The 113,902-nt window shown below is 62.7% G+C and carries 101 protein-coding genes and 3 pseudogenes (2 of these 104 cut by a window edge); 40 read left to right on the forward strand and 64 right to left on the reverse strand.

All coding sequences use genetic code 11. The features are described 5' to 3' along the window. The 4 genes from ACVMIM_RS27150 to ACVMIM_RS27165 form a co-directional block, all read left to right on the forward strand. A protein-coding gene (locus ACVMIM_RS27150; RefSeq protein ID WP_476115642.1) for a thiamine pyrophosphate-dependent enzyme crosses the window boundary here: on the forward strand, positions 1–371 show its final stretch. Its footprint begins 1,390 nt before the window's first position; only the last 371 of its 1,761 coding nucleotides appear in the window; the start codon falls outside the window, past its left edge; its stop codon occupies positions 369–371. Positions 372–383: 12 nt separating this feature from the next. Beyond that, complete coding sequence (locus tag ACVMIM_RS27155; RefSeq protein WP_476115644.1) at positions 384–2,375, forward strand: protein-L-isoaspartate(D-aspartate) O-methyltransferase; 1,992 nt, start codon at positions 384–386, stop codon at positions 2,373–2,375. Between the two features lie 54 nt (positions 2,376–2,429). After that, positions 2,430–2,633, forward strand: coding sequence for a hypothetical protein (locus tag ACVMIM_RS27160; protein WP_476115646.1), 204 nt, complete (start codon positions 2,430–2,432; stop codon positions 2,631–2,633). A gap of 161 nt (positions 2,634–2,794) precedes the next feature. Beyond that, the gene (locus tag ACVMIM_RS27165) at positions 2,795–3,112 is read left to right on the forward strand and encodes a hypothetical protein (protein WP_476115647.1); all 318 of its coding nucleotides are present in this window, start codon (positions 2,795–2,797) and stop codon (positions 3,110–3,112) included. A 94-nt stretch (positions 3,113–3,206) separates the two neighbouring features. Here ACVMIM_RS27165 and ACVMIM_RS27170 read toward each other — a convergent pair whose 3' ends face one another. Next, on the reverse strand, positions 3,207–3,605 hold the full coding sequence (locus ACVMIM_RS27170; protein WP_476115649.1) for a hypothetical protein: 399 nt from the start codon (positions 3,603–3,605) through the stop codon (positions 3,207–3,209). Positions 3,606–3,735: 130 nt separating this feature from the next. Then, on the reverse strand, positions 3,736–4,050 hold the full coding sequence (locus ACVMIM_RS27175; protein ID WP_476115651.1) for a hypothetical protein: 315 nt from the start codon (positions 4,048–4,050) through the stop codon (positions 3,736–3,738). 142 nt (positions 4,051–4,192) lie between these two features. Here ACVMIM_RS27175 and ACVMIM_RS27180 point away from each other — a divergent pair, with 142 nt between their 5' ends. Then, complete coding sequence (locus tag ACVMIM_RS27180) at positions 4,193–4,396, forward strand: DUF2934 domain-containing protein (RefSeq protein WP_278048337.1); 204 nt, start codon at positions 4,193–4,195, stop codon at positions 4,394–4,396. A gap of 13 nt (positions 4,397–4,409) precedes the next feature. After that, the gene (locus ACVMIM_RS27185) at positions 4,410–4,547 is read left to right on the forward strand and encodes a hypothetical protein (protein ID WP_476115653.1); all 138 of its coding nucleotides are present in this window, start codon (positions 4,410–4,412) and stop codon (positions 4,545–4,547) included. 151 nt (positions 4,548–4,698) lie between these two features. Here ACVMIM_RS27185 and ACVMIM_RS27190 read toward each other — a convergent pair whose 3' ends face one another. The 16 genes from ACVMIM_RS27190 to ACVMIM_RS27265 all read right to left on the reverse strand — a co-directional run bounded on the left by ACVMIM_RS27190 (position 4,699) and on the right by ACVMIM_RS27265 (position 21,666). Further along, a complete protein-coding gene (locus tag ACVMIM_RS27190) occupies positions 4,699–5,130 on the reverse strand; it encodes a hypothetical protein (RefSeq protein WP_476115654.1) in 432 nt (143 codons plus the stop codon). A 260-nt stretch (positions 5,131–5,390) separates the two neighbouring features. After that, entirely contained in the window at positions 5,391–5,639 is a 249-nt protein-coding gene (locus tag ACVMIM_RS27195) for a cytochrome C oxidase subunit IV family protein (RefSeq protein ID WP_476115656.1), read from the reverse strand. Then, on the reverse strand, positions 5,636–6,205 hold the full coding sequence (locus ACVMIM_RS27200; RefSeq protein WP_476115658.1) for a cytochrome c oxidase subunit 3: 570 nt from the start codon (positions 6,203–6,205) through the stop codon (positions 5,636–5,638). Before ACVMIM_RS27200 ends, ACVMIM_RS27195 begins: the two co-directional genes overlap by 4 nt. A 63-nt stretch (positions 6,206–6,268) precedes the next feature. Then, positions 6,269–7,912 (reverse strand): cytochrome c oxidase subunit I, encoded by a 1,644-nt coding sequence (gene ctaD, locus ACVMIM_RS27205; protein ID WP_476115659.1) that lies wholly within the window; start codon positions 7,910–7,912, stop codon positions 6,269–6,271. Continuing rightward, a complete protein-coding gene (gene coxB / locus ACVMIM_RS27210) occupies positions 7,909–8,862 on the reverse strand; it encodes a cytochrome c oxidase subunit II (protein ID WP_476115660.1) in 954 nt (317 codons plus the stop codon). Before coxB (ACVMIM_RS27210) ends, ctaD (ACVMIM_RS27205) begins: the two co-directional genes overlap by 4 nt. Continuing rightward, positions 8,859–9,596 (reverse strand): SCO family protein, encoded by a 738-nt coding sequence (locus ACVMIM_RS27215; protein WP_476115662.1) that lies wholly within the window; start codon positions 9,594–9,596, stop codon positions 8,859–8,861. Before ACVMIM_RS27215 ends, coxB (ACVMIM_RS27210) begins: the two co-directional genes overlap by 4 nt. Before the next feature lie 8 nt (positions 9,597–9,604). Continuing rightward, on the reverse strand, positions 9,605–10,051 hold the full coding sequence (locus tag ACVMIM_RS27220; protein ID WP_476115664.1) for a hypothetical protein: 447 nt from the start codon (positions 10,049–10,051) through the stop codon (positions 9,605–9,607). Continuing rightward, positions 10,044–11,159, reverse strand: coding sequence for a hypothetical protein (locus tag ACVMIM_RS27225; RefSeq protein ID WP_476115666.1), 1,116 nt, complete (start codon positions 11,157–11,159; stop codon positions 10,044–10,046). The genes ACVMIM_RS27220 and ACVMIM_RS27225 overlap by 8 nt, the downstream gene beginning before the upstream one ends. Further along, on the reverse strand, positions 11,156–11,698 hold the full coding sequence (locus ACVMIM_RS27230; protein WP_476115667.1) for a c-type cytochrome: 543 nt from the start codon (positions 11,696–11,698) through the stop codon (positions 11,156–11,158). The genes ACVMIM_RS27225 and ACVMIM_RS27230 overlap by 4 nt, the downstream gene beginning before the upstream one ends. Beyond that, positions 11,695–12,222: a DUF3341 domain-containing protein gene (locus ACVMIM_RS27235; protein ID WP_476115668.1), complete on the reverse strand. Its 528-nt coding sequence runs from the start codon at positions 12,220–12,222 to the stop codon at positions 11,695–11,697. The genes ACVMIM_RS27230 and ACVMIM_RS27235 overlap by 4 nt, the downstream gene beginning before the upstream one ends. Then, a complete protein-coding gene (nrfD, locus tag ACVMIM_RS27240; RefSeq protein WP_476115670.1) occupies positions 12,219–13,577 on the reverse strand; it encodes an NrfD/PsrC family molybdoenzyme membrane anchor subunit in 1,359 nt (452 codons plus the stop codon). The genes ACVMIM_RS27235 and nrfD overlap by 4 nt, the downstream gene beginning before the upstream one ends. Continuing rightward, on the reverse strand, positions 13,570–16,545 hold the full coding sequence (locus ACVMIM_RS27245) for a TAT-variant-translocated molybdopterin oxidoreductase (RefSeq protein ID WP_476115671.1): 2,976 nt from the start codon (positions 16,543–16,545) through the stop codon (positions 13,570–13,572). The genes nrfD and ACVMIM_RS27245 overlap by 8 nt, the downstream gene beginning before the upstream one ends. Next, on the reverse strand, positions 16,529–17,185 hold the full coding sequence (locus ACVMIM_RS27250; RefSeq protein ID WP_476117381.1) for a cytochrome c3 family protein: 657 nt from the start codon (positions 17,183–17,185) through the stop codon (positions 16,529–16,531). The genes ACVMIM_RS27245 and ACVMIM_RS27250 overlap by 17 nt, the downstream gene beginning before the upstream one ends. 554 nt (positions 17,186–17,739) lie before the next feature. After that, positions 17,740–20,019, reverse strand: coding sequence for a xanthine dehydrogenase family protein molybdopterin-binding subunit (locus ACVMIM_RS27255; RefSeq protein ID WP_476115673.1), 2,280 nt, complete (start codon positions 20,017–20,019; stop codon positions 17,740–17,742). 2 nt (positions 20,020–20,021) lie between these two features. Continuing rightward, positions 20,022–21,044, reverse strand: coding sequence for an FAD binding domain-containing protein (locus tag ACVMIM_RS27260; RefSeq protein ID WP_476115675.1), 1,023 nt, complete (start codon positions 21,042–21,044; stop codon positions 20,022–20,024). 1 nt (position 21,045) lies between these two features. Then, the gene (locus ACVMIM_RS27265; RefSeq protein WP_476115676.1) at positions 21,046–21,666 is read right to left on the reverse strand and encodes a (2Fe-2S)-binding protein; all 621 of its coding nucleotides are present in this window, start codon (positions 21,664–21,666) and stop codon (positions 21,046–21,048) included. Positions 21,667–21,871: 205 nt separating this feature from the next. On the opposite strand from ACVMIM_RS27265, the gene ACVMIM_RS27270 reads away from it, so the two are divergent. Further along, on the forward strand, positions 21,872–22,315 hold the full coding sequence (locus ACVMIM_RS27270) for a PPC domain-containing DNA-binding protein (protein ID WP_476115677.1): 444 nt from the start codon (positions 21,872–21,874) through the stop codon (positions 22,313–22,315). A gap of 8 nt (positions 22,316–22,323) precedes the next feature. Here ACVMIM_RS27270 and ACVMIM_RS27275 read toward each other — a convergent pair whose 3' ends face one another. Continuing rightward, entirely contained in the window at positions 22,324–22,932 is a 609-nt protein-coding gene (locus ACVMIM_RS27275; protein WP_476115679.1) for a cysteine hydrolase family protein, read from the reverse strand. Between the two features lie 186 nt (positions 22,933–23,118). Here ACVMIM_RS27275 and ACVMIM_RS27280 point away from each other — a divergent pair, with 186 nt between their 5' ends. Both ACVMIM_RS27280 and ACVMIM_RS27285 read left to right on the forward strand, forming a co-directional pair. Further along, positions 23,119–23,538, forward strand: a complete 420-nt coding sequence (locus tag ACVMIM_RS27280) for a GFA family protein (protein WP_476115680.1) — start codon at positions 23,119–23,121, stop codon at positions 23,536–23,538. Then, positions 23,532–24,545, forward strand: coding sequence for an ATP-dependent DNA ligase (locus ACVMIM_RS27285; protein WP_476115682.1), 1,014 nt, complete (start codon positions 23,532–23,534; stop codon positions 24,543–24,545). The genes ACVMIM_RS27280 and ACVMIM_RS27285 overlap by 7 nt, the downstream gene beginning before the upstream one ends. On the opposite strand, the pseudogene ACVMIM_RS27290 reads toward ACVMIM_RS27285, so the two are convergent. Then, a pseudogene (locus ACVMIM_RS27290) lies at positions 24,545–24,802 on the reverse strand (FAD-dependent oxidoreductase); the annotation flags it as partial. The gene ACVMIM_RS27285 and the pseudogene ACVMIM_RS27290 sit on opposite strands and share 1 nt — an antisense overlap. 138 nt (positions 24,803–24,940) lie before the next feature. Here ACVMIM_RS27290 and ACVMIM_RS27295 point away from each other — a divergent pair. Next, positions 24,941–25,222 carry a hypothetical protein gene (locus ACVMIM_RS27295; RefSeq protein ID WP_040996169.1) on the forward strand — a complete coding sequence of 94 codons (282 nt, stop codon included), beginning with the start codon at positions 24,941–24,943 and terminating at the stop codon, positions 25,220–25,222. 10 nt (positions 25,223–25,232) lie between these two features. On the opposite strand, the gene ACVMIM_RS27300 is transcribed toward ACVMIM_RS27295, so the two are convergent. The 3 genes from ACVMIM_RS27300 to ACVMIM_RS27310 form a co-directional block, all read right to left on the reverse strand. Continuing rightward, the gene (locus ACVMIM_RS27300) at positions 25,233–25,982 is read right to left on the reverse strand and encodes a metallophosphoesterase family protein (protein ID WP_476115683.1); all 750 of its coding nucleotides are present in this window, start codon (positions 25,980–25,982) and stop codon (positions 25,233–25,235) included. Further along, positions 25,975–26,781, reverse strand: a complete 807-nt coding sequence (locus tag ACVMIM_RS27305; protein ID WP_476115685.1) for a nucleotidyltransferase family protein — start codon at positions 26,779–26,781, stop codon at positions 25,975–25,977. Before ACVMIM_RS27305 ends, ACVMIM_RS27300 begins: the two co-directional genes overlap by 8 nt. Before the next feature lie 117 nt (positions 26,782–26,898). Next, the gene (locus tag ACVMIM_RS27310) at positions 26,899–27,060 is read right to left on the reverse strand and encodes a hypothetical protein (protein WP_278048350.1); all 162 of its coding nucleotides are present in this window, start codon (positions 27,058–27,060) and stop codon (positions 26,899–26,901) included. Positions 27,061–27,316: 256 nt separating this feature from the next. Here ACVMIM_RS27310 and ACVMIM_RS27315 point away from each other — a divergent pair, with 256 nt between their 5' ends. Further along, a complete protein-coding gene (locus tag ACVMIM_RS27315; protein WP_476115687.1) occupies positions 27,317–29,638 on the forward strand; it encodes an FdhF/YdeP family oxidoreductase in 2,322 nt (773 codons plus the stop codon). Between the two features lie 98 nt (positions 29,639–29,736). Here the strand turns inward: ACVMIM_RS27315 and ACVMIM_RS27320 are convergent, their stop codons facing one another. After that, positions 29,737–30,318, reverse strand: a complete 582-nt coding sequence (locus ACVMIM_RS27320; RefSeq protein WP_476117383.1) for a sigma-70 family RNA polymerase sigma factor — start codon at positions 30,316–30,318, stop codon at positions 29,737–29,739. A 62-nt stretch (positions 30,319–30,380) separates the two neighbouring features. Between ACVMIM_RS27320 and ACVMIM_RS27325 the strand changes: the two genes are divergently transcribed. Next, entirely contained in the window at positions 30,381–30,773 is a 393-nt protein-coding gene (locus ACVMIM_RS27325) for a c-type cytochrome (protein ID WP_476115688.1), read from the forward strand. Positions 30,774–30,960: 187 nt separating this feature from the next. On the opposite strand, the gene ACVMIM_RS27330 is transcribed toward ACVMIM_RS27325, so the two are convergent. The 8 genes from ACVMIM_RS27330 to ACVMIM_RS27365 all read right to left on the reverse strand — a co-directional run bounded on the left by ACVMIM_RS27330 (position 30,961) and on the right by ACVMIM_RS27365 (position 35,984). Next, on the reverse strand, positions 30,961–31,470 hold the full coding sequence (locus ACVMIM_RS27330; protein WP_476115690.1) for a ferritin-like domain-containing protein: 510 nt from the start codon (positions 31,468–31,470) through the stop codon (positions 30,961–30,963). A 72-nt stretch (positions 31,471–31,542) separates the two neighbouring features. Continuing rightward, positions 31,543–32,409, reverse strand: coding sequence for a hypothetical protein (locus tag ACVMIM_RS27335; RefSeq protein WP_476115691.1), 867 nt, complete (start codon positions 32,407–32,409; stop codon positions 31,543–31,545). After that, positions 32,406–32,798: a phage holin family protein gene (locus tag ACVMIM_RS27340; RefSeq protein WP_278048353.1), complete on the reverse strand. Its 393-nt coding sequence runs from the start codon at positions 32,796–32,798 to the stop codon at positions 32,406–32,408. The genes ACVMIM_RS27335 and ACVMIM_RS27340 overlap by 4 nt, the downstream gene beginning before the upstream one ends. Next, positions 32,795–33,409 (reverse strand): hypothetical protein, encoded by a 615-nt coding sequence (locus ACVMIM_RS27345; protein WP_476115693.1) that lies wholly within the window; start codon positions 33,407–33,409, stop codon positions 32,795–32,797. The genes ACVMIM_RS27340 and ACVMIM_RS27345 overlap by 4 nt, the downstream gene beginning before the upstream one ends. A 151-nt stretch (positions 33,410–33,560) precedes the next feature. Next, positions 33,561–33,902, reverse strand: coding sequence for a hypothetical protein (locus tag ACVMIM_RS27350; protein ID WP_278048355.1), 342 nt, complete (start codon positions 33,900–33,902; stop codon positions 33,561–33,563). Positions 33,903–33,904: 2 nt separating this feature from the next. After that, the gene (locus ACVMIM_RS27355) at positions 33,905–34,264 is read right to left on the reverse strand and encodes a hypothetical protein (protein ID WP_278048356.1); all 360 of its coding nucleotides are present in this window, start codon (positions 34,262–34,264) and stop codon (positions 33,905–33,907) included. Beyond that, positions 34,264–35,484 carry an NRAMP family divalent metal transporter gene (locus ACVMIM_RS27360; RefSeq protein WP_476115695.1) on the reverse strand — a complete coding sequence of 407 codons (1,221 nt, stop codon included), beginning with the start codon at positions 35,482–35,484 and terminating at the stop codon, positions 34,264–34,266. The genes ACVMIM_RS27355 and ACVMIM_RS27360 overlap by 1 nt, the downstream gene beginning before the upstream one ends. Further along, complete coding sequence (locus tag ACVMIM_RS27365; RefSeq protein ID WP_476115696.1) at positions 35,481–35,984, reverse strand: hypothetical protein; 504 nt, start codon at positions 35,982–35,984, stop codon at positions 35,481–35,483. The genes ACVMIM_RS27360 and ACVMIM_RS27365 overlap by 4 nt, the downstream gene beginning before the upstream one ends. 69 nt (positions 35,985–36,053) lie before the next feature. Between ACVMIM_RS27365 and ACVMIM_RS27370 the strand changes: the two genes are divergently transcribed. Further along, entirely contained in the window at positions 36,054–37,685 is a 1,632-nt protein-coding gene (locus ACVMIM_RS27370) for a M20/M25/M40 family metallo-hydrolase (RefSeq protein ID WP_476115698.1), read from the forward strand. Here the strand turns inward: ACVMIM_RS27370 and ACVMIM_RS27375 are convergent. Together ACVMIM_RS27375 and ACVMIM_RS27380 are read right to left on the reverse strand one after the other, a co-directional pair. Next, complete coding sequence (locus tag ACVMIM_RS27375) at positions 37,634–38,704, reverse strand: alpha/beta fold hydrolase (RefSeq protein ID WP_476115700.1); 1,071 nt, start codon at positions 38,702–38,704, stop codon at positions 37,634–37,636. The genes ACVMIM_RS27370 and ACVMIM_RS27375 overlap by 52 nt on opposite strands. A gap of 366 nt (positions 38,705–39,070) precedes the next feature. Beyond that, complete coding sequence (locus ACVMIM_RS27380) at positions 39,071–39,406, reverse strand: hypothetical protein (protein ID WP_476115702.1); 336 nt, start codon at positions 39,404–39,406, stop codon at positions 39,071–39,073. 120 nt (positions 39,407–39,526) lie between these two features. Between ACVMIM_RS27380 and ACVMIM_RS27385 the strand changes: the two genes are divergently transcribed. Then, on the forward strand, positions 39,527–40,135 hold the full coding sequence (locus ACVMIM_RS27385) for an ATP-dependent Clp protease proteolytic subunit (protein ID WP_278048362.1): 609 nt from the start codon (positions 39,527–39,529) through the stop codon (positions 40,133–40,135). A gap of 97 nt (positions 40,136–40,232) precedes the next feature. After that, complete coding sequence (locus ACVMIM_RS27390; RefSeq protein ID WP_476115704.1) at positions 40,233–40,622, forward strand: low affinity iron permease family protein; 390 nt, start codon at positions 40,233–40,235, stop codon at positions 40,620–40,622. Between the two features lie 16 nt (positions 40,623–40,638). Here ACVMIM_RS27390 and ACVMIM_RS27395 read toward each other — a convergent pair whose 3' ends face one another. The 6 genes and pseudogenes from ACVMIM_RS27395 to ACVMIM_RS27420 all read right to left on the reverse strand — a co-directional run bounded on the left by ACVMIM_RS27395 (position 40,639) and on the right by ACVMIM_RS27420 (position 50,626). Then, on the reverse strand, positions 40,639–42,354 hold the full coding sequence (locus ACVMIM_RS27395; RefSeq protein WP_476115705.1) for a tetratricopeptide repeat protein: 1,716 nt from the start codon (positions 42,352–42,354) through the stop codon (positions 40,639–40,641). After that, entirely contained in the window at positions 42,355–43,761 is a 1,407-nt protein-coding gene (locus ACVMIM_RS27400; protein ID WP_476115707.1) for an HlyD family type I secretion periplasmic adaptor subunit, read from the reverse strand. 11 nt (positions 43,762–43,772) lie between these two features. Next, the gene (locus tag ACVMIM_RS27405) at positions 43,773–46,076 is read right to left on the reverse strand and encodes a peptidase domain-containing ABC transporter (protein ID WP_476115708.1); all 2,304 of its coding nucleotides are present in this window, start codon (positions 46,074–46,076) and stop codon (positions 43,773–43,775) included. 189 nt (positions 46,077–46,265) lie between these two features. Further along, complete coding sequence (locus tag ACVMIM_RS27410) at positions 46,266–46,559, reverse strand: hypothetical protein (protein ID WP_476117481.1); 294 nt, start codon at positions 46,557–46,559, stop codon at positions 46,266–46,268. Between the two features lie 3,207 nt (positions 46,560–49,766). Further along, a pseudogene (locus tag ACVMIM_RS27415) lies at positions 49,767–50,216 on the reverse strand (DUF4347 domain-containing protein); the annotation flags it as partial. A 95-nt stretch (positions 50,217–50,311) separates the two neighbouring features. After that, positions 50,312–50,626 (reverse strand): hypothetical protein, encoded by a 315-nt coding sequence (locus ACVMIM_RS27420; protein WP_278048367.1) that lies wholly within the window; start codon positions 50,624–50,626, stop codon positions 50,312–50,314. A gap of 994 nt (positions 50,627–51,620) precedes the next feature. Here ACVMIM_RS27420 and ACVMIM_RS27425 point away from each other — a divergent pair. Further along, positions 51,621–55,388, forward strand: coding sequence for a glycosyltransferase (locus tag ACVMIM_RS27425; protein WP_476115710.1), 3,768 nt, complete (start codon positions 51,621–51,623; stop codon positions 55,386–55,388). Next, a complete protein-coding gene (locus ACVMIM_RS27430; RefSeq protein WP_476115711.1) occupies positions 55,385–56,470 on the forward strand; it encodes a tetratricopeptide repeat-containing glycosyltransferase in 1,086 nt (361 codons plus the stop codon). The genes ACVMIM_RS27425 and ACVMIM_RS27430 overlap by 4 nt, the downstream gene beginning before the upstream one ends. An 83-nt stretch (positions 56,471–56,553) precedes the next feature. Here the strand turns inward: ACVMIM_RS27430 and ACVMIM_RS27435 are convergent, their stop codons facing one another. Continuing rightward, positions 56,554–57,282, reverse strand: a complete 729-nt coding sequence (locus tag ACVMIM_RS27435; RefSeq protein ID WP_476115713.1) for a glycosyltransferase family 25 protein — start codon at positions 57,280–57,282, stop codon at positions 56,554–56,556. Between the two features lie 113 nt (positions 57,283–57,395). On the opposite strand from ACVMIM_RS27435, the gene ACVMIM_RS27440 reads away from it, so the two are divergent. Continuing rightward, positions 57,396–58,286 (forward strand): hypothetical protein, encoded by an 891-nt coding sequence (locus ACVMIM_RS27440; protein WP_476115714.1) that lies wholly within the window; start codon positions 57,396–57,398, stop codon positions 58,284–58,286. Between the two features lie 162 nt (positions 58,287–58,448). Here the strand turns inward: ACVMIM_RS27440 and ACVMIM_RS27445 are convergent, their stop codons facing one another. The 7 genes from ACVMIM_RS27445 to ACVMIM_RS27475 form a co-directional block, all read right to left on the reverse strand. Then, positions 58,449–58,883, reverse strand: a complete 435-nt coding sequence (locus tag ACVMIM_RS27445; RefSeq protein ID WP_476115716.1) for a hypothetical protein — start codon at positions 58,881–58,883, stop codon at positions 58,449–58,451. An 870-nt stretch (positions 58,884–59,753) separates the two neighbouring features. Further along, positions 59,754–60,023, reverse strand: a complete 270-nt coding sequence (locus ACVMIM_RS27450; protein WP_040999638.1) for an exopolysaccharide production repressor protein — start codon at positions 60,021–60,023, stop codon at positions 59,754–59,756. 45 nt (positions 60,024–60,068) lie between these two features. Then, positions 60,069–60,611: a hypothetical protein gene (locus ACVMIM_RS27455; protein ID WP_476115718.1), complete on the reverse strand. Its 543-nt coding sequence runs from the start codon at positions 60,609–60,611 to the stop codon at positions 60,069–60,071. Between the two features lie 274 nt (positions 60,612–60,885). Continuing rightward, positions 60,886–61,374 (reverse strand): invasion associated locus B family protein, encoded by a 489-nt coding sequence (locus ACVMIM_RS27460; RefSeq protein WP_476115719.1) that lies wholly within the window; start codon positions 61,372–61,374, stop codon positions 60,886–60,888. A gap of 90 nt (positions 61,375–61,464) precedes the next feature. Then, positions 61,465–73,026: an autotransporter-associated beta strand repeat-containing protein gene (locus ACVMIM_RS27465; RefSeq protein ID WP_476115720.1), complete on the reverse strand. Its 11,562-nt coding sequence runs from the start codon at positions 73,024–73,026 to the stop codon at positions 61,465–61,467. A gap of 425 nt (positions 73,027–73,451) precedes the next feature. Next, complete coding sequence (locus ACVMIM_RS27470) at positions 73,452–74,222, reverse strand: AraC family transcriptional regulator (RefSeq protein WP_052458840.1); 771 nt, start codon at positions 74,220–74,222, stop codon at positions 73,452–73,454. 1,043 nt (positions 74,223–75,265) lie between these two features. Beyond that, positions 75,266–75,652: a DUF6894 family protein gene (locus ACVMIM_RS27475; protein WP_476115722.1), complete on the reverse strand. Its 387-nt coding sequence runs from the start codon at positions 75,650–75,652 to the stop codon at positions 75,266–75,268. Positions 75,653–75,868: 216 nt separating this feature from the next. On the opposite strand from ACVMIM_RS27475, the gene ACVMIM_RS27480 reads away from it, so the two are divergent. Then, entirely contained in the window at positions 75,869–76,084 is a 216-nt protein-coding gene (locus ACVMIM_RS27480) for a hypothetical protein (protein WP_040999733.1), read from the forward strand. A gap of 396 nt (positions 76,085–76,480) precedes the next feature. On the opposite strand, the gene ACVMIM_RS27485 is transcribed toward ACVMIM_RS27480, so the two are convergent. Continuing rightward, entirely contained in the window at positions 76,481–77,098 is a 618-nt protein-coding gene (locus ACVMIM_RS27485) for a hypothetical protein (RefSeq protein WP_476115723.1), read from the reverse strand. 151 nt (positions 77,099–77,249) lie between these two features. Between ACVMIM_RS27485 and ACVMIM_RS27490 the strand changes: the two genes are divergently transcribed. Beyond that, entirely contained in the window at positions 77,250–78,398 is a 1,149-nt protein-coding gene (locus ACVMIM_RS27490; protein WP_476117384.1) for a branched-chain amino acid ABC transporter substrate-binding protein, read from the forward strand. A gap of 74 nt (positions 78,399–78,472) precedes the next feature. Here the strand turns inward: ACVMIM_RS27490 and ACVMIM_RS27495 are convergent, their stop codons facing one another. Beyond that, positions 78,473–79,078 (reverse strand): DsbA family protein, encoded by a 606-nt coding sequence (locus ACVMIM_RS27495; RefSeq protein WP_476115725.1) that lies wholly within the window; start codon positions 79,076–79,078, stop codon positions 78,473–78,475. A gap of 389 nt (positions 79,079–79,467) precedes the next feature. Here ACVMIM_RS27495 and ACVMIM_RS27500 point away from each other — a divergent pair. The 3 genes and pseudogenes from ACVMIM_RS27500 (at position 79,468) to ACVMIM_RS27510 (ending at position 83,006) form a co-directional block, all read left to right on the forward strand. Then, positions 79,468–80,371, forward strand: a pseudogene (locus ACVMIM_RS27500) (branched-chain amino acid ABC transporter permease). 127 nt (positions 80,372–80,498) lie between these two features. Next, on the forward strand, positions 80,499–81,614 hold the full coding sequence (locus ACVMIM_RS27505; RefSeq protein ID WP_476115726.1) for a branched-chain amino acid ABC transporter substrate-binding protein: 1,116 nt from the start codon (positions 80,499–80,501) through the stop codon (positions 81,612–81,614). Between the two features lie 126 nt (positions 81,615–81,740). Then, positions 81,741–83,006, forward strand: coding sequence for an MFS transporter (locus tag ACVMIM_RS27510; RefSeq protein ID WP_476115728.1), 1,266 nt, complete (start codon positions 81,741–81,743; stop codon positions 83,004–83,006). Positions 83,007–83,033: 27 nt separating this feature from the next. Here ACVMIM_RS27510 and ACVMIM_RS27515 read toward each other — a convergent pair whose 3' ends face one another. Further along, on the reverse strand, positions 83,034–83,273 hold the full coding sequence (locus ACVMIM_RS27515; RefSeq protein WP_476117386.1) for a YjiS-like domain-containing protein: 240 nt from the start codon (positions 83,271–83,273) through the stop codon (positions 83,034–83,036). Between the two features lie 253 nt (positions 83,274–83,526). Here ACVMIM_RS27515 and ACVMIM_RS27520 point away from each other — a divergent pair, with 253 nt between their 5' ends. Continuing rightward, positions 83,527–84,489: a LysR substrate-binding domain-containing protein gene (locus tag ACVMIM_RS27520; RefSeq protein WP_476115729.1), complete on the forward strand. Its 963-nt coding sequence runs from the start codon at positions 83,527–83,529 to the stop codon at positions 84,487–84,489. A gap of 61 nt (positions 84,490–84,550) precedes the next feature. On the opposite strand, the gene ACVMIM_RS27525 is transcribed toward ACVMIM_RS27520, so the two are convergent. Together ACVMIM_RS27525 and ACVMIM_RS27530 are read right to left on the reverse strand one after the other, a co-directional pair. After that, positions 84,551–85,969: an aminotransferase-like domain-containing protein gene (locus tag ACVMIM_RS27525; protein ID WP_476115730.1), complete on the reverse strand. Its 1,419-nt coding sequence runs from the start codon at positions 85,967–85,969 to the stop codon at positions 84,551–84,553. 47 nt (positions 85,970–86,016) lie between these two features. After that, positions 86,017–86,532 carry a GNAT family N-acetyltransferase gene (locus tag ACVMIM_RS27530; RefSeq protein WP_476115732.1) on the reverse strand — a complete coding sequence of 172 codons (516 nt, stop codon included), beginning with the start codon at positions 86,530–86,532 and terminating at the stop codon, positions 86,017–86,019. A 248-nt stretch (positions 86,533–86,780) separates the two neighbouring features. Between ACVMIM_RS27530 and ACVMIM_RS27535 the strand changes: the two genes are divergently transcribed. After that, positions 86,781–87,737, forward strand: coding sequence for an EamA family transporter (locus ACVMIM_RS27535; protein WP_476115734.1), 957 nt, complete (start codon positions 86,781–86,783; stop codon positions 87,735–87,737). Between the two features lie 721 nt (positions 87,738–88,458). Then, entirely contained in the window at positions 88,459–89,529 is a 1,071-nt protein-coding gene (locus ACVMIM_RS27540) for an NAD(P)H-dependent flavin oxidoreductase (protein ID WP_476117389.1), read from the forward strand. A 691-nt stretch (positions 89,530–90,220) separates the two neighbouring features. Here ACVMIM_RS27540 and ACVMIM_RS27545 read toward each other — a convergent pair. Together ACVMIM_RS27545 and ACVMIM_RS27550 are read right to left on the reverse strand one after the other, a co-directional pair. Continuing rightward, complete coding sequence (locus tag ACVMIM_RS27545) at positions 90,221–91,681, reverse strand: glycoside hydrolase 5 family protein (protein WP_476115735.1); 1,461 nt, start codon at positions 91,679–91,681, stop codon at positions 90,221–90,223. Positions 91,682–92,119: 438 nt separating this feature from the next. Beyond that, a complete protein-coding gene (locus tag ACVMIM_RS27550; RefSeq protein WP_476115737.1) occupies positions 92,120–92,560 on the reverse strand; it encodes a GFA family protein in 441 nt (146 codons plus the stop codon). Between the two features lie 341 nt (positions 92,561–92,901). On the opposite strand from ACVMIM_RS27550, the gene ACVMIM_RS27555 reads away from it, so the two are divergent. Together ACVMIM_RS27555 and ACVMIM_RS27560 are read left to right on the forward strand one after the other, a co-directional pair. Beyond that, positions 92,902–93,033 carry a hypothetical protein gene (locus ACVMIM_RS27555; protein ID WP_476115739.1) on the forward strand — a complete coding sequence of 44 codons (132 nt, stop codon included), beginning with the start codon at positions 92,902–92,904 and terminating at the stop codon, positions 93,031–93,033. A 241-nt stretch (positions 93,034–93,274) separates the two neighbouring features. Then, on the forward strand, positions 93,275–93,589 hold the full coding sequence (locus ACVMIM_RS27560) for a hypothetical protein (protein ID WP_476115740.1): 315 nt from the start codon (positions 93,275–93,277) through the stop codon (positions 93,587–93,589). 954 nt (positions 93,590–94,543) lie between these two features. On the opposite strand, the gene ACVMIM_RS27565 is transcribed toward ACVMIM_RS27560, so the two are convergent. Next, entirely contained in the window at positions 94,544–94,786 is a 243-nt protein-coding gene (locus ACVMIM_RS27565) for a hypothetical protein (RefSeq protein WP_476115741.1), read from the reverse strand. A gap of 245 nt (positions 94,787–95,031) precedes the next feature. Between ACVMIM_RS27565 and ACVMIM_RS27570 the strand changes: the two genes are divergently transcribed. The 10 genes from ACVMIM_RS27570 to ACVMIM_RS27615 all read left to right on the forward strand — a co-directional run bounded on the left by ACVMIM_RS27570 (position 95,032) and on the right by ACVMIM_RS27615 (position 104,199). Next, positions 95,032–95,751, forward strand: a complete 720-nt coding sequence (locus ACVMIM_RS27570) for a heme-binding protein (protein ID WP_476115743.1) — start codon at positions 95,032–95,034, stop codon at positions 95,749–95,751. Positions 95,752–95,843: 92 nt separating this feature from the next. Further along, positions 95,844–97,622 (forward strand): methanol/ethanol family PQQ-dependent dehydrogenase, encoded by a 1,779-nt coding sequence (locus ACVMIM_RS27575; RefSeq protein ID WP_476115745.1) that lies wholly within the window; start codon positions 95,844–95,846, stop codon positions 97,620–97,622. Further along, on the forward strand, positions 97,603–98,472 hold the full coding sequence (locus ACVMIM_RS27580) for a substrate-binding domain-containing protein (protein WP_476115747.1): 870 nt from the start codon (positions 97,603–97,605) through the stop codon (positions 98,470–98,472). The genes ACVMIM_RS27575 and ACVMIM_RS27580 overlap by 20 nt, the downstream gene beginning before the upstream one ends. After that, positions 98,469–99,002, forward strand: coding sequence for a c-type cytochrome (locus ACVMIM_RS27585; protein ID WP_278050327.1), 534 nt, complete (start codon positions 98,469–98,471; stop codon positions 99,000–99,002). Before ACVMIM_RS27580 ends, ACVMIM_RS27585 begins: the two co-directional genes overlap by 4 nt. Beyond that, a complete protein-coding gene (gene coxB, locus ACVMIM_RS27590; protein ID WP_476115749.1) occupies positions 98,999–100,012 on the forward strand; it encodes a cytochrome c oxidase subunit II in 1,014 nt (337 codons plus the stop codon). Before ACVMIM_RS27585 ends, coxB (ACVMIM_RS27590) begins: the two co-directional genes overlap by 4 nt. Continuing rightward, the gene (gene ctaD, locus ACVMIM_RS27595; RefSeq protein ID WP_476115750.1) at positions 100,009–101,985 is read left to right on the forward strand and encodes a cytochrome c oxidase subunit I; all 1,977 of its coding nucleotides are present in this window, start codon (positions 100,009–100,011) and stop codon (positions 101,983–101,985) included. The genes coxB (ACVMIM_RS27590) and ctaD (ACVMIM_RS27595) overlap by 4 nt, the downstream gene beginning before the upstream one ends. Next, complete coding sequence (locus tag ACVMIM_RS27600) at positions 101,982–102,587, forward strand: cytochrome c oxidase subunit 3 (RefSeq protein ID WP_278050324.1); 606 nt, start codon at positions 101,982–101,984, stop codon at positions 102,585–102,587. The genes ctaD (ACVMIM_RS27595) and ACVMIM_RS27600 overlap by 4 nt, the downstream gene beginning before the upstream one ends. A gap of 1 nt (position 102,588) precedes the next feature. Then, positions 102,589–102,930 (forward strand): hypothetical protein, encoded by a 342-nt coding sequence (locus tag ACVMIM_RS27605; protein WP_278050323.1) that lies wholly within the window; start codon positions 102,589–102,591, stop codon positions 102,928–102,930. Continuing rightward, entirely contained in the window at positions 102,927–103,805 is an 879-nt protein-coding gene (locus ACVMIM_RS27610; protein ID WP_476115752.1) for a cytochrome c oxidase assembly protein, read from the forward strand. Before ACVMIM_RS27605 ends, ACVMIM_RS27610 begins: the two co-directional genes overlap by 4 nt. Beyond that, the gene (locus ACVMIM_RS27615; protein ID WP_476115754.1) at positions 103,786–104,199 is read left to right on the forward strand and encodes a c-type cytochrome; all 414 of its coding nucleotides are present in this window, start codon (positions 103,786–103,788) and stop codon (positions 104,197–104,199) included. The genes ACVMIM_RS27610 and ACVMIM_RS27615 overlap by 20 nt, the downstream gene beginning before the upstream one ends. Here ACVMIM_RS27615 and ACVMIM_RS27620 read toward each other — a convergent pair whose 3' ends face one another. From ACVMIM_RS27620 to ACVMIM_RS27640, 5 genes are all read right to left on the reverse strand, one after another. Continuing rightward, positions 104,200–105,006, reverse strand: a complete 807-nt coding sequence (locus ACVMIM_RS27620; protein ID WP_476115755.1) for an ABC transporter permease — start codon at positions 105,004–105,006, stop codon at positions 104,200–104,202. Further along, positions 105,003–105,728, reverse strand: a complete 726-nt coding sequence (locus tag ACVMIM_RS27625; RefSeq protein ID WP_476115757.1) for an ATP-binding cassette domain-containing protein — start codon at positions 105,726–105,728, stop codon at positions 105,003–105,005. The genes ACVMIM_RS27620 and ACVMIM_RS27625 overlap by 4 nt, the downstream gene beginning before the upstream one ends. Continuing rightward, a complete protein-coding gene (locus ACVMIM_RS27630) occupies positions 105,725–106,684 on the reverse strand; it encodes a PQQ-dependent catabolism-associated beta-propeller protein (RefSeq protein WP_476115758.1) in 960 nt (319 codons plus the stop codon). Before ACVMIM_RS27630 ends, ACVMIM_RS27625 begins: the two co-directional genes overlap by 4 nt. Then, positions 106,672–107,724 (reverse strand): ABC transporter substrate-binding protein, encoded by a 1,053-nt coding sequence (locus tag ACVMIM_RS27635; protein ID WP_476115760.1) that lies wholly within the window; start codon positions 107,722–107,724, stop codon positions 106,672–106,674. The genes ACVMIM_RS27630 and ACVMIM_RS27635 overlap by 13 nt, the downstream gene beginning before the upstream one ends. A gap of 353 nt (positions 107,725–108,077) precedes the next feature. Next, positions 108,078–108,245 carry a hypothetical protein gene (locus ACVMIM_RS27640; RefSeq protein ID WP_476115761.1) on the reverse strand — a complete coding sequence of 56 codons (168 nt, stop codon included), beginning with the start codon at positions 108,243–108,245 and terminating at the stop codon, positions 108,078–108,080. Positions 108,246–108,812: 567 nt separating this feature from the next. Here ACVMIM_RS27640 and ACVMIM_RS27645 point away from each other — a divergent pair. Both ACVMIM_RS27645 and ACVMIM_RS27650 read left to right on the forward strand, forming a co-directional pair. After that, positions 108,813–109,076: a hypothetical protein gene (locus ACVMIM_RS27645; RefSeq protein ID WP_476115763.1), complete on the forward strand. Its 264-nt coding sequence runs from the start codon at positions 108,813–108,815 to the stop codon at positions 109,074–109,076. A gap of 453 nt (positions 109,077–109,529) precedes the next feature. After that, on the forward strand, positions 109,530–110,507 hold the full coding sequence (locus tag ACVMIM_RS27650) for a manganese catalase family protein (protein ID WP_476115765.1): 978 nt from the start codon (positions 109,530–109,532) through the stop codon (positions 110,505–110,507). Positions 110,508–110,711: 204 nt separating this feature from the next. Here ACVMIM_RS27650 and ACVMIM_RS27655 read toward each other — a convergent pair whose 3' ends face one another. The 3 genes from ACVMIM_RS27655 to ACVMIM_RS27665 all read right to left on the reverse strand — a co-directional run. Further along, positions 110,712–111,188, reverse strand: coding sequence for a DUF2269 family protein (locus tag ACVMIM_RS27655; protein WP_041000743.1), 477 nt, complete (start codon positions 111,186–111,188; stop codon positions 110,712–110,714). Continuing rightward, the gene (locus ACVMIM_RS27660) at positions 111,188–112,474 is read right to left on the reverse strand and encodes an SDR family oxidoreductase (RefSeq protein ID WP_476115767.1); all 1,287 of its coding nucleotides are present in this window, start codon (positions 112,472–112,474) and stop codon (positions 111,188–111,190) included. The genes ACVMIM_RS27655 and ACVMIM_RS27660 overlap by 1 nt, the downstream gene beginning before the upstream one ends. A 601-nt stretch (positions 112,475–113,075) precedes the next feature. Beyond that, positions 113,076–113,902: the 3' portion of a glycoside hydrolase family protein gene (locus tag ACVMIM_RS27665; RefSeq protein WP_476115768.1), read on the reverse strand. The gene runs 91 nt beyond the window's last position; 827 of the gene's 918 nt are visible here — the last part of the coding sequence; its start codon lies off the right edge, out of view; its stop codon occupies positions 113,076–113,078.

Genomic DNA, 113,902 nt, shown 5'->3' on the forward strand with positions numbered 1-113,902 from the left:
TTCTGGTCATCAAGAACAACATGCTGAACCAGATCGCCTGGGAGCAGATGATGTTCCTCGGCAACCCGCAATTCGGCTGCGAATTGCAGCCGATCGATTTCGCCAAGGCTGCGGAGGCGATGGGCGGAAAAGGCTTCAGCATCGAGCGGGCGGACGATGTCGAGCGCGTGCTGGACCAGGCCTTCGCCGCCAGCGGGCCGGTGATCATCGAGGCGCTGGTCGACGCCTACGAGCCGATGATGCCGCCGAAAATGCCGCCCGACTACGCCAAGAACTTCCGCAAGGCACTGCCTCAGACTCCGGGCCGTGACCTGATCGAGGAAAACGTCGCCCGCCAGCCGGCCAGGGCGATGATGGAGGCAGGCGAATAGGAGGAAATTCCTATGCTCGATCTTTCGCGAGAGCGCCGCCGGATGGTCGATGTTCATCTCGCCCGTCGCGGCATCCGTGACCGGGAAATCCTGGCGGCGATGCGGGAGGTTCCGCGCGAAGCTTTCGTCGATCCCGGCTACGAAGAATTCGCCTATGAAGACGGACCGTTGCCGATCGCGGAGGGGCAGACCATATCGCAGCCCTACATCGTCGCCTTCATGCTGGAAATGGCGGAGATCGGCCCGGGCGACCAGGTGCTCGAAGTCGGCACGGGATCCGGCTACGCAGCCGCGGTCATGAGCCGCGTCGTCGACCACGTCTACACGATCGAACGCCATGCGGCGCTGGCCGAAACAGCGCGGCGGCGCTTTCAGAACCTCGGCTACGGCAACATCGAAGTGCGGACCGGCGACGGCACAAGGGGTTGGCCCGAAGCGGCGCCCTTCGATGCCATCGTGGTCGCGGCGAGCGGACCGGGCGCGCCGCTGGCCTTGCAGCAGCAGCTCGACGTCGGCGGCAAGCTGGTTATCCCGGTTGGCGACGATCCCGACGAGCAGCGGCTGCTCAAGGTAACCCGCACCGGCGCATCGACTTACAGCGAGGAGGATTTCGGCGGGGTTCGCTTTGTCCCGTTGATCGGCGAACAGGGCTGGCGGGAGGAAAGCCGCCCGGGAATTGCCCGCACGTTACCGCTTGCCCGCCCGCGCAGCCTGCCGGAGATGATCGCCGCGGCGGCCGAGCCACTTTTGGATTTCGATGATCCCGGCTTTGCCGAGGCGTTCGACCGGTTCGCGGACCGGCGGGTCGTGCTGCTCGGCGAGGCCAGCCATGGCACGTCCGAATTCTACCGGGCGCGCGCGGCTATCACCAAAAGATTGATCGAGAGGCACGGCTTCACCATCGTCGCGGTCGAGGCCGATTGGCCCGATGCCGCCGCGATCGACCGCTATGTCCGCGGCCGCGGCGCCTCGCCCGGCGCCGCCCGGCCGTTCCGGCGCTTTCCAACCTGGATGTGGCGCAACACCGATGTCGCGGCATTCGTGGAATGGCTTCGCGAGCACAATGACAAGGTCAAGGCGCTCCAGCCGCAAGCAGGCTTCCATGGCCTCGATATCTACAACATGCGCGGCTCGATTGCCGCCGTCCTGGAATATCTCGACCGCGTCGACCCGGAAGCGGCAAGGGTTGCGCGGGAACGCTATGGCTGCCTGACACCGTGGCAGACCGAACCGTCGACCTACGGCCGCGCCGCGCTGACCAGGGGCTATCGCGAATGCGAGGAAGCGGTCCTCGAGCAGTGCCGCGATATGCTGACGAGGCAGCTCGATCATGCGAGCCAGGACGGTGAGGAACTTTTCGACGCCGCGCAGAATGCCCGGCTTATCGCCTCCGCCGAGCGTTATTACCGCACCATGTACTATGGCGGACCGCAATCCTGGAATTTGCGTGACACACATATGTTCGAAACGCTGGAACGCATCCTCGACGCGCGGGGACCGAACGCCAAAGCCGTGGTGTGGGCGCACAATTCCCATATCGGCGATGCGCGTTACACCGAAATGGGAATCTCTCGCGAGGAAGTGAATATCGGCCAGCTCTGCCGGCAGCGCTTTGGCGATGGCGCGGCACTCATCGGTTTCGGCACGCATGCAGGCACTGTGGCCGCGGCAACCGACTGGGACGGCGAGATGGAAATCAAGTCGGTGCGGCCGTCGCGCGAGGACAGCTACGAACGGCTCTGCCATGACGCTGGCATCGACCGGTTCCTGCTTGACCTCGGGCGCGACCTGAACCTGCGCGACCGTCTGACCGAGCGCCGTCTGGAGCGCTTCATCGGCGTGATCTACCGGCCGGAAACCGAACTGCACAGCCACTATGCCGACGCTTCGCTGGCCCGGCAGTTCGACGCCTTCGTCTGGTTCGACGAAACCAGCGCCGTCACGCCGCTCGGACCCGAGCACGCGGCTCAAGGCGTGCCCGAAACCTATCCATTCGGCGTTTGACGCAGGAACATTCGGCGCCGTCTCCGGTTTGGAAAGATACAGCGAGGAACGGCCATGAGCGGAAACCTGCACCCGAAATCGAAGAAACCAAGCGACGCGGATATGGCGAACGACCCCGGCATCGGCACCTCCAAGGGCACGATCAAGGAGGGCGACGAGTTGGAGCGCGGTGAGAACACCGTCGAGGGAGATGTCGAGAACGACACCACCCCCGCGGGCGGAATCAACCCGCGCCAGAAAGTCCGCACCAACAAATAGTTCCAGTTGCTGTCACGTTAGACGCAACGTTGCGTCGCATGTTATCCAAGAGCAAAGTAACAAAAATAAATTATCGTGGCGCACATAGCTCAACGGGAACATAGGCAGCGATTTCTTGTTTGACTCGTATCGCAATCAGGCGATCGACTAGGAGACCTCCCATGATTAAACTTCTCTCGGCTTCGGCCGTCGCAATCATCCTCGCCACATCCGCAATGGCACAATCCAGCGGGTCTGGCACCAATGGCAGCGGGACCGGCGCTGCCACAGGCACCAACGGCACAGGGGCCACGACCGGAACAAGCGGCATGAACAATAACGGCAATGGCAACACACTCGATCCGAACGCCACCAACAGCACGAACACGGCCAACCCTAACGGCGGCACAGACCGGTGCAAGGATGCGGCCGGCAACGACATCGACAACAACACCGCGAGCGGCAACACCACATCCAACATGCAGAATTGCAACAAGTAGACACGTCAGCCTGCCTTGCCGTGCACATGAAGAAGGCCCGTCTTTCAGAGACGGGCCTTCTTTCTTGGCGCCTTGGCAGTCGAACCGATCCGCATCACATGCCGCGCTCCGGAACATAAAGGCAGAAGGAGTGCTGGGCCCTGTTATCGCCGCCAGGCTTGCACTCGTGAAAATATTCGTCGCGCGATCGCTTGATGCGGTGATCACTGTAGGGGATCAGTTCGCCGGTCGAGAGCTGGTAGCCGTATTTCGTCTCTTTCACATCCGAAGGTGGCGCCTGATAGCAATCCACCCCAGCACAGCAGGAAGGATCATATTGCCAGCCTGCCGGCGCCTGGTGCGCCGATGCCGGGACGCAGAGAGAACCAGCCAGAACGCTTGCAGGCAAAATTAGCCACATTAGCCACACCTGCGAGCGGTGCTGATCGGACGGACGGCACGTCACCGCACCCAGCCGTTTCTGAACGTGTCTGATTGAGGCTTTTCTGTTCATGGTCGGTCCGCCGTGTTGCGGCGGCCCCGGATCCCGGGGCCTCACAGACCGCCGCCGGGATACAGGGATCCCCGGCGGCGGCCGCTACCGAACTTGGAAGTCAAAGCTATGTTCCACGGGGCGGCGTCGTTCATTCCTTTGTATAGGCGCCGGGCTGACGACCGCCCCTGGGCGCCTTGGCGTCCTTGGAATGCTCTGCGACTGCCGGGCCGGCGCCCGAGCTCTTCTCCGTCGCCGGGCTTGGTGTCGGCTGTCGCGACGGATTGCGGCCCTCTGATTGACGGGTCTTGTCCTCGACCTCGCCCTGTTTGCGGCTGAGGCCGGGATCGACATGGGGCCTTTCGTTGCCGGCGGCATCTTGGGAAAATTCGTCGCTCGGGTCCGGATCATTATTGGCAGGATATTTCCTGGCGCCGGTCTCGCGACGGTTCTGACTGTCCTTCATGACTTATCTCCGGTTGGTTGAAGGATAACACCGGCGGAAGGGCGGCGTTCCCAATTGCAGAGCCGCCCAACCAGGCCCCGATGGAACAAACCTCCTGAAAGCTGATTGGGCACAAGCAGTTCAGCCACGAGAGGAGCAAGGTATGGACAGGGAAGAACGGATTCGCCGACGCGCCCACGAGATCTGGGAACGCGAAGGCCGCCCCGAGGGACGCCAGCAGGAACATTGGGATCGGGCAGTGCAGGAGATCGAGTCGGAAGGTTCGGAAGCCGAACGCGGCCCAGTGGCGCCCGATCCCGCGGTTGGCGTCGGCTCGGATCCGGCGGCTAACAGGCCGGGCGGCTAAGGCGTCTCGGCCGATGCGTCCTATCATTATCCTGGTCGGCATTCTGGTGATCGTAACAATCGCCGTCTGGGTCTGGGCGAACCAGAACAGCGGGCGTCCGGCCGGCGGTGCCCAGCAGCCCTCGCCGCACGCTATCGACCAGAACGGCTGAGAGGACTGCCCACCTCGCCATTTGACAGCGCCGTCTGCCCTCTGCCGCCTTGCCTGCGCGGCGCCAGACGATCATTCCCGGTGTTCTCCGCGGCCCGGCGGCGCAGGACACCGTCGCCGGCGACCTGCGTGCGCTTGGTGCCGGGCTTTCTTCAGTGCGCGAGGCGGCTTCTGAGCCAAGCGAAGAACCGGTTGCCGTTTATCAGCCTGCGGACCCGCGCCGCAGCCCAGCTGGCCTGCATCGTCGCCCCGGTATGGCAGCTGCAGACGATGTCATGCAATTGCCAATCGGAGAGTTCGAAAAAGCGCCTCGCCTCACCGTAGGTGTCCGATTGCAATCCGGCCGCGCGCAGCAGCGGATCATCGAACGCAACCGCGAGCGCGGATCCGTCCGACCGCACCCGTTCCCGAACTTCAGGATCGACATATTCGGTCCCCGTCAGGGCCGAGAGGCACCGCAGAGGATTTCGCTCGAGCAATTCCGCCCAGCGCTCTATCCGCTGCCTTTTTGTTGCGAGAGGGATTGGTCCAAGCCGGTCGATGACCGCAACCGATTGAAGTTCATGCGGTGTCTGGTGCTTCATTGCTGTCTCCTGTGGTTGTGGCGGCGACATCTTCACAGCGGCGCGGCAGGTCCGGCCGGAGCCTGAAGCCAGCGCCTGCGAGGGACAGACGCGGACCGATCAGGTGTTGCCCACCGATCTCAACAGACGCCCGTAAGGCATCTGCAGCAAACCCCGAACTGCGAGCAATCTTCTATGTTCCAGAGCAGCTTGTGCGACAATGAGATGGCGAGATCGGGCGGGTTGCAGGGTTCAGCTAGCTCGTAGGCCACCAGCCTGCCTCATCGCCCGATCAGCGTCAGCCCGAACAGGATGACGAGCCAAAGCCCGGCGGCCGCGACGGCGAGCCGCGGCAAAGTGCCGGTCAGATGCATGAACAGCATGGCGATCAGGACCGCCTTTGCGGCGGCGATCGCCAGGTTGAGCGCGACGTTGAAGCCGCCGAGATCGACGAAGGACGAGCCCACCGTCAGCGCCAGCAGCGCGAGCAGCCCAAGATAGCCGAAAGTGAGTTTGCGCAGTTCGCTCATCGGTTGATCAGGTAAAGAACCGGGAACATGAACACCCAGATGATGTCGACGAAGTGCCAGTAGAGTCCGACAGCCACGACCCGGCGCAAGCGGTTGGCGGGGCTGGCGGTCCGCCAGAGCGCGATCATTCCGGCGATGACGACGATGCCGCCGATCAGGTGCAGCGCATGCAAGGAGGTCATCGTGAAATAGAGGCCGAAGAAGAATTGGGCGTGCACGGGATCCGGTCCTGCATAGCGGAACGGCAGGCCGAGAAGCGGCGCCAGGCCTTCGCTGATCTCCTTGCCGTATTCGATCCCCTTCACAACGAGGAAGCACCCGCCCAGCGCCGCGGTCGCGACCAGCGCCCAAATCGTCGCGCGCCAACGTCTATGGAGTGCGAGCCTGTGCGTCAGCGCCATTGTGAAGCTGCTGGTGATCAAGACCGCGGTGTTGAAGGTGCCCAGCGGTAACGAAAGATGTTTCGAGGCCGCGGCAAAGGCGGGGCCGAAATCGATATGGGCTACGAGAAAGACCAGGAAAATCGCGCCGAACAGCATCGCCTCGGAGCCGATGAACACCCACATCGCGAAATTGTCCGCGCGCCGTTCGCGCTGGGGGCGTGTCGAAAGCGACGCTCTCGGTGCCGCTCATTGCGCCGTCTCCTCCCGGTGCGGGCTGAAGCGTTCGTGCTCGAGCCCCTTCATGTCGTAGGCATAGGCCGGCCTGGTCACGACCGGCATGGTCTCGAAATTATGCGGCGGCGGCGGAGAGCTCGTCTGCCATTCGAGCCCGGTGGCGTTCCACGGATTGTCTGGCGCGGGGGCGCCGCGAAGCAGCGACCAGCCGAGATAGAACAAGGGCATCAGGTAGCCGATCGCCAGCACCACCGCGCCTGCCGAGGACAATACGTTCCAGAACTGGAACTCCGGCGGATAGGTGTGATAGCGCCGCGGCATGCCGTTGAAGCCCAGCACATATTGCGGGAAGAAGGTCAGGTTGAAGCCGACGAAAGTGACGGTCGCCGCAATTCGCCCTGACGTTTCTGAATACATGCGGCCGGTCAACTTCGGCCACCAGAAATGCAGGCCCGCCATATAGGCCGTCACCATGCCGCCGACCATGATGTAGTGGAAATGCGCGATGACGAAATACGTATCGTGGACATGGACATCGACGGCCAGCGCCGCAAGGAAGAGCCCGGCCAAACCGCCGAAGGTGAACAGCCCCAGGAAGAACAGCGCATAGAGCATCGGCGTCTCGAAGCTGATCTCGCCCTTGCGCAGCGTCAGGGTCCAGTTGAAGACCTTGATCGCCGAGGGGATAGCGACGCAAAAGGACAGGAACGAGAACACCACACCGGCATAGGCCGACTGCCCGCTGACGAACATGTGGTGGCCCCAGACCAGGAAGCCGAAGACGGCGATCGCCATCGACGACATCGCCACCGCCTTGTAGCCGAACAGCGGCCGGCGGCTGAAACAGGGCAGCACCTCCGACACGACGCCCATGCCGGGCAGGATCATGATGTAGACGGCCGGGTGCGAGTAGAACCAGAAGAGATGCTGGAAGAGCAGCGGATCGCCGCCGAGATCGGGATTGAAGATGCCGATGCCGAACACGCGCTCCAGCACGATCAGGATCAGCGAGGCGGCCAGCACCGGGGTTGCCAGCACCATCACCAGGCTGGTGGCGTAGAGCGTCCAGACGAAGATCGGCAGACGGAACCAGGTGAGCCCCGGCGCGCGCAGCGTGTGCACCGTGACGATGAAGTTGATGCCGGTCATGATCGTCGAAAAGCCGACGACAAAGACGCCGAACGCCGCGGTCGAGACGAAGCCGTTGGCATAGAGCGTCGACAGCGGCGTGTAGAAGGTCCAGCCGGTATCGACGCCGCCGGCCACCACCGCAAACAGCGCGAACAGGCTGCCGAAAATGAAGACATACCAGCTGGCGAGGTTCAGCCGCGGGAAAGCGAGGTCGCGCGCGCCGATCATCAGCGGCAAAAGGAAATTGCCGAGCGTCGCCGGGATCGACGGCACCAGGAAGAACCAGACCATGATGATGCCGTGCAGCGAAAACAGCCGGTTGTAGGTGTCATCGGAGACGAGATCGCCGGCCGGTGTCGCCAGCTCGATCCGCATTAGCACCGCCATGGCGCCGCCGAGGAAGAAGAAGGCCGTCAGCGAGACCAGATAGAGCCATGCGACCCGCTTGTGGTCGGTGGTCAACAGCCATGCGCGAGGCCCGCTCCCCTCCCCCAGATAAGTGCCAGGCATCGCCGCGCTGGTCATGGCTTAGCTCCAGCCGCTGGTTGTGGCGAAAGCGACTTCAGATAGGCCAGCAGCATCTGCAGCTCGCCTTCATCGATCAGGCCGTCGAAGCTCGGCATGACCGGCTCGTAGCCGGCGGCGATCTCCTTCTTTGGGTTGAGGATGGAGTCGCGCAGGTAGCGCTCGTCCGCGATCACCGTCTGCTGATTGTCGAGCGCCACCGGCCGGCCGAAGATCCCCGCTAGCGACGGCGCCCTCACCTTGCTGCTCGCGCCATGACAGCCGGAGCAGCCGAGCGCGCGAAACAGTTTCTCGCCGCTCGCTGCAACCGTCTCGCCTTCGCTCTGGCTGTTCAGCCACGCGGCATATTGCTCGGGCGCCATCGCGGTCACCCAGCCGCCCATTTCGGAATGCTGAGTGCCGCAATATTGGGCACAGAAGAGGTGATAGCGGCCGGGCTCGGTGGCGACGAACCAGATATGCGTCGTGCGTCCGGGAACCGCGTCCTGTTTGATGCGGAAGGCCGGCACGTAGAAGGAGTGGATGACGTCCTGCGAGGCGAGCGAAACCACGACCGCCCGGCCGACGGGAACGTGCAATTCGTTGATCTCGCGCTGGCCGCCGGGTTGCCTGAACTCCCACATCCACTGTTTGCCGAGCCCCGTGATCCCGAGTGCGTCCGCCGGCGGATGGTCGCGGCGAACGAAAAGCGTCGCCCCCCAACCGAAGAAGATGAAGGCGATGACCAGGCTGGCGACGGTCCAGCCCGTTTCCAGCCATATGTTGCGGGAACGCTGGCCGGTGCGATCCGCCTTCGAGCCGACGCGGTATTTCACCGCGTAGCCGACGACGAGACCGGTAAGCGCCAATCCGAGAAGGACTGAGAAGGCGAGCAGCGTATAGAACAGTGCGTCGACCTGGCCGGCTTCCGAGGAGGCTTCCTGCGGGAAGAAGGGGATGCCGAAGCTCATGCCTTCCTCCGCGTTTGCCAGAGCAAGATCGCGGCGAGACCGAGCACAGTGGCCAGGCTCGCCACTTTGAGCACCGCCCAGATGGCGGGCGTGTACTGGCCCTTGGAACTGTCGAAGCCAGCGCAGAACAGGAAGACATGATCCGCAATCGACCCGAGCTTGTTGGCCGACGCTTCGACCAGCGCAAGCTGGAGATCGCGCGGCGTGAAGGTCAGCGCCGGCAGCACCTGCGAAATTCGGCCGGACGGCGTCAGCGCGATGACCGCGATCGGATGGACGAACTGATCGATGCCCTTGCGCCGGTCGAAAGTGATGCCGGCCTCATTGGCCAGCGCCGTGCCGGCGCCGTCGTGGCTGGTCAGGAAACGCCAAGCCGATAGGCCGGCCGGACCAGCGGCGGAAGCGACTTCGTCTCGCGCCTCGGCGGCATCGGCGGGGGTCTCATCGGGGTCGATCGAGATGAACAGCGCGCGGTAGTCCGCTGGGCGCAGCGATGTCTTCTTCAGGTCGGACGCAACAGCCTGCTGGGTGACGCCGCAAAGGTTCGGGCATTTGTCGTAGCCGAAGATGACGAGCGCCGGATGGCCGCCGAGCGTCTCGCCCAGTGTCAGCTTCCGGCCGCTTGCATCGACCAGTTCGCGCTCGAGGCTAAGCTGCGCGCCGGGCTTCGGATCGAATGTCGGTCGCTCGGCGGCAAACGCCGTGCCGGCAATGAACAGACAAAGCGCAGCCAACAGGCTTCTCATCGCCCTATCCCGTCCTGCTGCTTGCAATTCCGGGCCTGCGGCGCGCGGGGAACAGCCGCCGTGAGCAGAGCACAATCGTCAGGTCCTGTGGGTGCGGCTCCCGGCCGCGACCAATCCGGCAGGCCGTTGCTGACCACCGCCCACATGGCGTCGTCGATCGGAATGCGCGCGATGCCGGCGTTGCGATCGACCCAGCCAAGCATCTTGAGTTGGCGATCCTCCTCGGCGCGAAAAGCGGCCAGATCCTGTTGCGGCGCGGTCTGCAGATCCGGGTTTTCGGGATTGGTGTTGGCCGGAAGCGGCAACCAGGTCGGCACGGTGTTGAAGATGAGCTTCACGCCGATCGCGGCCAAGGCGATGAACAGCAGGAGCCCGCCGCCGAAAGCGAGCAGCACACGCGGCTCGACATCGCGCGTCTCCGGATGGCGGTGCGCCTTAGCCATGAGCCGCCTCGCGCTTCCACCAGGTGATCCGATCCGGCCGCCGAAGAAAGAAGAAGAACAGCGCGAGCCACAGCCCGCCCACTCCGATCCAGGCGGCCGCATCACGCCATAGCGCCAGCGGCCCGCCGGCGAAGAGCGGCGGTCGCACGCGCCAAAAGACGTCGGCGAAATGGCCGGCCAAGGTGATGCCAGCGAGCCAGACAAGGCCGGCGTGGCTGCATTTCAGGTCTCGGTTGAGCAGGCCGGCAAAGGCGGCCACCTGCAATGCAATCAGCATGTAGAGCAGATATTGCCACCCATTATCGCCACGGATGAGGTACCAATCGATTTCATCGGGCAGATCGCCGCCCCAGACCACCAGCCATTGCATGAAGGCGAGATAGATCCAGGCGAGCACGAAGCCGAACTGCATGTTGGCAAGGTCCTCGCTCAACGAGGTTTCCTCGTCTCCACCCCGCAAGACCTCGATCGCACGTCTTGCCGCCAGCACCAATATCGCCAGGGCGAATGCCCCGACCACCTCGGCCGACGCTTCGCAAAGCGCATAGATGGTCGAGGTGAATTCCGGCTCGAGCGACAGCATCCAGTCGATGGAGAAAACGCTGACGGCGCATGCGTGGAGGATCAAGCCGAGAGCGAATTTTTTGTCTTTGCGGTCGTGCGGGCAGGCCTCATCGCTTGTTGCGCCGAGCATCATCCAAGCGAGAGCGAGCCAGACCGCGGCACAGCAAGCAAAGCGCAGCAGAAAGAATGGCGCGTTGAGATAGGCAAGCTTCTCGCGAACCTTCTCCGGCAGCGTCGCGGACTCAGCGCCTGCCCAAGGGAAGACCAGATCAAGCCTCATCAGCACAGGCACGAGCAAGACCAGCGCAAACGGCAGCATCGCAGTCATGGTCCGCAAAGGCCGGCGGACTGCATCGCCCCAGCGCCCGCCGGTCAGCCCGTGCACCATCAGTATCGTCATCGCGCCCAGCGGCAAGCTGAGCGCCAAGATGACCGCGGCGAGCCAGGCACCAAGCATCGCCTTGGCATCGAGCCATACCCCGAGCACGCACAGGACAAGTCCCGCGATACCGGCGGCCAGAAAGCCTTGCTCGACGCGGGTCATCGCGCAGCCTCCGCCTCGAGCCGCGCGCGCAGGCTTTGCGGGAGCTCGGCGACCGGCGCGTCACGCGAATATTGCAGCGCGCGGATATAGGCCACGATCGCCCATCGGTCCCGTGGCGGCACCCGCGCGGCGTAGGAATACATGGCGCCGTAGCCGTTGGTGATGACGTCGTAGAAATGCCGGTCCGAAGCCTTGCGCAGCGCATCCTGATGGTAGCTCGGCGGCGCCGGGAAGCCGCGCTGGACGATCATGCCGCGGCCATCGCCGGTACGGCCGTGACAGGGCGAGCAGAAGATGTCGAAACGCTGCTGGCCGCGCTGCAGCAACTCGATCGTGATCGGATAAGGGATCTGCTCCGGCGTCGGCGAGAGATCGGCGTCGCGCGTGACAGTACCCGGCACCGGCATGCGTGCCGACATGCCGTCGGCGAACTGGTTGCTGGCTTCCAGCGGATCGTAGCGCGGCTGGTCCTCCATATCCTGGCGGCAACCGGCGACCAGCAGTGCGCCGAGCACGAACGTGACGCGCAGGCGGGTCACGCGTCGACCTCCTCGACGATCTCGGCGCCGAGCCGCGTCAGTTGCCCCTTGGTCACGCCCCTGCGGTACTTCGGATCGCCCGCCTCGATCAGAAGATAAAATCTCCCGCCGCGCGCATAGGTGAAACTCTCGGCGTTGAAGACCGGATGGTGATAACGGGGCAATCCGTTGGCCGCGAGCACGCCCAGGAAGCCGGCCAGGGCAGCGCCCAGAATGCCGGCTTCGAAAGCGATGACGACGAAAGGCGGCCAGGAATGCAGCGGCCGTCCACCGACATTGATGGGGTAGTCGATTTCGACCGAATACCAGATCAGCGTGTAGACAAGCGCGGCCCCGGCGATGCCGCCGGCGAGCACGGCCCAGGGAAGGCGCGTGGGCGGGATTTCCAGTATCTCGTCCAGTTCCTTCATCGGGAACGGCGAGAAGGCATCCATGCGCCGGTAGCCGCGCTTGCGCATGCCGCGCGCTGCTTCGATAAGCGCTTCGGAATCGGCAAACACCGCCAGGAGGCCATAGCGGCTCATCGGACCTTGCCCTCCTCCTCGGCCAGTTCCTCGACCTCGAAGATGGTGATCGCCGGCAGGATGCGGATGAACAGGAAGACGAGCGCAAAGAAAGTGCCGATCGACCCGAACAGGATGCCGAAATCGAGCCAGGTCAAGGATTGTTCGCCCCAGGAGGTCGGGAGATAGTCGCGGCTCGGTCCGGTGACCACGATGATGTAGCGCTCGACCCACATGCCGATATTGATGGCAATGGCGATCGCAAACAGCAGCGGCATGTTGCGCCGGATTCGCCTGAACCACAGCAATTGCAGGACGCCGCAGTTCAGGCTTAGCATTATCCAGAACAACGGTGCATAGGGACCCAGCGCGCGCTGAGCCATCATGGTGCGTTCATAGGGTTCGCCGGAATACCAGGCGAAGAACGCCTCCGAGGCATAGCCGTAAGCGACGACCATGCCGGCGGCGATCATCAGCTTGGCCGCATTATCCATGTGTCTCACCGTGATCAGGTCCTTGACCGAGAAGGCCCAGCGCAACGGGATGGCGATGGTGAGCACCATGGCGAAGCCGGAGAGCAGCGCGCCGGCGACGAAATAGGGCGGGAAGATCGTCGAGTGGTAGCCGGGCGTGATCGCGAAGGTGAAGTCGAGCGAAACGATCGAATGCACCGAGACGACCAGCGGCGTAGCCAGGGCCGCAAGCAGGAAATAGACTATCCTGTGGCGTGACCAATGATAGGCCGAGCCGCGCCAGCCGAGCGCCAATATGCCGTAGAACAGCTGCGCCGGCCTCGATCCTGCGCGGTCGCGCAGCACCGCCAGATCCGGCAGAAGGCCTATATACCAGAACAGCAGCGAGACGGTCGCGTAGGTGGCGATCGCCGCAAAATCCCAGACAAGAGGGCTGCGCCATTGCGGCCAGTGCATATGGACATTGGGCAGCGGCAGCAGCCAGTAGAAGAACCACGGACGCCCAAGGTGCAGGATGGGGAACAGTCCTGCCATGGCGACGGCAAACAGCGTCATGGCTTCGGCAAAGCGGTTGATCGAGGCACGCCATGGCTGACGCAGCAGCAAGAGCACCGCCGAGATCAGCGTGCCGGCATGGCCGATGCCGATCCACCAGACGAAATTGGAGATCATCGTGCCCCAGACGACGGGCATGTTGATGCCGAGGCCGCCGACGCCGACCGCGATCAGATAAGCGATCGAATAGAGGAGCAGCAGGACGAGCAGGAAGCAAAGGAAGAACGCGGTCCAGAAATGGCGCGGCAGCCGGCCGCTGAGCACGATCGAGCCGATGCGCCCGCTGATCTCGGGAAAATCGTGGCGGCCGCGCAGGACGGCCGGGCTGTCGGCGCTCGCTTCAGCCATCGGTGGACTCGCCCGGCTTGGCAAGCCTGCCGTTCGGATTGGAGATCTTGCCGAGATAGGTGGTGCGTGGCCGTGTGTTCAGCTCCTCCAGCAACGCGTAATTCTGCGGCGCGCTTTTCTCGCGAACGACCTTTGCCTCTTTCCTGTTGCGATCGCCGAAGGTGATGGCTTGCGTCGGGCAGGCCTGCTGGCAGGCGGTGACCACCTCGCCATCGGCAATGTCGCGATTTTCGATCTGCGCCTGGATGCGCTTGGCGCTGATGCGCTGGACGCAATAGGTGCATTTCTCCATGACCCCGCGCGAGCGCACGCTGACATTCGGGTTGTGCACGCCCTGTTCCGGCCCGGCTTCATCCTTGTCGAAGGATAGATGGTCGAGGAAATTGAAGCGCCGCACCTTGTAGGGACAATTCTGCGAGCAATAACGCGTGCCGATGCAGCGGTTATAGACCTGCGCGTTCAGCCCATCATGGGTATGCACCGTGGCGTTTACGGGACAGACCACCTCGCAGGGCGCCTTCTCGCAATGCATGCAGGGCACAGGCTGGAAGAAGGTGTCGGGCGCGTCGAGCGGTCCGGCATAGTAGCGGTCCACCCGCAGCCAGTGCATCTCATGCCCGCGCTCGCATTCGTCCGGCCCGACCGGCGCGATGTTGTTCTCGGCCTGGCAGGCCGAGACGCAGGCCATGCAGCCGATGCAGGCCGAGAGGTCGATCGCCATCGCCCAGGCTTCCTGGTCGTAGGGCCAATCGGGGTAGAGTGATTCCTTTGGTGACGGCGGCGCATCCTTGCGGACGAAATGCGGATCCTGCCGGAAGGCTTCGAGCGACGCATGGCGAATTATGGCGCGTCCCTCCATCGCCTGATGGTGCTGTGTGGTGATGACCCGCACGCTGTTCTCGCGTGGCGTAAGGGCCGCACCGGTCGCGAACCATTCCGAACCGCGGCGCACGTGAAAGGCGTCGTAGCCTTCAGCCAGCGCGGCAACGGAACCGGCCTTGCGTCGGAAGCCGAAGGAAAGCGTCACTGTCCCGTCCGGATGACCCGGCACGATCCAGGCCGGCGCATCGATATCCGCCCCGTTGGATGCGACGTTGATGACCTTGCCATTGGCGATCTTCAGCCGCTCCGCCATGGCGGGCGAGATGAGCGCCGCATTACCCCAGACGATCTTGGTCAGCGGCCGCGGCAGCTCCTGCAGCCACGACGCATTGGCAAAGCGCCCATCGCGCAGCCACGGATCGGCGACGAAGCGTATCTCGAAGCCGTCGGCGGCTTTGGCGGCAGGCGCCAGGCCGCCCAGATCAGGCGGCACGGTGACGGACACGGGCTTGGCAGCGCTGTTCGCGAGAACACCGTCGCGCAAGGCCCTCTTCCAGGCATCGTCATCAAGTGATGCCCAATGCTGCCTGACGAGCGAAAGCGGATCGGTCCCGAACTGGCCGCCAAGCACGGCGAGCAGTTCATGCCTCGTCTTGCCGTCGTAAAGCGGCCTGATCAGCGGCTGCACCAGCGAGGCAGTTCCGTCATAAGCGCGGATGTCGCTCCAGCTCTCGAGCTCATGCGCCGTTGGCACATGCCACTGCGCCAGGAACGCCGTCTCGTCGCGATAGAGCCCGTGATGGACAAGCAGCTTCAGGCTGGAGAATGCCTTATGCGCATCGAGCTCCGCTGGAGCCGTATGCAGCGGGTTTGCGCCCAGCGTCACGACCGTGTCGATCGCGCCATCGCCGATTGCCTCACACAGCGCTCCGAGATCGCCGTCGACCGGCAGCGCGTCCGGCGGCTCGATCAGCTCCACCGTGTTGCCAAGCGCGCCAAGCCTCGCATTGGCGGCCAGCGCTGCGGCTTGAACGAAGGCGCTCTGATGCGCCCCCGCAATGACCAGCGCGGTTCGGCCTGCCGCTTTCAGATCGTCGACCAGCGCCGTCATCCAGGCCTGGTCGATCGGCGAGCCGGAACCTTCGGTTTGGCCGGTCAACGCCGCGTTCAATCCGGCGGCCACGGCTTCCCCCTCGCTCGGCTTGATCGCAAGTCGATGATCGGCTGCGGCACCGGTGATTGTCGGCGTCGACTCCACCGCATAAAGCCGGCTCATCCGGTCGGACGGATCGCGTACACGTCGCCGCGCGGCAAAGTCGCGCGCATAAGCGAGCCGCCCGGGACCTTCGCTGAGGAAATCGGCATCGAGGCTGATGATCGTTTCGGCACGGTCGAAGCGATAGATCGGCACCAGCGGCGATCCGAACAGCGCGCGCGATGCTGCCTCCGCGGCCGGCGTCGCCAATGGGTCGTGGCGATAGATTTTCAGGTTCGGATAGCGTGCCCGCAGCGCATCGATCTGCGCTGCAGCGGTCGGCGATGTCGTAGCTTCAACCAGCAATGCCCCGCCTTGCCCTTGCGATGCCGCCCATCGCGAGACGAGCGCCGCCATGTCCTTGAGGAAATCGCCATACGATGCCGGCTGACCACGCTTGAGCGGCGTGCGCGAGCGGTCGGGATCGAACAGCGTCAGCACCGCTGCCTGCATCACCGCGTCGGTCGCGCCGCGCGATGCCGGATGGTCGGGATTGCCCTCGATCTTGGTCGGTCGCCCCTCATGGCTTTCGACAATGGCTCCGATACCGAAGCCGTCGCTCGGCAGCGTCGTCGCGTAGTAGACGGGCTTGCCGGGGACCAGGATTTCCGGCTGGCGCACATAGGGCACGATGCTTTCCGCCCTGCTGCAGGCGGCCAACCCGGCAAGCGACAGCGAGGCGCCCATCAGCTTCAGCAGCGTCCGCCGGTTCGGCCTTGCCGGCAGACGCTCTGCGATTGCCGGGAACTCGGCCTCGACGAAGCGGCGGAATTCGGCAGTGCCGGCGATCTCGTCCAGGCTGCGCCATATTTCGCCGCGATGCGCCAGCCGTTTGGGCAGAGCCGCGATGTCGATGGCGGAGCCGGGCCTGTCGTCAGCGATGACAGACATAGCAATCCGTCATCGTCTCGGGGTGGATGTCGAGTATGCCGACCAGCTGTCGCCTGATCTCATCGATATCCGCAGGCGGTTGCCAGGGCATCAGGAACACGTCCTGCGGCGGACGCAGATTGGGTTCCGGATTGCGATGGCAGCCGAGACACCATTCCATGCTCAGCGTATGCGCCCGTCTCGTCAGCGGCATCTCGTCGATCTCGCCATGACAGGTCTCGCAGGCGACGCCCTTGTTGACGTGGATTGCGTGATTGAAGAACACGAAATCGGGCACGCTGTTGACGCGCTGCCATTCGATCGGCTTGCCGCTGGCCAGGCTCGCGCGCACCGGGGCCAGCATGTCGGCGTTGGTGAAAAGTTGCGAATGGCAGGTCATGCAGATTTCGGTGGCCGGCAGACCCGCCGAAGAGGAGGTCTCGACGCCATTGTGGCAATAACGGCAGTCGATGCCGAGCTGGCCGACATGGTGCTTGTGGCTGAACGGCACCGGCTGCGCCAATGGCTCACCTACTCCCGTTACCAGGTCCGAGCGGGGCAGGATTGTCCCGATCGCGGCGGCGATCAGCAGAACTGCACAACTTCCCCAGATGACAAAGCGCGCAACGCCATTGGCGTTTTTCGAGAAGATCTGCGGCATCCCCTCGCCGATTCTGCTGAAGGCAAACCCAGAGTTGACGACACCTAACGGTGCTTTCGCCACCCCTAACGGTGCTTTCGCCGCCAAGGTTCCGAGCCCGTGTCGGAATCACAGAATGGTGACCGCGGCCAGGAACGGGTCGCGGATTTAATCGGTGATAGGTGGTTGAGTTAGGCTCGAGTCTTCAGCGCTTCAGGTCGCCGTTGCGACGCCGTCCCGTCGGCTGTGATGGACGACCCCTCCGCTCCGCCGGCCGCCGGCTTCGGCGCCTGGCGAGGAAATACATCCAGATCAGAATGAGGATCAGGGGAATGCCGGCGATGGGCAGCATCCACATGCCAAGGTGAAACATAAACGACACTCTGTCCTGCTGCGGTCAGGTTGACCGTTACTCAAACCGGTGTGGGAAAAAACAGTTCCAAGGACGCCGCGTCCTTCGCCCGCCGTTTCGGCGACGGCACACGGCTGGATACACGGATGAGCGACGGCCGCTTCCCGGCCCTGCAAAAGCCTCTTCTCGAGCGCGTTGCCGGTCGAAGGGAGTAGCAGGGCTGTCAGACGAGCAGCTGCTCGACCCTTATCGGCAGGTCGCGGATGCGCTTGCCGGTCGCGTGGTAGACCGCGCTGGCGACGGCTGCGGCCGTACCGACATTGCCCAACTCGCCCAAGCCTTTCACGCCGGCCGGGTTGACCGCATGGTCGACCTCCGGAACCAGGATCACCTGCAGGTCCTTGATGTCGGCATTGACCGGCACGAGGTAGTCCTGCAGATCGCGGTTCACGTAGCGGGCGTAGCGCCTGTCCACCTCGGTCGCCTCGTGCAGCGCCTGGCCGATGCCCCAGATCATCCCGCCCATCAGCTGGCTGCGCGCGGTGCGCGTGTTCATGATACGGCCGGCCGCAAACGCGCCGACGATGCGCGGCACGCGGATTTCCCTGGTGTAGCGGTTGATGCGCACTTCGACGAACTCGGCGCCGAAGGCATATTTGACCGAATCCTCGTCCTGCTCGCCGCCGTGGAATTCCGGCGTGCCGGCATAGAGCTTCTTCAGCGCCTCCGGCGTCGCGCCCTTGGGCGCGAACTCGGCATATTCCTCGATCGCGCCGACCTGCATGGCTTTCAGGACGTCCTCGACCTTGGCCGACGCGCCGCTCTTGGCCACGATCTTTCCGTCCGCAAGCTCGAACTCCTCATTGTGGGAGCCGGCCAGCGGACCGCCCTCAGCAGTCGCGGCGGCATACAGCTTGGTCCGGATGGCGTCGCAGGCCTTGAGCACCGCCGAACACACGCTGGCCGTGGAGATCGAGCCGCCTGAGACGGGCGCAGGAGGTAGGCTGCTGTCGCCCATTTCGACGCTGATCTTGTCGATAGCGACGCCGAGCCGCTCGGATGCCATCTGGCCGGCCACGGTGCGAATACCCGTGCCGATCTCGTGCGAACCGCATTGCAGGCGCACATCGCCATCGACCGTCAGGCGCACGCGCGCCGCGCATGGCGCGACGGCGGTTGGATAGATCGCCGTGGCGCAGCCCATGCCGACCAGCCAGTCGCCGTCGCGCATCGCGCCGACCTTCGGATCGCGCTTGGTCCATCCGAAGGCCGCCGCTGCCTGGTCGTAGCACTGGATCAGCGAGCGGCTGGAGAACGGTTTCTTGCCGATCGGCTCTGTCTTCGGTTCGTTGATCCGGCGGAACTCGACAGGATCCATGCCGAGCGCCACCGCCATCTCGTCCATGGCGTTTTCGAGCGCATAGACATAAGGCGTCTCGGGCGGCGAACGCATGTAGCCCGGCGTGTTGCGGTCCGCCTGCACCAGCGAGACATGGGTCAGCACCGAACCGTAGCCGTACATGCGTCCGGTCGCTGACGTGCCGCCGACGACATAGAGATCGGGGCGAGAGGTCACCTCCCAGCCTTCATGCGCGAAAGCGGTGATGCGGCCGTCCTTGCCGGCGCCGATCCTGATGCGGTGCCGCGTTTCAGCCCGATAGGTCTGGGTGCCGAAAGCCTGCATGCGGCTCGTCACGCAACGCACCGGACGCCCGAGCCGCTTGGCAGCGACGGCCACGATCGCGGTGCGCGGCGTCATCGGCCCTTTCGAGCCGAATGCGCCACCGATGAAGGGACTTACGATGCGCACATTCGCCGGATCCATCTTCAACTGCCTGGCAAGCTCGACTTTCCAGCCGGTGACGTTCTGCGAGGGCTCATGCACGACGAGCTGGTCGCCCTGCCAGTACGCGGTCGTCGAGAACAGCTCGATCGGATTGTGGTGCTGGGTTGGTGTGGAATAACGCTGGTCGATCTTGACCGCCGCCGTGGCAAAGGCGGCGTCGAAGTCGCCGGCCTTCACGTCCTCCTTGAACATCGGGCTTTTGCCGGCCGCCGCAACGGTCTTCGTGCCCGGACTGTCGAAGCTCGCGGTCGGCTTGTCCTCCTCATATTCGGCCCGGATCAGCCGAGCCGCCTCTTCGGCCGCCTCGAAAGTCTCGGCAACGGCGAGCGCAATGATCTGGCCGTCATGGAAGATCGTCCGGTCATGCAGTGGTCCGATCGATGTGGCGCTGGAATTGCCGAATTTCGGCTTGTCGACCTTGTCCATGTCGCCATAGGTGACGATATCGAGCAGGCCCGGCACCGCGCGGGCATCGTCGAGACGAAGCTTCGCCACCTTGCCTCTGGCTATGCTGCTGGTGGCCAGCGCCCCATAGGCAAGGTTGGCGGTCGGCAGGTCGGCGGGGTAGTGCGCCTGCCCGGTGACTTTCAGCCGCGCATCGACGCGCGGCAGCGGTTCGCCCTGGTTTTCCTTGGGTCTTGGAGCGGCAACATCCATGATCACACCTTCATGTCGCGGGTTTCGAGCAGCGCGCGCACCAATGTTCGCTTGCCGAGCTCGATCTTGAATGCGTTGTGCTGGTGCGGCTGGGCCTCGGCGAAGGCGGCATCCGCCGCCGCTCCCGCCGACGCCTCGTCGAGCTTCTTGCCTTGCAGGACTTCCTCGGCTGCGCCGGCGCGCCAAGGCACGGTCGCCACGCCGCCGAGCGCAATCCGTGCATCGCGCACGGTCTGGCCGTCGAGGTCGAGCGCGACGGCCGCCGAAGCCAGCGCAAAGGCATAGGATTCGCGGTCACGGATCTTCAGGTAGAGCGAGCGCCGCGCCCATGGCAGAGCCGGTACCTCGATGGCGGTGATGATCTCATCGGCGGCGAGATCCGTCTCGATATGCGGCGTATCGCCTGGCTGCCGATGCAGCTTGGCAAACGGTATCTGGCGCGCGCCATCGGAGCCCTGGGCGTGAATGACGGCGTCGAGCGCGATCAACGCCTGGGCGAAGTCGCCGTGATAGGTGGCGATACACGCGTTGCTGCCCCCCAGCACCGCATGCTGCCGGTTGAACCCATCCATCGCGGCACAGCCCGACCCCGGCACACGTTTGTTGCAAGCCCAGGATGTCTCGCGGAAATACTCGCAGCGCGTGCGTTGCAGGACATTGCCGGCGAGGCTTGCCACGTTGCGGATCTGGCCGCTTGCCGCCAAACGCAAACTGTCGGCAATGACCGGATAGCGCTTCTTGACCTCGCGGTGATCCGCTGCCTCGCCCATCCGCACCAGGGCACCGAACCGGATGCCGTCGCCCGTTACCCGGATCTGCCTGAGCTTTTGCTCCTCGAGCCGGTTAAGGTCGAGCAGACGGTTCGGCTCGGCGCCCCCTAATTTCATGTAATCGGCGAGATTGGTGCCGCCGGCGATGAACTGCGCATTGGCCCGCGTCGGCTGATCGTCACGGGTCGTGAAGTTGGACGCCAGCGCGACCGCTGCGGAAATGTCGGTCGGCTGTTCATAGATGAAAGGTCGCATCTCATGCCCCTCTCGTCTCGCCGCGCGCCTGCAGAACGGCAGCGACAATATTGGGATAGGCGGCGCAGCGGCAGATGTTGCCGCTCATATATTCGCGGATGTCATTCTCGGATTCGGCGTGACCTTCATTGACGCAGCCGATGGCCGACATGATCTGGCCCGGCGTGCAGTAGCCGCACTGGAAGGCATCGTGATCGATGAAGGCCTGCTGCATAGGATGCAGCCCGCCGTCAGCCGAGGCGAGGCCTTCGATCGTCGTCACATCCTTGCCGTCGTTCATCACGGCGAAGCTCAGACAAGAGAGCACGCGCTTGCCGTCGACCAGCACCGTGCAGGCGCCGCACTGGCCGTGATCACAGCCCTTCTTGGTGCCGGTGAGTCCGACATGGTCGCGCAGGGCATCGAGCAGGCTGGTTCTGGTATCAAGCGAAAGCTCATAGGCCTGCTTGTTGATCCTGAGCGACGTTACGACCGGCTGCCTCAGTTTCGCCTGGGTTGCGATCGGCGCTTCGGCCCGCGCGGTCGAGGCCAGCAACGGCGCGGTCGCAGCCGCCGAGACCGTGCCCGCCATGAACTTTCTTCGGCTGAGACCATTGGTGGACAGGGCTGAAGGCTGGGACATGGCTCGCTCCTGGCTGGCTGGTGTTGGGCGCTAACCTTGCAACGGCGCCATTGTTCCGATGGATAAGCGCAGAACCGCGACGGTTCACCGAACTGTGAAGCGTCCAGCTCGAACCGGAGTGCCGCGAGGCTTCGCCCCCCGGGCTGGAACATGCGGGCCTGGCCGGACGTTCTGCCCCAGTCCATCTCTCCGTCAGCAGGGCATCATGAAATCGAAACTCGTCGCCGAGACCTCCGGACAAAGAATATTCGTAGTCGTGCTCGATCCGGGCGAGGAAGCCTTCGCGTCCCTTACCGCTTTCGCCGGTCGGAACGGACTTACCGGCGCCTCGCTGACGGCCATCGGCGCGTTCGAGAGAGCGACGGTCGGCTGGTTCGATTTCGACTCGAAATCGTACCGGAAAATTCCCGTGGACGAGCAGTGTGAGGTGCTGAGCGCCATCGGCGACGTCGCCGTGGACGACAGCGGCAGACCAAGCCTGCATCTCCATGCCGTGCTCGGACTGAGCGACGGATCGACCCGAGGTGGACATCTGCTCGAAGGCATCGTCCAGCCGACGCTCGAAATCACCGTGACGGAAGCGCCCGTCCATTTGCGGCGCACGAAACGGCCCGAACTCGGTATCGCCCTGATCGATCTCGACGCCTAAGCCGTCCGTCAATTCCAGGCGGAAAGAACGGTCTCCATCTCGACCGTCTCCACCTGCTGGGCAAAGCGTTGGTGATAGACGGTCATCAGCGCATCATGCGTGGCATCGGAAGAGCTGCAAAGCGCGTCGGTGACGAGCACGACGCGGTAGCCGATGTCGATCGCTCCCAGGACGGTGGCAAGCACGCACACATCGGTCTCTCCGCCGGTGACGATCACCGTGTCGATCTGGCGAGCGGCAAGCACAGTCTGCAACCTGCCTTCCGGCCAGGGCGAATAGACATGCTTGTCGATCACCTCGGCCGGCGGACAAAATGGCGACAGCTGCGGCAACAACTCGATCATACCTGGACCGACATTCTCGATCGTCATCGATGCCCAGCGCTCGTAGTAGCGCTTCCAGGTGCCAGCACCCTGCCCCGGCCTCGACGCCGGTATGAAGCGCGTGAAAATCGTTTGCCCGGCCTTTCTCTCCACGAGATTCACAATTCTCGGAAGGACTCTCGTAATCCAGGGCGTCGCCCATTCCGATGGCTCGGCAAACAGCCTCTGCATGTCGACACACAGGTGGACGCAGCGGTCGCCGAGAGGACCGTAGGTCAAGCCAGGAACTGACATCGCAACACCGCGAAGGCTGGGCTCCCGACCCGGTGGGCCGGGGCAGATCGGAAAGGTTTGGAACGGGCAACGTGGTATTTAAGGCGCAAGCTTGGATCCTCGGACTGCGGACCAACGCGTTGCTTCGACAGCCGTTCCGCCGAAACACATCTGCCCCCGACGCGTTCAAGGTGGATGGAAACATCCGTGACCCTCGCCCAAGTTGCTGCCGTCGAACGAGCGGGAGGATGCCTCTGCGGCAAGGTCCGTTATCGCGTCATCGGCGATCCGCGCGTTCACTATTGCCATTGCGACATGTGCCGCCGAGCCACCGGCAGCGCCTTTGCGGTGCTCGCCTGGGTGCCTTGCGCAAACCTCTCCTGGCTTGATGAAGAGCCTGCCAGCCGCCGGTCCTCGCCTATCGCCAGGCGAGGTTTCTGTCGCGACTGCGGTTCTCCGCTGACCCTTTCCTACGATGCCGCCCAGGACGAGATCGCGCTGCATGTCGGAAGTTTCGACGATCCGGCGGAGCTTCCGCCTCGATACAACTACGGATCATCGCAGCGCCTCGGATGGATCTGCTGCGGCCTCGACTTGCCCCATCACGATACGGAAGAGCGATGGTAGCGGCTTCGAGCAAAGGGTTTCCGCTGCCTCCCGGCACACCGCCGATGGAAGCGCACACCGCCGACGCGCTGCCGGAAGAGAAAGACGCCTGGCAGTACGAGCCAAAATGGGATGGATTTCGATGCCTTGCCTTCAAAGGCAGCGAGGTAGTCGACCTGCGGGCGAAATCCGGCAAGCCTCTCGGCCGCTATTTTCCGGAACTGACCGCAATGTTGCGCGGCCTGAGTGCAAAGGATTTCGTTGTCGACGGGGAGATCGTGATCGAAATCGGCGGCAACGCCTCCTTCGACGCGCTGCAGATGCGGCTGCACCCGGCAGAGAGCCGTATCCGCAAGCTGAGCATGGAGACGCCGGCCCGGCTGATCCTGTTCGACATGCTGGTCGCGCCGGGCGGCAAGATTATGCTCGAAAGGCCCTTGGCCGATCGGCGCGACGCTTTGGAGGCCTTTCTGTCCAAGGCACCGAATGCCGCCCTCCGTCTGTCGCCATTCACCACCAATATCGCCACGGCCAGGCAATGGCTGCAAGGCGCCGGCCATGGCTCGACCGATGGTGTCGTCGCCAAGAGGCTCGACGAACCATATCGGCCAGGCGAGCGTGCCATGATCAAAGTCAAACGGCTGCGCACGGCCGACTGCGTGGTCGGCGGCTTCCGCTATCTGAACGGCAGACGGCAGGTCGGGTCGCTGCTGCTCGGCCTCTATAACGACCAAGGGCAGCTCGATCATGTGGGCTTCACATCGACCATTGCCAATGACGACCGCGCTGAGCTGACGAGCAAGCTCGAGGCGTTGCGCGGTGGGCCCGGCTTCACCGGCAAGGCGCCCGGCGGGCCGAGTCGCTGGAGCACCGAACGCAGCGGTGAATGGGAGCCGGTAAAGCCGGAATTGGTGGTCGAGGTTCGTTTCGACCACGTCACCGGCGACCGCTTCCGACATGGCACCAGGCTCTTGCGCTGGCGGCCTGACAAAGCGCCGCGCCAGTGCACATTCGAGCAGATCGAATAGAGCGGCTGATCGATTTCGAACTGGACCAGCGCCGTCGTAGCTGCCGTTGACCCTTTCAGCGGCCCGCGCCTGTCGATGCAAATCACGGAATGGCCATCGCGGGTCAGCGCCTCGGCCATCGTCGCGCCGCTGATCCCCATGCCGACGATCAGGACATCCGTCTTTGCATCTCGGGTCAGGCGACCCGCCGGCACTGCGGCTGAGCGATAGGCGCACCAGACGGGTGTGCCGCCTGTGAGATCGAGCTTGCGGGGCATGAAAGTTCCCGGTTCCGCACGATAAGTCGGAAAAGCACCCTGCCGTTCCGGGGCTCCAACCATTCCGCAGCGGACAGGAAGCGGAACAACTCTTCCTGCGGGAGGTTCTTCAGTCGCAACTCAGCATTGGAGAACGTCATGGACCCGCGCGACAAACAGCGGCCTGCAAGGACCGAAGAAACCGAAGCGCCGACCATCGAGCAACAGGACTGGGATGCTCTGGAGGGTGGTAGAATCCTGCCTGACAGCGTTGCCGTGAACGGTGACCCTCAGGATGATGCTGAAGCGGAAGGTAACCTTCCCGAAGAGGATGACGACAACCCCTTCCAGGGCAGCGACGAAGCGCTGCCTGACGACGAGGAGGAACGCGTCCTGTCCAAGGATCCTTCCAAAGAAGGCAGCCGGTTCGACGAAGTCTAAGGGCGATGGTTCAGATTTCGAGCAGTGCGTAAGGCCGGCCCGTCGGCTTCGTGATGTGCATGGCGACGTTATAGACTTTGGCGCCGCCGGGGGTCTGGCCTTCAAAAGTGCCACGGTGAGCATGTCCATGCACGACAGCGCTCACCTTGAAGCGGTCGATCGTTTCCGCCAGCCGGGAAGAGCCGAGGAACGGAAAGATTTCCGGCGGCTCGCCGGCGACGGTCTCCACGATTGGTGCATAGTGAAGGACCACCAGCGTGCGCTTGGCGCGGACTTGCCGCATGGCATTCTCCAGCCGCATCGCTTCATTGACGCTCTCGGCCACCATGGTCTTGATTGCCGGCTCGCCGAAGGAGCCAAGCATCCTTGGCCCGAAGCCGCCGATAAAACCCTTAACGCCGACAAAGCCGACATCCATCAGTTCCGTCGCCTGACCATCGAGGAGGTAGACACCGGCCTGACGGAGCGTCGCCGCGATCTGGTCAACGCAGCCTGACTCGTAGTCGTGATTGCCGAGCACGGCCACGACGGGGATCGAGCAGGCGCGCAGATCTTCGGCGAGAAGCTCAGCCTCCTTGGGCTTGCCCAGATTGGTGAGATCGCCGGTAAGCACAAGGATGTCGGCCTCGCGCGAAACCTCGCCGAACAGATCGCGGTAGGACGTCTGCGAATCTTCCTGAACATGCAGATCGCCCATGGCGGCGACTCTGAGCTTGCCGTTACCGTTCGCTCTGCGGCCTGCATTGCTCCGTTCAGCCATCGCGGAATTCTCCAACGCCACCGACGCCCGCAAAGCCCCATTCCTTGACGTCGATCTCGTAGTCGACCTGCGACAGCAGCCGGCCGCGGCAGATCTTCATCTTCGGCGACGGCAGCCGCCGCTGTGTGGCCAGCCGCTTGAGCAGATCGTCGAGCAGCCAGTCGGGGATAAGGTCGCGCTCGCTCGGATAGATCCAGCGGAAGTTGAGCAGCTGCATCAAAAGCACCTCCCAGTGGATGTCGAGGTAGGAAAGCAGCCTGTGCCAGTCGATCTGGTCATGTGCCTTGAGGATGGTGTGGGCGATGTCGGCGCCATCGTGACGACCCCTGTCCTGGATGAAGCATTTCGACCAGATGAGCTCCGTCGGTCCGATGATCCGGACACGGCTGCCGAGCAGCTCGACCTGGCGGGCATGCTCCAGCCATTGGTCCTCGACCTGCATGGTGCCGTTGGCTGATGCAAAGATCACATCGAAGAAATACGGGCCTTCGAAGACCTTCCCCAACCAGCGATCATCCTCGATTTCGACGGCGTAGCCGATATCCTTGAAATGGGTGAGGATGCGCGGGCAATCGCCGGCCTTGCAGAAGATATCGAGGTCCTTGGTCTGGCGTACGACGCCGGTATAGGCGCTTACCGCATAGGTCCCGGCGACCAGGAAGGGAATGTCGGTGGCGGCGAGTTCGCGGATCGCGTTCGTGTAGAAGGCCTCCGCCTCGGCGCTCTTCAGCGTCGGCTCCGCCTTTGCGTCGATCACCGGCAGCGTCGCCAGCACTCCCGGCAACTCGTCATTGGTCATCAACCGTTGCTCCGGCCTTTGATCTTCATTCACCTGTTCCGGTAAACAGCGGTAGTACGGCGTTGTTCCGCGCTCCACGCAAGACTTCCGTGACGAGCCTCGCCAGGACAGACGCGCTTAGTCCCCTTCCTCTCGATAGAGGCGTTCGACCGCTCGATCGCTCTCGCGCCGCTCCGCCGGTCCTCGGCGGCGACGGGTAACGAGCACGTAGACGATCGCAAGCAGGAGAATGAGGGGACCGCCCGCGACGACGACGAGCCACAAATCGGTGCCGGACATTGGTCTTTCCTTCCCGCTCGAAGGTACCGCCCCGGCAACGAGGATGTTGCCCGGTTCCGTGGGCTAACCAGTGAAGGGTTCAAATGTTCCGGCCGGCACGCCAGACAATCCGCGGGCCGCTGTCGATGGCTTGAGTGCACTTGATCCGGTTTGGCAGATCATTCTCTCGAAAACCCCGCCGCCTCGCTCGCTGGCACTGGAACATAGCGGCGCCGGAAGGGTTGGAAATCAAAGCGATAGCCAACCGAGCTCGATCATGAACCCCTCTACCACCGACCACATCGAAATTCGCGAATACAACCACCCGACCGGCGGGTGGGGGTCGCTCAAATCGCTGATCCGCAATGCTCGTGCAGAAGGTCTGCTGACGTCCGGCATCTGGAGCACGTTGCTCAAGCAGAACAAGGCGGACGGCTATATGTGCGTCTCCTGCTCTTGGGCGAAGCCCGCCGAGCCCCGGCCATTCGAGTTCTGCGAGAACGGCGCCAAGGCTACGATGTGGGACCAGACGAAGCGGCGCTGCGGCCCGGAGTTCTTCGCCGCGCATTCCGTCAATGAGCTGCTCGACTGGCCCGATCACGATCTGGAAAAGCAGGGTCGGTTGCTTGATCCTATGCGCTATAACGAGGTCACCGACAAATATGAGCCGGTCTCGTGGGAGACCGCCTTCCGGGATATCGGCGAAGAGCTGAGGAAGCTCGATCCGAAATCGGTCGTGTTCTACACCTCGGGCCGCGCTTCGCTCGAGGCATCGTTCATGTATCAGCTTTTCGCGCGTATCTACGGCTCGAGCAATCTGCCGGACTCTTCGAATATGTGCCACGAGTCGACCTCGGTCGGTCTGCCGGAGTCGATCGGCTCGCCGGTCGGCACCGTGCAACTGGAGGACTTCAGCCATTGCGACCTGATGTTCTTCTTCGGCCACAATACCGGCGTGACCGCGCCGCGATTGCTTCACCCGATCGAGGAGGCGCGCCAGCGCGGCATACCCGTCATTACCTTCAATCCGCTGCCGGAGCGCGGCCTGAAGCGTTTCAAGAACCCGCAGAACCCGGTTGAAATGCTTTCGCCAGGCGCCGGCACCAAAATGTCCAGCGACTTCTTCCAGATCCGCGGCGGCGGCGACATTGCTGCCATGACCGGCATTGCGAAAGCCGTTCTCGCGCTCGACGACGCGGCGAGGCAGACTGGCGCGCCGCGCGTCCTCGACATGGCCTTCATCGAAGAACACACGGATGGCTTCGACGCGTTTGAGGCCTATCTACGCCGCACTCCTTGGGAAAAAATCGAGATGCGTTCGGGCATCGCGCGCGCCGATCTCGAGCATGTGGCGGATATCTACAGCAAGGCTTCGGCGGTTATCGGCAATTACGGCATGGGCCTGACGCAGCACCGGCATGGGACCGAGAACGTCCACATGCTTTGCAACCTGCTGCTGATGCGCGGCAATATCGGCAAACCGGGGGCCGGCGTATCCCCGCTTCGCGGCCACTCCAATGTTCAAGGCCAAAGAACCGTCGGCATCTCCGAAAAGCCCGAGCTGGTGCCGCTCGACAAGTTTGCCGAATTTTATCACTTCGAACCGCCACGTGAGAAAGGGCGCGATACCGTCGAGACATGCGAAGGGGTGATCGACGGCTCGGTGAGGGCGTTCATTGGATTGGGCGGCAATTTCGTACGGGCCGTTCCGGAAACCGGGCTTGTCGAAGACGCCTGGCGGCACCTGAGATTGCATGTCCAGATCGCCACGAAGCTCAACCGCAGTCACCTGATACCGGGAGCCGTCACTTATTTGCTGCCTTGCCTTTCGCGCATCGAGACGGACCTGCAGGATACCGGCGAGCAGCATGTGTCCATGGAGGATTCCACGGCCTGCATCCATGGCTCCTTCGGCTATCGCCCCCCGGCCGGACCCAACCTGCTCTCCGAACCGAAGATCATCGCCGAGCTTGCCAAGGCTACGGTGCCTGGAAAGAGCTCGATCCCATGGGATGAGTGGGTTGCCGACTATTCCCGCGTGAGGGACGAAATCGAACGTTGCTTCCCCGCCCATTTCAAGGACTTCAACAGACGCTTCCTGGCGCCGGGCGGGTTTCATCGCGACATCAAGGCTTCGAAGCGTGTGTGGCAGACCCCCAACAAGAAGGCCAACTTCAAGCCGCCGACGATGCTGGAAACGGATCCGGACGTCGACGTCTCGAAATCGGACGTGCTGACGCTGATCACGGTTCGCTCCAATGATCAGTTCAACACCACCGTCTACGGCTATCGCGATCGCCTTCGCGGCATCTACGGAACGCGGATGGTGTTGCTCATGAACGACCACGACATTGAACGGCTGGGACTCCACGACGGACAAGAGGTCGATCTGGAATCCGCGGCAGGCGACGGTGTCGAGCGCCGAGTGCACGGATTGCGCGTCACTCCCTATTCAATTCCACGCGGCGATTGCGCCGGCTATTATCCCGAGCTCAATCCGCTCATTCCGCTATGGCACCGGGCCGAAAAGGCACATGTGCCGGCGGCAAAGTCGGTGCCGGTCCGCGTCATGATGACCCCGTCGGCGCCATCCCGCTAGAGCATGATCCCGAAAAAGTGAAACCGATTTTCGGAGAAAGATCATGCTCCAACAAAGGGTGGAACCGCCATGGCGATTCAACGAAACGCCATGGCGCTCTAGCGCCGACTTTGCGATTGACCAGGCAACGGGGTTTGACCAGGTAACGGGGTATTGGCGCAGGAGTCCACAGCGGACGCTGAAGACGTCTCCCCCAGGTCTTCAAGCAACGACGTTCGCGCACGGTTCAACCGGCTCTTGATGGTTCCGATTGCGCAGCCGCAGATGCTCGCCGTCTCCTCATAACTTACGCCGAGGATGGCGATCAGCACCAAGACCTCCCGCTGCCGGGGAGGCAGTTTGCCGATAGCGGCGTGAACCTCCTGGCTGCGAAGATGCCACTCCTGGTCACCATACGTGATCGAACGGGCCGATGCGCAATCATTGGCTCCTGGAGCCTCGCGCGTATAGATTTTGTGCTTCGTGTAGAAGGTATTGCGCATGATCGTGAACAGCCACGACTTGATCCGGGTGCCAGGTTCGAATTGATCGATATGCGCTATCCCCTTGAGCAAGGTCTCTTGCACGAGATCGTCGGCGTCGGTCTTGTCCCTGCAGAAGGTACGCGCGAAAGCTCTCAAAGCCGGGATCAGATCGACGATCGCCGCCTCGTTTTGGAGGGCCGACGAGCCGGAATTCATCATCCGCAAAAATGCCTCCGCAGGGAACCGTTTGGATTGGATAGCCAGGGGGCTAATGCGCTGTGAGCACGGAGGTTCCTGTTGCCTCAGCAATTGTGCTCATTCCGGTCATAATTTCGCGTGTCGCCTTTGCTCCGGGCAGCCGCTCGGCACGAGTGGGATGTGGCGACCGGAGGCGTGAGCGCGCGCGCCATCCCGATCATGACCGCGAATGGCCGCCCGGCTGCTACACGATTCCCGGCGTGCCCGGCGCGCAGGGCCAGGTCGGGCCGCGCCTCGACGGCAGCCTCGCCGGGCGCGTCTATATCGGCAGCGTGCTGGCGAACAATCCGGAGAACCTGATCCGCGGAATCCGCTCAGCAAGGGAAGTCAACCCGCACTCGGCCATGCCGTCGACGAGGATCACCGAGCAGCAGGCGCGCGATATCGCGGCCCACCTTTACAGGTTGAGCTAATCAGCAGGACCGGGAGCCGCCTCGCGGATCATAGCGGTTCCAGGATGGCGCAACGAAACAGGCAGACGAGGCAGACCGCCCGCCGAAACCAATTCCAGGAAAACTGTGAGCCGTTTTCGTCCCAACGGCATGAGGATAGCGGTTCGCCGCATTGGTCGAACGGTGAACCGCTCTCATCGGTCGCCGGTCAGCGCTTGGCGCTGTCGCTGTCGACGTCCGCCCGCGCCAGGAACCGTTCCGTGACCTGCGGCAGATTATTCTTCAGCCACTCGGCCATAGCTTCCTCTTCCCGCAAATTCTGTTCGCACACGCGGGCAATCTCGGCCTCGCCGGCGGCATTGGCTGCGGCGATGAGGATCGTATAGGACGCGATTTCCATATGCTCGAACGTGTAGCTCGCCAGAGAGCCTTTCATGACCTCATCGCCGGCAAACACGCCGCTGACCGACTGGGCCGTGGCGGTCAGCTTGCCGCCTGCGTCCTTCAGCATGGACGTCCCTTCGTCAAGCCCATCCAGGCAGGTCTTCAGCCGCCTGGCCTGCTCCCTCGTTTCTTCCAGATGGCTGCGAATTCGCTCGCTGAGCTCGGGGTAGCTGTCTATCCGGCTCAATTGGCCCGACAGCATGGTCTCGGCCTGTTCCTCCATTGCGTGAGCGTCCCTTAACCATTGGACAAGCCATTCGCGTGATTCAGCCATTTGGTGTCTCCATCCGTCTAACGCCGCCCGAACCGCCGGTGGCGTGGATTGTTCCTTGAACGCGAGGTCCGGTTACGATTTCCGGGACGAGGACGGATCGGAATCGGAGAGCTTCTCGCGCACCGATTCATCTGTCTTGTCGGCCGTGGCCCTGACGACACGGCTGACCTTGTCGGCCAGCGTCCCTTCGCTTGATGCTTGCCGCTCGGCTTCGTCGCTTGCCGTCCGGTAGGCTTCGGCCGCGACCTGCTTTGCAGCGTCGAGCCCTTCTTTCAAAGTGTCTTCGGCGCTCTCCCGAAGCCTTTCGCGATAGGCGCCCAATCGCTCATCCTCGATCTCGGTGTGGGGCAGCATGGCCCCGATCGCAGCTCCGATGGCGAGGCCGACGGCCGCCGCAGCGAGAGGCTGTTCCTGAAGCAGATTATGCGCGGAGCGGCCGGCACTCGTTGCCATATCGGCCGTAGCTGCCGCCGAACCCGCGAGTGTGTCCGCAGCGCTGCTTGCCATGTTCGACACTGCGCCGGCTGCGTCGCTTGCCATTCCGGAGACAGTTCCGGCCGCTCCGCTGGCCGCTTCGGCAACAGAGCCCGCCGCGTCCGAGGCTCTCGAAGCCATTCCAGCGCCGAATGCTCCATAATCGAGGCGAGGATCACGCCGCGTCACACCATCGGTACCGGCCGGGGTGGTGGAAGCGCCGCTGCCCAACATCAGCCAGGCCAGTCCCGCGCCGATCACCGTCAGCGGTAACGGATTGTCCCTCACCTGGACCTTCAAATTGTGGAGCATGTCAGAGCCCACGCCTCCCCGGAAAAGCCCAGTGAATTCGTCGAAGAGCTGTCCGGGGGTCATCTTGTCGCGAATGGAGTCGGCGGTCGCCACCACCCTGGCGCGCGTGGCTTCCGCCTCACGTTCGAGCTCGGCTGCGGATTTCTCGGTCATCTCGCTTGTTCCTTGATCACGTTCACGTCACGCTTGAGCTGTTCCTGTGTGCGATCCGGCGCGAGTTCGGAGGGCGCCATGCTTGCCATGCCAGTCCGCAACAGGATCACGCCCAGCACGGCAACCACCACGCCGACGAGCAAAGCGGACCACCCGGCGCCCAGACCAAGGCGGGCCAGGGCGATGACGAGCGCCTGCAACAAAATCAGTAGCGCGGCGAGCAGGCATATCGCGCCGCCCAGCACCTCCACGGCGCCCGTGCCAGCCTTGGTGAGGTTTTCCGATATCTCCGCTCTCAGGAGCCTGGCCTCCGTTTGCACGAGCGTGCTCACCTGTTGCGCCAGATCGGCGACCAATGTGCCGAGACTTGGATTGTCCTGAGTGCTCATTTCTTCAGCTCCGCTGCCTTCCCGGGTATACCGCCGTCCGAACCCCAGTTTGCTGGAGCGTTATCCCGGCGCGCGGTCGTTCCCGCGCCGGTTTGCCCTGAATGTTCAGGCTTGGCGGCGCCCTGCGTCGGACGGTGTGTGCCGGGCGGCGAAGCCTTTATGAATCGGCCAAGTGCCAGTCCCGCCAGAACCGAACCCGCAAGAAGCATTCCAGGATTCTGGCGGCCAAAGGCCTGAACGTCCTCGAGCACCTGCCCGAACGGCTTCTCTTTCAATGAAGAGGACAGCCGCTCCAAACCGCTCGCGGCATCCTGCATGAATTTCGAGGCCGCGCTCTGGTCGCTGTTGGCCAAGTGGTCGCTCGCGGCGCGCAAGGCGCCGCCGAAGGCGGACAGGCTCGATCCGATATCGCGCTGCGTCGCCTCGGCCCTTTCGGCGACGGCCTGCTGAGCTTCGGCGGCATAGGCCCCCGCCCTGCGGGCGACGTCGTCGCGGGCATCGTGGAGCGCTTCGCTGGCGCTTTGGGTTTCTTGCTGGATTCGCTCGGAAACTTCGTCCTTCGCCTCGGCGAAGTCGGCGGGCTCGCGGCCCCGATCATTCTCGCGCTGCATGGTGCCTCCTAGTGAAAGCCGAGGAAGGAAAGCACGGCGAGCACGACGACGATCAGACCGATGAGATAAATGACACTGTTCATGGCACAGCCTCCTCGATGACAGTCCAACTTCGCGTCGGCTGCTATGTTCCGCTGCGCGAGAAGCTTTTTTAGCCAGTCCTCATTTGCCCACGGGGCTGCGCCTTCAAAGTTGCAAGCTCCTCGTCTGGGCAAAGTAGCCTCGGGCGTTCCGGGTCCGAAATATCGAGCTTGTCCCAGGGAATGCGATAGAGCCCCTCGCGACGCCGCAACCCGAAGAAGTCGAGCAAGGCGGTACCGATGGTCGAAGCGGACAGGCGCTCGAACGCGGCAAAGATGCCGACATGAAATTCGGTGACGACGAGGTCGCTGCCGTCCTGCTCGGCGATGATCTCCTCGATATAGCCGATGCTCCTGCCGTGCTCGGAAAACACGCGCCTGCCGGCAAGGTGATCGAGGTGCACAGTCGCCATATTCAGGCTCCCGGGATCCGGCCAACCACATGGTCGCGCAGCCAATCCTGCCAGGCGAAGATCTTGGTGCGGCGCACGTCGATGTCGAATTCGATGTCCACGCCGATGTCGCGCACCTTGTTCCACGCGATCCGGTGCGGCCGCGCCTGGCGCTTGCCGCTAAGCTTTGCCGCGAGCTGCGCGGTCCATCGCCCGGGCCGCGCTCCAAGCCGGCGCGAAAGCGCAATCGAGCCAAGTTCGACGGCAACGACCCTGGGCGGCTTGCCACGCCTCAGTTCGGCAACAAGGCCATCGACCTTGCCGATCTTGACCTGCTCGCGATCGACAACCTGCTTATCCAATATATCGCGCAGCAGCTGCATCACGTGCCCCCGAATATCTGCAGCGGAATGGTCACCACCGCCAGCACGAAGCCGAGCGCGATGACGAAGATCACGGCCGCGTTCGAAATGACGCCGTTGCGATGCTTGCCGACATAGCGCTCGTCGTTGAGCAGGAAAAGGAACGGCACGACCGTCAGCGGCAGGCTGGCCGCTGTGAGCGCCATCGAGAAGATGGTGAGCTTCAACGGATCCAGACCGAGCGCTATCGGAACGGCGGCGAGGAAGAGCGTCAGCGTGTAGACGAGGCTGAAGCCGGGATCGTCGCGCGGCCTCAGATCCTCACCCCATGTCCAGCCAAACCCCTGCGCGACGAGATAGGCCTGCTGCAACGCCACTTCGAGCGCGGCGCCGAAGCAGGCGATGGCCAGCGAGGCAACGAAAAGGACGAAACCCCAGAAGCCGAATATCGGGATCAGCATCAATGGTAACTGGTTGTAGTCGTCCACTTCGGTAACGCCATGAGCGCCAAGCACGAGCGCGGCCACGATCAGAACGCCCACCGAGATCGTTCCGCCAAAACTCATGCCGAGCCCGGCTATCGCCCGATTGGCGCCGAGATAGCTCTTGTCCCACTGATCTTCGATCGCGCCTGAGGAATAGAACATGAAAAGGTAAGGCGATATCGAGGCGCCGAGAATGCTGACGGCCATGAACCAGTATTTTGCCGTATCGTGGTGCGGCAGGCTCGGCACGGCGCCGGCCGCCACCTCTTTCCATTCGGGACGGAGCATCACGGCCGCGACGACGAAGCAGAGCGTGACCAGGCCCAGCATCGACACGCCTTTCTCGATCAGGCCGAACGTGCCTTTCCACAACAGCAGCCACGCCAGGAAGGCGACCGGCAGCGCCCACCACCGGAAGCTGATTCCCGTAGCAAGTTCGGCGGCAACGGCGACACCGCCGATCTCGGCGGAAAGCACCAGGAAGTTCACCAGCAAGGTTGCTAGCAGCGGCCAGATGAAAGCATTGAAGCCGAACCGTTCGCGAATGCCGTCGGCGATGGTGTGATGGCTCACCGCAGCGAAGCGACCGGCCATTTCGACCAGGAAGATGATGCAGATGGTGCCGAGCACGACTGCCCAGATGAGCTGGAAGCCGAACAGCGCGCCGGCCTGCGCCGCCGTCGCCATCGACCCGACCTCCAGGAAGCCGCCGACGCTGGTGACGACACCAAGCGATATCTCCAGCAGCTTCTTCATCTGTCGGGCGAGAAATATTGTCGGTAGGCGGTGGCGAGATCGCCTTGGGCGGCGCGCAGCTCCTGGAGGGCCTGGCCGGCCTGCGCGTGCTGTTCGGCCTCGACTGCGTCCTTGGCCCGCTTTGCCGCGTTCGACAGCCGGCTGGCAGCCACTGCCAACGCATCCCGCTTTGCCGGGTTCGATACAGACGCCGATTCCAATTGCCGGCCCGCGTCGGCGAGTGTCTCGGCGAAGGATTGCAAGGCGGAGGATGCGTAGCGGGACGGCGCGGCGCCGGAGAGCCAGGCATCACTCACCAGCGCTGCCGCCTGCGCCGTCGAGGCTGCAAGCTTCGATTGCTGGTCAACGGTTTCAGATGAGGAGCAGGAGGCAAGCGCCAGCATCAGCAGGGGCAGGAAGGCCCGGCTCGGCCGGGCAACGGTACGCAACATCTTCCCCTCGTCGCAATTGCTTGAAATCACGATAATAAATCCGAAGCCGCGGGAAAGTTCCTTCGTCATCGGGATTTGCGGGGGCGAACGCCACGACCGGCCTAGCTTCGCAAGTATTTCAACGGTATCAGGACGCTCATGAACCGCGACTTAGCCAAAACGTTGCCTGAGCGTGCCAGCAGCTGGGCGATCGCGCTCACCGAGCAGAAGAGCGTCACCGGCACGCAGGACGAAGCTGTATTCGGTCCGTGGCTGGCGGCGCAGTTGCGGGAGAATCCCGCCTTCAGCCATGCGGATATCTGGACGATCGAGGTCGGGCCTGGAGATGGCCGGCATTGCGTGGCGATGCTGCTTCGCGGGACGGGCCGCTCGACCGTGCTTCTGACCGGTCATTACGATACGGTGGCAACGCGGGACTATGGCGAGCTGGAAGAGCTGGCCACGCGGCCTGAGGCTTTGACGCGCGCCTTGCGCGATTCCCTGGCGGACGCCGATACGCCTGCCGCCCGGTTGGCCCTTGCCGACCTGGAGAGCGGCCAATTCCTGGCCGGACGCGGCTTGCTGGACATGAAGGCTGGTCTCGCCGTCGGACTGGCGGTATGCGCGGATTTCGCCGAAAGCGCCAATGTCGCGGGCAATCTGCTGTTCATCGCGGTGCCGGATGAAGAGAACAATTCGGCCGGCGCCCGCAAGGCCGCCCCAGCGCTGCCCGGCATCTGTGAGCAGCACGGCCTCGATCTTGTCGCGGCGGTCAATCTCGACGCCATCGCCGATGACGGCGACGGATCGAAAGGACGGATAATCGCGCTCGGGACAGTCGGCAAGCTGCTTCCGACCGCCTATGTGGTTGGCGTCCCGACACATAGCGGCTTTCCGCTGAACGGCATCAATGCGGCCGCGCTCGCCGGTTCTATAGCCGCGCGCGTCGAATGGGCAACCGAGCTGACCGACCATTGCTGTTCCTCGCCAGGCACCCCGCCCAGCCTGCTCGGTATTCGTGACGGGAAGACTGGATATGACGTCACGACGCCGGCAACCGCCTTCGCCACGTTCAACGTACTCAGCTATCGCCGCACGCCGGATGAAGTGCTTGACCGCTTCGACCGGCTTTGCGCGGAAGCAGCATCGAACCTTCTGGGCGAACTCAAATGCCGAAGCCAGGCTCCGGACGGCATCGCAAATCTTGCAAGACCTGTCCCGCTCTACCGGTTCGAAGCGCTGGTCGAGCGTCTCGGCCCGCAGGAGAAGCACAGGCTCGATGCATACTCCGCCTCGATCGCTGGCGATCTTCCACTGCCGGAGAAATGCCGGCTGATCACCGAGGAAGCTTGGGATTTGAGCCGCCTCGCCGGCCCAGCGATCGTCACCGGTTTCGGCTCGATACCCTATCTTCCGACGAACCTTTCAAACGCGCCGGCGGCCATGCGGTTGAAAGCAATTGCCATGCAAATCGCGCGCGGTTCGGCCGAACGCTATGGCAGCACCATCGCCTGCGCCGATTATTTCGCCGGAATTTCGGACATGAGCTTTTTCGGCGAGGCAGCCGAGCCCTCGCTCGATATCGTTGCCCGCAACACGCCTGCCTGGAAAGACAGCGTGCGCTGGCCGATGCGACAGGCTCTCGCCAACGTGCCGACGATCAACATCGGCCCGTGGGGACGCGATTACCATACGCCGCTTGAAAGACTGCACATGGGCTATGCATTCGACGTCCTGCCTCAAGCCATCCGGGACTTGTGTGCCACCCTGCTGCAGCCATCCGGTTCCTGACCGGATGGCTCGCCGCATGGCGGACGCGGACGTGTCTTACGAACCGGAGACTTAACGAGTGCTCCCGGGCCGGCAGCGCTTGCGAGAGCGGCAACCTTGTCGATCATCGCCAAGACCGCCTGCGGCTTGCTTTGATGCACCATATGTCCGGCATCCAGGACGATATCCAGCAGCGAGTGGCTTATCTCCGCGTGCAGCCGCAGCGCCTCGGCCTTGGCATCGAACAGCTGATCGCCGGCGCCGGCAATTATCCCGACAGGGATGGCGATATCGGCATACCGACGATTTGGGAACAGTGCCGACGCCAGCATCAGGAAGGATTCCGTGGAGATGGACCGCAGTTGCGAGGGGCGGCTCGCCAGCTCCCTTGTCATTGCCGCGAAAGGAGTTGCGATCATTGCCGGATGGAAAATCTTCTTCATAGCCCAGCGCCAGTTCAGCCTGACCAGCGAAGGCAGCACGGTGTGGCGCAACACCGTCCCGATCAACGGAACCGCCGGCAACGCGGAGATGGCGAGGGCCAGCCTTGGCGGCGGGTAATGATAGCCGGCGACAACGACAATCCCGGCGACGGATCGGGGATGCCGACGCGCCATCTCGAGCGCCACGGCGGCCCCCCAGGAATGGCCGACAACCATGTAGCGCTCGATGCCGAGTTTCGCGGCCGCGGCCTGGATGAGATCGGCCTGGGCGCCGGCGGTCCAAGGTCTGCCTGCCCGGCGTGAGCTCAGGCCGAAGCCGGGCCTGTCGAAGGCAAGCACGCGATATTTGGCAGCGGCTTTGTGGAAGATGCCGCTTGTCGTGAAGTCTTCCGCCGAAGCGCCGTTGCCGTGCAAGAGCAGCAGCGGTTGCCCACTGCCCGCCTCCAGGAAATGCAGCTTCGTTCCGCGAAGGTGGATGAAGCGCCCGAGCGGTCGTGAAGCCAATGCCCGTTGCGCGAGGAGATTGTTGTAGAGCGCCAGTCCGACCGTTGCGGCCGCAAGCAACAGAAGCAGGTTTCGCCTGGGCTTTGCTGTCATGACTGGAAATTGCGGAAGCAGGCGATGCGGCGCTGCTTGCTCTCAGGCCGACCCCTTCTGAGGCAGCTCCGTCTCTTCCTCGACCTGGTCCCGCAGCGCCTGTCGCCCGGACTTTCGATCCTCGGCCTCGGGCGAGCGCTTTTGCCGCTCCAACTCGTGATCCACCGTCCTGCGCGATCCTTCCGCGGGATCTTGCTCCGGCGATGTCTCTGTTTGCCGCTTCGCCTGACCGCTGCTTGATCCCGGCGCGGCAGGATCGCTCTTTCCGGGGGACTTCGTCATTGTAGGCTTCTCTGTTCGACCAAATGTGTGCATGGCTGCCGGGATGAATCGAGAGCCAAACCTCTGGCGTCGACCTTTGTTCCGCTACTGCTGACCATTACCGCGGCCCTCGGCATCGTCCGATGCCTCATGGTCGGGCTCGGAAGCTTCCAAGGCATCGATAACCGGCGCCAGTGAATTCTCCTCGTCGGCATTCGATTCCGGCTCCGCATTTTCCTCGCCGGTTTTATCGAGCGCGCGTCGGATGGCATCTTCGATATTGCCGACCTCCTGCTCCCGCACTTCGCGACCGTAGCCGGCGGCATCGGCATCCTCCTCGAACTGCTGCGCCAACATCGGAACGCTGATCTCGGTGTCGGCAGGCAAATTGCCGACATTCTCTTCAAGCCAGCTGCGCAGGAATTCTTTCGTCGCGTTCATGGAGAGCCTCCTCGCAGCGAAATAACCGGCCTGTGGCGTCGATGTTCCCGAATCCGAAACCGCGAGGAACGAACGGATCGATGAATGGTTGGGATCTCGAGCATCCCGGCGAGACATTCCATGACTTTCCACGACGACAGCGTTTCACACGAGCAGGACGGCTCCGCCCCGAGCCGGGACAAGCTCCTGTTCCAGCCCAATATCTCCATCAACGGGCTGATCGATGATGAAACGGTCAGCTTCTTCCTCGGTCGCCTGGAGACGGTCCGAAAAGACGGTCAGGACATGCTAATGGAGTTGAACACCAGCGGCGGCGATGCGGACGCCGCGCGGCGCATCGCGCTGGAGGTTCGGCTGTTCCGGCGGCATTCCAGCCGCAACGCTTTCTGCGTCGGGAAGACGAAAGTTTATTCGGCGGGAGTGACGATCTTCGCCGCCTTCCCTAGGCAGAACCGTTTCCTGACCGAAGACGCCGTTCTTCTCGTGCATGAGCGGCGCATGGAAACGAGCATTGCGCTCAACGGCCCGATGCGATCCTGCATCCAGATCGTTCGCGAGCAGCTCGCCTTGCTGGAGACATCGCAACGTCTGGAGATGGAAGGCTTCAGGGAACTTGTCGAAGGCAGTTCGCTCAGCGCGGACGAACTTTACCGACGGGCGACGCAGAATTGCTACATCCATGCCGCCGAGGCGCTCAGTCTTGGAATGATAGGTGGCATTCTGCGTTAAGTTAGGACACGCGAACTTTTCTATTGGAGACCGATGGTCGCGCGGTTTGTTCGGTACCGGAGCAAACCGGCCGGTCTTCGGTTGGCGTAGATACGCGTTGCACCTCGCGCTGCCAAGCCGACTCGGCGGGAACCCGGATTGCCGTCAGCCGTTCGCAGGCATGGCGACATTGCAGATTCGAGAGGCGCTGACCAAGGTCGGCACATTGACGTCCCGACCAGCAGCTTTTTTGATTTTGGGCGGCTACACCGTCTCTTGGTTTATCTTCGAGCGGGAAACGCTTGACTGGCACGGCGTCGCGACGCTGATCACCTGGGCGATGACGCTGTTTATCCAAAGGGCCGAGCATCGCGACACCCAAGCCCTCCAGGCGAAACTCGATGAGCTAATCAAGGCGAACGACAAGGCTCGCAACGAGATCGCCGAAATGGACGACAAGGAGCCGGAAGAAATCGAGGAAATGCGAGACTCCAGCGAACGAAGCTGAGCCCAACACCCCGCCGCTATATCTCGGCGAGTTCGTCAGAGGCTTCCTGGAGACCGTGCGCAGCCGCCCGCTCGAGCCAGATGCGGGCGGCTGCGGAGTCATGCTCGCCGGCAATGCCTCTGGAGAGATAGCGGCCAAGCATGAGTTGCGCATGCCCGTGGCCTCTCTCTGCCGCCGCTGCAAACCATTCCTGGGCCGCCTTACGGTTGATCGACAGGCCTTGTCCGGTCTCGTACAATGCCCCGATCGCGAACATCGCCCCGGCATGTCCAGCAGCGGCGGCTTGCTTGAAAAGATGGGCGGCGGCAACGACGGAGCGTTCTCCACCACGACCGTTGTAAAGCATTTCGGCAAGAGCAACCTGCGCGTCCACGATGCCAGCTTTTGCCGCCCGCTCAAACCAGACGCGGGCTTGCCTCTGATCGGCAGCCATGCCTCGTCCTTCCTGAAGCATGCGGGCATACATGTATTGCGCCTCGGCAATGCCTTCGGCCGCGCGGCCCATCCAACGCGCCGCACGCTCCTGGTCCTTGCCGACGCCAACGCCTTCGGCAAAGCAGAGACCGAGATTGAACGCCGCAACCAGATCGCCCGATGACGCGGTTGCCCCAAACCATCCAGCAATGCTGATAGCGTCATCTGGTTCGCCCGCGCCTTCGAGGACGAGGTTTGCCAGATCAACTTGGGACTGGCGATCGCCACTGGCTGCTGCGGACCGCAGCAAGCGAGTTCCTTCCTCAGCGTCCTGAGCCACACCATTGCCCGAAAGATAGAGCGAAGCCAATGCACGTGACGCTGGCTGGTGACCTCCATCGGCAGCCCGGCGATACCAGGTCGCTGCCTCCGCAAAGTCCCGCCGAGGCCGGCTGGCATACAGCTCGCCCAAGCGATAAGCGGCATCGACATTTCCAGCCAAGGCGGCGCGACGCAACCAGGCTTCACCGGCGACAGGGTCCCGATCCACCAGGCTACCCTCGATGAGTGCTAGCCCCAGGCGGAATTGAGCGGATGAGAGTCCCCTCTCCGCCGCATTCCTATAAAGCCTCCGAGCTGCGTGCAGATCGACAGGCACCCCCATTCCGTGCTCGGTGAGGACCGCATACAGATAGATCGCCGTTAGGAGCCCGGCATCCGCGGCCCGACGAAGCTCTGTGGCGATTCTGGTTCTCTGCTCCGGCTGCCTCAACCGGATTAGAGAAAGGGCCAGCCCAAGGCATCCTTCCGGGCAACCGGCCGCGGCTGATTTTTCGTACCAGCCATGCGCGGCATCGAGATCGCACATCGCCTTTGGACCCTTGCTCAGTATATAGCCGAGCAGGGCCTGTCCTGTCGCGGACCCGGCTTCGGCGGCTTTCCGCGCAAGGTCGAGCGCTGCCGCGAAGTCCGGTTCTCCCGAGGAATTTCGTTCGAACAAGCCTTCCGAACCAGCCCCGATTTCCCGTGGCGCCAGCCCGGCTACACACAGCGCAGCAAGAAGGGCCTGCGCATCGGAGCTGCCGCGATCGGCTGCCCGCCGCAACCAACGCGCGCCCTCAGAATGGCTCGGCGGTACGCCAATGCCTTCCAGATAAAAGCGGCCGACCTGATATTGCGCTTCCACAATGCCGCCGCGTGCTGCGATGGCCATCAGCGCAAAAGCTTCCGCAGGCTTGCCGCTGACAGAGAGCTGGACTGCCCGGCGAAGTGCCAGCGCGGGATGAATGCGTGCAGTCAGGCGGTCGAGGATCGCCATCTAGGGCTCCCGCATCGCTTCCTGTCCGATCGGCAGCATGGCGCCCAACAGATATTTTAGCACTGTGCGGCGGCCCACTTTCACATCAGCAGTCACAGGCATGCCGGGACTGATCGCGAAGTCCGCCGGCAAACCATGGAGTGCAACATCGTCTATGGAGATTTGGGTGCGATAGAACAGATCCGCATCGGCGGGCAGCATGGCCAGCGAACTGTTTGGATCGCGCGCTTGTTCCCTGGCTGAAAAGGAGTCTGGGCTGACTGCGCGAACGGTGCCATGCGCCAGGCCATATTGCGAATAGGGAAAGGTATCGAACTTGATGGCCACAGGGTCGCCGACATGGACGAAGCCGCTGCTGCGCCCGACTATGTTGGTCTCGACCTCGAGGGTCGCGTCGGCTGGAACAAGTGTGATCAGGCGCTCGCCGGACTGCAGGACCGAGCCCACCGATACCTTGGCTACCGACTGAACAGTCGCATCGGCTTCGCTCTTCAATTCCACCAACTGCTTGCGCAGCTTCGCCTTGTTTAGGAGCTCACGCGCGTCCGACATCCGTGAAGTCGCTTCCGAAAGGCTTTGCGATACATCGGCGCGCCAGTTCTGCACGTAAGCGTCACGCTCGGCTGCGGCTGCGGCCTGCTGGCGCTTGGCAGCCTCGGTCGTCTGCTCGGCATTCTTGAGCGAGCGCGACATCTCCGCCGAGTTGTCTTCGGCGAGAAGCGTGTTGAGACGGCTCCCAACCTGCCGCTCTTCAAGCTGCTGCCGCATCTTTTCGATGGACGCCGCGACAGCCAGACGCTGCCGATAGCCCTCTGCGTCGGATTGTGAGCGCGAGATGACGGAGCTCAACTCGTCACGCTGCCTGTCGAAGCTTTCAAGCTTTGCGTCGTATACCGCCTTGCGGCGATCGAAGATCGCGGCCTGCAGTGTCCAGCTTGGGTCCAGTCCATCATAGCTGAAAGGCTTGCCGTCGGCCTCTGCCTTGAGGCGCGCCACTTCGGCTTCGAGGGTCGAGACCTGGGTGGCCAGCGCGGTCAGATCCGCTGAAGCGAAAGTGGCATCGAGGCGAGCCAGCAACTGGCCCGCCTTTACCCGCTGTCCTTCGCGCACCTCGATCGACCGCACGATCGCGGTCTCCAATGGCTGGACAATGATGTTGGGCGATTGCGAAACCACAAGTCCCCGTGTCGTGACGACCTGGTCGACGGGTATCAGCGCGGCGAGCGCAATCAAGGCGGCGACCATGCTGGAGATGATCCACACGATACTGCGCGCCATCAAAGGAATCGGTGCATTGGCGACTGCCGTCGACGGCCATTTGAACTCAAGGATGGCGGGCGCAGTCGGATCGCTCGCATCTCGCCGGCGCCGGTGAACTGGAAGGGTGGAATAAGTGGTGCTGCTCATTGCCGGCCAGCTCAGTCAGGTCGAGACGGCACAGCCGCCAGGCGGCCATGGCGGCCGTCAAGATGCCGGTTCTGCTGGAACCAGAGCTGGCGATAGACACCGCACCGCTCCAGAAGCACCGTATGGGGGGCAACATCGAGCACCTTACCCTGGTCCATGACGAGAATCTGGTCGCATTCGGTCAAGGAGGCGAGCCGGTGCGAAACGATGATCATCGTGCGCCCGCTGGCAATGCGCATCAGGTTCGCGCTCACCACGGCCTCGCTCTCCGGATCGAGCGCGCTCGTCGCCTCGTCTAGGATCAGGATCGTCGGATCGTGAATGAGCGCACGAGCGATTGCCAGCCGCTGCTTCTGGCCTCCAGAGAGATTGGGCGAACCTTCCTCGATATAGGTGTCGTAGCCGTTCGGCATGCGTTCGATGAATTCGGCAGCACCTGCCAATTGAGCGGCACGCATGGCGTCGGACAGCGTCAGCCCGGAACGTCCTGCAATGATGTTGTCCTTGATCGAGCCGCGGAACAGAAAATTGTCCTGAAGGACGACGCCCAGTCCCTGGCGCAAATGGCGGAGGTTGATTTCCTTGAGATCAACCCCATCGAGCTTGAGGAACCCGCTGTAGTCGCGGTTTATTCCCTGCAACAGGCGCGCGATCGTCGATTTGCCCGATCCGCTGCGCCCGACAATGCCGAACATAGTACCGGCCGGAATGTCGAAGCTGACCCGGTCGAGCGCAGGTGTTTTGGTGCCGATGTAACTGAAGGTCAGATCGCTGAACTTGATCTCGCCGACGAGCCTCGGCCGCAGCCCGGCGGAATTGGAACTGCTCTCCAATGGCCGGTTGAGAACCGAAGCGGCTTCCCCGATCGCGGCGCTGACCTCCTCATAGTCCTCGACTAGCCGTGCCAGTCCGACCAGAGGTTGCGCGACGCGTTGTGCGATCATCATGAAAGCGAACAGGCTGCCGACCATGTAGCCTGACGGGTCGTTCATCGCGAGATAGGCGCCGATCAGCATTGTGCCGAGAACCATGACGCGCTCGATCGGCGTGACGAGGGTCTGCGGCCAGTTGGCCAGTTCCCCGAAGGCGAGACGCGCCTTGCCCGCGTCGGCCACCCGTTCGTCCCACAGCGCCTTGCGCTGCGGTTCGAGCCCGAGCGCTTTGACTGTCTTGATGCCGACGACGGTCTCGCCGAGCGCGGCTGCCTTCCAGGTCTCCGCGTCCACGACGCGCTGATAACGCCGACGCAGCGGCGCAAGAAAGGCGAAGATCGTCGCCATGATCAGGACCGCGCAGGCGAGCACCATCCAGGCCAGTATGGGATTTATGTAGAAGATGACCGGGATCAGCACACACAACGTGATCAGATCCAGGAAGGTGCTGAGGAGCTTACCGGTCAGGAACTCACGAATGCGATAAACCTGGGCAAGGTGATACATCGTCTCGCCTGCAGGATGCCGCTCGAAATAGTCGAGCGGCAGGCGCAACAGCCTGCCGAAAACATGCAGATTGAGCTTCGTGTCCAGACGCGTGCCGACAACATTGACGATGAGCCGCCGAGCATGACCGAGTAGCGTCTCGTAGGCGAACACAACAGCGATCACAGCCGAGAGAAGCACCAGGGTCGAAACGCTGCTGAACTGCAGCACCTTGTTGACCACCGTCATTACGATGAGGGGCGGCAGAACGGTAAGAATGCTGAGCGTAAACGAGGCGATGCCAATATCACGCAGCGGGCGGCTCTCAAGCCGCACCAGATCGATCAGCCAACCAAACGTGAATGGCGCGTCCGCCGCGACGTAGGACCGCGCCGCCCGCAACAGGACAGCCTCGCCAGACCACACCTGGGCGAGGCGGAGCTCGTCGATCGGTAGAGCGTCCGCGTCATCGGAAGCGTCGACGCTCTTGAGGAAAACGAGGTTGTGTTCAGCGCTTGCCCCGATGAGGAGACCGGCTCCGCCATCGTTGAACAGGAGGACGATTGGCCCCACATGCTCAAAACGCAACAGATGCGACCAGCGGATCCGCAACGCACGAGACCACATCCCGGCGTCCTGGGCCCACTGCGAGAGGTCGGAGGCGGTCGGAAACGACCCTTCGTTCGTTGCCCTGAATTCGTTAGGATCGAGCTCGACACCGTGATAGCGGGCGACCTGGAGCATTGCTTTGATCCGCGGCTCGATCCGATCGAAAGCGGTGGGGCCGCCAGGGACCCGGTCCTCTCCGATCTTGTGACCTTGCCCGGCCTTGTCCGCTTCCAAGTCCGTGCGGATTGGGACCGGCTGAGCTACGGTATGTTGAGGAACGCTCACCATCTGCTTCCTCTGCCACCTGCAAGCGAGGTTTCGAGAACGCTGCCGCCACGACCGCGCCGGCGTGGGTGCCCGGCAACTCTATTGTAGTGCGAATAAGGCCGCGGCACGAGGCCTTTCCTTCTTTCCAAGACGCGAGGACGCGGGCCCTGCGTTTCCGCAGGGCCCGCGTGAGCTTTTCTCGACCGACACTCAGTCATTCGGCTTCAGAATATCCTTCAGAGCCTTTTTCAGCGTGTCGTCGGCCTGACCGTATCCAGCACCTTGCTTGCCCTTGTCCGATAGCAGGTCGGATGCGGCGCCGGACGGCTTGTTCTGGTTCTGACCAAAGCCCTTGACCGCATTGAGCACGTTCAAGAGATCGGTCGTCGCCGAACTGGCAGCCTGGCTCACGAGCTTCCCGAACGAGGCGGGGCTGGCTGCGCCGGACGATCCGGACTGCAAGAACTGCTTGGAGTCCGTCAGCCCGAGCGTGCCCGCCGTCAAGGTGGCGTGGGGTCCGCCATTTCCATTGCCTTGGCCACCGGCAGAGTTGCCCTGTCCTTGGTGCGAGCTGTTATCGGCATTGTTGTGGTCGCCGGAATTGCCTGGCGCGTCCTGCTGGCCATTGCCGTGCCCGTTGTTGCCCTGCGGACCTTGATGCCCGGTTTCGCCGCCCGGGCCTGTCGGTCCGGTAGCCCCCGTCGGACCGCCGCTACCCGTCGCTCCGGTTGAGCCGGTGGCACCAGTCGAGCCAGTCGCTCCAGTGGCGCCGGTCGCACCTGTGGCTCCGGTTGCTCCGGTCGAGCCCGTGGCACCAGTCGAACCAGTCGCTCCAGTTGCGCCGGTATCACCTGTCGCACCGGTGGCTCCAGTAGCTCCGGTCGAGCCCGTGGCACCAGTCGCTCCGGTCGAGCCGGTTGCTCCAGTTGCGCCGGTCGCACCTGTGGCTCCGGTTGCTCCCGTCGAGCCCGTGGCACCAGTCGCTCCGGTCGAGCCGGTCGCTCCAGTTGCACCGGTATCACCCGTCGCCCCTGTGGCTCCGGTCGCGCCAGTCGAACCGGTTGCTCCGGTCGCACCTGTGGCTCCGGTTGCTCCCGTCGAACCCGTGGCACCAGTCGCTCCGGTCGAGCCGGTTGCTCCGGTTGCGCCGGTCGCACCTGTGGCTCCGGTCGAGCCGGTTGCTCCAGTTGCACCGGTATCACCCGTCGCACCTGTGGCTCCGGTCGAGCCCGTGGCACCAGTCGCTCCGGTCGAGCCGGTCGCTCCAGTTGCACCGGTATCACCCGTCGCACCTGTGGCTCCGGTCGCCCCCGTTGAGCCCGTCGCACCAGTCGCACCAGTCGCTCCGGTCGAGCCAGTCGCTCCAGTTGCGCCGGTATCGCCCGTCGCACCTGTGGCTCCGGTTGCTCCCGTCGAGCCCGTGGCACCAGTCGCGCCAGTCGAGCCGGTTGCTCCAGTTGCACCGGTAGCACCCGTCGCACCTGTGGCTCCGGTCGCCCCCGTTGAGCCCGTCGCACCAGTCGCTCCGGTCGAGCCAGTCGCTCCGGTATCGCCCGTCGCACCTGTGGCTCCGGTTGCTCCCGTCGAGCCCGTCGCACCAGTCGCTCCGGTCGAGCCAGTCGCTCCGGTATCGCCCGTCGCACCTGTGGCTCCGGTTGCTCCCGTCGAGCCCGTGGCACCAGTCGAGCCGGTCGCTCCAGTTGCGCCGGTTGCTCCTGTCGAGCCCGTGGCTCCGGTCGAGCCGGTTGCACCAGTCGCCCCGGTCGAGCCAGTCGCTCCGGTATCGCCAGTCGAGCCCGTGGCTCCAGTCGCTCCGGTCGAACCTGTTGCTCCAGTTGCGCCGGTTGCTCCTGTCGAGCCCGTGGCTCCGGTCGTCCCGGTCGAGCCCGTGGCACCATTCGCGCCAGTCGAGCCGGTCGCTCCAGTTGCGCCGGTATCGCCCGTCGCACCTGTGGCTCCAGTCGAGCCCGTGGCTCCAGTTGCGCCAGTCGAGCCCGTGGCACCAGTCGCTCCGGTCGAGCCTGTTGCTCCAGTTGCGCCGGTAGCGCCGGTTGCACCTGTGGCTCCGGTTGCGCCCGTAGCACCAGTCGCTCCGGTCGAGCCGGTTGCTCCAGTTGCACCGGTATCACCCGTCGCACCCGTGGCTCCAGTTGCGCCAGTCGAGCCCGTGGCGCCAGTCGCTCCGGTCGAGCCGGTTGCTCCAGTTGCACCGGTATCACCCGTCGCACCTGTGGCTCCGGTGGCTCCCGTCGAGCCTGTGGCACCAGTCGCTCCGGTCGAGCCAGTCGCACCGGTGGCTCCGGTATCGCCGGTCGCACCCGTAGCTCCGGTGGCTCCCGTCGAGCCCGTGGCACCAGTCGCTCCGGTCGGACCGGTCGCTCCAGTTGCACCGGTATCGCCGGTCGCACCCGTAGCTCCGATGGCTCCCGTCGAGCCCGTGGCACCAGTCGCTCCGGTTGCTCCAGTTGCACCGGTATCGCCCGTCGCACCTGTGGCTCCGGTCGCCCCAGTCGAGCCAGTCGAACCGGTTGCTCCAGTTGCGCCGGTGTCGCCGGTCGCACCCGTAGCTCCGGTGGCTCCCGTCGAGCCCGTGGCACCAGTCGCTCCGGTCGAACCGGTCGCTCCAGTTGCACCGGTATCGCCGGTCGCACCCGTAGCTCCGGTGGCTCCCGTCGAGCCCGTGGCACCAGTCGCTCCGGTCGAGCCGGTTGCTCCAGTTGCACCGGTATCGCCCGTCGCACCTGTGGCTCCGGTGGCTCCCGTCGAGCCTGTGGCACCAGTCGCTCCGGTCGAGCCAGTCGCACCAGTATCGCCCGTCGCACCCGTGGCTCCGGTCGCCCCAGTCGAACCTGTCGCGCCGGTGGACCCAGTGGCACCGGTATCACCGGTCGCGCCTGTGGCTCCGGTTGCCCCGGTCGAGCCCGTGGCACCAGTCGAGCCGGCGGCTCCAGTTGCACCGGTATCACCCGTCGCACCTGTCGCTCCGGTTGCTCCCGTCGAGCCAGTCGCGCCGGTATCGCCCGTCGCACCCGTAGCTCCGGTCGAGCCTGTGGCACCTGTCGCTCCAGTGGCACCGGTCTCGCCCGTCGCACCTGTGGCCCCGGTCGAGCCAGTCGCTCCAGCAGCGCCAGTCGAGCCGGTCGCACCAGTAGCTCCGGTTGCTCCCGTCGCGCCTGCGGCACCAGTCGAGCCCGTCGCGCCGGTGGCCCCAGAGGCACCCGTCGCGCCAGTCGGTCCCGTTGTGCCAGTCGCACCGGTGGCTCCGGTTGCGCCCGTCGCTCCAGTCGCGCCAGCCGGGCCAGTCGGACCGACTTGGCCTTGGCCTGTGATGGTCAGAAGCCCGCCGTTGAATGTATCGCCGTTGTCGCCGTTATTTCCTTCGTCAGTGGTAAAAGAGTAGGCATTCCCACCGGCAGGGGAAAGCGTGCCATATAAATTGAAGCCGCTGCTATAGATGGCATAAGTATGGGTAGTATCAGGGACTGTTATCGTTATGGCAAAATTAGTAGCTACGCTGTTTGCCGCAGAAGGGAGGACAAAACTTCCAACAACCGTGGCAGGGCTTGTTGTTGTGTCGATCAGATAGAAAGTGTTGATACTTTTGCTGCTGCCGGCATCGATCGTGCCAGTAAGCGTAAGATCACCAGAGGCGAGCACCGCCATATAATCGGCAATGCCGATTGCCGTTATCGGCGGCAACTGCTCCAAGGAGTTCCGCTGAGCCGAGAGCTCCCAAGAACCGCCAAGGGCGGCCGCACCTACCAGCGATATCGAGGCGCAAACGCTAGCGCCGACGGCTGCTTCCAAGGCCTCTATAAAAGCTTCGCCAACATCCCCGGAGGCTGTGTGGCAGCTCCAAAGTCGCAACGCGCCATCTTCGGCAAGCGCCCTGCCGATTTCGGCGAGATCATCAGCCGCGTCCTTCAGAGTCAAGGCGGACCATTCGCCCGAGGTGAAATTCACTCGCCCTGGTGCGCCGTGGGCGATGATATGAATGGCGCCGAACTCTTTGTGTCCAGCGAGAGCTGCAGCGATCTGCTGCGCCGCTGGCCGGCACCCATCAAGCAACACCGCCCTGACTTCGGGCCTCAAATTGCAGAGGACGGTCTCGACATCGGAAACTGAAGGATCCACAAACAGAATTTCAGATGCGCGGGCCATAACTGGCTCCTGTTGGCTTCGAATTCAATTCAGGGGGGAAGAGCTGTCCACCGATCCGGCAGGCGAGCGTTTGGGCTAAAGAGTTTGGCCCGCGATCACCGTCCAGACGGTCCGGCGGCGCCGGCTGGCCGATGAACGGCCGGATTTTCGACCCGCAGGAAACTGGCGGCTTGGAAATTCCCACCGTCATCGAACGTGCCGATCGCAAATGAGCCAGCGGTGCTGGGGACCTTGACGGTGAGTGATACAGCGAGGCTTTGCTTGGCGGCCTTGGGAAGAATGACCTGGCCAACGATCGTGTTCTTGGCCGAGTCCAGAATAAAGTAGGTCACATTTTCGGTCGTGTCGCCAATCGGCAGCACGCCCCGAACACTGACCTCCATTGCCGCGAAACTCGCTGTATAACTCATAACGTCCTCCTTGCTGGCCGGCGGCTGCGCCGCCGCTTGTCCGGTTCGTATCTCGGTGTTCAGTCGGTGCCGCGCGCCCGCGATCGAACCAGGTGGCTCGAGCTCGCGGATCCCGAAAATCGGCCGATTGCGAGGTGTGATTTCACTCGTTGGAACGCGTCAGCAAACGAGCGACCGGCGGCTGCCCGCAAGTCGACGAGAGCTGAGAGGTTCGGATCAATTGGGGGTGCGGCCACACGGACTGCCGCATCGGTACAGGGGGGGTGGCCGGAGGGTATCACTCGAAGCACCGGGAACTCCATCACGCGCGTCGCAATCTTTCGACTGGACTAGTGAGGGAACCGACCCGCTCGCGAGGGGACACCAGTGGAAGGCACCAAGGACTGACAAAACCCCGGTCGACCACGATGCTGCACCCTCACGCAGCAAGTGGCTTTACTTCCGGACTCCAAGCTTCGCAGATATCCCGACCGACGGTGTCCCCGCAGGCCGCGATTACCCTCTCGTTAGTTAGACATTAGTAAATTCGAAAATTATAAACTTGTAAATGGCTTGGTTAATAAATTACGAATTCTACGAGAGCAGCAACACCCGTACGGTCAAAGCCCAAGTCCAAACATCGTGGGAAATCCGAGGTTTAGATCGAGCCCCTCTTTGGAACAAAAAAATGCAGCAGGATCCGAACACGGCCCGCCGAACAACTGGTGCCGGTCAGCTCAAGGGGCTCGTCCGGAAGTTGCAGCGGCCCGTCCAGAGCGCGATGCCGTCGTTGGATGTCTGAAGATGCCGGACGGAAGGAGCGAGATTGGAGCGGACCGGGCAAAACCCGATCCAGTGCTTTTACGAAATCATCCAAACGACCGAAGCAGCTGCTGCTGCGTTCCGCAAGAATATGGATGGTTGCGCATCCGAATAAATCGCTGTCTCATATGACGCCGCGAGACCATCACCAAAGCCTCTGCTAACAATGTTCTGTGGGGTCCACAGTCAGCGAATGAGTACCGCAAAACGTCTCTGCCTAAATATGATCGTCAAGAACGAGATGGCCAATCTTGAGCGTTGTCTCGGTGCGGTCGCCGATCACATTGATTGCTGGGTGATTGGCGACACCGGCTCGACCGACGGAACGCAGGATTTCATCCGCTCTTTCTTCGCCGCCCGCAGCATACCCGGCGAGTTGCATGAATTCCCGTTTCACAATTTCGAGCAGGCGCGTAACGCGGCCCTCGAGCATGCCTACGCCTCCAGCCTCGGCTACGACTACCTGCTCTTCGACGACGCCGACATGGAGCTCGTCGTTGAGGATCACCGCTTTCGAGAACAGCTCGATGCGCCGGGCTATCGGCTTCTGCAAAAGTCGGAGTCGGGCCTTGCCTATTGGAACACGCGTCTGGTGAGGCGCACATCGGGCGCGCGCTACCACGGTGTGACCCACGAATACATAGACGTGCCTGATGGCGTGCACGAACTGCGGTGTATCTGGTACAAGGACCATGCCACAGGTTCGAACCGCGTCGACAAGTTCGAGCGTGACATAAAGCTCCTATTGGGAGCTCTGGACAAGGATCCGGAAAACCATCGCTACTGGTTCTACCTTGCGCAATCCTACCGTGACGCCGGGCGGACGGCGGAGGCGGCGGTGGCGTACGCCAAACGCGCCGCGATGGGCGGCTGGGACGAGGAGGCATGGAACGCCCGCCTCCAGGAGGCTCGGTGCCTCAAAAAGATGGGCGACGATGCCGGTTTCATCCACCAGGCCCTCGCCGCGTTCAACGCGCGCCCGCAACGCGCCGAGCCGCTTTATGATCTTGCGCACCATTATCGCGAGAAGGGCATGAACGACGCCAGCGTGCTGTTTTCGGAAGCCGGACTGGCAATCAAGCGACCCGAGCAGGACATCCTGTTTCTCGAGGATTTTGTCTACACCGCAGGACTGCGGGAGGAGTATTCGATTGCCGCGAACTACGCCCGCGATCCGGCGCGTAAGGACCGCGGTTTCGCAGTTTGCAACTGGCTTGCGCTTGATCGGGAAATCGGCGACGGGCCGAGGGACCTGGCGCGATCCAATCTTTATTTTTACATGCGGCCGGCGAACGAAATCATGCCGTCCTTTAAGGCACGACGGATCGATTTTGCCGCGCCTGAGGGTTATGTGGCAACCAACCCGTCGGTAGCGCGCCTGGGCGAAGGAATCGTGCTGCTGCAGCCAACCGTCAACTCGACGCCGACCGTTGCCGCCCAATACCCAACGCCCGGCGAGGCGCCGATCACAACGCGCAATTTCCTGCTGCGTCTCGACAGCGATCTCGTCACGAAGGACGCTCGCGAAGTGCTGCCACCGGCTGATCTGCCGTCGCCCGCCTACGATCGGGTGATCGGTTTTGCGGATATGCGGCTGTTAGCCTGGCGCGACAAGCTTTGGGGACTTGCCTGCGTGCGGCAGCTCACGCCGGAGGGACGGTGCGAGCAGGTACTGGCAAGAATTGAAGACACTGGGCTCGGACCACACACTCTCACCGATTGGCGAGTGATTCGCCCGGCCGGCCAACGGCAGCACGAGAAGAACTGGATGCCGCTGGTCGAGCCCAGTTCTGACGGCAGCGACCGGCTCCGTTTTGTCTATCGGTGCGACCCCACGAAGATACTGGACGAGAGCGGCCGGACGGTTTCGGAGCAAGCGCCGATGATCGCGGCGCCACAGTTCAGCGGCAGCTCGCAGGCGATCGTGTTCGACGGCGGCTGGCTGGCGCTGGTGCACGAGGCACGCGCGAGGCCAAACGAGGGCCGGCATTATCACCAGCACCGCTTCGTCTGGTTCGACGATGGCCACCGACTGACCAAAGTCTCGCGACCCTTTTACTTCCATGACAAGGGCTTGGAGTTCGCTGCCGGGCTCGCCTGGCATCCTGATGCCAAGCGCCTGATGATCTCCTACGGCGCAGGCGATAGCGAGTCATGGATCGCGACCGTGCAGGCTGACCAGGTCGCCGCGTTGCTCGACGACGTTGCGCAACTGGCTTCGGGTGTGAACATTGCCCGTCTCGAGCCGACGCCACCTCACACCCCGCATGGCGCGGGAGATGCCGACAGGATCAGATTTGGCGGCAGCGGCAGCCGACCCATTGGCGCCGACGCACCTGCCGAACCGAAGCCTTTCGGTTTTCTTTCGAGCCGGACGACGGAGGAGTTCTTCCGCAAGTTCGCGCCGTTCCTGGAAGCGGCCGATTCGCCGGCGGAACGGCAAAGGCAATCGCGGGATTTCGATCGGCGCATCGCGCCGTTCTTCAGCGATGGCGCGGCGCTACCGCAGATCCACTGCTTCTACGAAGTGCTTTCCGAAAAGGCCGAGCATCGCACCCTGATTGCCGCCACCGCCTCGATGCGGGCGGCTGGCCATCCGGTGCGCGTTTGGAGTTATTCTCCGAAGAGATTGGACTTCCTGTTGCCGCATGGCGTTGAGGTTAGCGCTGCCGACGAGGTGATGCCTCGGGCTACGTTCGAGCGCATCGTCGCTGGTTCCGAGATCAGGTATTTCAGCGATGTCTTTCGCTACGCTGTGCTGTACGAGCATGGCGGCCTATGGATGGATTCCGACATCATCATGCTAAGGCCGTTTGCCTTCAGCGGCGATCATTTCTTCAATCTGCAATGGCGTGGATCGCACAAGGGTCATTTTGTTTGCGGCAACGTCATTTACGCCAAGCCCTACAGCCGACACCTCAGGGCGCTTTATGAAATGTCTATCGAGCGCTTCCACGCGGCACCGGGCAAGGAATTTGGTGACATCGGACCAAAGCTGCTGTCCGACTACATAGCCTCGGATGCCGGCTCCGAGTTGCACGACCAGGTCTTCAGCCCGATGTTCTTCAACTCGATCGACTGGACGGAAACAGACAGGTTTGAAAAGCCGATCGCGGAACTGGCGGACTATTTGAACGACGATCGCGTTTTCGGAATCCACCTTTGGACGGCGCGCAACGAAGCCAGGCCCGACGAAAAGAGCGCCGCGTTCATCGAGCAGCTTATCAAGCCGCTGGAGGGCTTTCCTTCCTTCACAACGCTTGCCGACAAGTTCAACACCGACAAGAACCGGCATACCGGCAACCGACACTGCTATGCGAGAATCTACGATCGCCTGCTGTCGGCGCGGCGCTTGTCCATGCGGCGACTGATGGAGATTGGGCTCTGCCGCGGGTTGGCGGAACACAGCCAGACCGAGACGCCTTCGGTGACCCTGTGGCAGAGTTATTTTCCATTTTGCCAAGTTATCGGCATCGACCTGACGGATTTTTCATGGCTCAACAACGAGAGGTTCAGATCCTTCGTCTGCGACCAGTCCAACGTGGAGGACCTTCGCCGGGTGGCGGCGACGATCGGAGCGCGGTCGCTCGACGTCATTGTAGACGATGGCAGCCATGCGTCCTTCGACGAACAACTTACGCTGCGCGAGTTCTTTCCGCTTCTTGCCGAGGATGGTTGGTATTTCATCGAGGACCTCGACTGGCAGCCGCCTGGCGAAGACCCCACCAAGATTACGCCGACCAAGGCCTTGTTGCGGGAAATCAAGGAATGCGGGACGGCGCGGTCGGTCGATCCGCTGGGTGTCAGTACGCTTGCCGGACAATTCGCCGAAATTCTCTTCTTCGATAGCCATTATGAGCTCGACCGGGCGCAATTGCTCGGTGGGCTCGTGGCCATCCGCAAGCGCGCAAATCCAGCTTATCCGTATGACAGCGTCGCACGCATGGGCAAGGCGTCGTGAAAGTCGCAGTCTATACCATCGCGTTGAACGAAGCCGCCAACGCGGAACGGTGGGCCAATTCGGCCGCGGACGCGGACTATCGGATAGTCGCCGACACTGGCAGCAGTGACGGTACGGTGGAACGGCTGACCGCCGCTGGGGTCACGGTGCATAAGATTGCAGTCCGCCCTTGGCGCTTCGACGATGCCCGCAATGCCGCCATGGCGCTCCTGCCCGATGACGTGGACGTATGCTGTACGATGGATATGGATCGATTTCTCGAAGCCGGCTGGCGACAGAAGCTAGAGGCTGCCTGGACCCCCGAAACCTCAGCCCTCTTTTGCAAGACCATTTACAGGTCCAGCGTCGACGATCCGACACCGCTGCGAGGGTGGTCGACAAAGAATTTTCACCACCGATGGGGATATCGCTTTAAGCGACCGGTCCACGAGGCGCTCGTCTTCACCGGAGAGAGAGAGGTCACGGCGAACAGCAGCGACATAGTGATGTACGAGGTGCAGGATTTATCCAAGCCTACGCGGAGCAACTACCTGCCGTTGATGCAAGTGGCGCACGAGGAAGATCCCCAAGACGCGCAAATCTGTTTCTGGCTCGGACGAGACTTGATGTGGGCGGGCCAACAAGAGCGGGCAGTCGAACTGCTTGAACGCTACCTGGCCCTGCCGACAAGCAGATGGGACGAAGAGCGATCCGAGGCCATGCGCTATATAGCCCGCATGCAGCCGGAGCAAAGGTTGGCCTGGCTGGACAAGGCCAGGATGGAAGCGCCGCATCGACGTGAAATCTGGCTTGACCTTGCCGAGGAGTTTCACGGCAAGGCCGACTGGCTCAATCTGTTCTGGGCCTGTAGCAACGGCATCGAGAAGACGCGTCGCACTGGAAGCTATCTCGATGACGCGAGCTGCTGGGGTTTTCGGCTCTACGATCTCGGGGCAATTGCCTCGTGGCACCTGAATGCGATGGACCGTGCCGTCGAATGGGGGCAGTTGGCGCTGCAACTCGACCCAGGCAACCAGCGACTTAAGACTAACCTCGATTTCTTCGTTCGGCAGCGCAACGAGGATCGAGAAAAGCGACCTTAACTCATCTCTTGGCCCGGAGAGCCGATGAATTCATTGGGGACCAGAATGGGCTAATCGACGTGGAAGACGTCTCACCTGACGCCTCACGTATTGATGCGCACCGAGTCTTCGGGCTGTTCATTGCTGATCACAAGGGGTGGGAGGCAGACATATGCCTTCAGTGAAGGCATGACTCCGTTCATTAGGCAATCGATTCCCGTGTTGCTTAATCTGAGGCCAAATCCGGCAAAATCCACGATCATGGGGCGTATCGGCAGGCACCAGTCGAGCAATGCCCGCGCCCCACGAGGGGAAACCGAGTAGCAGACTAGCCCCAGAAGATGGCGTGCGCGAAGAAGGCGGGGTTCGGTTTGTGCTTCTTGGAAATTTTGGATGTTAGCCATCACCTCACCGGAAAAAAATTCGAGCCTTGCACCGGTTCCTCCTGGAAGTGCGTCTAGCCAAGCATAGCATCGCAAACTTGCGCTCCACAGGATGAAGTCCCAATCAGCTTTGACGGAGGCCACAAGCGAGGGCATTTCAATTTCAAAGCGGCGCGAAAAAATCGCGTCGTCTTCTGCGATGGTGATGGGCTGATCGCGTTGCACCGCCTCCTTCCACAACTCGATGTGAGACACGGCGCAGCCCAGGCTGCCGGCAGTGTATTCCAGATCCTGGGAGACGATGTTTTCCTCGATAAGCCGACCGCGATCCAAGCTGCGCCCATCCGTACCGGCAAATCTCTCTACATTGCTCAGATGGGCGTTCACCGTGCGAAATTTCGCCAGTCGATCCAAGCTGCGATCGAGATTGATCACGTGCACGCGGTCCATGATCGCCTGCTCACCCCTGCCTCTTGAAGATTGTAGATGCTATTCCAGTTTCGGCTTGTCCGATATCGAGAATTACAGTGGTAAGGCGAGATCTTGTTCGGGTACTTGGCTCGGTGGCCGGCATTTTCGTTATAGCGGCCTCCACCGCTAAAGACGCCTTTCGAAAGGTCCCCTACGCCATGGCGGCAAACAGGCTTCATAACAATCGGCCTGCTACGCTCCTCACCGCCCCAATCGAGCTCGCCGGCGATTGGGGGCGTATGCTTCCGCGTGCCGCGCAACAGGTCGTTGAGCGCACGCGTCACGCCTGCCTTGACGAAGTCCGTCTTCTTTCCGACCGCCAGCCGGAGCGGCTTCGCGTCGACGAGCACACTTCAGGACAGCCTGCCATCTGGCTTCACCCGGATGGCAGCAACATGGCGTGGATCATCGTCGACATCGGTGAACGCGACTGGTCGAAGCTAGCCTATCAGTTCGGGCATGAGCTCGGCCATGTCTTTGCCAACAGTTGGCAAGCCGATGCCAAGCCGGCCCCCCCATGCCAATGGTTGGAGGAAGCGATCGTGGAGGCGTTCTCGCTGCGTGGCCTAGGACGCTTGGCGAGGGGCTGGAAACAAAACCCGCCCTTCGCCGGCGACAACGCCTTCGGCGATGCCATTGCCGAATACCGCGAGAACATCATCAAAGGCTATGAGGCGCTCGCCGGTAGGCAGGGCCTCACCCGCGACCCTGCAGCATGGTTTGCCGACCACCGCAGCGAGATCGAAATTCCGGGTCTTAATCCATTCGCGCAAGCGATGTCCTTGACCTTTCTAGAAGAATACGAGCGGGTTCCAGAATCCATCGAGGCAATTGCCGCACTCAATCGCTGGCCTGGTCGGAGCGGCATTCCAGTCGCCGAATATCTCCAGCGATGGAAAGACAGCTGTGCCGAGTTGCATGCGTCACCTCGCTTGCCGCTCCGCCTGGGAGAACTTTTGGGAGCACGGCCTGGCATCAAGTGAGGAGCATGCCGGGATACTGAGAACCAAGCCCCGGTAGCGGGCCTGATGTAGCTCGGCACGGGCGACTGCTGCGAGCGCGGCAAACCGAACCTCTGATTTGTCCCAACCGTGGTGTTCGCCCAGTTCGGTTCGGTAGGACATGTGGGATGACGTCAGGCATGCTTACTGCCGGCTCTGCCCTCTGGTCGCCGGCAAGCTAGGCGGCGCCTCAGGATGCAGATGCGCGTCAAAGATGGCGAGCTTGAGCCCATATGTGAGGCGAGTTTGCGTGCTGCAGGCGTCGCAGATGAAGACCTTGGCGCTCTTGATCCACGACCCTTTTCGGACCACTGGTGTTTCACACCCGGGGCAATGGAAAGTTAGATCAGCCTCGAACAGTTCGCGTGAAAGTGTCATCGTTTCGTCTCCGCCGCTGGCGGCGACGCAAAATTTGTGCCGAGCTTGATGTTCGAGGTTGATACACGTCATCCGTTCACATGGCAGAAACATTAGTGATTGCTGATAAAATTGCTTAGCCGGTGTGATGCCCAACAAGCCTGCGCCGGTCAGGCCCGGCTTGTGGTCTACCCCGCTACCGGCCGGGCCGCCCGTTGCCAAACATGGCTTCCGCTACTCCTCTCAAGCGTCAAAGCAGGGGCTGGCGACTTGCGTTCGGCAATCTCGGTCGGCGGGGCGCCAGTCGCTAGCGGTCGAATTTGAGATCCCAATGCAAGCGGCGCTGATCTGGCTCGCACTGATTGGCCAACGCTAAGGCAGCGCTCGTCTGCACTGAGCAATCCAGCGGCAGTGCTGTTCCGGCAAAGTTTTCTGGGGTGCCGCCCGATGCCCGGCATTTCATCTTCATCGCTGTTGTTCCAAGTTCGCTCGTCGTGCCGAGGAGGATTGGATTGCTCGCGGTGCCGGACAAAATGGCGAGAAGGACGTTGGGCCTAATGGGACCGGGCCCTCAGTCCAAATTGCTGGTTTTCATCAGGCCAAATAGCTTGCTCTGTGGGAAAGGCGGAGCAGATGGTGGGAAACCGGGCGATTGCGGTACGAGATTGGTCTTGCGCCATGAGTGACGAGATTGGCCGTGTGGTGTTGGCCATAAACTCGACGGATGGTGACACGACCTACGTTCTCATGACGATCTTCCAGGCGGCAAAAATGGCCCAGGAGTTGCGATCGCCGAAGTTGGTTCCCCGATACGACATGTAGCCGCCAGCCGACGAGCGATCGCCTAAAGGCAATCCATTTCCACAAAAAAGGCCGATCGCTGCAGAATTGGCGAGGCCTGAAGGTTTGGCCATAGGCTACGGTCGGAACATCACAGAAAACGCAATACTATGTGTGATCGGGAGCACACTGTGCCGATCGCAACAATGGCTGTCAGCGATGGACCCCGCTTCCAGGGCGATCCGCAATTGCATGGTCGAGACCGGCTGAACGCGCGAAAGGCCCAGTTCCAAAGTTGCGGCTACATGGCGATCAATGGCGGCGAGCGCCATGCAGGTCTTTAGAAGCGTTATCTCGGTTGCCCGCTGGCTGTCTTTTAGGGGCCTGTGCCGCCGGCTGGTCAACGCGCGGCTTGTGATATGTCAGGCCGAGAACCAGCCCGAAGTACCCCACCTGCAAAAGCAGTGCTGCTGCTACGGTCCAACCGCCTGCAAGCCACACTGATCCAGTGGCAGCGAAAACCCACGCCGCCACAGCGATGAGGATCGCGATCATCCCCACCAAAAACTGCGGAAAATACATCTCCTGCACATTCCCCAACGGAAGCGCACGTCGTATTTCATTATTTTAGAAAATACGCAAGTACCTTCTGCCCACTGGCGGTCGCCCGTTGTGCTCGCAGCCGAGACGTAGACGGCGAGTTGGCCCAGATTGTCCGAGATCTTGCTGTTGGGTGGCAACATGGCCGGCACGCTCGCGCAAGGCTTGGCAAAAAGGCACGACCCTGACCATGGTCCCCTCGCAGGCCGATCCGGTCGGGGCCGCGAAGATAACGCCGGCGGCGGGCCCGTTATACTGGGTTGTCGCATAGTCCATGCCGACGAGCGCCTGCATGGGATACTTGTCGGCGGCCTGGTCGTTCCAGGACGACTTCACGCCGAACTTCGTGCCATTGGTCAGAACCTGCCCGAGAACCGGGAAGACTTCGAGCAGGCTTGTACGCCCGCCTGCTTCACGTTGCTGGAGAAAAGGCGAGTCGGGGAGCGACGGGTCCGCGGCGACTTCTGCCCGCGCCGGGGTCCCGGCACCAATCAGACTTGCGATCGCGGCGTAGTTCGCCGCGGCGTAGCCCACGCCCACCATCGCCAAGGCCAAAAGCAGGACGCCCAAGGAAGTGCGGCCATCTCCGCTTAGGTTCGACAAGGCGCTGGACGTCCGCCTCGACGGTCGGGCTGCGGCGGGGTGCCGGGATAAACTGGTCTTGCTGGCTCATCTGTCCTGCCATTTAGTCGGCAGGCGCAACACGGCCATCAGGCGGCGCCGGGGCGACCGGCTGTCGAGGGTAGCTGAAAGCCAGCTGCCGGCGAAGCTGCGACCAATGTCCATTTTGCGCCCTCCGTCTGATCGCAGCATTCGCACCGCCTGGGGCCCCGTTTTCGAGTTGCTAAACGCCCGCCAAGGCCTTGAGCCTGTCGAGCGCCGGAGCGAGGCCCTTCAGCGAGACCGACAGCGTCAGATCCTTCTGGTCGGTGCTTCTGAGCTTGACCTTCAGCACGGAGCCGGCGCGCAAGGCCGAAGCGGTCTGTCCGTCGAAGCTGAGCGGCACGACGCAGCCGGCCGGCAGGCAGGTCGAGAAACGCAGCGGCTCGAGCGGCTGGCCGTCATCGACCTGCAAGGTGGCGCCGGCCTCGAGCAGCAGCCCGAACGGCAGAATGAGCGTGCCGGCAAGGCTGTCATCGGCGTTGTGCCTCAGTTCCACGGCCAGGATGCGCTGGCCGTTCTGCTGCGTCTGCTGCTGCGAGATCGCGCACACCACATTGGATGCGTTGCTTTGGCATGTCAGGCTCCAGTCCTGATAGGTCTCCTGCAGCGAGGACGCTCCGCCGGGCAGCGCCGGCCCCTTCTGCTGAGCGAACACCGGTGCGGCAAACATCACCAATGCCAAGGCTGCCGCGGCTGTTCGTGGGAGCTTCGAAAATCGCAACTCAATCATTCCTTCTTCCGGCGCCTGACGGCGATTTGGTTACCACTTGACGCTGAAGCCGAGCTTGGCGCCGATCGATCGGCTGTCGCCGAACTCTTTGAGGCTCGATTTGGCAAAGGCCTCGCCGAAGACCGTGTAGCGGTCGTCGGCCCAGGAGAGCGAGCCGCCCACACCCAGCCCGCCCCACAGCGGCTGGTCGCGCTCGTGGAAGCCGACCCCCGACACATCGACGTCATTGCCGTCGAGGAAGTCGTAATAGAGGTTGGCGATGCCGTAGAGATGCGAGCGGCTGACCTTGCCCTGGGCGCCCGTCCAGGCATCCTCATAGTCCAGCGACAGCCCGGCGCGGCCGACGAGGGTATCGCTGTTGCCCAGCGACACCGCCGCGTCGAACGGATCGGTGAAGCTGTTGAAGCGCACGGAGGAATAGGAGAGCTGCGCCTGCGGCGTCAGCGTCCACTTGCCCTGCAGCGCAAGCTTCTGGCCGGCCTCTAAGCTCAGCGCATAGCCAAAGCCGTTGTTGCCCTTGGCAAGATCGCTGCCCAGCGTGGCGGACTTGAGATCACTGTCATACCAGGTCGCCTCGGCCTGGGCGTCGGCATAGAAGCCGCTGTCGCCATACCAGGTCAGCGTGCCGCCGAAGCCGTAGCCGGTGGCCCGGATGGAGCCGAGGCCGTAGATCGAGGCAATGTCGGACGAGGCCGTGCCATAGTGGAAGGTCAGCCCGCCGAGCAGGATGCCGGTGGCGTCCTCATAGAGAAGGCCATCGAAGCCCGACTGCAGCTTCCAGGTGGTCACGTCGTAATCCGAGACGGTGGTGGCGCTGTCGGGGCTCTGCCTGGTGTGCGCCGCCTCGATGCGGGCCCAGATCGCGCTCTGGGCCGGCACGCTGCCGATCTCGTCGGCGCCTTGGCTGGCGCCGGTCCAGGAGCGGTTGCCGACGCGCTGCTGCAGGGTGCCGAGCTCGTTCAGGCTCTGCAGCACGCCGGGATAGGCCTCGTAGATCGGCACGGCCGGCGAATAGAGCGGCTGCGGCTGGCCGTTGATCAGCGCCGAGCGCAGATACCAGTCGCCGTCCGCCGGCGTGCTGACGCCGTTCTTGTAGAGCCGATAGGCATAGGCGCCGCCGACCACCGCCTGGTCGCCCTCGAAGACATAGTCGCCGGCGAGCGAGAAGGTGCCGTCGGAGCTGCCGCCGACATCGATGATCTTGATGCCTTCGACCGTCTGCGCGCCGCCGCCGCCGAGATTGGCGACTTTGAGCGTGGTGGTGCCGGAGGTGTTGCCGGTGACGACCAGCCGGTCGGTGGCGGAGCCATCGCCGCCGAGCACCGTCTCGATCTCCAGCGTGCCGCCATTGCCGGTGTAGTTGCCCGCGACGGTGAGCGTGCCCGGCACGCCGGCATTGCCGGCGGCGATCGTGCCGCCCGCGGCATTGGTGGTGTCGCAGACCGTGCCGGTGCCTTCGAGCCGCCCGCCGGAGAGCACATTGACCGTGCCGCACAGCCTCCCCGAGACATTGAGCGTGCCGCCGCCGATCGCCGTGGTGCCGGTGAAGCCGGAGGAGTCGGCCGTCAGCGAAAGCGTGCCCGATCCGCTCTTGGTCAAGGCGCCGGCGCCGGAGATTGCCCCGTTGAGCGTCAGCGTGGTCGCGGCGTCGGTTGCGATCGTGCCCTGGCCCAGCATGTCGACGGCGCGGCCGCTCGTAAAGCTGGCGCTGGTGTTGAGCGTGCCGCCATTGAAGGAGAGCCCGCCCGCCGCATCGCCGAGATTGCTGTCCGACGAGACCCTGAGCGTGCCGCCATTGATGGCCGTGCCGCCCGTGTAGCTGTTGGCGCCGGTCAGCACCAGCGTTCCGGCATCCGTCTTCACCAGTTGGGCATTGCCGGTGAGCGCCGAGGCGATCGTTGCCGTGTAGCCTGCGCCCGCGCTGGTGCCGTCGCCGACCCGGATGGTCGAGGCCGGCCCGACAAGGCCGATGTCGCCGCCCTTAATGACATAGCCGTCGGTCGAGAACTGCATGCCGGCAGCGCTCACCTGGCCGGGCCCATTATCCACCGTCACCGTGCCGGCCTGGCCGGCGAGGATGGCGAAGGCGCCGTCCGAATAGGCCGCGTTGATCGACCCAGTGTCTTCGGTCCAGTTGTTGTTGCCCGAAGAATTCTGCCAGGTGCCGTTGCCGCCATTGACCGTGCCGTCGAACTTCGGGCCGGCATCGCCGTCCCAATAGTTGAGGTTGAGCCCTTCCGTGTTGACCAGGTTGACCTGGTGGTCGATGGAGGTCTGGACAAAATAGTTCGAGGACGGGATGGAGCCGATCGCAAGCCCGTTGTTGGTCAGCGTGCCGGCATAGTTGAAGACGCGATAGATGCCGGGGCCAAAGGTGCCGCCCGGCGAGAGGGTGACATTGAGCGTGCCGTCGAGCGTCAGATTGCCGCCGACGCTGGTGAGGTCGTTGAGCGACCCGCCGGCGACATTGGCCTGGCCAAAACTGTAATTGAGGATCGAGCCGCCGGAGAGCGAGAGGTCCCCGAGGATCGCCAGCGTGCCCGGCGTGCCGTCGGCCGATCCCGGCGAGAGCGTCGCGCCGTCGGCCACCGTGACATTGCCGCCGATGATGCCCTTGCCGCCAAGCGTGGCGCCGAGCTCGACCGAGGTCGGCCCCGTGGCCAGGCTGTTGTCGCCGTCGACATAGAGGCCGCCGGCGGAAATCGTGGTCGGCCCGGCATAGGCGTTGGTCCCGGTCAGCGTCAGCGCCGCCCCGCCCGTCTTGGTGAAGCCGCCCGCGCCGCCGATCACGCCATTGAGGGTCAGATCGCCGAGCGTCTCGAAGGTGCCGTTGCCGGCGCCGAGCGTGGCGCCGCGCGCCAGCGCAATCGCGCTCGTGTTGCGCAGCGTGCCGCCATCAAGGGTGAGGTTGCCGGACGCATCGCCCAGATTAGCGTCTCTGGTGAACTGCAGCGTGCCCTGGTTGATCCGAGTGCCGCCGGTGTAGGTGTTGTTGCCGGTCAGCACCAGCGTGCCGAGATCGGTCTTGACGAGCTGCGCATTGCCCTGGAGCACCGATGCGATGGTCGCCGTATAGTTTGCGCCCGGCACGGTGCCGTCGCCGATGCGGATGATTGCCTGCGTCCCGACCAGCGCGATGCTCTGGCCCTCGACCAGATAGCCGCTGGTGGCGAACTGCATACCCGCGGCCTCAACCTGGCCGTTGGTCGTGCTGTCGACATCGACCGTGCCGGCAGTGCCTGCGAAGATGGCGAAGCTGCCATTGGAGAACGGCGCGTTGATATGGCCCGTATCGTTGGTCCAGTTGTCGCCGCCGGCGGCCTGCCAGGTGCCGTTGCCGCCATTCACCCGATCGTTGCCCTTAGGCCCGGCATCGCCGTCCCAGTAATTGAGCGTGACGCCGGCGATGTTGATCAGGTTGACCTGGTTTGCGACCGAGGTCTGCACGATATGGTCGGGCGCGTTGCTGACCAGCCCGTTGTCGGTCAGCGCCCCGTCATAGCTGATGATGCGGTAGATGCCTGGCCCGAAATCGCCGCCCGGCGTCTGCGCGACGTTCACGGCGCCGTCAAGCGTGAGGGCGCCATGCACGACGGTGAGGTCGTTATAGGCGCCGCCGACCACGTCCGCCTGCCCGAAATTGTAGTTGAGCGTCGCATTGGCCGCGAGATCGAGATTGCCGTTGATGGTCAGCGTGCCTGGCGTGGTGCCGATGTCGCCGGGGTTGAGCGCGCCGCCGTCGAGCACGCTGACAGCGCCGCCGATCGTGCCGGTGCCGCCGAGCGCGCCGCCGGCCGCCACCGTGGTATCCCCGGTCGCTGCCGACTGGTTGCCGTCAATAATCAGCGTGCCCGCGCCCACATTGGTGGCGCCGGCATAGCTGTTGTCAGCGGTGAGGATGGTGACGCCGCTGCCGATCTGGTCGAGGCCGCCGCTGCCGGAGATCAGCCCGGCGAAGCCGTAGCTGTTGTTGCGGTCGAAGGCGAGCGTGCCGTTGTCGACCACATCGCCGGTGATGGAGCCGGTCGCGCCGCCATTGCCGAGCTGCAAGGTGCCGGCCGCAATCGTCGTGCCGCCGGCATAGCTATTGTCGGCGGCAAGCACGAGCGTGCCAGCGCCGTCCTTGACCAGCGCCCCCGCTCCCTCGACCGCGCTGGTCAGCGTCAGCGTCGTCGAATTGTCGGTGACGAAGGTGCCGCCGCCGGCATTGAGCGTCGCGCTGCGCGCTGCGGTGAATGTGCCGGTCGTATGCAGCGTGCCGCCGTTGAGGGTAAGCGCCCCGGCCGCATTGCCGAGATTGGCGTCGGCCGAAACCTCGACCGCGCCGCCATCGATGACGGTGCCGCCCTGGTAGCTGTTGGCGCCGGTCAGCACCAGCGTGCCGGCATCCGTCTTGGTCAAGGTCCCGGCGCCGCCGACCGTGCCGGTGAGCGTCAGCCGCGTCAGGGCGTTCGTATCGAATGTGCCGCCGCCGGTGGCGATGCTGACGGTGCGCGCCGACGTGAAGGTGTCGGTGGTGTGCAGCGTGCCGCCGTCGAGCGAAAGACCGCCGGAAGCGGCACCAAGGCTGCCATTGCTGCCGACCTGGACCGTGCCGCCATTGATGGCCGTGCCGCCCGTGTAGCTGTTGGTGCCCCCGAGCACCAGTGTGCCGAGATCGGTCTTCACCAGCTGGGTGGCGCCCGTCAGGTTGGAGGCGATCGTCGCGACATAGGCCGCACCCGCCGCCGTGCCGTCGCCGACGCGGATGATCGACTGCGGCCCGACCAAGCCGACATCCGCGCCCTGGATCAGATAGCCGTCGGTGGCGAACTGCATGCCGGCTGCCTGCACCGCGCCGTTGGTGCCGTCCACGGTCACCGTGCCGGCAGTTCCTTGGAAGACGGCGAAGCTGGCATTGGCGAAAGGTGCTGCGAAGAGGCCGGTCGCGTCGGTCCAGTTCTGGTCGCCTGCGGCGCGCCAGGTGCCGTTGCCGCCATCGACAGCGCTGTTGGAATGCGGACCTAAATTGCCATCCCAGTAGCTCAGCGTCAGCCCGGCCGAGTTGACCAAATTGACCTGCTTGGACACGGACGTCTGCACGAAATAATCGGGATCGGTGACGGTGAGCCCGTTGTCGGTCAGCGAACCGCTATAGTTCATGATGCGGTAGACGCCCGGCCCGAAGCTGCCTCCCGCTGTCTGCGTGATGTTCAGTGTGCCGTCGAGCGTCAGGTTGCCGCCGACATTGATCAGGTCGTTGAACTGACCGCCGGGCACGTTGGCCTGGCCGAAATTGACATTGAGGTTGGAGTTGCCGAGCGCGAGATTGCCGTTGATGGTCAGAGTGCCGGGGGCATTGCCGGCGCCGCCGGGGGCGAGCGTGCCGCCATCGGCCACGGTGACGCTGCCGCCGATGGTGCCGCTGCCCCCAAGGGTGGCGCCGCTCGCGACATTGGTCTGGCCGGTGGCGGCGGACTGATTGCCATTGATCAGCAGCGTGCCCGCATTGACGTTGGTGGCGCCGCTATAGCTGTTGGTGCCGGTCAGCGTCGTGGTGCCTGTGCCGATCTGGTTGACCGCACCCGTACCCGAGATCGGGCCATCAACTGTCAGCTCGTCAGAGCGGTTGAAGGCCAGCACGCTGTTATCCGTGATCGGACCGGCGAGTGTGCCGGACGTGCCGCCATTGCCGATCTGCAGCGTCCCGGCGGAAATCGTCGTTCCGGCGCTGTAGCTGTGATCGCCCGTCAGCGTCAGCGTGGCAGCGCCTTGCTTCAGCAGGCTCTCGAAGCCGGTAATTTGAGCGCCGTTGAGCGTGCGGCTCAAGGTGGTGGTCACCTGCAGGGTATCGGAGCCGCCACCGCCGTCTACGCCTACTCCGGCGATCGTCGCGAGACCGCTCAACAGGAAAGTGTCGTTGCCGCTGCCGAGATTCAATGCGGCTGCGCCGGTGCTGAGCGAGCCGGCGGTGAGATTGACAGTGTTGCCGCCTCCCCCAAGCGTACCGTTGCCGAGCAGCGAGCCGCCCGTGATGTTGATCGTGGCGCCGCCGGTCCCGCCCGTGAACAAGGTCTGAGTGCCACCGGCTGCCTGGACCGTTCCGCCGCCGACGTTGAGCTTCGAGCCGGCGTTCATCGTGATCGTTGGCGTGGTTATCGAGGCGCCCCCGCCACTGTTCTGCAGCGTGCCGGCGTTGATCGTAGTTCCGCCGGTGCTCGTGAGGCTGCCGTTCACCTGCAATGTGCCAGCGTCGACTCGCGTGGCGCCGACCTTGTTTGTCGCCGTAAGTATGGTCGAGCCGGTGCCGACCTGCGCGATCGTGCCGATGGCCGCCTGCGGATCGGGGTTGATCGTGCCGGTGAAACTGAAGGTGTCGCTGCGGTTGAACGACAATGTCGAGGTCGAGTTGACGATGATGACGTTGCCGGTGCCGGCATTGCCCGACGTGCCGCCATTGCCGATCATCAGATTGCCGTCATTGATGACGGTGTTGCCGGAATAGCTGTTGTTGCCCGTCAGCACCCAGGTGCCAGAGCCGCTCTTGCCGAGCGTGGTCGCGCCACCGGCACCGTCGGTGATCGCGCCGCCCATCGTATTGGTGCCGGTATTGGTGCCGCCCAGCCCCAGCGTGCGCGGGCCGCTGCCCGAATAGGTCACGGCCGCCGTATTGGTGAAATTGATTGCGCCGGTCCCGGAAGATTCGATCGAGGTGGTGCCCGCCGCCAGCGTGAAAAGCCGGTTCGTGCTGTCGCCCGTACCGGTGTAGCGCAGCGTCGCGTTGTTGCCGATCACCAGGTTCGCGGCCGCGCCGGTGGACTGGCCGATCGAGCTTGCCTGACCGCCATCGGCGAGTTTGTCGACGCCAAGCACACCGCCGGTGATTGAAGTCACACCTGTGTAGGTGCTGGCCTGGTTCTTCAGGATCCAGGTGCCGGTGCCGGTCTTGTTGAGCGAAGTCTTGCCGGTGCCGTTGTCGGCAAGCAACCCCGACAGGCTGTTGTTGCCGGTATTGCTGCCGGTGAGCGTCAGCGCGCGCGCCGTGTTGGTGCCAGTCAGCCCGATCGCACCCTGATTGGTGAAGCTCACCGCGCCCGTGCCCGACGCATCGAGAGTTCCACCGCCCGTGCCAAGCGTGAACAGGCGATCGGTCGTCCCCGCGGCTCCACCAGATCCGGTATATTGCAGCGTCCCGTTATTGAGGACGAGGTTGCTCGCCGATGTGCTCGCGGCGCCGATGCCGCTCGCCTGGCCGCCATTCGCCAAACAGTTGACGCTCATTGATCCGGAACTGATGGTCGTGGCGCCGGTATAGGTGTTGTTGCAGCCTTGCATAGTATGCGCGGACCCGCCGCCCGTGGCGTTTAGGCCGCCTGAGCCGCTGATGACGCCGCTGAAGGTGCCCGCGTAGTAGCCGTTGAGCGTCAGCGTGCCCGTGCCCAGCATCACGTTGCCCGCGCCACTGAGGCTGTAGAACGTGTTGTTGAACCCATTGAGGTCCAACGTCGCCCCCGATGCGACGCCCGCGCCCCCAGAGCCAAAGGCCTGCGTCGAGCCGGCGCGCAAGATGCCAGCATCGACCTGCGTGCCGCCGGTCATGGTGTTGGCACCCGAGAGCACCAGCGTGCCGGCTCCCCTCTTGTAGAGGCCACCGGCGCCGGTCGCTATGCCGGTGAATGTGAGTGTCGTGCCAGCGTCGCCTACATTGATGACGCCTGTGCTCGCCAGGGTGAAGCCGCGGTCCGTGCTGGTTGTGCCTCCAGTATAGGTCAAAGTGCCGTTGTTGAAAACCAGATTGGACGAAGCATTGCTGGACGCACCAATGCCACTCGCCGCCCCGCCGTTCGCCAGGCAGTCGGTGCTTATGCCTCCACCGCTCAACGTTGTGACGCCGGTGTAAGTGTTCTGGCACCCCTGCATGATCTGCGGAAAACCACCTTGGGCGGTGGTTATTCCGCCGCTGCCGCTGACCACCCCGCTGAACGTCGCGCCGTAATAGCCGTTCAGTGTCAGCACGGCCCCGCTGGTCAGCGCGACATTGCCGCTGCCGGCTATGCCGTAGAGCGTATTGTTGTACCCGTTGAGGTCGAGCGTCGCGCCGCTCGCCACCGTCGCGGTGCCGGCGATCGCGCCCCCGAAGGCCTGCGTCGAGCCGGCCTTGAGGGTGCCCGCATTGATCGCTAAACCCCCAGTGAACGTGTTGGTGCCGCCGAGCACCAGCGTGCCCGCTCCGTTCTTGATAAGCGCGCCCGATCCGGAAGCGCCGATGCCTGTGCCGCTGACGGTCAGCGTCGTGCCGGCGTCGCTCACGTCGAAGCCGCCGCCACCGCTCCCAAGGGTGAAGCCGCGATCTGTGCTGGTCGTAGCCCCGACAGCCGTATATTGCAGCGTGCCGCCGCCCGACATGGTGAGATTGGTCGACGCGTTGCTCGACGCACCGATGCCGCTCGCGGTGCCCCCGTTGGCCAGCGTGTTCACCGAGAGCACACCACCGGTGATCGAAGTTGCACCGGTGTAATTGTTTGCCGCGTTGGAGAGGGTCAGGGTACCGGCGCCGGCTTTCGTAAAACCAGAGCCGTCGGGGCTAGTGACCAGACCGCTGAACGTCAGGTTTGCGGCACTATTGGAGACATCGATCGTGCGCGACGGACCGCCATTGACAAGTGTAAATCCGCGGTCGCTCGTGGCCGTCGTTCCCGAATAGAACAGCCTGCCATTCTCCAGCACCAGGTTGGAAGACGCGTTGGACGATGCGCCTATACCGCTCGCAACACCTCCGTCGGCGATCGTGCCCACCCAGAGCGTGCCGCCGCTGATCCTCGTCGCGCCGGTATAGCTGTTGGTGCCGGCGAGATTCACTGTGCCCGTGCCCGCCACGGTGAAGCCGGTCGGGCCCCCATTGTCGACGATGGAGGACTGGATGACGAACGTCCCCGTGCTGTTTTGCAGCACGCCGAGCGTACCGCCACCCGCTGGCCCAGTCAGTTGCCCGCCGGTGATGGTCTGATTGTTATTGCCGACTGAGGAAGAGACGATGATCGTGCCGTCCACTCCCAACGTGTTCCCGCCGCCGATCGTAACCGTGCTGGCTCTGGCCACAGTGTATTTAAGGCCGCCAAGCTGGACGTTACTCCCGACGATGCCGAAGTAAGGCGTATTCGCCGCGCCTCCGGTATCGCTGACGACATCGCCGGTTACCCAGGTGCCGGCATCGTCCTTGGTTGCATAGGTCGTCCGCGCGACGATGTTGCCGCTGCCGTCGACCTGGGCGTAGTCGGTGGTCGTTCCGCTGGTGACCGTCGCCCATCCGCCCAGCACCGCGCCCGGCGTGGTCGTGATGTTGCCGGTCGTGGGCAGAACGAAGTTGGCGAGACCGCCGCTGTGGTTGATCGCGCCCAGATTGACTGTGACATTGCCCGAACCGGCGATGGTATTGCTGCCGGCGGTGAAGTTGGTCGCGGCGAAGCTCTGGGTCTGGCCCGTTGTTCCTGTGACAGTCAGAGTGCCCCCTGCCATAGTGAGCGTGGACGCGCTCGATATGATGTTGCTGGCTGGGGCGCCGGCTGCGCCGAAATTGAGCGCCAGCGTGCCGCCATTGACAATGGTCGAGCCGGTATAGGTATTGGCACCCGTCAGCGTCAGCGTGTTCGTGCCGGCCTTGATGAGGTTGCCGGAGCCGGTAATGCTGCCGGCATAGGACCCGGCGCTGCCGCTCGTGGTTGTGCCGGGGTTGATCGTGAGATTGTTCGCGCCCAGCGCCACGCTGCCGCCGGTGCCGACGAGGGACGAAAAGGTCGTGTCGAAGCCACCGAGATCGAGCGTACCGCCATTGACGACTGCCGCTGGCGCTACCGTGCTCGCTGCGCCGAAAGCCTGAGCGCTGCCGGCTCGCAGTGTGCCTCCTTGGACGGTGATGATTTGAGCAGTGGTGCTATTGGGGCCTGTAAACGTGTTGGCTCCAGCGAGCACCCAGACGTTGGAGGCACCACCGTTCATGGTGACGTTGCCGACACCTGAAATGACGTCGGCCAGCGTGTTCGTGCCGGCGTAGCTCCCGCCCAGCGTGAGCGTGTAAGCTGAGCTGGAGCCAAGCGTGATCGTTCCGCCGCTGAGCGTCAATGCACCCGAGGCGCTGTTGTTCTGGATGGCGCCGCCGCTGCTGCCAATGGCCACAGTGTAGTTGGTGCTGGCGGCGCTCGCGCCGACATAGCTCAGCACGCCGCCGTTGATCGTGAGGGCGGGGCCACCTGCGAGCGCCGTCGCCGAGCCGAGCGAGCTGTTGCTGCCGATATCCGCCAGGCTGCCGACATTCAAGGTGACGGTGTTGATGTTCGTTGGGCTGGTATAGGTGTTGGCGCTGTTGCCGAGCGTGATGGACCGGTTGATGCCGCCACCGGTGAAAACATTCACGGAGTTGTTCTTGGTGGTGTCGACGATGCTGCTGATCACGCCGTTCAGGACGAGGTCTGCCGACTGTGCGCTGAAGGTGTACCCTACGCCCGAGGGATAGCCGGGCGTTTGATAGCTTTCCGTAATGTCGCCGTTCAGCGTGAGCGTACCCGTGCCGCCGTTGATCAGCGTTTGCCCGCTGTAATAGGCACCCATCAGGTTCCAGTTGCGATTCGAGCTGTCTCCGGTCCCCTTGTAGACAATGCTCCCGAGGTAGACATTGGCGTTGATCGTACCGTTCGCCGCGGTTGTCGGCGCGCCAAGTGCGCTCGGTCCGGCGCCGACGTCGCGGATCGAGCTGAAGGTGACCGTGCCCCCGCCACCGAATGTGGTCTGTCCTGTGTAGTTGTTGTTGGCGTTCGTGAGATTGACGTTCGCGCCCGCGATCAGTCCTCCCGCGCCTGTGTAAAGGGCCGCGCCAAGGTCGCCCGCGCTCGTTGTCGCGGCTAACGTGAGGGTTCCGCTCGAGATCGTGACCGTGCGGCTGGCACTGAGCGCCGTCGACCCGCTGTTCGTCAGGCCTGCCGCTCCGGTTGTGACGATGTTGTTGCTGGTCGGGCCGAGCGCGGCGTCGCCGTTGAATGTCAGAGTGGCGTTGTTGACATTGATCCCGCCGGTGAACGTGTTCGCGCCGTTCAGGGTCAGAATGCTGCTGGTGTTTGTCCCGGTGACGGTGAGGCCGGCGGTCCCGGCGAGAATTGAGCCGACGGTTGCGGCGATGCTCGTGCTGGTGTTCGTGATGGTAACGGTCGGCGTGGTCCCGCCGAGCGTCAGCGTGCCGCCATTGATGACGTAGCCCGTCGTCTGGAACGTAAGGCCGTTCGCAGTGATCGGCGCACCCAGAGTGACGGTGCCGGCCGTGCCGCCAAAAACGGCAACGTCCGGCGAGCCGGCATTGTTCACCCAAGGCGTGTAAGGCCCGCTCAGACCGTCGCCATTGTTGCTCCAGAAACTGGAGCTGACGTCCCACGTACCGGAACCGCCGAGGCCAGCCGTGGTGCCATTTACGTCCCAGTACCTGGAGGCGGCGCTCGCGGAACCTGCCGCGAATCCTGCGATCAGCAGGGCAGGCACAAGCCGCCCCGCCAACCTGCAAGCGATCGAAAGCATCGGCTGGATGGCCTGCGGCGCATAGCTGGCCGCCTCACCTTTATATTTGGTCATGCGACCGCCGCGCAGAAGATGAGAGAAGTCAGGCCTGCGGGCCAACTCTGGTCGTCGCCCCCGGCTACCCGAACGCGCCTGGGAGGATGCGCGTCCGGGATGCTGGCGGTCGGCCTTCGGTCTCTGGTGGCCGCTGTCGCCGTCGGCCTTTTGATCTTGGATCGTCCCGCCGCAGGCCAACCCAGCCATGTATTCCCCCTAAATTAGAAAGTCTTAATACATCGTATTCCGATGAATCAGAGCACGATGACAAAAGGAGGCATGGAAATGCTGCCACGTATTTCAGAAAAGTTCTGCGTTTTGCAAAAACGCCCGCTCCGCACAAACGCTTCGTCCGGAACGTCAACAAAGTGTTGTGAAAACAACACACGTCGTTATTTCACAATCCTAACATAGTCTTAAAGAACCGGAGGAGATTGAGCATTTCAGATGGAGGCGCGCAGGCGAGTCGGAGTCGTGCCCCGGTATTTTTTCAGCGCGGCTGTCAGATGGCTTTGGCTGGAGAAACCACTGAGATAAGCAACATCCGCAATGGTCAATTTTCCCTCCGCAAGCAATCGGGCGGCGTGGTCGAGGCGCAAGTCAAGGAGATAGCGATGCGGCGATCTTCCGAAGGTCCTGCGGAATGCCTGGGTAAAGTGTTTTGGTGACAAATTCGCGAGCGCGGCAAGTTCGCTGACGGAGATCTTCCGGGCAAGGTTGGCGCTCAGAAAATCCTGCAAACTACGCGCGGACTTTCGCGCTAACCCGCCTCCGAACTGCTTGGGCTCCTTCTCCTGCGAGGCATAGGCGTGAAGTAGGTGGACACCAAGGATCGCAATGAGATGCTCGACGTAGAACTCGCTAGGGCCATGCTCTTTTGTCAGTTCGGCTTTGAGCAATTGCGCAACGCGCAAGGCAGTATGGTCCACCGTACCGAGCGCTGGGGGCTTTAGGTCGGCTTCAGCAGCCCCGAATTGCTGCAGGGCAAGTTCTTTGAGACTGCGATCCGGGTAAACAATGATTGAGCTTTCTCTGGCCCTCGACAGGTGGAGACGAGCCTCAAGATGCGCCGGCTTCAGGATAATGCCGCCTGCAGGCGCGTCGTGACTTTCTCCGTCGCCTTCCCCTACAGTTGCAGATACGCCTGGGGCCGGTTCGAGACCAACATATACGACAAGGTGGCGGGCTTTAAACGTATGCGATCCGGGCGGCAACCGAGAGTATGCAGCTGCTCCTCGCCCTGTTGATATTGCTGACCCGTCAGCTACCGAAACGACGGATTCCAAGTCATTGACAGGATGTGCACCAGCATCAAGGTCATCCCCAGAAGGAGTCATGCCGTTTGGTCCATTATTTAGCATAGGCTAACATTAGTATTAGCATTGTGGTGCAACGTTGATCTATACGATCACGTTCCAACCGAGCCGTTGTAAAGCGAGCTACATTGAGCCACCTGTCGGCGTCGGCACGGGAGCGCAATTACATTTGATACCGGCCGGACCGCCGCAACGAATACGACTTTTATCATCCCGTCCCTGCAAATGTCCTCCCAGCCCAGCATGTGTAGCGTGACAAGCCTGAGAGTGTCGGCCTTCACAGGTTGACTGTGACCTTGCCGGCTTCCTCGTCGACCTCGGTAACATCTACAGTAAGCTCGGTTTCCTGGCCCTGCTTCACCTTAGACGTTCGGTCCACGATTGAAGCGGCTGACCATAGGAGGGAATCGACACGCTCACTCGGTCCTCTGTGACCCGTCTGTGCACCTTGGCCGTGATGGCCACCTCATCGCCAATGTTGAAAGAGCCCTTCGCCATGTCATGAGTCTGGGGCGGGGAGCGCATTATTCAAGCGCTTGCTAATGGAACATCGAACGCAGGGTGAGGGTGATCAAGCAGTCGGCGCGCGGGCTGACCTGCTTCCAATCGTGCGCCGCGTCGGGAGGGTTCATCGCAACCAGGCCCACACCCGGAAATGCGAATCCGCAGGAGGCCCGATAAAGAGCCCGTCTGGCACCCAGGCAGGCGGGCTCTTTCTCGACAGTCACAATAGACCATCGCAGGTTGCGTAGTGGGACCTCAATCCTCGTGCAGTACGAGAGGTTATCGAAGATTTTTACCTTGCCGCCGATTGTTGCGACCACTTCCCCGGAATGTGCATCGGCGGCTAGGCCCGGCTCGCATAATCCTGTGTCACCGCGATCTGCGAGCCGGGCTTGGCGTTCTATTTGGTGTGGCGACGAAGCCGTTCGACCTCCGCCTCAGCAACCGAAAATAGGCTGTCGAGATCGTCCATATCGGACGTGAAGCCGTCTTCTGCAAACTCCCGGCGTAGCGCACCAACTTGGGCTTTGGTGCGAGAGAGCGCAGCGTCCCAGCGGTCCTCGCGGGCTGGTGCTCACCCCCCACATTTTCGACAATCCATGCTGAGTCGAGCGTGAGGATGCTCTAAAGACGTACCGCCCGGCGTCGTCGCGCACCTTGACCAGGAACGTCCGCCTGGGGCCATTGGGCAATTGCTCGCGGGCGATGTCGGGCAACACGTCAATCGCCTTGTCGCTAACCTCCGCCAACGATGAACATTCCACGCCAGAATCGTCTCTCGCCAACTCGCTCCCATCGTGAATATCGAAAAAGAACAACGGCATACCTCCACACTCTGAGATATTTTCTCGGGCCTTTCAGCTCGACTTTCCATCGAAATGAATGTTCCTGGGTGCTGTAAAAGGCTGCTTGCGCACCTGTGTCAAATGTGAATGCGGGGCGCTTCTGTAAGGCTTAAGGTTCATACGTCGTCCGGTTTTGTCATGGGGCACGGACGCTGGGAGCGAATAGCACTCTCGCCCAACCGCTAAGGCGCTGAGATGCACACCCAAATCATGGAACCGTCCGACCTCGAAATGCTCACTCGCGTGCTGCACCACATGTGCAGGCAAGAAGGGCATCAAATGGACTCTGACGATGGGCAGAACCTCGCCAGGAAGCTGGTCTATCTCTTCCAGAGCGGCGTCGTGGATGAGTTCGACCTTATGGATACCATGGAAGCTTGGTCCCGGGAGAACCAACGCCGCTTTGGCTGAACGAGCGGGGGAGGCAAGTTCTCCAAAATCGGAGCCAGCCTGCCGGGCCTAACCCGCTGCTCATGGCGCGGCTCAGCCATTCGAAACTATCAGGATCAGCGGTCTCGATCTCGCAGTCGACGTTCGCGATCGCCCTGCATCGCAGGACCAAACTGCGGAACTCGGTATTCTCCATCGACTACATACTGGCCGACAAGGGAAACGAATGATGGAAGCAGCCCCCCTTGACCAAACCACGATCCTGAGTGCAATCGCAGCCGATGTCCGCTTTCGGGAAGCGGCAAAGCTGATCCCCACGACCGACATGCGGCGCAAAAGCGGATCTCGGAAGCATCAACCTGTCTGTATCAGTTGGCGGTTTCGGACGATCTGAAGGAGACTGGCCGTGCTTTCGCCTCATGTCTCCGAAACTGTCGAACGCAGAAGAGCCTGAATGTGTTCTGGTAGATCGAGTTCGCCCCGTGCCTCGATCTGCAAAAGATATCGGGCCTTGGCCAATCGATCCCCTTCGCTGACAGCAGGGTAGGCGCAAATGGCCAGTAACGTCCTTTCCTCCTGCCGGCTGGCTCTGTCGTGGTCGCCACTGCTGCCACCCACTTTGTGAATCGCCTTGCCGAACGCGGCGTATGCCGCCATGTGCGCTTCAATCAACGCCTGCAGCTTGTCGGTTGTTACGAGGTCTCGACGCATCCCCTTTGCGGCAGAAGTCGTTGCCGCCACTGTCGACCCCAAAACGGCGGCGCCAGAGTGGGCGAGCAAGGCGCGGCGGTTGATCCTGGTCGTGGTGATCTCTCCTCTTCGTTTCAGCCCGAAGGCACATCCGAATCCGAAACCTGACCACCGTAACACGATGGCTCGCGCATTCATGTCAGGATGGTTGGCGCCACGGCCGAACCAGGCGCCGGCACTCCGAACGCGCCCCTTCGCGGCACCAACCCTGCCCCTGTCGCTGAGTGATGGCCCTTCGATACAAATACCCATCAACCGGACTGCCTTGGTGTCCCAGTCTTGCATTCCACGTGGCCTGGTTGGGCTTGCGCTCCTGAAGAGCGTTCATGGCGTGTTGAACAATTCTCTTTTGCCGGGCCATTTCAGCCTCGCCATTGTCCACCACCAACAGTCGGCGCCGCCGTTTCATGTCGAGGTCAAGAGGGAACAAGAGGCAATGAAAACGACAAGTTCGAGAACATCCTTGGGGCTCGCCGTTGTCGCGTCCCTCATTGCCATCACGGCAGCGAGGGCCGACATCACAATTGGCCTGGTCGCACCACTTACCGGCCCCGTCGCGGCGTACGGCGACCAGGTGAAGAACGGAGCCCAGGCCGCGGTGGACAACATAAACCAGTCAGGCGGCATAGGCGGCGAAAAGGTCGTGTTGAAGCTGGCCGATGACGCCGGCGACCCGAAACAGGGCGTGTCGGTAGCCAACCAGTTGGTCGGAGAAGGAGTGCATTTCGTCGTCGGCCCGGTCACGTCGGGTGTGGCGATTCCCACGTCCGATGTCTTCGCCGAAAACGATGTTTTGATGGTGACGCCGACGGCCACTGCGCCCGATCTGACGGCGCGTGGTCTCACCAACGTTCTTCGCACCTGCGGTCGTGACGACCAGCAGGCCGACGTGGCTGCGAACTATGTACTTCAGCACCTCAAAGACAAGCGCGTCGCCATCATTCATGACAACGGCACCTATGGCAAAGGCCTTGCCGATGCGTTCAAGAGAGCCATCAACGGCGGGGGCATCAATGAGGTCCTCTACGCTTCATTGACACCCGGCGAGAAGGACCTTTCGGCCCTCGTCGCGAGGCTGAGGTCGGAGAAGGCGGACGTGGTCTATTTCGGCGGCTTCCACCCTGAAGGAGGACTGCTCGCCCGGCAGCTCGCCGACATCCAGGTCAAGGCGCAGATTATCGGCGGCGAGGGCATTTCCAATACTGAATACTGGGCCATTGCAAACGAGGCCGCCGCCGGCACAATCTTCACAAACGCCAGCGACGCCGCAAAGAATCCAGCCTCGGCCGACGCTGTCAAAACATTGAAGGAAAAGAACATTCCGCCGGAAGCCTTTACCCTTAATGCCTATGCAGCGGTCGAGGTCTTGAAATACGGAATCGAAAAGGCCGGAAAAACCGCGGATGCCGGCGCCGTCTCGGCGGCGATCAAGTCCGGCGAGGCGATCCCGACCGCCATAGGCCAGTTGACCTACAGCAAGAACGGCGACCTCAGCTCTCCCCGTTTCAGCCTGTTCACATGGAAAGACGGCAAGATCGTCGACATGGAAGGACGGCATCGCAAAATACAGGCAAAAGACGGGTAAACGCGGCCTTCTGTGCGCTCAAAGATCGCCATAAGAGCTGGAAGCTCGCCCACAACGAAGCGTGGGCGGACAAGCTACCAGCCGCCGCTCGCCAGCCACCGATCGACCATCGCCAACCGATCGGATCCCCAGAACCCCTCACCGTCGACCACGAAAAATGGCGAGCCGAATATGCCGCGCTCGACTGCTTCTTCGTTTCGGGCCGGCAGCGCGTCCTTCCATCGTTGGTCCGACGCGGCATCGGCAAGCATCTGCTCGTCATGCCCAAGCTCGGCGCCAAGGCGCGCCGAGGTGGACACCTCGGCTATATTGGCTCCCCGTTCGTACATCGCGGCAAGGAGATGACGAGCCAAGGCGCCAGCCATGTCCGGGCCCATGGCATCCACGGCATAAGTCATACGGGCCGGGGCAAGCGAGATGATCGGAAAAACCGCGGGCAAGGAGAACGGCACCCGACGCAATCTCGCCAGGCGCTGCCAGTCATGAATTGCATAAGCACCGCGCATTGGCTGGCCGGGCAACGGCTCCATCCTGGTCACCTTGAACACGGCGCCGAGCAGAAAAGGACGCCAGACAATCGACCGCGAATGGCGCTTGGCGATGTCACCGATCTCGAACGCCGCGAAATAGGCGTAGGGGGAGCTGTATTCGAACCAGAATTCGATTGGTCCGTGCCTCATCGGTCCGCTCCTGCCAGCGCCACCCAACGCGAACTCGGCGCGAGGAAAAAGGTGGAACGGTCAACAGGTCACTGAGACCGCTGAAGGAATGGGAGTCCTTGGCGATTTCCGTTCGTTGACCGTTCCGACGAGCCGTCCGCTAGCCCATCCACAAGCAGCGGGCGGCCCGAAGTCATGTGGGTACGCCGTCTTGGTAGCCAGCTCCCCAGCTATGTCACAAGCGAACTATCTTCAGCCGCTCATTAGCAGCGCTCATGCCGAAAACGCGCCGGTCACAGCGCGCGTGAGCGATCCTCACTCGGGGGCGAAAACAACTCGCTTGAGACGCCCATCCGCACGCCTTCTGTTGCGCCGACGAAGAGGGCTCCAATCACCAGCAAGAGGCCTAGATGGAATATTTCGCCCAGCAAGTTTTCAACGGCCTGACCTTGGGCGCCATCTACGCGCTGATCGCCCTTGGCTACACGATGGTCTACGGGATCATCGGCATGATCAATTTTGCCCATGGCGACATCTTCATGCTTGGCGCCTTCGCCGCGATGATGGTGTTCCTGATCCTGGTGGCGATTTTTCATTCCTTGCCCGCGGCGGTCGCCTTGCTGGTCATGGCGATCGTCGCGATGGTCCTGACCAGTCTCTGGAGCTGGATGATCGAGCGGATCGCTTATCGGCCTTTGAGAGGCTCCTTTCGGCTGGCGCCTCTGATAACGGCCATCGGGATCTCGATCGCGCTTTCGAATTTCGTGCAGGTGGTCCAGGGGCCGCGCAACAAGCCGATCGCGCCGATGATCTCCCAGACCTTTGACGTCTTCGGCGTTGTCGTGGCGCTGAAGCAGATTGTGATCATCGGCGTGACCGCGGTGCTGCTTGCGGTCTTTTGGTATCTCGTCAACAAGACACCGCTCGGGCGCGCCCAACGTGCCTGCGAGCAGGACCCGAAGATGGCGGCGATGGTCGGCATCGACATCAATCGCACTATTTCGGTCACGTTCATCATGGGTGCCGCGCTGGCCGCGGTCGCCGGCACAATGTTTGTCATGTACTACGGCGTGATCTCGTTCTCGAGCGGCTTCATCCCCGGCGTCAAGGCATTCACCGCGGCAGTTCTGGGCGGCATCGGTTCGATTCAGGGCGCCGTTCTCGGCGGGCTGCTTATCGGGCCTGATCGAGGCACTTTGGTCGGCCTATTTCTCCGTCGACTACAAGGATGTGGCGGCATTCTCGATCCTTGTCGTGGTGCTGATCTTTCTTCCTTCGGGCCTTCTGGGCAGGGCCGAAGTCGAGAAAGTCTGAACACTCGCAAATCCCCACAGCGATCCCGCTAGCCGGGTCATCGTCGGACACAACGAATTCCCGTGGCGAGGGGTGAGGGCTGCGGGGGAAGCCAGCATTCTCACCATTTAACCAATGGAGCATAGGCATGAGAAAACGACTTGTCCCAGTCCTGGCCGCAGCAACACTTGCGGCTTTCGCAGCCAGCGCGCATGCCGACATCCTACTTGGTGTCGGCGCGCCGATAACCGGTCCGAATGCTGCGTTCGGCGCGCAGATCCTGCGTGGCGCCCAGCAGGCGGTGGACGACATCAATGCGGCGGGCGGCGTCAATGGCGAAAAGTTCAAGATCGTTGTCGGCGACGACGTCTCCGATCCCAAGCAAGGCATTTCCGTTGCCAACAAGTTCATCGCAGACGGGGTAAAGTTCGTTGTCGGTCACTATAATTCGGGTGTCTCCATACCGGTCTCAGAGGTTCTGGCGGAGAACGGCGTCCTGGAAATCACCCCCGCCTCGACCAACCCTCGCTACACCGAACGAGGCCTGTGGAACACATTCCGCATGTGCGGCCGCGACGATCAGCAAGGTGTCGTCGCGGGGGCCTATCTGACGAAGACTTTTCCGGGCGCCAAGATAGCGATCGTTCACGACAAGACGCCCTACGGCCAGGGCCTCGCGGACGAAACGAAGAAGGCGCTGAATGGAGCTGGCGTGCATGAGGTAATGTATGAGGGTATCAATCCGGGAGACGTCGACTTCTCGGTCCTCATCGCCAAGATGAAAGATGCCGGGATCTCTGTCGTCTACTATGGCGGCCTGCACACCGAAGCCGGTCTGATCCTTCGCCAGCTTGTCGATCAGGGACTCAAGGCCACGGTCATGTCGGACGACGGCACCGTCTCCACTGAAATCTCGTCGATCGCGGGAGACGCCATTGACGGCTTCACCTTCACCTTCCCGCCGGACCCCCGCAATCGTCCCGCCGCCAAGGCAGTCGTTGAAACATTCCGCAAGGCAGGCTTCGAGCCCGAGGCCTATACGCTCTATTCCTATGCCTCGGTCCAGGTGATCGCCGAGGCGGCCAAGGCCGCCAACAGTCTCGATCCGACGGCGGTTGCCGAGGAGATCAAGAAGCATGGCAAATTCAACACCGTGCTTGGCGATCGCAGCTTCAACGAAAAAGGCGACACCACAAACCCCGACTATGTCGTCTATCGCTGGAAAAAGGGGGAGGATGGCAAATACAATTACAGCCAGCTCTGATGGCGGCAACGCTCGGCTTGTGACCGCGGCGTGAACAACCTTCCCCTCAGGTGAGCCATTCTCGCACGCCTGAACCTCGTCGGCTGGCTATCATCCGCCAGCCGACATTCTTCCTGGAGATCACTGGTGAGCCGTTCTGTCGCCCATTCGAGCGAAGTACCACGGCCGAGCTTGTCACCGTCACCGTTGCGGATGATCATCGTAGCCGCAGCCGTGCTCTCGATCTGCATGGGGCTGCGACAGAGCTTCGGCCTTTTCCTTCAACCCATGCGCGCCGACATCGGCGTTTCGGCGAGCGCGTTCGGCTTCGCGCTTGCCGTGCAAAACCTGGTATGGGGCCTGGCTCAGCCTATCATCGGGATGGCCGGCGACCGTTACGGTCCGCGGCCGGTGCTGATCGGTTGCGCTGCCACTTACTCACTTGGCCTTGTGCTGATGAGTTGGGGCGGGCCGATATTGGGGCTCAATCTCGGCGCCGGAGTGCTGGTTGGCGTTGGGATCGCAGGATGTGGCTTCGGCGTCGTCCTCGGCGCCGTATCGCGTAGCGTTCCGCCGGAAAGACGCGTTCAGGCGGTCGGCATCGTTTCGGCCGCCGGTTCGATGGCGACCCTGGTGATAGCTCCTCTGGGGCAATCCATCATCGAGAGGGCCGGTTGGCAGGCAGCGGCACTTGTCTTCGCCGCGCTCGCGCTCGCCATCGGTGCCATCTCGATTTTCATCGGCGGCCGGACGGCGCTTCTGGAGGACGCCGCGCGACGGCCCTTCTCCACGAAGGCCTCTATCAGCAGGGCAATGCGTCACCCCGGCTTCCTGGCTATGACGCTCGCTTTCTTCGCCTGCGGATTCCAGCTTCAGTTCATCACGGTCCATTTGCCCACTTATCTCGGGATTTGCGGCATTTCCAGCGACGTCAGCGCGCTTGCGCTCGGAGTTATCGGGATCGCGAATGCGATCGGCTCATACGTTGCAGGGAGACTGGGGGCCCGCCATAGCCCGAAACAGCTTCTGGCTCTTATCTATCTCCTGCGCACCCTTGCCATCATCGGCTTTGTGGCAGCGCCGGTGACGGCGTTTTCGACCCTGGGCTTCGCCGCTGTGATGGGCTTCCTTTGGCTGGGAGTGGTTCCCCTCGTTTCCGGCCTCGTCTCGAAACTGTTCGGCCTGCAGCATTTCAATACGCTGTTTGGAATTGCCTTTCTCAGTCATCAGCTCGGCGGCTTTGCGGGAGCGTGGCTGGGCGGTTTGTCCTACGACCTTACGAACTCATACATGACCGCCTGGGCTTCCATGGTCGTGGTGGGCCTTGCGGCCTTCCTGCTGCAATGGTCGATGGACGATCGCGACCGTTCGCCCGCAGATCCTGCCAACGATCTCGTCGGGCGCGCCGCTTAGACAATTAAGCCTTGGGGGACCGCAACCTTAAAGGTCAACACCCCGGCGCCGTGCGATTTCGCGAAGCGCGTCGGCGGGGTCCATGGAAAGCGGGAGTTTCAGCACCAGCCGCACGTCGTGGCTCGACAATCCAATATCGTTCAATTCGTGGTCGCTCAATTCCAAGAGCGCGGAGACCCTCCTCCTGCTCGCCAAGATCCTGCAGAATCTTATCGGCCAGCGTAACGGAGAGCTTTGACCAAGGGCGGCGATGTCGCAGCGGGGCATCGTCACGGCAATCTCCTCGACATGATTTTCGCCCGGGAAGATCAGGCCGGGGGTAAGAGCCCGCAAACGAATCTTGCTTGCCGCCGATGAAGCTGGCTCACGCGCGAACAGCTGGCAGGCCGGAAAATTGTATCAGATACAATATCAATATTGACTTAGAGACGCCGCCGGTGTGACTACTCGGGGTGCAGCCGGCTCTTGGGCATGCCGGCATCTGGGGACGAGGAAGATCATGGGTTTCAGGCTTCCCCCGATGAACACGCTGCGCCTTTTCGAGGCCGCGGCGAGGCTCGGCAGTTTTAAACAGGCCGCCGAAGAGGTCCATGTCACCCCAAGCGCGGTAAGTCACGGCCTGCGGACGCTCGAACACTGGTTGGGGGCGGAGCTTTTTCTGCGGGACGCCCGGGGCCTTACTCTCACTCCCGCGGGGGAGACCTATGCGTCGGAAGTCCACCATGCGCTGAAAATCCTGGCGAGCGCGACGGAGGGATTTCCCGGCCGCCGGAAGGCGACTGGCGCGCTGTCGGTCAGCGTGGCGCCGACATTCGCAAATCGCTGGCTGCTGCCAAGACTGCCAAAGTTCACGGAACGCTACCCGGACATAAGCATCACGATTGACACGGCGCGAAGGCATGTGGATTTCCTCACTGATGGGTTCGATCTCGCCATCCGGATGGCCACGTCGTCGCGCTCGAGCGAATCGTGGACGGAACTGGTCGCCGAAACATTTGTGCCAGTCTGCTCCCCCGAATTGTTGCGCAAGCATGGGCCCAACGACGAGATCCGTCTGATCGAGCGGGTTCCGACGATTCATGTCACCGCCGCCTCCGAAGACTGGGCAGCGTGGTTCCGTGCCAAGGACATGACTGCTGTTACCGGGTCGCGGCGGATCAACGTCGATACCATCCAGCTGGCCGCGGAAGCGGCTATTCAGGGGCTCGGCATCGCGATGGGGCGCAAGCCCTTGATGAACGGCTACATTGACGCTGGCGACCTTATCGAGATAGCTGGACCGCCTGTTCCGGTCGCGACGAGATACTGGCTAGTGGGAAGCCACAAATCGTTTGACCGGCCCGAAATCAAATCGTTCCGAAACTGGATCCTGCAGGAGCTCAAGTCACGCCCCTCACCACAGGCGCCATCGCATTCGCACGACGCAAGGATTTCGATGAGCGGCTTGCCGAATTTGGGGCTGGTTGCGCAGGGTCAGGAATAGCCCCGCGACCCACTCCACCGTTGGTCCAAGCGCAATGCCGGGCAGAAAACGTTCGGATTCTCTAGACGACAGCAGCGGAGGGGCCCGACATCTCGTCCTTCAGCGCGTGCAACACTATCCCTAGCGCTCGTTGAAGTGCGGAGCGATCCGTAACACTGCCAAGGCATATCCTCAGTCCGCTTATGCTGTGATCCACCATGGGCGCGTCGGGCGGCGTAATCTGCACGCCCGCCCGAAGGGCGCGGCCATAGGCACGTTCCGCCCGCAGCGAATCCAGCGGCATCCACACATGCAACGTCTGGTCAGCGCCCGGCTTAGAAACCGCGTCCCCCAATATGCGCAAGGCCATGGCGGTGCGCGCCTGCATTTCCTGGAGCACGTTACCGACAAGGGCATCGACAGTGCCATCCTCCACCCACTGAGCGAATACGAGGGCGTTCTGAGCAGGTGGCGCGTAGCCTGTCGCAACGATGTTATCCAATATCCGCTCGCGCCATGAGGTATCGGGCGGCAGCAGAAAAGCCAGCCTGAGGCCAGGCGAAATACTTTTGGAGATGGACGCGACATAGAATGTGCGCTCCGGCGCAAGATCAGCAAACGCGGGCGGCATGCGAGAAGAACCGCGCGCAATGGCGCGATATGCGTCGTCTTCGATTATGAGAACATCGTGGCGGCGGGCGATCGCCACAATCTCCCGCCGCCGTGCGGCGGACATGGTGGCGGCCGTCGGGTTTTGCAGAGTTGGCACGGTGTAGAGAACCTTGCTTCCCGTCGAGGCGATCGCCCTTTCCAGCGCTTCAGGCAGCAGGCCCTGCGGGTCCAGGGCGATGCCGCGGAGCTTCAGATTCGCGGCCCTGGCTATCAGCTTGAGGCCGTGGAAAGTCACGGCCTCGCAAAGCACGGTGTCGCCGCTTCTGCAAAGCGTCTGCAGAAGCAACGAAAGTCCGTGCTGACCGCCATTGGTCTGGATGAGATTGCCGGCGGAAGCGACCTCGAGCTCATGCCGGTCGCGAATCCACCGGGATGCCGCAGAGCGCACGCTGTCGAGGCCTTCCGGGGCAGTGTATCGGCTGGTCGCAGTAAAGTCCTGGCGGCGCCAGAGCCTGCCCATGGCCTCCGCCAGGTAGCGTGATGTCAGCCCCACCGGCGGGAAATTGTATGCTAGGTCGACAGGCCCGGCTGCGGCGCGATCTTGCGCCTCGATTGGAGCGGTGACGAACGATCCCCGACCGACCTGAGAGGACAGAAGGCCGCGTCGCTCGGCTTCGCCGTAGGCCTTGGTCACAGTCCCGGTGCCGATGGACAGCGCGTGCGCCAGATCACGATGCGCCGGCAGGCGCGCACCTGGCGCCAGCCGGCTCTCATGAATGTCACGCTCGATCGCGTCTGCGATGCGTTCGTAAAGCGGCGCCGGCCCTTCCTCGATGTTTGGCTTCCAGGACTCCATCGCATCACCCGGGATCACAGCGCGATCCAACATACGCCAATCCTCCCATCGGAGTCCTATCGCGAAAGCAGAGGCGTTGATCAAGCCTCCGTCGGCGCAACCCAGGAGAATTCGATCAGGGCCTGATCGCCAGCGGTCGGGCGGAAGCCGGCTGCCAAGGCCAATCGAAGCATGATCCTGTTATCAGACATGACGTGGCCAACGAGTCGTCGCAGTCCAGCGGCCCTCGTCCACGTCATGACGTGTCGCAGCAACGCAGATCCGATCCCCCGTCGCTTCAAATCCGAGCGGACGACCAAGGCAATCTCCGCTGTGGCCGGATCAAGATACTCGACGTTGAGGATGGCGAGGATGTCCCCCGACATATTGGCGGCAGCAAATGCGAGGCTGCGCCGGCCCGCCACGCGAGCAGGCAAGAGGCAAGCCCCGGATAAACGTGGCCCACCAAATCGCCACCGGACATCGTGGCTGCAAAGGCGGCTGAAGAAGGCGTCGCAGGCTTCGGTTTCCGTACTTCGCAGCTTTCGGATTGTGTAGGATTCGCCGATCTCCAAAGCCACGAGAACAGCGTTCAGTGGTTCAGAGTTCTCGGCCATCGTGACAATATCCGCAAGCTGCTCGCCGCATCGCGTGCGCCTGTCTGCTATTCGGCGCATCGGTCGGAAACGACAAGTGAAAGCTGCTCACCTTCTCCGACAGCTTATCATTGGCCTGCTTGGCGCCTCTGCGTAGGTAATGCGCGCAAACCCAGCGGCGACGCGCGGCGTCGCACGGGGTGTACTGGCTATGCGCGCGGGAGATCGGTTATGGCCACGCCCGGCATAGGTAAGATGGAGGTGAGCAAATGGCGCTTCGTGACAAGGTGCTCGGAGTCCTGATCGCTGCCGTCTGGGGCTTCAATTTCATCATCATCCGAATAGGGCTGCAGAGTTTTCCACCACTTCTGCTCGCGGCGCTCCGTTTCAGCGTGGCGGCGACCGCGATCGTCATCGTCTCCCGACCCCCGCTGCCCTGGCGCTGGCTGGTCCTGGTCGGGATGATCTGGTTCACAGGGCAGTTCGCGTTCCTCTTCGTCGGGATGCAGGTCGGGATGCCGGCGGGTCTGGCCTCGGTGCTCATGCAGACGCAGGTTATCCTCACCGTGCTTCTGGCGGGATTGCTCGGCGAGCACATCCTGCCCTGGCAGATCGCCGGAATCTCTGTAGCATTCGGCGGACTCGCGGTCATTGGCTGGACCGTGACCGACGCTGCACACGACATAACGATCGCCGGTCTGGCTTGCATCGCCGCCGGCGCTACGAGTTGGGCCTTCGGCAACATCCTCGTGCGTCGTTCGGGCAAGGTCGATATGCTCGCCTTGGTGACATGGCTGTGCCTGGTGCCACCCCTGCCCTTGCTGTTCCTTTCTGTGCGCTATGAGGGCCAGGACGCGATCCTGCCCGCGTTGCGACATCCGGCCTGGCAAGGGATCGGGGCGGTTTTCTTCCTTGGTTTTGTCGCCACGACCGCATGTTTTGCCGGCTGGGGTCAATTGATCAAGCAATACGGCGCCGCAGCAACGGCGCCTTTTGCGTTGCTTGTACCTGTCTTTGGCGCTCTCTCCGCCTGGATCTTCCTGGGAGAAACCTTCAACCTAACCCGCCTGACTGGGATGGCGCTCATCGTCATCGGCGTGGCCGCCGTCATTCTCTCGCCTAGGCACTCAATCGCGTCGGCCAACCAATCCAGACGGCCCCTCGATCATCTTCCCAGTCATGATGGGGGCGACAGCAGCGAACATACGGCTGACAGAGTGGGCTGAACTTTCTTCCTCGGCCCAGAAAGAGACTCGTTTGTTGACGGGTCACGGTACTGCCATGGTTGCCGGCGGAACGCCGAGATCGCGTTTGCGGTCGTGCCGGGCGAAGGATCGTTGCTCGACCGGCGGTCCAAACGCTGCGAGATCTTGCCGATGGTCTACTTCAACGGAGTGCAGGACAACCGCCACGAGGGCTCGCTTCGGCTTGCTCGCTGATGCACTGGCTTCGCTCGATCGCAGTGCTGGCGAGTTCGTTGGTGCGGAACGCCCTGCGACGCAAGGCTCAGGTGGAGTTGAGCAAACTCAGCGACTTCACGCTGCTGAGGTTGGGGGTTCAGCGCAACGCAATCCCGACCGCGGCCGACAAGTATGCGCGTCGCGTTTGGCCCCGGCGACCGAAGGGCGAACGGCGTCCCGGACCGGCTGCGCGCAAGGGCAATAAAGTCACCTGATCGCCGCGGAGCCTTGAGCGCATTTTCTGAACCGCGAAAATGGGGGCAGGAGAGCGTGTTGAATATTGCTCCCAGTCCCTGAAAATCACTCCTTTGCGAGGGGTTACGCGGCCTGACATCCTCATTCGGTAGCGAAGCGCGAAGGAGACTCCGGTTGCCAGATTTTCGCAAAAACTGCGCACATCTGGGCCGGCCCGTCCGAGGTCTTGGTGGGCAAGATGGCCCGTGACGAGATGAAGTCGGGCGCTTGGCAATCTAAGAGAAAGTCCGTAATGGTTTCTTGTTTGCGCTCGCGAGAATTCTGCGAGCAACACGGCCTCGAGATCCCCTTGCTTCTGGCACCGATGGCCGGTGTTCCGGCTCCCCGATTGTCAGCAGCGGTGGCACAAGCTGGTGGGCTTGGCGCTTTGGGAGCGTTGCTCATGCAGCCCGGCGAGATCGGATCTTGGGTGAGCACCTTCCGATCCATGACCGACGGACCGTTTCAGCTCAATCTCTGGGTTCCCGATCCCGCGCCGGCGCGCGACGCGAGAAGGGAGGAAGAGGTTCGCGAGTTCCTGGCTCAGTGGGGACCAGATGTGCCAGCGGCGGCAGGCGATGCGGTACCACCCGATTTCGAGGCACAATGCGACGCCCTCATTGTGGCGAGGCCGCCGATCGTGTCATCAGTTATGGGACTCTTTCCGCGCGTGTACGTGGAGAGGCTCAGGCAGCATGGGATCTCTTGGTTCGCTGTCGTGTCAACATTGAGCGAAGCTCTGGAGGCAGAGGCAGCCGGCGCCGACGCTATTGTCGTCCAGGGCATGGAAGCAGGAGGACACAGGGCGGCGTTCAACCCGGAGAATGCGGAGCGGGAGCTGGTTGGCCTTTTTGCGTTGTTGCCAATTGTTGTTGACGCGGTCCACGTTCCGGTGATTGCGACAGGCGGCGTTGCCGACGCACGCGGAATTGTGGCGGCTCTGGCGCTCGGAGCCAGCGCGGTGCAGATCGGAACGGGATATCTGCGCTGCCCGGAAGCAGAAATCCATCCGGCTTGGGCGGATGCCATCGGGCAGTCGGCGCCGGAAGGAACCCTCGTCAGCCGCGTTTTGAGCGGAAGGCCGGGCCGCAGCATCGCAACGCGCTATGTCATCGCGGCGACCGGTCCCGACGCCCCGCCTCCCGCACCATATCCCGTACAAAGGGGCCTGACCGCGCCGATGCGCAGGGAAGCAAACAGGGATACTTCGGTTGACCGGCTCCAGGCGTGGGCTGGCCAAGCAGGCCGATTGTCCCGCTCTGATCCCGCCGGGGAGTTCACGCGTCGGCTCTGGGCCGAAGCGCAAGCAATGCTTGCAGCATGAACCTGCCGAGCCGGTCATCTTGGCGCAACGTCAAAGCCTGACCACCACTGGTTAGATCATGGCGGCGGAGATCAGCATCTCCATATGCTGGAAGGTCTTCTGGCCGTGCGCGCTAAGAACATCAGCTCCCAAACGCCGATCGGATCGGCTCTCGGGCGCGGGCCTTCGGCTGAAAGAAGCGATGGAAACTCCAGTTCCTGCGCCACCGACGTAACGGCGTCGCCAAAGCCGATGTCGACCCGCACAGGAATTGCGGTTCTCCCAATGTCTGTCCATCCAGTTGCACAGCGGTCCGATGCTGCCATGCTTGATCCGGTAATATTCCGCCAACGTCTGGAAGCGATCGCGCTCCTTAGGCTTCCAGGCCGAGTTCGCTCGCCATGCCCTCGATCAGCTTCTCTCATGAAGGGAGTCTCACGCTCATCGAAACACCAGCTCCGACAAAAGCATCGCATTGCGCTCTCGGATGGCTTTTGCGAGTGGAACGATCGGGTCCTCACACATTGCCGAAACTGAGTTCGCTCCCGCGGGCGGTACATGGCGACAACTCCCGAACCCGGAGGTGGATGGAGTGTTCCCCCGCTCAGCCGTGAGAGATCAGAGGATCGCCAGATACTCCGGTCAGGCTCGCGAGAAGCCTCAGAGCTGACATCCAGCAGGCCAAGTGGAGAGCGGCTTGGCTTCGGTCCTCTCAGCATCGACGAATTGCGAGGGCGAGATCGGTGGCGAACGGCGGCACCTCCAGCTTCAACCAGCCGTCGGATTGCGCCTGCCATTCCGCCGTTTGCCTGCCGGCCCCAGTAGCCCAGCCGACTATGCGGTAGCTACCGGGAGCCATCCAGGGCAGGTCGATTGTGACGGGCTCGGGTTGCGCGTCGGCCCGCAGCATGCCGTTGGGCCCGATCGTTGCGCGCCGCACCAGCCAGGCCACTGCCTGGGCATCGTCGCCGCAGGCCACCGCCGCGACATCGGGCCGCGAAACCCGGGCCCGGCCGCCGAGATGGACACGCCGGAACCGGCGCCAGTCGATTAGGGGCAGGAAACCGGCCATCGAGCGCTGCGCCCGCCGCATGCCGGGTGTGAGCACATGCGGCTTGCGGTTTGGCCAGCGCATGCCGCCGCCGGCACCACCGGCAGCCAGGTGCGCCCATTGCATATGGCGGAAATACTCATCATCGAAGGGCTCGGGCAGTGTGATCTTCTTGTCCTTGAAGGAATGGATTGGGCCATGTTCGGTGTCGAGGAAAGGGCGTCCGTCGCGGATTTCGGCCAAGGCTTCGCCGACCATCCGCCCCATGCCAAGAGCCGGGGCGACCGTGTCGCGGGGATCGTCGATCGTGCCCTCCTCGTAGATGTGGAGGGAGGCAAAATCGAGATCTGGATGTCGGAAGATTGGGTCGCGTAGCGGCATGTGCGCCCGCCAGCGAAGCTCCGGTCCGAAGAGCGAAACCGTTTTCGGGTGGGAGCGGCCGTAGAGCGAAACTTCCAACCGGCGAACGAAATCACTGAGGTCGTGGATGAAGTCGCCGAAATCGTCAGCCCTGCCCTCAGCCTGCTCGGGGTGGATCTCGTTCCAGAGGTCCCAAGCAAAGAGTGCGCCGCTGCCTCCCCATCTGCGTACCGCGAATTCCAGCCTTGCCTTGATGGCGCGTCGCGTGGCTCTGCAGACCAGGAACCGGGAGGGGTGATCCAGCACGCCTCCTTTGCCTTGATTATAGGGGTGATGACGCCAGTGCCGCCACTGCCAGAACGTATCGAACGGGGTGAGCAATATCCTCAAACCGTGTTTCTCGCAGAGACGAAAAAGGTCGTCCCACAGCCGCACCATGGCCGGAACGAAGCGACCCAGCGGCCGCTCGAAATAGCGGTGACGTACCTGAGCATATTCCAGCATCAGCCTGAGGCAGGTGACGCCGCTTTCCTTAAGCCGGCAAAGATGTGCCTCCACCCCGGCTATGTTCCTGCGCCGGAACAGCCCGTTGAGTTCGGGCCAGCTTATCGCATCATTCTGCCCGATCGGGATCCATGGATCGCCGTCCTCGGTAGCGAAATATGAGCCGGCCGTCGTGACCCACTGCAGCGCCACGGCCCGGGCGGGCGGTGTCCGCTCCGCGTCACCGCTCGTCCTGACCGTTAATCCGGTATTGTCCAAAGTGGTTTTCCAATATTTTCCCCAAGGCACTCCAAACCATTTCAAGGGAAAAATGTTCACCGTCCTCCGGGACGCAGCATCGCAGCCCGCTCAGTCGTCACCGCTGGGTTGCTGCAACCTTCAAGCGTAACGCTGCCGTTCCCGAGAAGACAGATGCGGTCGTCGAGGGGCTGTATCAGCTTCGTCAATCAAGTTGGGCGAACTGCCTCGTAGTCTATCGGCAAATAACGATAATGGTGGGCCCGGAGCGTCGCCGATTGATTTAGACACCAGCCAAAGCCTTAAGAATCCACGCGGCATTCACCCAACTTAGTGGCTGATCGAACGTCGGTTAGCGATTGCTTGATTAAACCGCTGCTCGCTCCAGACTAGCTTTATAGCAGCATCAACGTCGGCGACGATCGTCTGTGACCCCCATCGAGCGTCTGCCGGCTGAGCCTAGCCATCCTGCTCCTGCGGTAGGCCATCGGTTAGATCATAAAAATCGGATTTCGAACCCACGAAAATATGCTTGGCGAGGCGCAGGCCTGTCGGTCGGTCAAGGGTTCCGGCAGCGACGAAGGTTTGAATGCCCGGAGCCGCCTTCCAGAATAGATTACCGCCGCAACGCGAGCAGAAGCCGCGCTCGACGTTTTCTGACGAGCGGTACCAACTGAGGGTAGACGACGCTAGCAGTTCAAGATCCTCCGAACGACAGGCCGCCATAGCCGCGAAGTTGCCGCTGGTGCGGGCGCATTGGGTGCAGTGACAGGCTATAGGCTGTGCAAGCACACCCGCGATTTCGTAGCGCACTGACCCGCATAGACAACGACCCGTTGACATGGAGACCTTACCCGCCGAGGGAGATTTTGTTCCATGAAGTTGCGAAGCTGGAGTCATTGAGCTGGGTCTTTCAGAAGCGTTTCAGCGAGCGTGACGCAGCTTCTCCTTCGCCTGCAGCGTTTCGACCTCGCCGATCAGGCCAGGCTCGGCCACTGCGCTTTTTCCTTTTTCAGCTCCTTGGGCGATGGCGCGAAGCGGCCGAAGTCTAAGGCGTCTTCTGAATCCGCTCGCGGCCACGGCGAAGGGCTTCAGATATGCAAATGGCATACCGCCGTTCGACCAGCTTGCGTTGCTCGTCAGCCAAATCGCTCCGCTCCAAAATGCGCACAAAGTAGCTGATCAGGCGGCGGAGATCGCTGTCGCTCAGATTTGCAAGAATCTTTGGCATTGGAGGAAAATTGGTTGAGTTCGCCCATCTGCTGTGCCTGGGGCGCGCGCCGTCATTAAAAAAAGATGTGGCGTCCCTAAAATTAGCCTGTGCACTGTTCCCTTTTCTGTTCCTTGAAGGCAACCCGGCCGCGTATCTCTGATCTTGCGGCGAAGCTTCCGATTCGCCGGGCCGGCGCCGGGATTCCAACCCCAACAGGCAACGGGCGCCGGTCACTTTGCAAGCTGACGGCCGTGGGCTTGGTTGCGATTACACCCAACCCGACGCGGCGCGCGGATGGAAGCAGCCCAGCCCGCGCGCCGACTGCTTGATCACCCTCGCCCTGCGTTGATGTTCCATTAGCAAGCGCTTGAATAATGCGCTCCCCGCCCCAGACTCATGACATGGCGAAGGGCTCTTTCAACATTGGCGATGAGGTCGCCATCACGGCCAAGGTGCACAGACGGGTCACAGAGGACCGAGTGAGCGTGTCGATTCCCTCCTATGGTCAGCCGCATTCAATCCTGGACCGAACGTCTAAGGTGAAGCAGGGCCAGGAAATCGAGCTTATTGGAGATGTCACCTACGTCGACGAGGAAGCCGGCAAGGTCACAGTCAACCTGGGTATTCCAGTAACCGTGAAAGCCGACACGCTCAGGCTTGTCACGCGCTATATGCCGCCGAAGCGGAAGACGCCCTTGGTGGACAAGGCGACATGACGAAGCTCTCGGAGCTCGGCCCATTCGAACCTCATCTCTACGGGAAGGTTCGCGAGCACGAAAGTGAGTATTTCTACCGCTGTCCCCGGTGCGGCCAGATGGTGGATGAACGGGACGCGCGGCAGGTGGTCTGGCACGCTTTCTTGGAGCACGAGCGTCTCGTGATCGATGGGGACGCGCCTCACTTGCCATAAAGCGGCGGAATCGCAGCCAGGCTGCTGCTGTTGCCGGCCTACTTGCCCGATCTCAATCCACCGTTGCCTTTGGCGATTCTGAGATCAATCGCTGGGCGTGGGGTATTTTTTGTGGTCGGAAAGAGGGCTCGAGTCCACATTGTGGGCTGTCTCGTAAACGTGCAGCAAAACCTTAAATGGTGCTTTTGGCAGGTGCGGAGGATGTAGCAAGTGCATTGATCTATTGCTTTTTTCGAGAGTCAAACCTGCGAAGCTTCCCGTATCAGCCCCAACCTCTGAAATTGCGATTTGGCCGACCGACAGATGCGAACGCGACCCCTGGACCGCACCACACGCGCAATCACATACAGTGGCAAATCCTCACCAGGAAAAATACACCCACTCCATAAGGGATAAGGAGAAGTCCGAGGGCGATCCAATAGCCCGGCTGCGCCATTGACGCTAAATCTGAACGAAGCTGTTCCATTGCCACCAAACGATGCGCCAACATCGTTGTTCCAAGGGGCAACAGTCCGAGTTGCATATGACCTTCCCGTTTTTTCGGCATGGAACATGTTTGCGAGCTTCCAGTTCGAAGCAGGATCAAAAAGCAGTGGAGATGTTCGGTGGCTCGCCTGACGCCAGAGCAGGTAGCGGCGGCTAGAGCCTTGTTGAACCGGCCTCGGGTCCGGCTGGGGCCAAGTGCGATTTGAGCGAGGCGAGTATTCGGAATTTGAGCGTGGTGGGCGTCTCCCCTCGCCAGAAAGCTGCTTGCCATGCGCTAGGCATTCCAGGCCGCCGGCATCGTGCTTTTCGGCCAGGCAAACCTGTCCTTCGATTGCAAACACCGGTTCGTGTTCCGGTCACCAATCTTAGTGCTGGCGAGGCTGGGATAATCGGCAACAGCGAAATGTAGCCGCGGCTCATCCCCGATCGGGATGAGGAGCAGTTCGGGAAATTCGCCTCTCAGACCGGCAAGATAGCTTAGCAATCCTGCTGCCGTCGCAAAAAATGCCGAGGCCATGATCCGACCTGTCGCCGACGCATTTGATGCGGCCGGTGATCAGATTGAATCCGCTGCTTGGCGTCCTTCCACACCCGCTGACTTGGTCGGCTACCAATCTTTTCATGAACGAGGAACAAAGCAGACGATTGCCAGTTCGGTAACATCAACAAACGTTCTCAAATGTTTTCAAACGTTTCCGGATCATGGCTCATCGTCGGTTTTCGTTGGTAGCTCTGGGCCTTCTGGTCTTGGCGTTTGGCTTGATGCAGAGTGCGGCTCGCGCCCAAGCGCCCTGTCCAGCCGATCACGACAAGCTGCTCTCGGCCTTGAAGGCCAATGTGAAGGCGAGCGGCGGTCCCGCGAATGGCGGCTTCGAGACCAATGAATGGGCCGCGATCGTCAACCGCGACGGTACCGTCTGCGCGGTCGCCTTCAGTGGGCCAACCGCTGATGCGCAGTGGCCCGGCAGCCGGCTGATCGCGGCTGAGAAGGCCAACACGGCCAATGGGCTCAGCCTGGCGAGCATGGCGCTTTCGACAGCCAATCTCTATGCCGGAGTGCAGCCGGGTGGTCCTCTGTTCGGCCTGCAGGCTACCAACCCCGTCAACGAGGCAGCGGCTTACGCCGGCGACCCTAAGACGTTTGGCAGCGCCAATGACCCGCTGATAGGCAAGCCTATCGGAGGCGTCATCGTGTTCGGCGGAGGCTTGGCTCTGTATGACGGCAAAACAATCGTCGGGGCGCTCGGCGTGAGCGGCGATTCCTCCTGCGCCGACCACAATGTCGCCTGGCGCGTTCGGACAGCCCTCGGCCTCGACAAGGTTCCGGCGGGCGTCAATCCCAACCGCAAGGATGCCATCATCTATGATCTCGATCCCGGCGGGAAAAGCGCCTCCGGCTGGGGTCATCCGCTTTGTGCCGGGCACGAGGCAGACATTGCGGCGGAACTCGGCGCCGGAGTCGGAGGCGCGGCGCCAAAATGAGGCAAGCAACGCAACCTGCAGCATCCTGCATTGACTTGGCGCGTATCGATCGTCCAGCGGTATCCCGAAAACATCTTGGCGTTGGTACAGCGATGCTGCTGGTCTGCATCCCCTTGCTGACAGCCGCTTCGGAAACTCCGCCGTCCCCAGCGATCTCTCCGCCTGCCGCGGCCGCGCCGCCCGATGACGGGCAATGGACGATGCCGGCCAAGAACTACGCCTCGACCCGCTATAGCGAGCTCGCGGAAATCAACGAAGGCAACGTCAAGAACCTGCGGGTCGCCTTCACCTTCTCGACCGGAGTGAACAAGGGCCAGGAAGCGGCGCCGCTGGTCATCGGGAACACGATGTATCTCGTGACGCCGTTTCCCAACATCGTCTACGCGCTCGACCTGTCCAAGCCCGGCGCGCCGATCAAATGGAAATACGAGCCCAATCCTGAACCCGCCGCGCAAGGGGTTGCCTGCTGCGACGTCGTCAACCGCGGCGCGGCTTTCGCGGACGGGCGCATCTTCTTCAACACGCTTGACGGCCATACCATCGCGCTCGATGCGAACAGCGGCCAGCCGATCTGGAACGCCCATATCGGCAACATCAATATCGGCGAGACCATCACCATGGCGCCGCTTGTGTTGAAAGGCAAAGTGCTGGTCGGCAATTCCGGCGGCGAGATGGGCGTTCGCGGCTGGGTCAAGGCGCTCGACGCCGGCGACGGTCATGTCGTGTGGACGGCTTACAATACCGGACCCGACAAGGACGTGCTGATCGGGCCCGACTTCAAACCGCATTACGACATGGACAAGGGCAAGGACCTCGGCGTCACGACATGGCCGCCGGAAGCCTGGAAGATCGGCGGCGGCAACATGTGGGGCTGGATTTCCTACGATCCGGACCTCAACCTGATCTTCCACGGCACCGGCAATCCCGGCCCCTGGAATCCCGATCTGCGGCCCGGCGACAACAAATGGACATCAGGCATCTTTGCCCGCGATCCTGATACCGGGGCGGCGAAATGGTTCTACCAGTGGACCCCGCACGACCTGCACGATTATGACGGCATCAACGAGCAGGTCCTGCTCGACATGAACTGGCAGGGCACGCCACGCAAGGTGCTGGTCCGGCCGGAACGCAACGGCTATCTCTACGTCCTTGATCGCACCACCGGCGAGGTCCTGTCTGCAAAACCTTATGGCCCCGTCAACTCCAGCAAGGGTGTCGACCTCAAAACCGGCCGCCTGATCGAAAACCCGGACAAGCTGACCGGTACCGGCAAGGTCGTCCGCGACATCTGCCCTACCGCGTCCGGCCTCAAGGACTGGCAGCCTTCGGCCTTCTCGCCGAAGACAGGCCTGCTCTACATCCCGCACAACAACCTGTGCATGGACGAAGAAGGGGTCGAGGTGAACTACATCGCCGGCACGCCCTATGTCGGGATGAACGTGCGCATGATCCCCGGGCCCGGCGGTAACCGCGGCGCCTTCACCGCCTGGGATATCGCGGCCGAGAAACCCGCCTGGAGCCTCAAGGAGAACTTTCCGGTCTGGAGCGGCGCGGTCGTAACCGCCGGCGACGTGGTCTTCTATGGAACGATGGAAGGCTGGTTCAAAGCCGTGAGCGCCAAGACCGGCGACCTGCTTTGGCAGTTCAAGACGTCCTCAGGCATCATTGGTCAACCCATCACCTATCGCGGCCCGGACGGCCACCAATATGTGGCTGTGTTGTCTGGCGTCGGGGGCTGGGCCGGCGCCATCGTCTCGGGCGACCTCGACCCGCGCGACGCCACCGCCGCGCTCGGTTTCGTCAATGCGATGAAGGACCTGAAGAATGCGACCACGGCGGGAGGCACGCTCTATGTGTTTCGTCTGCCCTGATGTATTCGGCTTGATCCACAGCGTCGCACGGAAGCTGTTCCCGCGCATCGCGCTCGGCATCACCGCGCTTGCCTTCCTGCTCCTGCCGGCGACAGCCGGCGCTCGTGAGCTCAGGGTCTGTGCCGACCCGAACAACCTTCCATTTTCCAATGCGGCCGGTCAGGGCTTCGAGAACAGGATCGCCGAAATCATCGCCGGCGATCTCGGCGCCAAGCTGACCTACACCTGGTGGGCGCAGCGCCGCGGCTTCGTGCGCAACACGCTGAAGGCGGGCCTGTGCGATCTTGTGCCCGGCACGCCGGCCAATCTCGAAATGCTGCGCACCACCAGGCCTTACTACCGCTCATCCTATGTCTTCGTGACCCGCCAGAGCACCCCGGACGTGACCTCCTTCAACGATCCGCGGCTGCGCGCCTTGCGCATCGGCGTCCAGCTCATCGGCGACGACGGCGCGAACTCGCCTCCCGTGCAGGCCCTTGGCCGCCGCGGCATCGTCGGGCATCTCATCGGCTACCCCGTCTATGGCGATTACTCCGCTCCCAATCCTCCGGCGCGCATCATCGAAGCGGTGGCGAGCGGCGAGATTGACCTTGCGGTGGTCTGGGGTCCGCTCGCCGGCTACTTCGCCCAGAAACAGGAGGTGCCGCTGCGGATCACACCGGTTACGCCTCGCATCGACGGGCCGCAATTGCCGCTGATATACGACATCTCTATGGGCGTTCGGCGCGAGGACGATGCGCTCTGTAGCGAGGTGAACAGCGCGCTCGCCAGGCACAAGGCGGAAATCGACGCGATTCTGACGCAATATGGCGTGCCGCGTCTCGACATGGCCGGGAGCCCGGTGCGATGAGACCGACCGCCGCCATGCTTCTCCTGGCGATCTTAGCGCTGGCGGCCTGCCAGCGCGAGGAGCGGGACACACGCCCGCAATCGGCGCTCGGCTCCGGTGAGCAGCCGACGCCGGTGACAACTCTGGAACCCGGCGGCCAGCGGCCCTCCCCCACAGACAACAAGGCCGCAAGCTTCGAGGCCAATGCCTTTCATCTGAGCGAAGGCAAGCGCCTTTTCGGCTGGTTCAACTGCTCGGGGTGCCATGCCAATGGCGGTGGCGGCATGGGCCCGGCTCTGATGGACGAAAAGTGGATCTATGGCAGCTCGATGGAAAGCATCCACGCCACGATCCGCGACGGTCGTCCGAACGGCATGCCGAGCTTCCGCGACAAGATCCCCGACGACCAGATTTGGGAACTCGCGGCCTTCGTTCGCTCGTTGAGCGGCAATGCGCCCTCCTCCGCCGCGCCGTCGCGCAATGACGACATGATGGCGCACCCGTCGGAAAACCGCATGCCGGATGCCGCCACGCTGGGGAAGTCACCGTGAAACGCCTCGCCTCGATTGCGTTCGCCACGGCAATCGCCCTGTTTCTTCAGGGATGCGCGGGCTGGCAATCGGCTCTCGACCCGAAAGGTCCCGCGGCGAGCGAGCTCGCATGGCTGATCTGGTTCTTCACCGGGCTATGCGCAGTGGTGTGGGTGCTGGTGATGATCGCCCTGGCCATACCATTGATGATGCGATCGCGGGTGCGCGCTGAGCCGCTCGTGCTCGACGCCGGCGCCGACAGTCGCAAGCTGCGCGTGGTGATGACCGCCGTCGGGCTGACCGCCGTGATCCTGGTCGGCCTCACGCTCCTTAGCTTCTTCGCCAACAGGACCCTTGCCGCGATCGGCTCGGATGCCGCCCTGACCATCCGCGTCACTGGCCATCAATGGTGGTGGGAGGTGCGCTACGAGGACGCCACGCCGAGCCGTATCCTGACCACCGCGAACGAAATCCATATTCCGGCCGGCGAGCCGGTGCGGCTTCTTCTCACCTCGACCGACGTCATCCACTCCTTCTGGGTCCCGAGCCTTTCCGGCAAGCTCGACCTTATTCCCGGCCGTATGAATGTGCTCGACATCAAGGCCGACAAACCCGGCGTCTACCGAGGCCAATGCGCCGAGTTCTGCGGCGCGCAGCACGCCAACATGAGCACCTTCATCATCGCCGAGCCGCGCGCAAAATTCGACGCCTGGTGGAACGATCAGTTGCAGCCGGCCGCTGAGCCAATGAGCGATGAGGCCAAGGCCGGCGAGATCCTCTTCCTGAAACGCCCCTGCGTCATGTGTCACAAGATCGGCGGCACGCCCGCGGGGGGGACGGTCGCGCCCGATCTCACCCATGTTGCGAGCCGGCAGACGCTCGCGGCCGGAACATTGAGGATGAGCCGCGGCAATCTCGCTGCCTGGATAGCCGATCCGCAAGGCGTGAAGCCCGGCTCTCACATGCCGGTGGTCCAACTTACTGGCGACGAGCTCAACGCGATCGTCGCCTATCTTGAGGGGCTGAAATGAGCAGCGCGGACCTGACCAGCGAACGCGACCTGCCGAGGGAACGTGAGGCGACGCCCAGAGGCGACATCGCGCCCGAGCGTGACGGGCCGCGCGACACCGGTATGGACGACGCCAGCCTGCACCGCTGGCTGGCGCGGACTTGGCGCACGCCCCCCGGCATCATCGGCGCGCTGTCGAGCGTCGACCATAAGGTCATCGCACGCCGCTACCTGATCACCGCCTTCCTGTTCCTCTGTCTGGGTGGGCTCAACGCCGTCGCCATGCGCATCCAGCTCTCGGGCCCGCAACGCGGCCTGATCGGCCCGGATCTCTACAACCAGCTGTTCACGATGCATGGCGTCACCATGATGTTTCTGTTCGCCGTGCCCATCGTCCAGGCGACAGGCATCTATCTGGTGCCGTTGATGGTCGGCACCCGCAACATCGCCTTCCCGCGCCTCAATGCCTTCAGCTACTGGATCTATGTCTCAGGAGGTCTCTTCGCCTGGATATCTTTCGCCCTCTCGATGGCGCCGGATGTCGGCTGGTTCGCCTATGTGCCGCTGTCGGGACCGGAATACAGTCCTGGCAAGCGCGCCGACGTGTGGGCGCAGATGATCACCTATACCGAGGTCTCGTCGCTCGCGGTCGCCGTCGCGACCATCGTCACCGTGTTCAAGCAGCGCTCACCCGGCATGTCGCTGGACAAGATCCCGCTCTATGTCTGGGCGCTCCTGGTCACGTCCTTCGTCGTCGTCTTCGCTATGCCGGCGGTAATGGTTACCTCCACATTTCTGATCCTCGATCGGCTCGTCGGCACGCATATCTTCAACCCGGCGGAGGGTGGCGACGCGTTGCTGTTCCAGCACCTATTTTGGTTCTTCGGCCATCCCGAAGTCTATATCATCTTCCTGCCGGCGACAGGCATGGTCTCCGCCATCATTCCCGCTTTCGCCCGGCGCCCGATGTTCGGCCACCTCGGTTTGGTCCTGTCGTTGATCGCCGTCGGTTTTCTGTCGTTCGGCCTCTGGGTCCACCACATGTTCGCAACCGGGCTGCCGAAGCTCGGCGCCAGCTTCTTCACCGCCTCGAGTATGATGATCGCGATCCCCAACGGCGTTCAGATCTTCTGCTGGCTGGCGACTCTCTGGGACAGCAGACCGGTGATCCGCACGCCGCTGCTGTTCGTCTTCGGCTTCTTCTTCATCTTCGTCATCGGCGGCCTCACCGGTGTCATGCTCGCCTCCGTGCCTCTCGACCTGCAGGTGCACGACACCTATTTCGTCGTCGCGCACTTCCATTACGTGCTGATAGGCGGCTCGGTCTTCCCGCTGCTCGGAGCCGCCTATTTCTGGTTTCCCAAAATCACCGGCCGCATGATGAGCGAGCGCCTCGGGCGCTGGCACTTCTGGTTGGCGATGATCGGCTTCAACGCGGCTTTCTTCCCCATGCACATCGTCGGCCTGTGGGGCATGCCGCGCAGGATCTACACTTATCCGGCCGAGCTTGGCTGGGGGAACATCAACCTCTTCATCACCGGTGGTGCGGTGCTCTTCTTCCTGAGCTTTGTGCTGTTCGCGTTCAACCTCGTGCATGGCGCCTTGAAGGGCACGCCGGCCGGAGACAACCCCTGGGATGCCGGCACGCTTGAATGGGCCACGTCCTCGCCGCCGCCCAGCTATAACTTCGCGCGTATTCCGCTGGTGACGAATGTCGAGCCGCTCTGGGCCGAACGCGAGGCGCTTCCCGTCGCGACCGGGCTTCGCGTCGACGTGCGCGAACTGCTCGTCTCAACCGTGGCGGAAGCCCATCCCGACATCCGCGAGAAATCGGCGACACCGTCGATCTGGCCGCTGCTGGCGGCCATCGCTGTCGGCGGCACCTTCCTCTACTCGATCTTCACGCCCTGGGCGATCGTCTGGGGCGCCGCGCCGATCGCCATCACCTTGATCGGCTGGTTCTGGCCGAAAGGCGATCCGGAGGACGAAGAATGAGCCAGCGTCCCGCCGTCGATCTTTCCGGCCTGCCGACCTTTGGACATGGCCCGCGCAGCCCGACCTGGTGGGGCACGCTAGGCTTCATGGCGTTGGAAGGCACGGGCTTTGCACTGGCCGCCGGCGCCTATCTCTATCTGGCGACGTTGTGGCCCAACTGGCGTCTGAGCGCACCGGAGCCCAACCATTGGCCGGGAACGATCGTGACGCTGCTTCTCGTGGTCAGCCTGGTGCCGAACCACATGCTCAACCGCTATGCCAAGCAATGCGCAATGGGGCCGGTGCGGATCGGCATGGTGGTGATGTCGCTGCTCGGTATCGCGCCGCTCATCGTGCGCTGGTTCGAGTTTCCGGCGCTGAACATCTACTGGGACACGAATGCTTACGGCTCGATGGTCTGGGTGCTGCTCGGTCTGCACACCACGCATCTGATCACCGATGTCGGCGACACGATCGTTCTGACGGTGCTGATGTTTACGCACCATGGCTATAGTGGCCGGCGCTACGGCGATGTCGGCGACAATGTTTTCTACTGGGACTTCGTGGTCCTCACCTGGATCCCGATCTACCTGCTCATCTATTGGCTACCGAGGTTGGGCTGAGATGCGCGCGCTGCGGCTAGGCACGTCCTGGGGTGGTTTGTTGTCGGGGCCTTTGGCCTGGGCAATCTCTACCCAGCTGAACTACGCGCTTGTGCATTGGCAGTGCAATCGCCAGGTACAGCTGGTGCTCCCGGTGGCGCTGTTGCTCGCAATATTTTCGCTGCTCGGCGGCGCGCTGTCATGGCGGGCGAAGCGGCAAGGCGGCGCCGCCTTCAAACCGGAGCGCACGCGCAGCACCGAGCGTTTCGTCGCCGACCTCGGCATGCTCGCGGCACTGCTGTTTGCCCTCGTCATCATCATGCAGGGCAGCGCCGCACTCATCCTCGACGAGTGTCTGCGATGAGCCTCGACGCGTTCTTCTCGACCTCGATCTGCTACGGCGCCGGCGCGCCCGAGGCCGGATGGACGTTAGCGTTCCCCATCACTTTTCCCTTGGCAGGTATCGCGCTCATGTATGGGATCGGTGCAAGCCGGCTTTGGCGGCGCAGCGGCCGAGGCCGGCCCGAGCGGCTTCGCCAAGCTCTGTTATTCGCGGCCGGCTGGGGCGTGCTGACGGCAGCGCTGGTCAGCCCGATCCATGCGCTCGGCGAGCGTTTGTTCTCAGCCCATATGATCGAGCATGAGCTGCTGATGGCCGTGGCGGCGCCGCTTCTTGTCGCCGCCTTCCCCGGCGCGGTCTTGATGTGGGCGTTGCCGGCCACACTTCGCCGCGGGACGGGAAAACTCACCCATGGCAAGTTGCTGCAGGCGGTCTGGGCGTTCGCCGCTCGCCCGCTCAGCGCGACAATCCTTCATGGGATAGCGATCTGGATCTGGCATATTCCGGCGCTGTTCGAGGCAGCGCTGCAGCAGGGCGTGCTGCATTATGCGCAACATGCGAGCTTCCTCGGCACTGCCTTGCTGTTCTGGTGGGCGCTTCTGCCGCGTTCTGGTCGACAGCAAACTTACGGCAGCTCTGTCATGCATCTTTTCTTCACCTCGCTGCATACCGGCCTGCTCGGCGTCCTACTGCTGGTATCGCCCAAACTCTGGTATCCGGAGAATGCCTCCGGCGCGGCGCTTTGGGGCCTGAGCCCGATCGAGGACCAGCAATTGGCCGGGCTCGTGATGTGGGTTCCCGCTGGGCTGATCTACGGTGGTGCCGCCCTGCTGCTCGCCGGCCTCTGGATAAGCCACAGCGGAACCAGGGAGGCGACGCATGCGCTCCGATCTGGCTAGGCTGCTCGGCGGTGTCATCGTCGGGGTCGTGCTTCTGGCCATCGCGATCGCGGCAACCTTGTGGATCGACCGGCGCGAGCGCGTTCGGCATGAGTCGGATGTGGCGACCGGCGGCGTGGGCGCGCGCGCCATTCCGATCATGACCACGAATGGCTGTTCCGGCTGCCACACGATTCCTGGCGTGCCCGGGGCGCAGGGTCAGGTCGGGCCGCGCCTCGACGGCAGCCTCGCCGGTCGCGTCTATATCGGCGGCGTGCTGGCGAACAATCCGGACAACCTGATCCGCTGGATCCGTTCGGCAAGGGAAATCAACCCGCGCACAGCCATGCCTTCGACGAAGATCACCGAGCAGCAAGCGCGCGATATCGCGGCCTATCTCTATGCCCTTAGATAATCAGCCCTCGCCGCCACGCCGGGCCCATAGGCCGCGGCCGGGATCGTAGCCGGCCACCGCCGCCAGGAAGAAAGCCACGAGACAGGCGACAACAACCAGCATGGAAACCATGTGGAACCGCAGGTAGAGCGCGAAGCGGATCAATTCGACCGCCGAGCTGAATGGATTCCACGCAGCGATCGTCGCCAGCACCGGACCGGCTTCAGCGAGGCGCCAGATCGGATAGAGCGCCGTCGAGGCGAAGAACATCGGGAAGATCACGAAGTTCATTACGCCGGCGAAGTTTTCCATCTGAGTGGACATCGAGGACACCAATAGGCCGAACGCGCCGAGCATCAAGCCCGACAGCACGAGCGCCGGGAACACGGCGACATAGCCCAGGATCGGCGGCCGCACGTCCCAGAATCGCGCCACGAAAAGAAACAGATAGACCAGCGGCAGTCCGACAATCACGCTGGCCAGCAGGCGCGCGGCGAGCAGATACCAGCGCGGCAGCGGCGCCGTCAGCAGCAGGCGCATGCTGCCCATCTCGCGGTCATAGACCATGGCCAACGAGCTCGCCATAGCATGGAACAGCAGCATCATAGCCGCCAGCCCAGGCACCACATAGACCTCGTAGAGAACATAGGTCTGGTAGGGCGGCGTGATCGACAGGCCGAGAACGGAGCGAAACCCAGCCGCGAAAATCGCCAGCCACACCAGCGGCCTCACTATCGCGGAGAACAGGCGCGCGCGCTGCCGCAGCGACCGCAGCATTTCCCGCCGCAAGATACCGTCGAGCGCCCTCAATGCGTGACGCATCTTCATGGCGAACCCGTCAGCAAGGCGAATGCCTCAGCGATGCTTCCTACGCCGAGGTCGGGCGCGATGCGATCCGCAGAGCCAGCCCAGCACACCCTACCCCGATCCAGCACCACGACGTCATCGTCGGCCGCCACTTCTTCGAGGAAATGCGTCGCCCACAGTACGGCAATGCCGCGCTCGCGGCAAAGCGCCCTCACATAGCGCTCGAGCGCGCGCCGTCCCGGCACGTCAAGCCCGGTGGTCGGCTCGTCAAGCAGCATCAGGCGCGGGCCGTGCATCAGCGCCCGTGCGATCTCCACGCGCCGGCGCTGGCCGCCGGATAGCGCTCGGGTCGGATCGTCGATCCTGTCGAGCACTTCGAGGCGGCTCAATTCCTCCCTTGAGCGCGCCTTGCTCAGTTCCGTGGGAAGTCCGTGCAGCGCGGCGTGATAGCGCAGGTTCTCGCCCGCCGTCAGATCGAGATCGAGCGTCGGCAGCTGGAAAACGACGCCCATTTGCGCGAGGGCGGCGGATGGGTTCGCCTCCATCGCTATATCGAAGACACGGACCAGCCCTGTGCGCGCGTAATAGAGACCGGTAATCAGCGAGAACAATGTCGTCTTACCGGCGCCGTTGCGGCCGAGCAGGATACACATTCTGCCTTGCGCCACTGTTAACGAGACATTCTGGAGAACCTGCCGGGTTCCGAAACTGTGGCACAAATTCTCGACCGCCAGGGCGTTCATGGGCCGATCACAACTCCCCATGGACCGCGCCCAACCGGCAGCGACTTCACCACCTCCTGGTTCTCCAGGTCGATGAAGGAGATGTCGCCGGAGTTGCCGTTGGCGCTGATCAGTTGTTTCTGGTCGTCAGAGCGCGCGACATGCCAGGGCCGCTGGCCGACAAGATAGAGGCGCTTGACGGTGAATGTCTTCGTGTCGACCTCGGCAATCCTGTTAGCCGGGCCGAGGGCGACATAGGCAGTCGCGCCGTCGCGTGACATCTCGATGCCGACCGCTTGCACACCGTCAGGCCGGATTCCCGGCACCTCGAACTCGATCTTGCCCATTTGAGCGCGTGTCGCAGTGTCGAAGACCGTGACGGTGCCTCGGATTTCGGACGACACCCATAATTGCTTGCCGTCCGGCGAGAACGCCGCGGCGCGCGGCCGCGTGTCGACGAGAAGGTTGTCGATGAGTTCTAGCGTGCCGGCGTCGATGAGATGGACCATGCTTGTCGTCTCCGACGTGCAGGCAACGATTCGGCCATCGGCGGTAACCGCCATCCCCTCCGGCTCGACACCGACGTCGACCGTGCCGATGATTTTGGCGCCAGCTATATCCACCACCGAGACCAGGTTATCGTTCTCATTGGCAACGAAGAGCCGCTTGCCGTCCGGATGCACGACAAAGAATTCCGGATCGGCGCCCGAAGGCAGTTGACCGACGACCTGCCTCTTGGCGAGATCGACCACGTCGATGCGGTTGTCGTCGCCTTCGGCAACGAACAGCGTCTTGTTGTCGACCGAAAGCGCCATTCCGCGCGGGCGCCGGCCGACATCGATCGCGGCCTGCAATATCATGGTCGCCCCGTCGACGACCGCGACGGTGTTGTCCTGTTCGTTGGAGACGTAAATCGTCTCGGCCGCCGCTGGAACGACAAGGACCAGCACAAGCACGAGCGCGATCAGAATTTGCATGTGCTCTCCTCCAGATCGATGCCCAGAGTATCGAGCGGCGTGCGCTGATGCAGAAAGCCCGGTTGTGGCGAACTGGAAACAAGCAGCCGGGGGCCCGCGATCAGAATGGGTTGGCGCATCTGCCCGTCCCACGGACGGAAACTCAGCCCTTGCCCCTTGAAGCCGGCGAGCAGGAAATCGTCGCTGCGCAGATACTTTGCGATCGCGGTCGGATCGAGGCTGTGCAGCCGCGTTGCCGCCTCGCCAATGCTTCTGACGGCTAGCCAGGCGGCGTAGTCGCCGGGCAGCATCCAGCGTCCGGCCTGCTTGTGGAAACGATCCTGGAGCTGCGTGGCGCCCCACTCCTCATTGACCGCGCTCCAGCCGGTGGCGATCAGCCCTTGCGTACCGGCAACCGGCCTCGGAAGGGCGGTGCGCCCTTCCAGATAGGCGCCGAATTCATCGGCCTCGTCGGCAACCACGAGCACATCATAATCACTGACTTGGGTGGCGGCGGGGATTTCGGTCTGCAGCGTGACATGGCCGGTATCGGCACGCCCGTTGGCGGGCCGGAACGTCCAGGGCTGATCGATGGTGATCTCCGCCCCGAAGCGCGCCACAGCGCGCCGGAAGGCAACCGCCATCGCCTGGTCCTCGGGACGCGGCCCGGCCAGCAGGAACCAATGCCGCCAGCGCTTCCAGACCAGATATTGGGCCAGCCCGTCAGCGAGCATCGCACGGCTCGGAATGGTGTGAAGCACGTTCTTGCGGCAATCCTCCTGACGGAGCCGGTCGTCGGGTGCCCTGCTATTGAACAAAACCATCCGCTCGGCGCCCGGAGCGTCGCTCGCCTTGAGCAACAGGTCGGCATCGAGATCGGCGACGACGAAGCTGACACCCGCTGCCGCGAATTCCTTGACGGCTTCGGCCGGCGTCTTGCCGGGCGCCAGGATGACTTGTTGCAGTCGGAATTGCTGACCGAGGAAGCGGCCGGTGCTGGCATCGTCAGCGATGCCGAGGCGGGCGCCTTGAAGGCCGTCATCGGTGACGACCTCGTCCAATGGCCCGAGGGGTGGAGGCGGCTTGCGCTGTTCGCCTACGTAACCGATCACCATCGTCTGCGGCTCGGGAAGCGCCGAGGGGGTTATGGCGAGCAGCATGACAAATGCTAGCGCCAGCCTTATCCGGCTCGGGTCGAGCAGGCCAAGTTGGATTTTTGGAATCGACACGGGCGCTCCAGGATGGAGCGATCCTAATGTTTAGGAACCAGGAATGTTCCCGTCTCCGTGAGCTCAGGCCGCCCGGGTCCAAATTCGGAGCGGGCTTAAAGCAGTGCACCTATGCGGGGAAGACCTGACCGCGAGCCTAGCTGACGGGGACTGCCGACTGTCATTGACCGCGAGTCTCTCCTCGGTCACCGTTTCGCGCTGTCGGTATCCGCCCGCGTCAGGACTGTTCCGCAACCTGCGGCCAGGTTGCTCTTCAGCCACACGGCCATGACTTCCTCTTCACGCAGAACCCACTGCTTTTCCGGGTTCAGGTTCGGGGTAAGAAAAACCCGCCGACCGAAGCCGACGGGCAATCTTCCCTCAAACTGCTTGTGCGCCCCTTTCCCGGATGGTCCGCCGGAACCCAGGAGCCCCGCACAAAGCTCTTCCTAATGCAGTCTCGGCCAAGGGGCTGTAGCTCGGGAGCAACAGTCAGCGAAATCGGTGGAAAGGCATAAAAATCTATATCAATGCGAGGATGCTAATTTAGCCTCTTTTTTTAGCCGACCTTTACCCTACCGAGTCGGCTAGGCCCGGCGGTTCAACCCAACGCACCCCAACGCGGAACTGTCGGGCCGCTTGCTTCGTGCTGTTCCGGCGCGACGGCAAGCTTCGTGAACTGCAGGTTTCAATTATCCGGCTAGCCGCGCGGCGTGCGCTGCGGCAGATGATTTTAAGTCACGAGGACCGCCCATTTGCTCTCCGTTATAAGTTCCACCGCATGATGTTCGTGTGGCGACTGTCCGATTCACGCGCCAGGCGAGCTCTAGTGTTGAAACTGACGGAATCGCCCTTTATGGCCTACGCCCCTCCTGTCGCAGCTTAGTCGGCGGAACTTTCGGCGGCCGGCGGAGTTGATCACGGCCAACGGGGGGATGCTGTTGCAAATATTCGACAGGCTTGAAGCGCTGGTCCACGCAGAGGATGCCTCAGCGGCGGCGAGAGAAGCGCGATTGCTGTTGGCGGAAATCGATCGCCGCGGCTCTGAGATAATCTCGGCCGCCGTCGATGATTTTCTCATCGACATGTTGACGCTGGCATTCGTTGCCGAAGCATTCGAGGGCGGGGCTTTGGAAGCCACTCGCCGGCTGGCTCAGAAGAGATTATCCAAGATCAGGCTGTTGTCGGTGGTTCTGCCGGCTTAATTGCCGCAATTGGCCGGGTCGAGCAAAAGCGTTTTAATTCGACCCAGCGCCGACAAGGCGTCGGAAGCGGGCCGGCTATCGTAGAGCAGTGTCCCACACCGGGCATAGGATCGACTCAAAGCCGCCGATCACGGGCGGGTCAGCGCAGCAGCCCTTCTCCCGCAAAATCTTCCCAGCCGCGCAGCTGGAGCAGGGATCCTCGTCCCAACCGCTGTCGGTTGAGCCTGCGCCCCCGACGCCTCGGCGCGCTCTGATCGTCTCGGCCCATCTTCTCAAGTATTTCATAAGCTGATCTTGCAGCAATTGGCGTGCAAGACTGATCAGAATGCGGTCGCGACGCCAAAGGGTGGCTTGGCGGATTAAAAAACGCGCCGTTTAAGCCATTCTATTTTTTGCGGAGGAACATTCCAGGAGGCGGCCGGTTAGTGAACGTCAACCCTTGGAGGAAGCCTCATGTTCATGCACAACAAGCGACTGCAATACACCGTTCGTGTCTCGGAGCCGAACCCGCGGCTGGCGTGCATGATCATGGAGCAGTTCGGCGGCGCCGATGGCGAGCTTGCCGCGGCGATGCGCTATTTCACCCAGGGACTGGGTGAGGACGATGTCGGCCGCAAGGACATGCTGCTCGACATAGCGACCGAAGAACTCAGCCATCTCGAGGTCGTCGGTTCGATTGTGACCATGCTCAACAAAGGCCTGAAGGCGCAGCTGGCCGAGGGCCAGATGAAGGAGGCCGAGCTGTATTTGATGGTCGGCGCGAGCGGCACGACGGCAAAAGAGTCTATCTTGTTCGGCGGCGCACCTGCATTGTGCGACTCGGCCGGAGTGCCGTGGACTGCCGCCTACGTCGATTCCCGCGGCGAGCCCACCGTCGACCTGCGGTCCAACATTGCTGCGGAGGCGCGTGCCAAGATCGTCTATGAGCGACTGATCAACATTACCGACGATCCCGGGGTCAAGGATGCGCTGGGATTTCTCATGACGCGCGAAATCGCGCATCAAAAATCGTTCGAGAAAGCGTTGTACGCGATCGAGAACAACTTCCCCACGGGCAAGCTCCCCGGCATTGAGAAATTTGCGAGCATGTACGTCAACACGTCACAGGGCGAGGGGGACACGAATGGGCCCTGGAACTCGGGAGACGAATGGGACCGCGTGGATGATCTTGAGGAGGTCATGCCGGCGGACGGTGGCGATGGGACGGCAACAGTCAAGCTGGCGGCCAAGGACATGAAGGTCGTAGCCAAGATGGGCGAACGGACGCTCTCGGATCCCTCTTCCGACCCGACCACAGGCGCGGATCTCGGTGCCGGTCCGGGGGCGGGACGGACCAAGAATGGCGACATGGGCGGCGCCGCCAGTATCAAAGAGGCGCCTGCGCGGGCCGAGGCCACCGCTCGCAAGAAAAATAAGGCTCGGGCTGGTTGAGCCCTGCCGACTTGACGAGGCTCGGTTTCGTCTACCCGTCAGCGTTCTGACGGGTAGCACGAGCCGCCGCCAAGAAGGAGACGCGGAAGCGCCTCCCGCACCCCTCCGCCATCTTCGCTGTTTCGAGCACGCTGGGTGCGCGACCCTGAACTTCTGTCAGACACTGCGGTTGCGTGTCGATATCGGGCAGAGTTCGCGGACTCGTTAGAACAACTCAATTTCGGGTCGTGTGATCATCAGCCAATAGATTGCGGCCACGCATGCAAATGCCGGAAACCCGAAAGCGAACCAAACACGGAAGAGCTGATTGTAGCGCTCTGGCGGCGGAGTGCCGGCGGACGCAGCTTCCACCGCGAGATCCCGCATGCGCATCTGCATCCACACCACGGGCAACCAGAACAGCCCCGTGACGACGTAGAGCAGGATCGACAGCACGATCCAGCCCTCCCGGAGCGAATAGCCTGACTGCCAGGCCAATGCGGCCCCGGTTATCGGTTGGGCGATTACAGCGGTGGCGGTAAACAGGAAATCGGCAATGACGACGATGCGAGCCACGGCGGCAATCGTGGCGGCGCTGCCGGTCCGATGGGCGAGGAGCATGAAGAATGCAATGCCGGCACCGGTGCCGAGCAGCACGGCAGCGCCGATGACGTGCAAGTATTTCAGCACAAAATAAAGCATCAGCGTTCCTCCAGGACCGCCAGCGCGCAGAAGTGCAAGACGAGTATGGGCAGAATCTTCATCAATGGGCCAAGGGGCTCGTTCCACAGGTCCGGGCGCAGAATACTTCCCGCAATTGCATAGAAGCACGAGACTGCGATAGCCCCCCACAACCCTGCCCGGCTCGTCGGCCGCCACGCGATCATGGTGCCGACAACCATATCGGCCAACGCGCCTGCGACAACAGCTGGACCGGCCAACGCCTCGAAGGCGGTGCCGAGGAGAAGCTCCACACCGCTGCGCCATCCGGTGGTGAGCGAAACGATACCGGTTGCGATCCAGAAGAAGGGCAAAACCACGAAGATCGCCGGCTTCACGAAGTAAAGCCCGGCGAACCAGCGCTCTTGTACGGTGGGAGGGCTGGCGGCCAGGGCAGATGCTAGGCTCGAGGGTTCGATTCCCGTTGCAAGCTTCCACGGCTCCAAGGCGCCGGTCGCGCCGCGCGCAATCTCCTTGGCGGCGTTGGTGCGCATCGGAGGCCGCCAGCCGAGGAGGCCTGCAAGGTCCCCAAACCGGTAAAGCATTGCGGCAATCCAACCGGGCAGGACAAACTCCTTCGCCCTCCCCCACCCCAGCCATTCGCGGTAGCGGGAGACGACTTCGCTCATCGTCAATGCTTCTGGCCCTGCGAGTTCGAGCGTCAGGCGCGACGGGCTATCCTTGCTGAGCAGGGTCAAAACAGTTGAGACGACGTCGTCGAGCTGGACGACCTGCAGGCGACCTGTGCCGGGCATTGTCGGAAGCAGAGGCAAGGCGGCCAAGCCGCGAAAAAGAGCGCTTGCGCCGAAGGCTGGCCGCCCGAGCACCACCGAGGGCCGAAGGATCACCCAGTCGAGATTGCGCTCCATCAACGCTCGGTCCCCCGCCAGCTTGCTGGCCGAGAATGGTGAAGGCTGCTCCCGGTCGACACCGATCGCGGAGAAATGAATGACCCGTCCCACGCCGGCGCGTTCGCAGGCAGCAAAGAGAGCCGAGGCGCCGACAGCATGAACGTTGCCCGTATCCTCCCGAGCACTGTCCTGCAGCACGCCCGCGCAGTTCACGACGGCGTCGACCCCCACGAGGTGTGGGAGCCAGTCTTCCGGCTCCAGCGCTTTCGCCATATCGATGACGGCGGTTCGCTCCTTGGAAAGGCCGTTCGGGGCGCGGCCACGGACCACTCGGACGACGCCGTGCCCCTCGCCCACCAGGCGCGCGCACAATGTCGCGCCAATCAGACCCGAAGCGCCAGTGACCAGAACGATCATGGCTTTGGTTGGCCCACTGCATTGGCTCCCGTCTTGATCACACAGCGTTCTCCCAGATGCGTTGCGACCCGGTCTTTGCTTCGCGAGCCGTAACTTCCCAATACTTCAACTTCTTCTATCGAACCTGGCGCGCGTCCTAGTGTTCCAAGCTCCGGAATGGCGATGGCGTCGCATCCCTGATCTATATCGGCAGCACCGTTCTGTTCCGCCCTGCTTGCTGCAGAATGCGGGGCTAACGAAGCCAGTCCCCGGCCCGACATCGCGGGCCCGCGAAAAGCCTGGCGGAACAAGCGGTCCGGCGCCAAGTTCGGATAGCCGCCCGGAGCGACGCAGAACATGAAGACCTACAGGGTTGAACAAATAGGGTCGAGTGGTGGTGTCGCGCCAGGTCGCTGAGGCGGCCGGGTTCGCCGTCTGGGCGTGCGGGGCGATTCTCCGCTTGTTAGCTCCAGGCACATGGCTGGCCGCTCTCCGCTGGAACGCAACCGAACCATGTCCCCTACAGACTTTGTTCCCGACCGCGATCTTGTTGTGAGGACCGGCCGCAGCCCCAAGCGGGACGAAACTTGTCGAATAGGTCCGCGAGCTTGTGAGGATCCGGTCAGGCCACTTTCGAAAGCAGGGACACGTCGAAGCTCGCCAGGCCATAGCGCCAGCGATGGTTCGTCGCCGCAACGCGACTCTGGTAGAAAAGGGTCAGCCGCTCGCCGTCGATCATCACCGTCGAGTGGCCGTTTTCTCCAGGTCCGCCCGGATCAAGCACTGGGCCTATCGAGACGTAAGGTCCGGTAACGGCGTCCGCGATGGCGAAAAACACCCGCTGCCGGCTACCCCTCGGTCCGTGCGGAAGGAAGCAGGTGGCGTTGAGGAGCACGCGACCATCCGGAAGCTCCACCAATTGGGCGCCTTCAATTCCCCATTCGTAGTCAGGGTCTTCCCGCGTGTTGTGGTGGGGAATGTCGTTGTGATCCAGGATTTTGCCCAGGCGCTTCCAAGGCCCGAACCATGAATCGGATTGGCTTCGCGCCAGATAGATGTCCGGCTGCGGGACGCGGGTGAATTTCGGCATGCCGGAATAAACCATGTAGCGTTTGCCGCCGACGAGAGCCGGATGCGGATCATAGATGCCGTCTTCATCCGTTCCCGGCAAGGACAGGATTGCCGGGTTGAGCACCACCCAGTTGAACCCGTCGTTGGACACCGCGTGTTCGCAACGGCCGCCTGATTTCATGAACTCGGTCTGGATGAACATATGGAAGACGCCGTCTTCGTGCACGACACCGGGCGCCGCGACGCCCGAGCCCGTGACCGGAAGCTCGATCGGCGCGTGCTCCGTCCACGGTCCATGCAATTCGGGCGCGGTTGCGTGAAGAATCTTCCAGGTCTCGCTGGTCACCGTGCCGCTCGACCCGAACACATGCCAGAGCC

It is taken from the genome of Mesorhizobium sp. USDA 4413 (assembly GCF_056280365.1).

Excerpts from the sequence above, each read along its gene's own strand:
- ACVMIM_RS27155 (WP_476115644.1), top strand. The coding sequence starts at position 384 with ATGCTCGATCTTTCGCGAGAGCGCCGCCGGATGGTCGATGTTCATCTC.
- ACVMIM_RS27160 (WP_476115646.1), top strand. The coding sequence starts at position 2,430 with ATGAGCGGAAACCTGCACCCGAAATCGAAGAAACCAAGCGACGCGGAT.
- ACVMIM_RS27165 (WP_476115647.1), top strand. The coding sequence starts at position 2,795 with ATGATTAAACTTCTCTCGGCTTCGGCCGTCGCAATCATCCTCGCCACA.
- ACVMIM_RS27170 (WP_476115649.1), bottom strand. The coding sequence starts at position 3,605 with ATGAACAGAAAAGCCTCAATCAGACACGTTCAGAAACGGCTGGGTGCG.
- ACVMIM_RS27175 (WP_476115651.1), bottom strand. The coding sequence starts at position 4,050 with ATGAAGGACAGTCAGAACCGTCGCGAGACCGGCGCCAGGAAATATCCT.
- ACVMIM_RS27180 (WP_278048337.1), top strand. The coding sequence starts at position 4,193 with ATGGACAGGGAAGAACGGATTCGCCGACGCGCCCACGAGATCTGGGAA.
- ACVMIM_RS27185 (WP_476115653.1), top strand. The coding sequence starts at position 4,410 with ATGCGTCCTATCATTATCCTGGTCGGCATTCTGGTGATCGTAACAATC.
- ACVMIM_RS27190 (WP_476115654.1), bottom strand. The coding sequence starts at position 5,130 with ATGAAGCACCAGACACCGCATGAACTTCAATCGGTTGCGGTCATCGAC.
- ACVMIM_RS27195 (WP_476115656.1), bottom strand. The coding sequence starts at position 5,639 with ATGAGCGAACTGCGCAAACTCACTTTCGGCTATCTTGGGCTGCTCGCG.
- ACVMIM_RS27200 (WP_476115658.1), bottom strand. The coding sequence starts at position 6,205 with ATGTGGGTGTTCATCGGCTCCGAGGCGATGCTGTTCGGCGCGATTTTC.
- ctaD (WP_476115659.1), bottom strand. The coding sequence starts at position 7,912 with ATGACCAGCGCGGCGATGCCTGGCACTTATCTGGGGGAGGGGAGCGGG.
- coxB (WP_476115660.1), bottom strand. The coding sequence starts at position 8,862 with ATGAGCTTCGGCATCCCCTTCTTCCCGCAGGAAGCCTCCTCGGAAGCC.
- ACVMIM_RS27220 (WP_476115664.1), bottom strand. The coding sequence starts at position 10,051 with ATGGCTAAGGCGCACCGCCATCCGGAGACGCGCGATGTCGAGCCGCGT.
- ACVMIM_RS27225 (WP_476115666.1), bottom strand. The coding sequence starts at position 11,159 with ATGACCCGCGTCGAGCAAGGCTTTCTGGCCGCCGGTATCGCGGGACTT.
- ACVMIM_RS27235 (WP_476115668.1), bottom strand. The coding sequence starts at position 12,222 with ATGAGCCGCTATGGCCTCCTGGCGGTGTTTGCCGATTCCGAAGCGCTT.
- nrfD (WP_476115670.1), bottom strand. The coding sequence starts at position 13,577 with ATGGCTGAAGCGAGCGCCGACAGCCCGGCCGTCCTGCGCGGCCGCCAC.
- ACVMIM_RS27245 (WP_476115671.1), bottom strand. The coding sequence starts at position 16,545 with ATGTCTGTCATCGCTGACGACAGGCCCGGCTCCGCCATCGACATCGCG.
- ACVMIM_RS27250 (WP_476117381.1), bottom strand. The coding sequence starts at position 17,185 with ATGCCGCAGATCTTCTCGAAAAACGCCAATGGCGTTGCGCGCTTTGTC.
- ACVMIM_RS27255 (WP_476115673.1), bottom strand. The coding sequence starts at position 20,019 with ATGGATGTTGCCGCTCCAAGACCCAAGGAAAACCAGGGCGAACCGCTG.
- ACVMIM_RS27260 (WP_476115675.1), bottom strand. The coding sequence starts at position 21,044 with ATGCGACCTTTCATCTATGAACAGCCGACCGACATTTCCGCAGCGGTC.
- ACVMIM_RS27265 (WP_476115676.1), bottom strand. The coding sequence starts at position 21,666 with ATGTCCCAGCCTTCAGCCCTGTCCACCAATGGTCTCAGCCGAAGAAAG.
- ACVMIM_RS27270 (WP_476115677.1), top strand. The coding sequence starts at position 21,872 with ATGAAATCGAAACTCGTCGCCGAGACCTCCGGACAAAGAATATTCGTA.
- ACVMIM_RS27275 (WP_476115679.1), bottom strand. The coding sequence starts at position 22,932 with ATGTCAGTTCCTGGCTTGACCTACGGTCCTCTCGGCGACCGCTGCGTC.
- ACVMIM_RS27285 (WP_476115682.1), top strand. The coding sequence starts at position 23,532 with ATGGTAGCGGCTTCGAGCAAAGGGTTTCCGCTGCCTCCCGGCACACCG.
- ACVMIM_RS27295 (WP_040996169.1), top strand. The coding sequence starts at position 24,941 with ATGGACCCGCGCGACAAACAGCGGCCTGCAAGGACCGAAGAAACCGAA.
- ACVMIM_RS27300 (WP_476115683.1), bottom strand. The coding sequence starts at position 25,982 with ATGGCTGAACGGAGCAATGCAGGCCGCAGAGCGAACGGTAACGGCAAG.
- ACVMIM_RS27305 (WP_476115685.1), bottom strand. The coding sequence starts at position 26,781 with ATGACCAATGACGAGTTGCCGGGAGTGCTGGCGACGCTGCCGGTGATC.
- ACVMIM_RS27310 (WP_278048350.1), bottom strand. The coding sequence starts at position 27,060 with ATGTCCGGCACCGATTTGTGGCTCGTCGTCGTCGCGGGCGGTCCCCTC.
- ACVMIM_RS27315 (WP_476115687.1), top strand. The coding sequence starts at position 27,317 with ATGAACCCCTCTACCACCGACCACATCGAAATTCGCGAATACAACCAC.
- ACVMIM_RS27320 (WP_476117383.1), bottom strand. The coding sequence starts at position 30,318 with ATGAATTCCGGCTCGTCGGCCCTCCAAAACGAGGCGGCGATCGTCGAT.
- ACVMIM_RS27330 (WP_476115690.1), bottom strand. The coding sequence starts at position 31,470 with ATGGCTGAATCACGCGAATGGCTTGTCCAATGGTTAAGGGACGCTCAC.
- ACVMIM_RS27335 (WP_476115691.1), bottom strand. The coding sequence starts at position 32,409 with ATGACCGAGAAATCCGCAGCCGAGCTCGAACGTGAGGCGGAAGCCACG.
- ACVMIM_RS27340 (WP_278048353.1), bottom strand. The coding sequence starts at position 32,798 with ATGAGCACTCAGGACAATCCAAGTCTCGGCACATTGGTCGCCGATCTG.
- ACVMIM_RS27345 (WP_476115693.1), bottom strand. The coding sequence starts at position 33,409 with ATGCAGCGCGAGAATGATCGGGGCCGCGAGCCCGCCGACTTCGCCGAG.
- ACVMIM_RS27350 (WP_278048355.1), bottom strand. The coding sequence starts at position 33,902 with ATGGCGACTGTGCACCTCGATCACCTTGCCGGCAGGCGCGTGTTTTCC.
- ACVMIM_RS27355 (WP_278048356.1), bottom strand. The coding sequence starts at position 34,264 with ATGCAGCTGCTGCGCGATATATTGGATAAGCAGGTTGTCGATCGCGAG.
- ACVMIM_RS27360 (WP_476115695.1), bottom strand. The coding sequence starts at position 35,484 with ATGAAGAAGCTGCTGGAGATATCGCTTGGTGTCGTCACCAGCGTCGGC.
- ACVMIM_RS27365 (WP_476115696.1), bottom strand. The coding sequence starts at position 35,984 with ATGACGAAGGAACTTTCCCGCGGCTTCGGATTTATTATCGTGATTTCA.
- ACVMIM_RS27370 (WP_476115698.1), top strand. The coding sequence starts at position 36,054 with ATGAACCGCGACTTAGCCAAAACGTTGCCTGAGCGTGCCAGCAGCTGG.
- ACVMIM_RS27375 (WP_476115700.1), bottom strand. The coding sequence starts at position 38,704 with ATGACAGCAAAGCCCAGGCGAAACCTGCTTCTGTTGCTTGCGGCCGCA.
- ACVMIM_RS27380 (WP_476115702.1), bottom strand. The coding sequence starts at position 39,406 with ATGAACGCGACGAAAGAATTCCTGCGCAGCTGGCTTGAAGAGAATGTC.
- ACVMIM_RS27385 (WP_278048362.1), top strand. The coding sequence starts at position 39,527 with ATGACTTTCCACGACGACAGCGTTTCACACGAGCAGGACGGCTCCGCC.
- ACVMIM_RS27395 (WP_476115705.1), bottom strand. The coding sequence starts at position 42,354 with ATGGCGATCCTCGACCGCCTGACTGCACGCATTCATCCCGCGCTGGCA.
- ACVMIM_RS27400 (WP_476115707.1), bottom strand. The coding sequence starts at position 43,761 with ATGAGCAGCACCACTTATTCCACCCTTCCAGTTCACCGGCGCCGGCGA.
- ACVMIM_RS27405 (WP_476115708.1), bottom strand. The coding sequence starts at position 46,076 with ATGGTGAGCGTTCCTCAACATACCGTAGCTCAGCCGGTCCCAATCCGC.
- ACVMIM_RS27420 (WP_278048367.1), bottom strand. The coding sequence starts at position 50,626 with ATGAGTTATACAGCGAGTTTCGCGGCAATGGAGGTCAGTGTTCGGGGC.
- ACVMIM_RS27425 (WP_476115710.1), top strand. The coding sequence starts at position 51,621 with ATGAGTACCGCAAAACGTCTCTGCCTAAATATGATCGTCAAGAACGAG.
- ACVMIM_RS27435 (WP_476115713.1), bottom strand. The coding sequence starts at position 57,282 with ATGGACCGCGTGCACGTGATCAATCTCGATCGCAGCTTGGATCGACTG.
- ACVMIM_RS27450 (WP_040999638.1), bottom strand. The coding sequence starts at position 60,023 with ATGTATTTTCCGCAGTTTTTGGTGGGGATGATCGCGATCCTCATCGCT.
- ACVMIM_RS27460 (WP_476115719.1), bottom strand. The coding sequence starts at position 61,374 with ATGTTTGCCGCACCGGTGTTCGCTCAGCAGAAGGGGCCGGCGCTGCCC.
- ACVMIM_RS27465 (WP_476115720.1), bottom strand. The coding sequence starts at position 73,026 with ATGACCAAATATAAAGGTGAGGCGGCCAGCTATGCGCCGCAGGCCATC.
- ACVMIM_RS27475 (WP_476115722.1), bottom strand. The coding sequence starts at position 75,652 with ATGCCGTTGTTCTTTTTCGATATTCACGATGGGAGCGAGTTGGCGAGA.
- ACVMIM_RS27480 (WP_040999733.1), top strand. The coding sequence starts at position 75,869 with ATGCACACCCAAATCATGGAACCGTCCGACCTCGAAATGCTCACTCGC.
- ACVMIM_RS27485 (WP_476115723.1), bottom strand. The coding sequence starts at position 77,098 with ATGCAAGACTGGGACACCAAGGCAGTCCGGTTGATGGGTATTTGTATC.
- ACVMIM_RS27490 (WP_476117384.1), top strand. The coding sequence starts at position 77,250 with ATGAAAACGACAAGTTCGAGAACATCCTTGGGGCTCGCCGTTGTCGCG.
- ACVMIM_RS27495 (WP_476115725.1), bottom strand. The coding sequence starts at position 79,078 with ATGAGGCACGGACCAATCGAATTCTGGTTCGAATACAGCTCCCCCTAC.
- ACVMIM_RS27505 (WP_476115726.1), top strand. The coding sequence starts at position 80,499 with ATGAGAAAACGACTTGTCCCAGTCCTGGCCGCAGCAACACTTGCGGCT.
- ACVMIM_RS27515 (WP_476117386.1), bottom strand. The coding sequence starts at position 83,273 with ATGCCCCGCTGCGACATCGCCGCCCTTGGTCAAAGCTCTCCGTTACGC.
- ACVMIM_RS27520 (WP_476115729.1), top strand. The coding sequence starts at position 83,527 with ATGAACACGCTGCGCCTTTTCGAGGCCGCGGCGAGGCTCGGCAGTTTT.
- ACVMIM_RS27525 (WP_476115730.1), bottom strand. The coding sequence starts at position 85,969 with ATGTTGGATCGCGCTGTGATCCCGGGTGATGCGATGGAGTCCTGGAAG.
- ACVMIM_RS27530 (WP_476115732.1), bottom strand. The coding sequence starts at position 86,532 with ATGGCCGAGAACTCTGAACCACTGAACGCTGTTCTCGTGGCTTTGGAG.
- ACVMIM_RS27535 (WP_476115734.1), top strand. The coding sequence starts at position 86,781 with ATGGCGCTTCGTGACAAGGTGCTCGGAGTCCTGATCGCTGCCGTCTGG.
- ACVMIM_RS27540 (WP_476117389.1), top strand. The coding sequence starts at position 88,459 with ATGGTTTCTTGTTTGCGCTCGCGAGAATTCTGCGAGCAACACGGCCTC.
- ACVMIM_RS27550 (WP_476115737.1), bottom strand. The coding sequence starts at position 92,560 with ATGACTCCAGCTTCGCAACTTCATGGAACAAAATCTCCCTCGGCGGGT.
- ACVMIM_RS27560 (WP_476115740.1), top strand. The coding sequence starts at position 93,275 with ATGGCGAAGGGCTCTTTCAACATTGGCGATGAGGTCGCCATCACGGCC.
- ACVMIM_RS27565 (WP_476115741.1), bottom strand. The coding sequence starts at position 94,786 with ATGGCCTCGGCATTTTTTGCGACGGCAGCAGGATTGCTAAGCTATCTT.
- ACVMIM_RS27570 (WP_476115743.1), top strand. The coding sequence starts at position 95,032 with ATGCAGAGTGCGGCTCGCGCCCAAGCGCCCTGTCCAGCCGATCACGAC.
- ACVMIM_RS27575 (WP_476115745.1), top strand. The coding sequence starts at position 95,844 with ATGCTGCTGGTCTGCATCCCCTTGCTGACAGCCGCTTCGGAAACTCCG.
- ACVMIM_RS27580 (WP_476115747.1), top strand. The coding sequence starts at position 97,603 with ATGTGTTTCGTCTGCCCTGATGTATTCGGCTTGATCCACAGCGTCGCA.
- ACVMIM_RS27585 (WP_278050327.1), top strand. The coding sequence starts at position 98,469 with ATGAGACCGACCGCCGCCATGCTTCTCCTGGCGATCTTAGCGCTGGCG.
- ctaD (WP_476115750.1), top strand. The coding sequence starts at position 100,009 with ATGAGCAGCGCGGACCTGACCAGCGAACGCGACCTGCCGAGGGAACGT.
- ACVMIM_RS27600 (WP_278050324.1), top strand. The coding sequence starts at position 101,982 with ATGAGCCAGCGTCCCGCCGTCGATCTTTCCGGCCTGCCGACCTTTGGA.
- ACVMIM_RS27605 (WP_278050323.1), top strand. The coding sequence starts at position 102,589 with ATGCGCGCGCTGCGGCTAGGCACGTCCTGGGGTGGTTTGTTGTCGGGG.
- ACVMIM_RS27610 (WP_476115752.1), top strand. The coding sequence starts at position 102,927 with ATGAGCCTCGACGCGTTCTTCTCGACCTCGATCTGCTACGGCGCCGGC.
- ACVMIM_RS27615 (WP_476115754.1), top strand. The coding sequence starts at position 103,786 with ATGCGCTCCGATCTGGCTAGGCTGCTCGGCGGTGTCATCGTCGGGGTC.
- ACVMIM_RS27620 (WP_476115755.1), bottom strand. The coding sequence starts at position 105,006 with ATGAAGATGCGTCACGCATTGAGGGCGCTCGACGGTATCTTGCGGCGG.
- ACVMIM_RS27625 (WP_476115757.1), bottom strand. The coding sequence starts at position 105,728 with ATGAACGCCCTGGCGGTCGAGAATTTGTGCCACAGTTTCGGAACCCGG.
- ACVMIM_RS27630 (WP_476115758.1), bottom strand. The coding sequence starts at position 106,684 with ATGCAAATTCTGATCGCGCTCGTGCTTGTGCTGGTCCTTGTCGTTCCA.
- ACVMIM_RS27650 (WP_476115765.1), top strand. The coding sequence starts at position 109,530 with ATGTTCATGCACAACAAGCGACTGCAATACACCGTTCGTGTCTCGGAG.
- ACVMIM_RS27655 (WP_041000743.1), bottom strand. The coding sequence starts at position 111,188 with ATGCTTTATTTTGTGCTGAAATACTTGCACGTCATCGGCGCTGCCGTG.
- ACVMIM_RS27660 (WP_476115767.1), bottom strand. The coding sequence starts at position 112,474 with ATGATCGTTCTGGTCACTGGCGCTTCGGGTCTGATTGGCGCGACATTG.